98 protein-coding genes, 1 tRNA gene, 2 rRNA genes and 3 pseudogenes are annotated in these 107,497 nt (G+C 35.7%); 50 read left to right on the top strand and 54 right to left on the bottom strand.

Translation table 11 applies throughout. From position 1 onward, the window contains the following. The 3 genes from A9G47_RS04925 to nusG all read left to right on the top strand — a co-directional run. Positions 1-675: EF-Tu/IF-2/RF-3 family GTPase (locus A9G47_RS04925; protein ID WP_255309208.1), on the top strand; the 675-nt coding region annotated here is incomplete at its 5' end. A 138-nt stretch (positions 676-813) separates the two neighbouring features. Continuing rightward, positions 814-1,215 carry a preprotein translocase subunit SecE gene (gene secE, locus A9G47_RS04930; RefSeq protein ID WP_065566372.1) on the top strand — a complete coding sequence of 134 codons (402 nt, stop codon included), beginning with the start codon at positions 814-816 and terminating at the stop codon, positions 1,213-1,215. A gap of 1 nt (position 1,216) precedes the next feature. Next, on the top strand, positions 1,217-1,762 hold the full coding sequence (gene nusG, locus A9G47_RS04935) for a transcription termination/antitermination protein NusG (protein ID WP_065566371.1): 546 nt from the start codon (positions 1,217-1,219) through the stop codon (positions 1,760-1,762). Positions 1,763-1,888: 126 nt separating this feature from the next. Here nusG and A9G47_RS04940 read toward each other — a convergent pair whose 3' ends face one another. Together A9G47_RS04940 and A9G47_RS04945 are read right to left on the bottom strand one after the other, a co-directional pair. Then, positions 1,889-3,808 carry an ABC transporter ATP-binding protein gene (locus A9G47_RS04940; protein WP_065642335.1) on the bottom strand — a complete coding sequence of 640 codons (1,920 nt, stop codon included), beginning with the start codon at positions 3,806-3,808 and terminating at the stop codon, positions 1,889-1,891. A 138-nt stretch (positions 3,809-3,946) separates the two neighbouring features. Further along, the gene (locus A9G47_RS04945; protein WP_065566369.1) at positions 3,947-5,950 is read right to left on the bottom strand and encodes an OPT family oligopeptide transporter; all 2,004 of its coding nucleotides are present in this window, start codon (positions 5,948-5,950) and stop codon (positions 3,947-3,949) included. 215 nt (positions 5,951-6,165) lie between these two features. Between A9G47_RS04945 and mazG the strand changes: the two genes are divergently transcribed. Then, on the top strand, positions 6,166-6,981 hold the full coding sequence (gene mazG / locus A9G47_RS04950; protein WP_065642373.1) for a nucleoside triphosphate pyrophosphohydrolase: 816 nt from the start codon (positions 6,166-6,168) through the stop codon (positions 6,979-6,981). Then, entirely contained in the window at positions 6,974-7,414 is a 441-nt protein-coding gene (locus A9G47_RS04955; protein WP_065642336.1) for a hypothetical protein, read from the top strand. The genes mazG and A9G47_RS04955 overlap by 8 nt, the downstream gene beginning before the upstream one ends. 620 nt (positions 7,415-8,034) lie before the next feature. Here A9G47_RS04955 and efp read toward each other — a convergent pair. Beyond that, positions 8,035-8,601: an elongation factor P gene (gene efp, locus A9G47_RS04960; protein WP_065566367.1), complete on the bottom strand. Its 567-nt coding sequence runs from the start codon at positions 8,599-8,601 to the stop codon at positions 8,035-8,037. 33 nt (positions 8,602-8,634) lie between these two features. Here efp and epmB point away from each other — a divergent pair, with 33 nt between their 5' ends. The 6 genes from epmB (at position 8,635) to nudC (ending at position 13,178) form a co-directional block, all read left to right on the top strand. Next, on the top strand, positions 8,635-9,663 hold the full coding sequence (gene epmB, locus A9G47_RS04965; protein ID WP_065566366.1) for an EF-P beta-lysylation protein EpmB: 1,029 nt from the start codon (positions 8,635-8,637) through the stop codon (positions 9,661-9,663). A 221-nt stretch (positions 9,664-9,884) separates the two neighbouring features. Next, entirely contained in the window at positions 9,885-10,025 is a 141-nt protein-coding gene (rpmH, locus tag A9G47_RS04970; RefSeq protein WP_025314679.1) for a 50S ribosomal protein L34, read from the top strand. A gap of 11 nt (positions 10,026-10,036) precedes the next feature. Continuing rightward, positions 10,037-10,393: a ribonuclease P protein component gene (gene rnpA / locus A9G47_RS04975; RefSeq protein ID WP_081301496.1), complete on the top strand. Its 357-nt coding sequence runs from the start codon at positions 10,037-10,039 to the stop codon at positions 10,391-10,393. Between the two features lie 47 nt (positions 10,394-10,440). After that, positions 10,441-10,683: a membrane protein insertion efficiency factor YidD gene (yidD, locus tag A9G47_RS04980; RefSeq protein ID WP_065566364.1), complete on the top strand. Its 243-nt coding sequence runs from the start codon at positions 10,441-10,443 to the stop codon at positions 10,681-10,683. Then, entirely contained in the window at positions 10,683-12,311 is a 1,629-nt protein-coding gene (gene yidC, locus A9G47_RS04985) for a membrane protein insertase YidC (RefSeq protein WP_065642337.1), read from the top strand. Before yidD ends, yidC begins: the two co-directional genes overlap by 1 nt. Positions 12,312-12,374: 63 nt before the next feature. Further along, positions 12,375-13,178 carry an NAD(+) diphosphatase gene (gene nudC, locus A9G47_RS04990; RefSeq protein WP_065642338.1) on the top strand — a complete coding sequence of 268 codons (804 nt, stop codon included), beginning with the start codon at positions 12,375-12,377 and terminating at the stop codon, positions 13,176-13,178. On the opposite strand, the gene A9G47_RS04995 is transcribed toward nudC, so the two are convergent. Together A9G47_RS04995 and A9G47_RS05000 are read right to left on the bottom strand one after the other, a co-directional pair. After that, on the bottom strand, positions 13,175-13,984 hold the full coding sequence (locus tag A9G47_RS04995; protein WP_065642339.1) for a hypothetical protein: 810 nt from the start codon (positions 13,982-13,984) through the stop codon (positions 13,175-13,177). The genes nudC and A9G47_RS04995 overlap by 4 nt on opposite strands. Positions 13,985-14,046: 62 nt before the next feature. Then, positions 14,047-14,832, bottom strand: a complete 786-nt coding sequence (locus A9G47_RS05000; protein WP_065588543.1) for a transposase — start codon at positions 14,830-14,832, stop codon at positions 14,047-14,049. Between the two features lie 653 nt (positions 14,833-15,485). Between A9G47_RS05000 and A9G47_RS05005 the strand changes: the two are divergent. Then, positions 15,486-16,515, top strand: a pseudogene (locus A9G47_RS05005) (IS481 family transposase). Positions 16,516-17,029: 514 nt separating this feature from the next. Here A9G47_RS05005 and A9G47_RS05010 read toward each other — a convergent pair. Further along, positions 17,030-17,105 (bottom strand) — tRNA-Asn (locus A9G47_RS05010). Between the two features lie 144 nt (positions 17,106-17,249). Here A9G47_RS05010 and A9G47_RS05015 point away from each other — a divergent pair. Next, positions 17,250-17,828, top strand: coding sequence for a TIGR00730 family Rossman fold protein (locus tag A9G47_RS05015; RefSeq protein WP_065642340.1), 579 nt, complete (start codon positions 17,250-17,252; stop codon positions 17,826-17,828). 58 nt (positions 17,829-17,886) lie between these two features. Here the strand turns inward: A9G47_RS05015 and fruA are convergent, their stop codons facing one another. The 12 genes from fruA to A9G47_RS05075 form a co-directional block, all read right to left on the bottom strand. After that, positions 17,887-19,584, bottom strand: coding sequence for a PTS fructose transporter subunit IIBC (gene fruA / locus A9G47_RS05020; RefSeq protein WP_065566357.1), 1,698 nt, complete (start codon positions 19,582-19,584; stop codon positions 17,887-17,889). A gap of 8 nt (positions 19,585-19,592) precedes the next feature. Then, entirely contained in the window at positions 19,593-20,528 is a 936-nt protein-coding gene (gene fruK, locus A9G47_RS05025; RefSeq protein WP_065642341.1) for a 1-phosphofructokinase, read from the bottom strand. Beyond that, positions 20,528-21,724 carry a fused PTS fructose transporter subunit IIA/HPr protein gene (gene fruB, locus A9G47_RS05030; RefSeq protein WP_065642342.1) on the bottom strand — a complete coding sequence of 399 codons (1,197 nt, stop codon included), beginning with the start codon at positions 21,722-21,724 and terminating at the stop codon, positions 20,528-20,530. The genes fruK and fruB overlap by 1 nt, the downstream gene beginning before the upstream one ends. Positions 21,725-21,937: 213 nt before the next feature. Then, a complete protein-coding gene (cra, locus tag A9G47_RS05035) occupies positions 21,938-22,960 on the bottom strand; it encodes a catabolite repressor/activator (protein ID WP_065642343.1) in 1,023 nt (340 codons plus the stop codon). Between the two features lie 175 nt (positions 22,961-23,135). Then, complete coding sequence (locus tag A9G47_RS05040; RefSeq protein ID WP_065642344.1) at positions 23,136-23,891, bottom strand: iron ABC transporter ATP-binding protein; 756 nt, start codon at positions 23,889-23,891, stop codon at positions 23,136-23,138. Then, positions 23,888-24,859: an iron chelate uptake ABC transporter family permease subunit gene (locus A9G47_RS05045; protein WP_065580691.1), complete on the bottom strand. Its 972-nt coding sequence runs from the start codon at positions 24,857-24,859 to the stop codon at positions 23,888-23,890. Before A9G47_RS05045 ends, A9G47_RS05040 begins: the two co-directional genes overlap by 4 nt. Next, positions 24,849-25,805, bottom strand: a complete 957-nt coding sequence (locus A9G47_RS05050) for an ABC transporter permease (protein ID WP_065566376.1) — start codon at positions 25,803-25,805, stop codon at positions 24,849-24,851. Before A9G47_RS05050 ends, A9G47_RS05045 begins: the two co-directional genes overlap by 11 nt. Positions 25,806-25,816: 11 nt before the next feature. Beyond that, complete coding sequence (locus tag A9G47_RS05055; RefSeq protein ID WP_141674816.1) at positions 25,817-26,770, bottom strand: siderophore ABC transporter substrate-binding protein; 954 nt, start codon at positions 26,768-26,770, stop codon at positions 25,817-25,819. A 217-nt stretch (positions 26,771-26,987) separates the two neighbouring features. After that, a complete protein-coding gene (glnG, locus tag A9G47_RS05060; protein WP_065642345.1) occupies positions 26,988-28,442 on the bottom strand; it encodes a nitrogen regulation protein NR(I) in 1,455 nt (484 codons plus the stop codon). An 11-nt stretch (positions 28,443-28,453) separates the two neighbouring features. Then, the gene (gene glnL, locus A9G47_RS05065; RefSeq protein ID WP_065642346.1) at positions 28,454-29,503 is read right to left on the bottom strand and encodes a nitrogen regulation protein NR(II); all 1,050 of its coding nucleotides are present in this window, start codon (positions 29,501-29,503) and stop codon (positions 28,454-28,456) included. A 62-nt stretch (positions 29,504-29,565) separates the two neighbouring features. Continuing rightward, the gene (gene glnA / locus A9G47_RS05070; RefSeq protein WP_065566349.1) at positions 29,566-30,975 is read right to left on the bottom strand and encodes a glutamate--ammonia ligase; all 1,410 of its coding nucleotides are present in this window, start codon (positions 30,973-30,975) and stop codon (positions 29,566-29,568) included. A gap of 226 nt (positions 30,976-31,201) precedes the next feature. After that, the gene (locus tag A9G47_RS05075) at positions 31,202-32,155 is read right to left on the bottom strand and encodes a DUF4952 domain-containing protein (protein ID WP_065642347.1); all 954 of its coding nucleotides are present in this window, start codon (positions 32,153-32,155) and stop codon (positions 31,202-31,204) included. A 130-nt stretch (positions 32,156-32,285) separates the two neighbouring features. Between A9G47_RS05075 and A9G47_RS05080 the strand changes: the two genes are divergently transcribed. From A9G47_RS05080 to gpsA, 3 genes are read left to right on the top strand one after another with little or no spacing between them, the layout of a single operon-like run. Continuing rightward, positions 32,286-32,726 (top strand): rhodanese-like domain-containing protein, encoded by a 441-nt coding sequence (locus A9G47_RS05080; RefSeq protein WP_065580687.1) that lies wholly within the window; start codon positions 32,286-32,288, stop codon positions 32,724-32,726. 25 nt (positions 32,727-32,751) lie between these two features. Further along, on the top strand, positions 32,752-33,219 hold the full coding sequence (gene secB / locus A9G47_RS05085) for a protein-export chaperone SecB (RefSeq protein ID WP_065642348.1): 468 nt from the start codon (positions 32,752-32,754) through the stop codon (positions 33,217-33,219). A 40-nt stretch (positions 33,220-33,259) separates the two neighbouring features. Continuing rightward, positions 33,260-34,276 (top strand): NAD(P)H-dependent glycerol-3-phosphate dehydrogenase, encoded by a 1,017-nt coding sequence (gene gpsA, locus A9G47_RS05090; protein WP_176700658.1) that lies wholly within the window; start codon positions 33,260-33,262, stop codon positions 34,274-34,276. A gap of 74 nt (positions 34,277-34,350) precedes the next feature. Here gpsA and A9G47_RS05095 read toward each other — a convergent pair whose 3' ends face one another. Further along, on the bottom strand, positions 34,351-35,325 hold the full coding sequence (locus A9G47_RS05095; protein WP_065642349.1) for an ornithine cyclodeaminase family protein: 975 nt from the start codon (positions 35,323-35,325) through the stop codon (positions 34,351-34,353). 196 nt (positions 35,326-35,521) lie between these two features. Between A9G47_RS05095 and aas the strand changes: the two genes are divergently transcribed. From aas to A9G47_RS05155, 13 genes and pseudogenes are all read left to right on the top strand, one after another. Continuing rightward, positions 35,522-37,663, top strand: coding sequence for a bifunctional acyl-ACP--phospholipid O-acyltransferase/long-chain-fatty-acid--ACP ligase (aas, locus tag A9G47_RS05100; protein WP_065566343.1), 2,142 nt, complete (start codon positions 35,522-35,524; stop codon positions 37,661-37,663). Between the two features lie 15 nt (positions 37,664-37,678). Beyond that, the gene (lplT, locus tag A9G47_RS05105) at positions 37,679-38,866 is read left to right on the top strand and encodes a lysophospholipid transporter LplT (RefSeq protein WP_065566342.1); all 1,188 of its coding nucleotides are present in this window, start codon (positions 37,679-37,681) and stop codon (positions 38,864-38,866) included. Further along, complete coding sequence (murQ, locus tag A9G47_RS05110; RefSeq protein ID WP_065642350.1) at positions 38,853-39,758, top strand: N-acetylmuramic acid 6-phosphate etherase; 906 nt, start codon at positions 38,853-38,855, stop codon at positions 39,756-39,758. Before lplT ends, murQ begins: the two co-directional genes overlap by 14 nt. Positions 39,759-39,911: 153 nt before the next feature. Continuing rightward, a pseudogene (locus A9G47_RS14880) lies at positions 39,912-40,287 on the top strand (PTS sugar transporter subunit IIA); the annotation flags it as partial. Between the two features lie 56 nt (positions 40,288-40,343). Further along, positions 40,344-40,886, top strand: a pseudogene (locus A9G47_RS14885) (PTS system mannose/fructose/N-acetylgalactosamine-transporter subunit IIB); the annotation flags it as partial. 20 nt (positions 40,887-40,906) lie between these two features. After that, the gene (locus A9G47_RS05120; protein ID WP_065580682.1) at positions 40,907-41,707 is read left to right on the top strand and encodes a PTS mannose/fructose/sorbose transporter subunit IIC; all 801 of its coding nucleotides are present in this window, start codon (positions 40,907-40,909) and stop codon (positions 41,705-41,707) included. 14 nt (positions 41,708-41,721) lie between these two features. Next, positions 41,722-42,633, top strand: coding sequence for a PTS system mannose/fructose/sorbose family transporter subunit IID (locus A9G47_RS05125; RefSeq protein ID WP_065580681.1), 912 nt, complete (start codon positions 41,722-41,724; stop codon positions 42,631-42,633). A 138-nt stretch (positions 42,634-42,771) separates the two neighbouring features. After that, positions 42,772-43,137, top strand: coding sequence for a DUF956 family protein (locus tag A9G47_RS05130; protein WP_065579565.1), 366 nt, complete (start codon positions 42,772-42,774; stop codon positions 43,135-43,137). Positions 43,138-43,404: 267 nt separating this feature from the next. Beyond that, positions 43,405-43,653, top strand: coding sequence for a 30S ribosomal protein S16 (gene rpsP / locus A9G47_RS05135; RefSeq protein ID WP_034900786.1), 249 nt, complete (start codon positions 43,405-43,407; stop codon positions 43,651-43,653). 23 nt (positions 43,654-43,676) lie between these two features. Beyond that, positions 43,677-44,207, top strand: coding sequence for a ribosome maturation factor RimM (gene rimM, locus A9G47_RS05140; RefSeq protein ID WP_065566336.1), 531 nt, complete (start codon positions 43,677-43,679; stop codon positions 44,205-44,207). Positions 44,208-44,223: 16 nt separating this feature from the next. Further along, positions 44,224-44,976, top strand: a complete 753-nt coding sequence (gene trmD, locus A9G47_RS05145; RefSeq protein ID WP_065566335.1) for a tRNA (guanosine(37)-N1)-methyltransferase TrmD — start codon at positions 44,224-44,226, stop codon at positions 44,974-44,976. A gap of 31 nt (positions 44,977-45,007) precedes the next feature. Then, positions 45,008-45,358: a 50S ribosomal protein L19 gene (gene rplS, locus A9G47_RS05150; RefSeq protein ID WP_034913735.1), complete on the top strand. Its 351-nt coding sequence runs from the start codon at positions 45,008-45,010 to the stop codon at positions 45,356-45,358. 146 nt (positions 45,359-45,504) lie between these two features. Beyond that, positions 45,505-46,107, top strand: a complete 603-nt coding sequence (locus tag A9G47_RS05155) for a MarC family protein (RefSeq protein ID WP_065566334.1) — start codon at positions 45,505-45,507, stop codon at positions 46,105-46,107. Between the two features lie 194 nt (positions 46,108-46,301). On the opposite strand, the gene A9G47_RS05160 is transcribed toward A9G47_RS05155, so the two are convergent. From A9G47_RS05160 to lysA, 4 genes are read right to left on the bottom strand one after another with little or no spacing between them, the layout of a single operon-like run. Next, a complete protein-coding gene (locus tag A9G47_RS05160; protein ID WP_065642351.1) occupies positions 46,302-47,699 on the bottom strand; it encodes an amino acid permease in 1,398 nt (465 codons plus the stop codon). A 52-nt stretch (positions 47,700-47,751) separates the two neighbouring features. Then, positions 47,752-48,858, bottom strand: coding sequence for an alanine/ornithine racemase family PLP-dependent enzyme (locus A9G47_RS05165; protein ID WP_065642352.1), 1,107 nt, complete (start codon positions 48,856-48,858; stop codon positions 47,752-47,754). A 4-nt stretch (positions 48,859-48,862) separates the two neighbouring features. Further along, entirely contained in the window at positions 48,863-50,290 is a 1,428-nt protein-coding gene (locus A9G47_RS05170) for an APC family permease (RefSeq protein WP_065642353.1), read from the bottom strand. Positions 50,291-50,343: 53 nt separating this feature from the next. Next, the gene (lysA, locus tag A9G47_RS05175) at positions 50,344-51,741 is read right to left on the bottom strand and encodes a diaminopimelate decarboxylase (protein WP_065642354.1); all 1,398 of its coding nucleotides are present in this window, start codon (positions 51,739-51,741) and stop codon (positions 50,344-50,346) included. Positions 51,742-51,991: 250 nt separating this feature from the next. Between lysA and A9G47_RS05180 the strand changes: the two genes are divergently transcribed. Further along, a complete protein-coding gene (locus A9G47_RS05180) occupies positions 51,992-53,431 on the top strand; it encodes a sigma 54-interacting transcriptional regulator (RefSeq protein WP_141673642.1) in 1,440 nt (479 codons plus the stop codon). Positions 53,432-53,450: 19 nt separating this feature from the next. Here A9G47_RS05180 and A9G47_RS05185 read toward each other — a convergent pair whose 3' ends face one another. Continuing rightward, on the bottom strand, positions 53,451-54,632 hold the full coding sequence (locus A9G47_RS05185) for an NAD(P)/FAD-dependent oxidoreductase (RefSeq protein ID WP_065566374.1): 1,182 nt from the start codon (positions 54,630-54,632) through the stop codon (positions 53,451-53,453). Between the two features lie 375 nt (positions 54,633-55,007). On the opposite strand from A9G47_RS05185, the gene gltB reads away from it, so the two are divergent. The 7 genes from gltB (at position 55,008) to ybaK (ending at position 66,604) form a co-directional block, all read left to right on the top strand. Further along, positions 55,008-59,465 (top strand): glutamate synthase large subunit, encoded by a 4,458-nt coding sequence (gene gltB / locus A9G47_RS05190; protein WP_065642355.1) that lies wholly within the window; start codon positions 55,008-55,010, stop codon positions 59,463-59,465. 16 nt (positions 59,466-59,481) lie between these two features. After that, a complete protein-coding gene (locus A9G47_RS05195; protein ID WP_065642356.1) occupies positions 59,482-60,894 on the top strand; it encodes an FAD-dependent oxidoreductase in 1,413 nt (470 codons plus the stop codon). 91 nt (positions 60,895-60,985) lie between these two features. After that, positions 60,986-61,342, top strand: coding sequence for a hypothetical protein (locus tag A9G47_RS05200; RefSeq protein ID WP_065642357.1), 357 nt, complete (start codon positions 60,986-60,988; stop codon positions 61,340-61,342). 733 nt (positions 61,343-62,075) lie between these two features. After that, entirely contained in the window at positions 62,076-63,008 is a 933-nt protein-coding gene (gene glyQ, locus A9G47_RS05205; protein WP_065566201.1) for a glycine--tRNA ligase subunit alpha, read from the top strand. Between the two features lie 10 nt (positions 63,009-63,018). Beyond that, positions 63,019-65,091, top strand: a complete 2,073-nt coding sequence (glyS, locus tag A9G47_RS05210; protein ID WP_065642358.1) for a glycine--tRNA ligase subunit beta — start codon at positions 63,019-63,021, stop codon at positions 65,089-65,091. Positions 65,092-65,151: 60 nt separating this feature from the next. Further along, positions 65,152-66,006 carry a hypothetical protein gene (locus tag A9G47_RS05215; RefSeq protein WP_065642359.1) on the top strand — a complete coding sequence of 285 codons (855 nt, stop codon included), beginning with the start codon at positions 65,152-65,154 and terminating at the stop codon, positions 66,004-66,006. Between the two features lie 103 nt (positions 66,007-66,109). After that, positions 66,110-66,604: a Cys-tRNA(Pro) deacylase gene (gene ybaK / locus A9G47_RS05220; protein ID WP_065642360.1), complete on the top strand. Its 495-nt coding sequence runs from the start codon at positions 66,110-66,112 to the stop codon at positions 66,602-66,604. A 213-nt stretch (positions 66,605-66,817) separates the two neighbouring features. Here ybaK and A9G47_RS05225 read toward each other — a convergent pair whose 3' ends face one another. The 4 genes from A9G47_RS05225 to A9G47_RS05240 all read right to left on the bottom strand — a co-directional run bounded on the left by A9G47_RS05225 (position 66,818) and on the right by A9G47_RS05240 (position 69,927). Next, entirely contained in the window at positions 66,818-67,090 is a 273-nt protein-coding gene (locus tag A9G47_RS05225; protein ID WP_065566205.1) for an HU family DNA-binding protein, read from the bottom strand. A 174-nt stretch (positions 67,091-67,264) separates the two neighbouring features. Further along, positions 67,265-67,858 (bottom strand): YjaG family protein, encoded by a 594-nt coding sequence (locus A9G47_RS05230; protein WP_065642361.1) that lies wholly within the window; start codon positions 67,856-67,858, stop codon positions 67,265-67,267. Further along, positions 67,855-68,925 (bottom strand): uroporphyrinogen decarboxylase, encoded by a 1,071-nt coding sequence (gene hemE / locus A9G47_RS05235; RefSeq protein ID WP_065566207.1) that lies wholly within the window; start codon positions 68,923-68,925, stop codon positions 67,855-67,857. Before hemE ends, A9G47_RS05230 begins: the two co-directional genes overlap by 4 nt. Positions 68,926-69,033: 108 nt before the next feature. Further along, on the bottom strand, positions 69,034-69,927 hold the full coding sequence (locus A9G47_RS05240) for a LysR family transcriptional regulator ArgP (RefSeq protein ID WP_065566208.1): 894 nt from the start codon (positions 69,925-69,927) through the stop codon (positions 69,034-69,036). 209 nt (positions 69,928-70,136) lie between these two features. Here A9G47_RS05240 and rpiA point away from each other — a divergent pair, with 209 nt between their 5' ends. Together rpiA and serA are read left to right on the top strand one after the other, a co-directional pair. Continuing rightward, positions 70,137-70,793 carry a ribose-5-phosphate isomerase RpiA gene (gene rpiA / locus A9G47_RS05245; RefSeq protein ID WP_065580131.1) on the top strand — a complete coding sequence of 219 codons (657 nt, stop codon included), beginning with the start codon at positions 70,137-70,139 and terminating at the stop codon, positions 70,791-70,793. Between the two features lie 81 nt (positions 70,794-70,874). Further along, positions 70,875-72,116 (top strand): phosphoglycerate dehydrogenase, encoded by a 1,242-nt coding sequence (gene serA, locus A9G47_RS05250; protein ID WP_065566210.1) that lies wholly within the window; start codon positions 70,875-70,877, stop codon positions 72,114-72,116. 270 nt (positions 72,117-72,386) lie between these two features. Here the strand turns inward: serA and A9G47_RS05255 are convergent, their stop codons facing one another. The 8 genes from A9G47_RS05255 to srlA form a co-directional block, all read right to left on the bottom strand. After that, the gene (locus tag A9G47_RS05255; protein WP_065642362.1) at positions 72,387-74,078 is read right to left on the bottom strand and encodes a hypothetical protein; all 1,692 of its coding nucleotides are present in this window, start codon (positions 74,076-74,078) and stop codon (positions 72,387-72,389) included. Between the two features lie 168 nt (positions 74,079-74,246). Further along, complete coding sequence (locus A9G47_RS05260) at positions 74,247-75,935, bottom strand: hypothetical protein (RefSeq protein WP_065642363.1); 1,689 nt, start codon at positions 75,933-75,935, stop codon at positions 74,247-74,249. Between the two features lie 432 nt (positions 75,936-76,367). Further along, positions 76,368-77,147, bottom strand: a complete 780-nt coding sequence (srlR, locus tag A9G47_RS05265; protein WP_065568335.1) for a glucitol operon DNA-binding transcriptional repressor SrlR — start codon at positions 77,145-77,147, stop codon at positions 76,368-76,370. Between the two features lie 99 nt (positions 77,148-77,246). Then, positions 77,247-77,615 (bottom strand): transcriptional regulator GutM, encoded by a 369-nt coding sequence (locus tag A9G47_RS05270; RefSeq protein WP_065568334.1) that lies wholly within the window; start codon positions 77,613-77,615, stop codon positions 77,247-77,249. A gap of 73 nt (positions 77,616-77,688) precedes the next feature. Further along, complete coding sequence (srlD, locus tag A9G47_RS05275; RefSeq protein WP_065642364.1) at positions 77,689-78,468, bottom strand: sorbitol-6-phosphate dehydrogenase; 780 nt, start codon at positions 78,466-78,468, stop codon at positions 77,689-77,691. Between the two features lie 11 nt (positions 78,469-78,479). Beyond that, a complete protein-coding gene (gene srlB / locus A9G47_RS05280; protein ID WP_065580887.1) occupies positions 78,480-78,848 on the bottom strand; it encodes a PTS glucitol/sorbitol transporter subunit IIA in 369 nt (122 codons plus the stop codon). Between the two features lie 91 nt (positions 78,849-78,939). Then, entirely contained in the window at positions 78,940-79,947 is a 1,008-nt protein-coding gene (gene srlE, locus A9G47_RS05285; protein ID WP_065568331.1) for a PTS glucitol/sorbitol transporter subunit IIB, read from the bottom strand. Between the two features lie 28 nt (positions 79,948-79,975). Beyond that, complete coding sequence (gene srlA / locus A9G47_RS05290) at positions 79,976-80,524, bottom strand: PTS glucitol/sorbitol transporter subunit IIC (RefSeq protein ID WP_065568330.1); 549 nt, start codon at positions 80,522-80,524, stop codon at positions 79,976-79,978. Between the two features lie 257 nt (positions 80,525-80,781). On the opposite strand from srlA, the gene A9G47_RS05295 reads away from it, so the two are divergent. The 9 genes from A9G47_RS05295 (at position 80,782) to A9G47_RS05335 (ending at position 88,071) form a co-directional block, all read left to right on the top strand. Continuing rightward, a complete protein-coding gene (locus A9G47_RS05295; protein WP_065568329.1) occupies positions 80,782-81,318 on the top strand; it encodes a Dps family protein in 537 nt (178 codons plus the stop codon). Between the two features lie 71 nt (positions 81,319-81,389). Beyond that, complete coding sequence (locus tag A9G47_RS05300; RefSeq protein WP_065568328.1) at positions 81,390-81,938, top strand: NADPH-dependent FMN reductase; 549 nt, start codon at positions 81,390-81,392, stop codon at positions 81,936-81,938. Between the two features lie 80 nt (positions 81,939-82,018). Continuing rightward, positions 82,019-82,687 (top strand): DNA mismatch repair endonuclease MutH, encoded by a 669-nt coding sequence (gene mutH / locus A9G47_RS05305; protein WP_065568327.1) that lies wholly within the window; start codon positions 82,019-82,021, stop codon positions 82,685-82,687. 281 nt (positions 82,688-82,968) lie between these two features. Beyond that, a complete protein-coding gene (locus tag A9G47_RS05310) occupies positions 82,969-83,388 on the top strand; it encodes a PTS sugar transporter subunit IIA (RefSeq protein WP_065568326.1) in 420 nt (139 codons plus the stop codon). Between the two features lies 1 nt (position 83,389). After that, on the top strand, positions 83,390-83,863 hold the full coding sequence (locus A9G47_RS05315) for a PTS system mannose/fructose/N-acetylgalactosamine-transporter subunit IIB (RefSeq protein WP_065642365.1): 474 nt from the start codon (positions 83,390-83,392) through the stop codon (positions 83,861-83,863). Positions 83,864-83,908: 45 nt separating this feature from the next. Continuing rightward, positions 83,909-84,727 carry a PTS mannose/fructose/sorbose transporter subunit IIC gene (locus A9G47_RS05320; protein WP_065588857.1) on the top strand — a complete coding sequence of 273 codons (819 nt, stop codon included), beginning with the start codon at positions 83,909-83,911 and terminating at the stop codon, positions 84,725-84,727. Between the two features lie 16 nt (positions 84,728-84,743). Beyond that, entirely contained in the window at positions 84,744-85,574 is an 831-nt protein-coding gene (locus A9G47_RS05325; RefSeq protein WP_065642366.1) for a mannose/fructose/sorbose PTS transporter subunit IID, read from the top strand. A 162-nt stretch (positions 85,575-85,736) separates the two neighbouring features. Continuing rightward, a complete protein-coding gene (locus A9G47_RS05330; protein ID WP_065642367.1) occupies positions 85,737-86,975 on the top strand; it encodes a zinc-binding dehydrogenase in 1,239 nt (412 codons plus the stop codon). A 124-nt stretch (positions 86,976-87,099) separates the two neighbouring features. Continuing rightward, entirely contained in the window at positions 87,100-88,071 is a 972-nt protein-coding gene (locus A9G47_RS05335; protein ID WP_065568321.1) for a sugar-binding transcriptional regulator, read from the top strand. 90 nt (positions 88,072-88,161) lie between these two features. Here A9G47_RS05335 and argA read toward each other — a convergent pair whose 3' ends face one another. The 5 genes from argA to aroE form a co-directional block, all read right to left on the bottom strand. Continuing rightward, the gene (argA, locus tag A9G47_RS05340) at positions 88,162-89,490 is read right to left on the bottom strand and encodes an amino-acid N-acetyltransferase (RefSeq protein ID WP_065568320.1); all 1,329 of its coding nucleotides are present in this window, start codon (positions 89,488-89,490) and stop codon (positions 88,162-88,164) included. A gap of 303 nt (positions 89,491-89,793) precedes the next feature. Beyond that, positions 89,794-90,990: an MFS transporter gene (locus tag A9G47_RS05345; RefSeq protein WP_065580892.1), complete on the bottom strand. Its 1,197-nt coding sequence runs from the start codon at positions 90,988-90,990 to the stop codon at positions 89,794-89,796. Between the two features lie 273 nt (positions 90,991-91,263). Next, positions 91,264-91,776, bottom strand: coding sequence for a shikimate kinase AroL (gene aroL / locus A9G47_RS05350; RefSeq protein WP_065642368.1), 513 nt, complete (start codon positions 91,774-91,776; stop codon positions 91,264-91,266). Between the two features lie 218 nt (positions 91,777-91,994). Further along, the gene (locus A9G47_RS05355; RefSeq protein ID WP_065568317.1) at positions 91,995-92,348 is read right to left on the bottom strand and encodes an Aca2/YdiL-like domain-containing protein; all 354 of its coding nucleotides are present in this window, start codon (positions 92,346-92,348) and stop codon (positions 91,995-91,997) included. A 162-nt stretch (positions 92,349-92,510) separates the two neighbouring features. Then, positions 92,511-93,341, bottom strand: a complete 831-nt coding sequence (gene aroE / locus A9G47_RS05360; protein ID WP_065568316.1) for a shikimate dehydrogenase — start codon at positions 93,339-93,341, stop codon at positions 92,511-92,513. Positions 93,342-93,713: 372 nt separating this feature from the next. Between aroE and rpmB the strand changes: the two genes are divergently transcribed. Together rpmB and rpmG are read left to right on the top strand one after the other, a co-directional pair. Beyond that, positions 93,714-93,950, top strand: a complete 237-nt coding sequence (gene rpmB / locus A9G47_RS05365) for a 50S ribosomal protein L28 (protein ID WP_034884345.1) — start codon at positions 93,714-93,716, stop codon at positions 93,948-93,950. Positions 93,951-93,965: 15 nt separating this feature from the next. After that, the gene (rpmG, locus tag A9G47_RS05370) at positions 93,966-94,133 is read left to right on the top strand and encodes a 50S ribosomal protein L33 (RefSeq protein WP_025314526.1); all 168 of its coding nucleotides are present in this window, start codon (positions 93,966-93,968) and stop codon (positions 94,131-94,133) included. A 269-nt stretch (positions 94,134-94,402) separates the two neighbouring features. On the opposite strand, the gene gltP is transcribed toward rpmG, so the two are convergent. The 13 genes from gltP to A9G47_RS05430 form a co-directional block, all read right to left on the bottom strand. After that, positions 94,403-95,713: a glutamate/aspartate:proton symporter GltP gene (gene gltP / locus A9G47_RS05375; RefSeq protein WP_065568337.1), complete on the bottom strand. Its 1,311-nt coding sequence runs from the start codon at positions 95,711-95,713 to the stop codon at positions 94,403-94,405. A gap of 95 nt (positions 95,714-95,808) precedes the next feature. Then, positions 95,809-98,499 carry a DNA topoisomerase (ATP-hydrolyzing) subunit A gene (gene gyrA / locus A9G47_RS05380; RefSeq protein ID WP_065642369.1) on the bottom strand — a complete coding sequence of 897 codons (2,691 nt, stop codon included), beginning with the start codon at positions 98,497-98,499 and terminating at the stop codon, positions 95,809-95,811. Positions 98,500-98,595: 96 nt separating this feature from the next. Continuing rightward, positions 98,596-99,174, bottom strand: coding sequence for an SIS domain-containing protein (locus A9G47_RS05385; protein ID WP_065568336.1), 579 nt, complete (start codon positions 99,172-99,174; stop codon positions 98,596-98,598). A 15-nt stretch (positions 99,175-99,189) separates the two neighbouring features. Further along, complete coding sequence (locus A9G47_RS05390; RefSeq protein WP_218057133.1) at positions 99,190-99,561, bottom strand: YraN family protein; 372 nt, start codon at positions 99,559-99,561, stop codon at positions 99,190-99,192. Continuing rightward, positions 99,527-101,368, bottom strand: a complete 1,842-nt coding sequence (locus tag A9G47_RS05395; protein ID WP_065642370.1) for a penicillin-binding protein activator — start codon at positions 101,366-101,368, stop codon at positions 99,527-99,529. The genes A9G47_RS05390 and A9G47_RS05395 overlap by 35 nt, the downstream gene beginning before the upstream one ends. Positions 101,369-101,388: 20 nt before the next feature. Continuing rightward, positions 101,389-102,471: a 23S rRNA (cytidine(2498)-2'-O)-methyltransferase RlmM gene (gene rlmM / locus A9G47_RS05400; protein WP_065642371.1), complete on the bottom strand. Its 1,083-nt coding sequence runs from the start codon at positions 102,469-102,471 to the stop codon at positions 101,389-101,391. Positions 102,472-102,517: 46 nt separating this feature from the next. Then, a complete protein-coding gene (gene lpxL, locus A9G47_RS05405) occupies positions 102,518-103,468 on the bottom strand; it encodes an LpxL/LpxP family Kdo(2)-lipid IV(A) lauroyl/palmitoleoyl acyltransferase (protein WP_065642372.1) in 951 nt (316 codons plus the stop codon). 248 nt (positions 103,469-103,716) lie between these two features. Then, complete coding sequence (gene thyA / locus A9G47_RS05410; protein ID WP_065568310.1) at positions 103,717-104,511, bottom strand: thymidylate synthase; 795 nt, start codon at positions 104,509-104,511, stop codon at positions 103,717-103,719. Beyond that, entirely contained in the window at positions 104,508-105,377 is an 870-nt protein-coding gene (lgt, locus tag A9G47_RS05415) for a prolipoprotein diacylglyceryl transferase (protein ID WP_065568309.1), read from the bottom strand. Before lgt ends, thyA begins: the two co-directional genes overlap by 4 nt. Then, positions 105,374-105,946, bottom strand: coding sequence for an RNA pyrophosphohydrolase (rppH, locus tag A9G47_RS05420; protein ID WP_065568308.1), 573 nt, complete (start codon positions 105,944-105,946; stop codon positions 105,374-105,376). The genes lgt and rppH overlap by 4 nt, the downstream gene beginning before the upstream one ends. A 408-nt stretch (positions 105,947-106,354) precedes the next feature. Further along, the gene (locus tag A9G47_RS13925; RefSeq protein WP_141673688.1) at positions 106,355-106,537 is read right to left on the bottom strand and encodes a hypothetical protein; all 183 of its coding nucleotides are present in this window, start codon (positions 106,535-106,537) and stop codon (positions 106,355-106,357) included. Between the two features lie 131 nt (positions 106,538-106,668). Then, positions 106,669-106,784: ribosomal RNA gene (gene rrf, locus A9G47_RS05425) — 5S ribosomal RNA — on the bottom strand. A 170-nt stretch (positions 106,785-106,954) separates the two neighbouring features. After that, positions 106,955-107,497 (bottom strand): 23S ribosomal RNA (locus tag A9G47_RS05430); the annotation flags it as partial.

The raw sequence follows: 107,497 nt of genomic DNA on the forward strand, positions 1-107,497 counted from the left end.
ATCCGTGGTTCAGCGCTTAAAGCATTAGAAGGCGAAGCAGCGTGGGAAGACAAAATTGTTGAATTAGCTGAAGCATTAGACAGCTACATCCCAGAGCCAGAGCGTGATATTGACAAACCATTCCTATTACCAATTGAAGACGTATTCTCAATTTCAGGTCGTGGTACAGTAGTAACTGGTCGTGTTGAACGCGGTATCATCAAAGTGGGTGAAGAAGTTGAAATCGTTGGTATCAAACCAACAACTAAAACCACTTGTACTGGTGTTGAAATGTTCCGTAAATTACTTGACGAAGGTCGTGCAGGTGAAAACGTTGGTGTATTACTACGTGGTACAAAACGTGAAGAAATCGAACGTGGTCAAGTACTTGCAAAACCAGGTTCAATCACTCCACATACTGATTTTGAATCAGAAGTGTATATCTTAAGTAAAGATGAAGGTGGTCGTCATACTCCATTCTTCAAAGGTTACCGTCCACAGTTCTACTTCCGTACAACTGACGTAACGGGTACTATTGAATTACCAGAAGGCGTAGAAATGGTAATGCCTGGTGACAACATCAAAATGACAGTATCATTAATTCACCCTATCGCGATGGCTGAAGGTTTACGTTTTGCGATTCGTGAAGGTGGTCGTACTGTTGGTGCTGGTGTGGTTGCTAAAGTTATTAAATAATTTAAAGGCTTACAATTATGAGATGAGGGTGTCATTTGATGCCCTTTCTTATCTAGTCTGTTTAGCAAAATGTTTTTATTTAAAAGAGCATTTTGGAAAGTAGATATTATTATAATATAACATAATCATGGGTTTTATATGCTAGTAAGTAACGAGGGTCAAAATACAAATACTGCTCTAGACAAATTGAAATGGTGTTTAGTTTTAGTATTGATTGCGTTTGTTGTTTGGGGAAATTTTTATTTTGCTGAACCTAATGATATATATCAACCTAATACGATCGTTCGGATTATAGCGGTTGTTGTGCTTTCGCTATTAACTTTATTCATTGCGATCACAACAGCTAAAGGTAAATCATTTTTGTTGTTTTTACAAGAATCACGAAAAGAGTTAAGAAAAGTTGTATGGCCGACTCGTAAAGAAACGACACAAACAACCATGCTGATTGCTGCTATCACAGTTATTGTTGGTTTAGCGCTTTGGGGAATGGATTCTTTATTCGGTTCAGCCATCTTTTATTTAACATCAATAGGGCGTTAATATGAGCGAAACACAACAAAAACGTTGGTATGTTATACAAGCGTATTCTGGTTATGAAGCGCGTGTAGCACAATCATTACGTGAATATATTAAATTACATGATATGGAAGATTCTTTCGGGGAAGTATTAGTACCAACCGAAGAAGTTGTTGAAATGAAAAGCGGTCAGCGCCGTAAGAGTGAACGTAAATTCTTTCCTGGTTATGTATTAGTTGAAATGGCAATGAATGATGCGACTTGGCATTTAGTAAGAAGTGTGCCAAGAACAATGGGCTTTATTGGTGGTACTTCTGATAGACCTGCCCCAATTAGTCAGCGTGAAGTTGATGCTATCATGAATCGATTACAACAAATTGGTGATAAGCCACGTCCTAAAACTTTATTTGAACCAGGTGAGCTTGTTCGTGTTAACGAAGGTCCATTTGCTGACTTTAATGGCGTTGTTGAAGAAGTTGATTATGAAAAAAGCCGCTTAAAAGTATCGGTTTCTATCTTCGGTCGTTCAACGCCTGTTGAGCTTGATTTTAGTCAAGTTGAAAAAAGCTAATCAATTTTATTAGAATAAATTATTTGATAAAATAAAAAATCACAGAGTTAAATCTGTGATTTTTTTTTATTCTAGCCAATAAAATTAAACTTATTTATTACAATATTGTATTACAAGCGAGATAATCTATTCTATTTGAAATTCTTCGAGTTGCTGTTGCAAGTCCAACCACTTTAACTCGCTTTGCTCTAACTCGCTTTTCAGTTGGCTTTGTTGCAAAAGTAAACTTGTTAAATTCGATTTTTTATTGGCTTCATACATCATTGGATCAGACAGTTGTTGCTCTATCATTTGCAGTTGTTTTGCTAAATTTTCCTGTACTTGCTCTTCTTTTTGTAACTGTTTTTTTATTGGTTGCATTTGAGCGCGTAATTCAGCTTGTTTGCGCTTTTGCTCTTTACGATCCTGAGCTGAAACGTTATTATTTTCTTTTTTGACTAAATCACCTTCTTCATTAGTTTGGCGATCACTTTTTTGCTCTTCCGTCAGCCATTTTTGATAATCATCGAGATCTCCCTCAAATGGTTCAACTTTATGATCATGAACCAAATAAAATTCATCAGTCGTGGAACGTAACAAATGACGATCATGTGAAACGACAACCAAAGCTCCATCAAAATCAATCAGTGCTTCTGTCAATGCTTGTCGCATATCTAAATCTAAATGGTTGGTTGGCTCATCTAATAGTAGCAAGTTAGGTTTTTGCCATACAATTAAAGCCAAAACAAGGCGTGCTTTTTCGCCCCCCGAAAACGTTTTGACTGGTTCGCTGACTTTATCGCCTTGAAAATCATACCCACCTAGATAATTACGCAGTTCTTGTTCGGTATTTCTTGGCTCAGCAAGCTGTGTTAAATGCCAGAGTGGCGACTCATCGGAGCGTAAATATTCTAACTGATGCTGAGCGAAATAGCCAAGTTGAATACCTTTAGCAAGATTAATATGTCCTTCTTTAGGAGAAAGCTCACCTGCTAATAGTTTTATTAATGTTGATTTTCCAGCACCATTGCGCCCTAATAATCCAATCCGAGATCCAGGAACTAAATTAAGTTTAATCTTTTCTAGTATAATTTTATCATCATAACCCGCCACAACTTTTTCCATCATTAACAAAGGGCTAGGAAGAAATTCAGCTGGCTTAAAATGAAAATGAAATGGGTTATCAATATGCGCTGGCGCAATGAGCTCCATTCTTTCTAACATTTTTATACGACTTTGGGCCTGCTTCGCTTTAGTTGCCTTTGCTCTAAAGCGATCGATATAGTTCTGTAAATGTGCAACTTTTTGTTGTTGCCTTTCATAAAGCGATTGTTGTTGTGCCAACTTCGTTGAGCGTTGAGTTTCAAATGAAGAATAGTTGCCGGTATATTCAAATAAATTTCTTTGTTCAATATGAATAATTTTATTAACTAACGGATCTAAAAAATCACGATCATGAGAGATTAAAATCAACGTGCCTGAATAATTACTTAACCACTTTTCAAGCCAAATAACAGCGTCTAAATCAAGGTGATTAGTCGGTTCGTCAAGCAACAATAAATCAGAACGGCACATCAAGGCTTGTGCCAAATTTAACCGCATCCGCCAACCACCTGAATATGATTTAACTGGGGACATTAATTGCTCATTAGAGAACCCTAAGCCATGAAGCAGCGTTGCTGCTCGAGCACGAATAGTCCATGCATCGATAGTATCAAACTTTTCATGAATAACCGCAATTTGTTCACCATTATTTTGCTTATTAGCAATATCTAACTGTTTTTCTAATTGACGGTATTCCCGATCTCCATCAATGGCATATTCAATAGCAGGAATATCCAATGCAGGCGTGTCTTGATTGACCCAAGCAAGTTGCCATTGAGGTGGTATACTTAATTTACCTGCATCAGCTTGAATTTCGCCTTTTATCAGTGAAAAAAGAGTGGATTTACCGCAACCATTTTTACCCACTAATCCCACTTTTTGTTGAGGATTAATGGTTGCCGAAGCATTATCTAAAAGCAAATTAATGCCTCGACGCACTTGGATTGAATCAAATACAATCATGATATCTTGTCTATTATTAAAAATGTGTTAATAAAAATATTGTTTTAATTATTAAAAATAAGAAATAACATAAAACAATAAAAGTTGATAAAAAAGCCCTTTGTAAAAACAAAGGGCTTAAATTAGTTACTTAAATGACTATTTTTTTATAGCCGATAAAGCACGACGAATAAAGAGTGCACATATACTAACAAAAACAAAGAGACCTAAAAGTTCAGGTAATATGCCTAAATTAACTGGTATTGCCAGTGGTGCATCATTGCCACCATTGGTAATACTAATCACAATTACAACCGCTAATAAAACACCAACTAAACTTTCACCAACAATTAATCCTGAAGCAATTAATGCTGCTTTACGATCCACTTTTTTGAATTGTTGTTCTGGATCTAAATTTTGCGCTTTGGCCTTTTTATAAGCATTACGTTTAATTATCCAAGATAATAAAGTACCGATAATAATCGGTGTTGTGATATTTGGTGGTAAATAAATACCTAGACCAACAGCCAGTGCAGGTATGCGGAAATTAGACTTATTCTTGGCAAGGATTACATCAATTGCGATAATAATAGCCCCCACAGCAAGTCCAATTAAGATCATAGTCCAATCAAGTTTATGTGCAAAAATACCTTTAGCTATTGTTGTCATCAACGTTGCTTGTGGTGCGGCTAAAACTTGAGTTGTGTCCATATCTGTGCGAGGTAAGGCACCAGTAAAACCGTAAGCGTTGTATAAAATTTCTAAAATAGGCGCAATAACAATAGCACCAACAACACAGCCAAGTAATAATGCGACTTGTTGCTTCCATGGTGTAGCATTAACCAAATGACCTGTTTTTAGGTCTTGTAAATTATCGTTAGAAATGCAAGCCACAGCCAAAACAGTACTGGTAGTAAACAGTGCGAGAGCCGTGGCAAAATTGGAGCCTTCAATAGAATCCAGCATGCCATTGACTTCGCCAAGACCTAATAAGATTAATGAAATGACAATCACGGCAACAATGGCAATACCCGATATTGGGCTAGCCGATGAGCCAACAAGTCCTGCCATATAACCACAAGCCGCGGCAACTAAAAAGCCCATAATAAAAGCAAATAATACAGCGCTAAAAACTAATGTCCATGCAATACCAGCAGATAGTCCACTATCGGCAATAAATGAATAGAAAGTCACTAATAAAATGACCAACATACTACCCATAATTAATAAAATCGCTTTTGGTGATAAATCTCGTTCGGTTGGTGCGATGTCGTTTACTGACACATCAGAACGCATAGTTTTAAATGAAATTTTTAACCCTTCAATCATCGGTTTGATTAGTGTTAGTAGCGTCCAAACTGCTGCAATAGCGATTACGCCAGCACCAATAAAGCGAATATCACTAGCCCAAAACCCCATAGCGATTTTGGATAAAGGCTGAGTAGTATCATAATCACTTATTGCACTTAAAATTGGAATACCAAAAACCCAGCCAATCATGGTACCAATTAAAATAGCAATTCCAGACATAATACCGATTAAATAACCCGCACTAAGCAAAGCTAATGAGAATCCCATCGGGAGTTGAAAAATAGATTTGCCAGCTGAAAACCAATAGGCTGTATTTTCGGATAACACACGAAAACCATTAGTAAATAGGCTAACAATAGAGGCAATAACACCACCAAATAAAATATCTTTTAACCCCTCGTTCGCCTCATTATTATTAGTTTCAGAACCTGCTTTTAAAATTTCAGCGGCGGCTATCCCTTCAGGATAAGGCAAATTACTTTTTACTACCATGACATGTCGCAATGGAATGGAAAATAAAACACCAAGCATTCCACCTGCTGAGCATACCGCAAAGGTTAGCCAAAATGGAAAGCTATGCCAATATCCAATCATTAACAAGCCAGGAAGCACGAAAATAATTGAAGATAATGTACCTGCTGCCGATGCCTGAGTTTGTATCATATTATTTTCTAAAATGGTAGAGCCCGAAAACAGTTTTAATATTGCCATTGAAATCACCGCAGCAGGAATGGCTGACGAGAATGTCAATCCGACTTTTAAGCCAAGATAAACATTTGATGCAGTAAAAATGACAGTTATAAAAGCACCAAGAATGGTACCTCTTAAAGTAAGTTCACGTAAATTATGCATATTATTTAATAGAGTTAATTTAATAAGGGGGTATTATATACTTAATTCACATTTATCGGCTAGAAGTTCCGTAAATAGCCTTATTTTAGCTGTTTTTATGGTGATTTTTGATGAAATTATTATCAACAGCATCAAAATATATTGAAATTAATATTTAAAAGAACAACCGTTTTACTATCAAACCATTTACAATGGTACAACCAATGATTCATTTTATGAGAAATATTGTGAAGGAATTACAGCGCTTACAAGCAATCACCAAACAACTCCGCGACCCAATTAATGGTTGCCAATGGGATCGAGTTCAAACTTTTGCTTCATTAAAATCTTATACACTAGAAGAAACATACGAAGTACTTGATGCCATTGATAAACAAGATACAGATGAACTAAAAAAAGAACTGGGTGATCTACTGTTTCACATTGTCTTTTATGCCGATTTGGCCAATGAGCAAGAGCTGTTTAATTTTGATGATATTTGCCAATCTGTAGCAGATAAATTAGTTTATCGCCATCCTCATATTTTTACAGACAACCAAACACAAAAACCGAATTGGGAACAACTTAAACAAAAAGAGCGCGATCAAAAAGCGCAATATTCGTTACTAGATGATATTCCTAAGGCAATCCCAGCCCTAATGCAAGCAGAAAAAATTCAAAAACGGTGCGCCTCGGTTGGATTTGATTGGAATGATATCATTGCGGTACTTGATAAAGTAAAAGAAGAAATTAACGAAGTAGAGCAAGAGTTAGAACACCCAAGACAAGATCCACAAAAAATAGAAGAAGAGCTTGGCGATTTATTATTTGCTACCGTCAACTTAGCAAGGCATTTAAAAATTAAATCGGAACAGTGCTTAAAGCAAGCCAATAAAAAATTTACTCGACGATTTCAACAAGTCGAATCAATACTCAAACAAAAAAATATAACTTTAATTGATGCAACACTTGAACAAATGGAAGCCGCATGGCAAAGTGTTAAGCAATTAGAACAGATTAAACTCAATAGCGAAGTGAATAAAAATGACTGAACAAAAAAATGAATTATATCAAGAAATTGAAGCATGGGCGCAAAACGCCATATTGAATAGCCCAATATGGAGCATTAATCAGCTTGATTACTCAGAAAAAAGCATCACCGTTGTTGAAATGATTATTAGTGAACTGGCTGAAAAGAACTTCAGCATTTCAGAAGAGCAATTAAACATGATCTCACAAGAATATGGCTGTTATTTATTACTCACCGCCCATAAATTATATGGTGGTGAGTTTTATTGGAATGAAGAGTTTGAACAACCCATGTTAATTTGCTGTGAACCTGATTCGATGATAGCTCTGATGACATGGAACAAAGTCAAAGGACGTTTAGTGGGGGATAAAGCCGATCATATCGCCTACTTCTTAGATGAATTTGGTAAAGCTACCTTTCAACCAGAAAAAGGTACTCATATGGTTTATTTATAATTCGCTTAAATTGAAATATAGCCTAATAAATGCGATGATAGCCTCTAATATGAGGCTATATCACTGCCTAAATATTTTCACTGATAGCTTGCTAACTCGACTAACGGCAACAAACAAAACCACGCTACAATTCTGGTTATTGAAAACGACATCAATATGTTGCTTAATTTTTATTGGCAATATACGATAAAAATTAATAACAATATGGTTTAATGGGAAATATTTGATTATTTCGACTTCGTAACAAAACTTTAGAATTTATTCAAATTGTATTTAAAATTGAGTAGTATTTTGAAAATTAATACTTACCACATGCCATCATCCAAAGATAAAAGCTGCAAAATATAGATCCCTTATCACATACTAGATTCAGTAAAAAATAAAAAAACCCAATAAAATCAATTGGTTTTCTGAATGATTTTTAAGTGCTAGATGTATTGTTTTGGGGCTTATTTAATTTAGCACTTTTTAAGTTTTGTGGATAAAATTCACCATTGATGATAACTTTCGAGTAGAAAGTTGGACTTCTCCCAAAGGTAAGCAACAGGATTTGGGTAAGTAAGAGAGAGGTCAAGAAACCTCTCTTGTTTATGATAAATTAAAATTAATCATAAGTTACTTTATTTTACGCGTGAAACATATTCACCTGAGCGTGTATCAACTTTTAGAATTTCGCCAATTTGTACAAATAGTGGCACACGTACGACAGCACCAGTTGATAGCGTTGCTGGTTTTCCACCCGTTCCTGCTGTGTCACCTTTTAGACCTGGATCGGTTTCAATCACTTCAAGCTCAACAAAGTTCGGTGGCGTTACTGCAATTGGCTGACCATTCCATAAAGTTAAAATACATTCAGCTTGATCAACTAGCCATTTGGCATTATCGCCAACTGCTTTAGCATCAGCTGAAAGTTGTTCAAATGTTTCATTATTCATGAAATGCCAAAACTCGCCATCGGTATAAAGATAAGTTAAATTCATATCCACAACATCAGCGGCTTCAACTGATTCGCCAGATTTGAAAGTTTTATCGACAGTTTTTCCTGAAAGTAATTTTTTAATTTTTACGCGGTTAATTGATTGACCTTTACCGGGTTTGTAAAATTCATTTTCAACAATGACACATGGCTCGCCATCTTGCATTATTTTAAGACCCGCTTTAAACTCATTAGTACTATAAGATGCCATAAAAGCTCCAACTAAAATTCTGAATTACAAAAAATGAGCCACATTATACAGCAAAAAATTGAACTACCAAATAATAAAGATAAATGGATTATAGAGCTTGCCAATGTTGTGACAGATATCAATGTTTTATATGCTTATTTGGATCTAGACCCAAAAACCATTTCAAGCTCTATGCAATTGGCAAAAAAGCAGTTTCCACTTCGTGTACCTATGGCTTTCATCAACCGGATGAAAAGAGGCGACAATAACGACCCTCTTTTATTGCAGGTGCTTTGCGATGATAACGAATTATTAAAAGTAAAGGGTTATAGCAATGACCCATTACAAGAGCAAGATAATGTTATCCCTGGGCTATTACATAAGTATCATAACCGAGCATTGTTAATAACGAAAACAGCCTGTGCAATTAACTGCCGTTACTGTTTTAGGCGACATTTCCCTTATCACGATAACCAAGGCAATAAAAAAAACCTGGCTTTTGCACTTGAATATATTGCTAACCATCCAGAACTTGATGAAATTATTTTATCAGGTGGTGATCCTTTAATGGCTAAAGATCATGAAATAGCATTTTTGATTAATGCCTTAGAACAAATCCCACATATTAAACGTTTGCGTATCCATACCCGTTTAGCCGTTGTTATTCCTTCACGAGTAACATCTGAGCTTTGCAAATTATTTTTTGAAAGCAGGTTGCAAATTGTAGTAGTTACTCACATTAATCATCCCAATGAGATTGATAATGATGTTGCTAATGCAATTAGACTTTTAAAACAAAGTGATGTGACAACACTGAATCAGAGCGTGTTATTGAAAAATGTTAATGACAACGCCAAGGTTTTAGCACAGTTAAGTAATCGGCTTTTCGATATTGGTATTTTGCCTTATTACATCCATTTGTTAGATAAAGTGCAAGGCGCCGCCCATTTTTTAGTCGAAGATGATGTTGCAAAAATCATAATGAAACAGTTAGCCGAAAAGATATCGGGTTATTTGGTACCTAAATTAGCACGCGAAGTCGGTGGCGAAAAAAGTAAGCGTGTACTTGCTTTTATGGATTAGTTGATTTATTTTTGTTTTTTTAACCTATTATGTTATAAGAATTTGTTTAATTTTATTCAATTGTGCCATAATGAACTGTTAATGGTTCTTATTCAAATAAATCGGTGAAAATCTCATTGACGAAAAATAAAATAGTCTCTATAATTCCGACTTCTTTAATTAATGCTGTGGAGTTTAGACTCTGCAACCTGTTGATAAATTAGATTTGGATATAAATCGTCATGAAACGCACATTTCAACCATCAGTATTAAAACGCAATAGAACTCACGGTTTCCGTGCTCGTATGGCAACTAAAAACGGTCGTCAAGTTCTTGCTCGCCGTCGTGCTAAAGGCCGTGTTCGTTTAACTGTTGCTAGCTGATTTAAAGTTGGGTGATTAAGTTCACTTTTCCTCGGGAGTTACGATTGCTAACTCCCTTTGATTTTAATCATGTCTTCCAAGAGTCCGTGCGGGCTGGGTCGCCGTTTTTAACTTTAGTGGCCCGTAAAAATAACTGTAACCATATACGGTTAGGGTTTGCTATAGCGAAAAAACAGGTAAAAAGAGCGCATGAGCGTAATCGTATTAAACGATTGACTAAAGAGTATTTTCGACATCATCAACATCAACTTCCTAATATTGATTTTATTTTGATGGCTAAACAGCCTGTTATAGATTTAGATAATCAACAAATCGTTGAAACACTCAATAAATTATGTCAACGAATCATAGCCAAGATCGATATTTAAATAAATTCATATCAATTATTAAGCTGCACGTTTATGCATGTAACCACATGATAGTTAATACTTTTGTTTTTTTTGTGCGTATTTATCAACGTTTTATTAGTCCTTTATTTGGTCCAAAATGTCGCTTTACGCCGACATGTTCACAATATGCAATAATTGCACTAAGACGCTTTGGATTCATAAAAGGTGGTTGGCTAACAGCTAAACGTGTATTAAAATGTCATCCTTTACATGACGGAGGAGAAGATTTTGTTCCTCCAAAAACTAAAACCAATAGAGAAAAACACTAATGGGATCTCAACGTAATATTTTAGTCATTGCTTTACTTTTTGTATCTTTTTTTATTTGGAAAGCGTGGGAGGAAGATCACGCACCTAAGCCGCCGATCACAAACCAATTAACACAACAAATAGGTGATGATAATTCAACAGATGGCTTGGCACAGGGTAAAATAATTACTGTAAAATCAGATGTGTTGTCACTCACTATTAATACTTATGGTGGTGATGTACAAGCTGCACAATTATTAAAATATGAGCAAACACTGCATTCTGGTACGCCTTTTCAGTTATTAGCATCACGTCCTGATTTCATCTATATTGCTGAAAGTGGTTTAACTGGTAAAGATGGCCCAGATAATGCTAAACAAGGTTCAAAACGCCCAGTATATAAAACTGAGAAATCAGAATATGTTTTAGCTGATGGCCAAAATGAGTTGCGTGTTCCATTAACGTATCAAGTCAATGGGATAAGCTATACTAAATATTACATATTACATCGTAACAATTATGCTATTGATGTTCAATATGACATCAACAATCAAAGTAGCCAGCCGATTGATGTTTCTATGTATGGGCAACTAAAACAAACTATCAAATTACCTGATGATATTCCAACTGAAGGTGGTAGCGGGTTAGGGCAAAGTGCATTCCGTGGTGCAGCTTACTCTAGTTCTAGTAGCAACTACAGTAAATACAGTTTTGACGATATCAAAGATAAAGCTTTATCGGTCGAGACACAAACAGGTTGGATTGCGATGCTGCAACACTATTTCGCTTCAGCATGGGTGCCAGCACAGGATACAAATAATCTATTTTACTCTCGTGCAACTGCGAATAATTCACAAGCAACAATTGGTTTCAAAGGTGAGCCAACCATTATTCCTGCAGGTAGTACACAAACCATTAGTGCCAAATTATGGTTAGGACCTGAAATTCAAAACCAGCTTAAAGAAACTGCAAATCATCTTGATTTAATTGTTGATTACGGTTGGTTATGGTTCTTGTCACAACCTCTTTTTTATTTATTGAAGTTTATACAAAGTTTTGTTGGTAACTGGGGCTTCTCGATTATTGTTATTACTTTTATTGTTCGAGGTCTTTTATTCCCATTAACGCGAGCACAATATCGTTCAATGGCAAAAATGAAACTATTACAGCCTCGTATAGAAGCTTTGAAAGAGCGTTATGGTGATAATAAACAAAAAATGAGCGCTGAAACAATGGCTCTCTACAAACAAGAGAAAGTCAATCCATTAGGCGGTTGTTTACTAATAATTATTCAAATGCCGATTTTCTTGTCATTATTCTATATGTTAAGTAGCGCAGTTGAATTACGCCATACACCATTTGCGCTTTGGATTTATGACTTATCTGCGCAAGATCCTTATTATATTTTGCCTTTATTAATGGGTGGCTCTATGTTCTTAATTCAAAAAATGTCACCAACTCCAGCTACCGATCCATTTCAACAAAAATTAATGACTTATATGTCATTAATTTTTACTGTGTTCTTTTTATGGTTTCCATCAGGTCTAGTTTTATATTATATCGTCAGTAATTTATTCACAATTGTCCAGCAACGCATTATCTACTGGGAACTTGAGAAAAAAGGACTTCATGAGAAAATAAAAAAATAATATTGTTAAAAAAAGGAGGAGGAAAATCCTCCTTTTTTCGTTTTTACTTTTGGCATTTATAATATGAATATACAACAACAATTTAATTTAACTGGCAGTGAAATAGGTTATTGGTTTGTAAGTACTAATGGACGATTATGGTTGCCTGATGGTGAAGTTCCAGTAGGGCGTGCTGATGAACTTGGCTTTACGAATAAACGAGCTCAACCAATAGGTGAGTTGAATGGACAAACTGCTTGGCTCATTTGTAGTGAAATAAAAAATGCGATGAGTTCAATCCGTCCATTACTTGATAGCACAGATCAATCCTTATTTAATATGGCTGGACGAGCTGTGCAGCTTTCTGAGTTTTATCGCTCCCATAAATATTGTGGATATTGTGGATATGAGATGTATATCAGTAATACCGAATGGTGCTGTATGTGTGATCACTGCAAAGAACGTTACTACCCACAAATTTCACCATCTATTATCGTAGCAATTCGCCATAAAAATAAAATTTTATTAGCCAAGCACGTTAGGCATAATCGAGATAACTTGTACACCGTATTGGCGGGTTTTACTGAGATTGGCGAAACAATGGAAACCGCCGTTGAACGGGAAGTATTTGAAGAATCAAAAATAAAAATTAAGAATATTCGTTATGTTGGATCGCAACCTTGGCCATTTCCAAATTCATTAATGATGGCTTATTTGGCTGATTATGATAGTGGTGAAATAGTGGTAGACAAAAATGAACTTATTGAAGCAAATTGGTACCATTACACGCAATTACCTAAAATTCCTGAGTATGGCACCATTGCTAGGCGGTTAATTGAAGATACAATTATACTTTGTCGCCAATATGACGAATATGGCTGTGACTAATCATATTGAATTGTTCTGGTTAGATTAACAGTTTTTGATTCGCTACCTGCTGTAATACAAACAGCTTTAGTCCAGTCGTTGTTTTGATTATATTCCGAGTAAGTACAAGTTTCTGTTAGTTCAACCTCTTGCTCATTATTCTCATTAATGATGATATCACCATTTGATGATAACTTAAATGTTTTAGTAATGGTCTTTTCTATTTGCTCGTTATCATTATATATGACATCTTTTTCTTGTGATAATACTGGGAATTTCGTGTTTTCATCGACAGGAACATAAGCATTATATAATACAAGCTCTACATGATCATTATCATAAATAATTCTACTGCTAAATATCACATTATTTTCGGCAAAATGTGATAAGGTTGTCTCAACCAAGCGGCCTTGCTCATCAAATTCTGTGCTTGCAACGATGGCATTATCATTATTCTTCATACCAAGAATATTTTTTGATGAATCAAAAACAATGTCATAAACATTTTTGGTGTCGTTCATACCATAGCTATACTTAGCCATATCATAGTTTATTTCGCCATGTAATCCTTCTAAATCATAATTAGTGACAAAACCTTGTTCATTATAGTTAATCGTTTTATTTGATGAACCTTGGATTTGTTGTTGTTTAATTTTTTTACTAAATGGTAAAAGTTCTGGCTCAGTATGAAAAAGATAACTATTAATAACCGCAGTTGGTAATTGTGATAATCGGGTATCGTCAGGTGTTTTTTTACCATCACAACCATTGATTAAGAATGCACTGCTAATTAAGCACATATATAAAAATAAATTATTTTTTTTCATAGAACTGATATCCATTTATGTTATTGTTTGAGAAATTTATGATAAAACGTCAAATTATCAAATTAATTATTACATTCTTTTTTATATTTACACCAAATGGCAAGCGCATCACAGTGCCAATACTTCATCATTTTGCACCAATTAGATCGCCATTTACGCACGGTATCGTTGTGTAAGTTAAGTGTTTTTGCTATTTGCAAATTATTTGCTCCAGAAACAATCAAATCAATAAATTGTAGCCATAATTCAGGTTTCGGAATACGGTTTAAGCTGGTGTCTCTTAAAATATTAAAACTATGTCGACAACATCGGCAACGATAGCAAGCACGATTTCCAACTTTAGTTGTTTCGTTAGATCCACAATATATGCAGGTTTGATTTTGTTCACCCAATAAATTCGTTACTTTGTCTTTAATTATTTTATATTGTTGTTCTAAAGTTGGAATTAATGTTGTTTGTTTTTTATGAGTATACCAATTATGTAATGATGGATAATTGTTTTGAAGATAATTAATAATTGCACATTCCCGACGAATAACCTTTGCCAGTGAAATATCAAGCTGTTTAGCAATATTGTTATAACTGATATTTTTTATACGGCTAATAAAAATAACTTCTAATTCATTAAATGGCACTAAACGACGGAAAGGAGTGTTGGTTGAAACAGTAAAATATTTATGACAAGCTTTACAGCGGTATGTTTTAGTTGGTTTTGTCCGAACTTTATAAAACTTAGTATTTTTACAAAATGGGCAAACTTCTACATGTTGTGATGCTATTTTTCCTAGATTATGATGAAAAGCTTTAAATTCATCATGCAATTCGGCTGGTGCGAGTTCATAAATCATTTTTATTCCCTTATCGCTTATCCTTGTAAATATTATCAGATTTTTCCCTAAACATATAGCTTTATTGACATTTTTTGCATTTATTACTTTGAGAATGTATTTATTGTATTGATTTATATTTTCTGTGGTTTATTTATAGTAAATACTGTTAATAATTCATCGACGAAGATGGCTATTAAAAATATAACTATCAATTAAAATAGCACAGCAATAAGTATAAAATTCTCTATAATACAAGCTTCAGTCATTAAAATGACCGAGCACTAAATTATAATTATTTTAAAATAAGCTTATGTTGACACTTTTTACTGACTTTAATCGTATATCAGAAAGCAAGGATATCAATGGCATTATAAGCGGATATATCAAGCATATTACGAGTTAAAGTTTAATCTAAAGGTAAAAAACGTATTGCCCGACGAAAAGTAGAAAATATATCGGCAAGTAAAATTATCTGCTGTTTACAAATTGGAAAATAGAATTAGAGATTGTTTTTCAGGCTACTAACAACTAATCAAATAGTTTGCTGTAAATAACCAACTCATTGTGTATTAGTTCCGACTTAATCGGACAAAGGGATTGAAAAAGAGAACGTTACCAGTTTTGATATTTAGGTGTCAAATCTACAATCAAAACAACAAGAGGTAACGCTCATGCTTCATACTAACAGTCAAATCATAAAACATAAAGTAGGCTTATTAAATTTAGCTGAAGAACTTCAAAACGTGTCTAGAGCTTGTAAAGTGATGGGAGTATCATACGTTTTATCGTTATAAAGAACTCGTTGAAGAAGGTGGTTTAGGCTCTTTAATATCAAAGAGCAGACGGACACCAAATCTCAAAAATCGCGTTGATGCCCCAATGGAACAAGCCGTTATTCGTTATGCTATTGACTATCCTGCTCATGGTCAGCATAGAACAAGCAATGAGCTTCGTAAGCAAGGTGTTTTTATTTCAGGAAGTGGCACGCGTTCTGTTTGGTTAAGACATAATATTGAGAATTTCAAAAAACGCTTACATGCTTTAGAAGAAAAAGCGGCTCAGAAGGTATTGAACTCAATGATAGCCAAATAGCTGCATTAGAAAAGAAAAAACACGATGATGAAACTTGTGGCGAAATAGAAACCGCTCATCGAGGTTATCTTGGCTCTCAAAATATGGTTTATGTTGGTAATTTAAAGGGTGTCCGTCGGATTTATCAACAGACTTTTGTTGATACTTATTCTAAGGTTGCGCATTGTAAATTGTATGTGACCAAAACGCCAATTACAGCAGCCGATTTACTCAATGACAAGGTCTTACCATTTTATAATGCCCATCATTTGCCAATGCGTCGAATATTAACCGATAGAGGAACGGCGTTGGCACTATTGCAAAGCATGATTATCAACTTTATCTGGCGATTAATGATATTGACCATACTAAGACAAAAGCTATGTCGCCACAAACGAATGGGATCTGCGAACGTTTTCATAAAACTATTTTACATGAGTTTTATATGGTGACATTTCGTAAAAAGCGCTATTCAGATTTAGAAACACTCCAAACAGATCTGGACAATTGGCTGCATTATTACAATAATGAACGAACTCATCAGGAAAAATGTGCTGTGGTCGAACACCAATGAAAACATTGCTTGATGGAAAACGGATCTGGGAAGAAAAAAATCTGAACCAGATTTAACCTGACAGACACCCAATAAAAACTGGTAACTGTCAGATTAGGTTTGAGCTAGTACACGCCATAATCATAAAGATTGTAACCTAAATTTAAAGCACCTGCTAATTTAGTTTTATTCATTGAGTCGAAAATACCGTCTTTCACTATACCACATATATAATGTAAAGTATCTTCAATGTCGTTCACTTTTAAAGTAGTATCACCCAAATGCCCGCCTAAATAAAATCCATTTGCCTCAGTGTAAGCACAATTTGCATTTTTTCATATCCCGAGTTATAAGTTATGAAACATGCTTATAAAGTATAACATATTTAGAATCCCATTAATTATAGTATTATATATACTTTACTAAGTAACTTAGCTTCAATTATTTTTTGTGAAGAAAAATAGAAAAATATCTAATAACTATGAACTAAAACAAATGAATATATTTTTCTATTGATAAGAAATCTCTATGAATAAATATAATTGGCAAGAAGTAAAAGAGACTATCAGCAGGCTACAAAAATTAGGTAATTGGCTCCTCCAACAGGACTTGAACCTGTGACATACGGATTAACAGTCCGCCGTTCTACCGACTGAACTATGGAGGAACACTTAACGGGTGAAATATTAACGATCTATGGCGATTATGTCAATATCTAAAACACTAAACACAACCGACTGCTCAGCTTGTAAACAAATAAAGTGATTGCTGTGCTAAAATAGTAAGAAAATAACATATCGGGTAGAATAAAATTTATGAAAAAAATATTTGTGTTTTTTGTGGTGCTAATGATGGAAGCCACTTTGAATATCGTACACAAGCAGAACTGTTAGGTAAAACTTTAGCTGAACAAAATCGACGTCTAATTTATGGCGGTGGCAATAAAGGCTTAATGGGGGTGATTGCCAATGCAGTATTAGAGCATGGCGGCGAGGTCATCGGTATTATTCCGAAACGTTTAGTCGAAGCTGAAACTGCTCATCATGGTATTACACGTTTGGAAATAGTTGATAATATGCATCAACGCAAGGCAAGACTTGCAGAGCTTGCTGATAGCTTTATTGCCATGCCAGGCGGAACAGGCACACTAGAAGAAATTTTTGAGGTGTGGACAGCAATGCAAATCGGTTATCATGAAAAACCCGTTGCATTGTTTGATGTAATGGGATTCTGGCAACCCATGCTTAATTTTTTACAGCATGCTGTGGATGAAGGCTTTATTCGAGATAGTTTTTATCAAACATTAATTGTTTCGGAAAATTCGCAATCTTTACTACAAAAAATAGATAACTTTATTGCCAAAGATTTACAACGTTGGGTTAAAAAATAATTTATTCACAATAAAAAACGCCATCAGATGATGGCGCTTTTATTTATATAATTAGATATTAGGCCGTAGCTGTCGTTTCAGTTTGCTCTGGTTGTTTAATAAATGCATATGCCACGCCAGCAATCACAGCACCAACAACAATAGATAACAAATAACCACCAACTGGCTTAACCACACCTGGAATAGCTAAAGCAAATAATCCACCATGAGGTGTCATTAATGTTGAACCAAAGGCTAATGCCATACCACCTGTAATTGCTCCCCCAATGATACAACATGGGATAACACGTAATGGATCGCGCGCAGCAAATGGAATTGCGCCTTCTGATATAAAGCATAAACCTAATACCAAAGACGCCTTACCACTTTCTTGTTCAGCTTTAGCAAACTTCTTGCTAGCAATTAGAGTTGCTATCCCCATCGCTAAAGGAGGAACCATACCGCCTGCCATAACGGCTGCCATTGGCGCATAAACTTGAGAGGAAATTAGACCAGTACCAAATGCATAAGCAACTTTATTAATTGGTCCACCCATATCAGTACACATCATACCACCTAAAACTGCCCCTAAAATAACTGCATTTGCTGTACCCATTGAATTTAACCATTCCGTTACAATTTTCATTATCCATGAGATTGGTGTACCCACAATATACAGCATCACAAGACCAGTAATTAATGTTGCAAATAGAGGCACAATTAAGATTGGTTTTAATGCTTCTAAAGTGTTCGGTAATGGTAAATACTTTGTAATTGAGTGTGCAAGGTAACCAGCAAAGTAACCAATAATGATACCACCTAAAAATCCTGCACCGGTCGAGACTGCTAGTAATCCACCGACAAGCCCTGGAGCAAGCCCGGGTCTATCAGCAATGGAATAAGCAATATACCCCGAAAGCAGTGGCACCATAAGTGAGAAAGCAAGCCCTCCAATTTGTGCTAAGTGTGGTTCACCAATTAACTTTTGCACGCCATCGACCATTTCAAATGAACCAAAGGCAAATGAAAGTGCAATAATTAGACCACCTGCAACTACCATTGGTAACATATAAGATACGCCAGTTAATAGATGTTGATAAACGCCTTTTTTCTCATTGCTTGATTTAGCTGTTGAAGCGCTTGTTGTCGGTTGATAAACTGTTGCTTCTTCAAATGCTTTATCAAATTCTTGGGCGGTCTTTTTAAGTGCTGGACCAGTTTTAGTACGATATAGTTTTTTGCCAGTAAACTTACTTAAATCAACATCAATATCACAAGCAGCAATTACCACATCAGCAGAAGCAACCTCTTCTGGTGTTAATTCATTGCCGACACCAACCGAACCACGAGTTTCGACTTTACACCACCAACCGCGTTTTTTTGCTTCTTCTTCAATAGCTTCAGCTGCCATAAAAGTATGTGCAACCCCTGTTGGGCAAGCGGTAACAGCCACAATACGTTTTACGCCTGTATTATTATTTGCTGTAGGAGCAGCTTCTGTTGGTTGTTGATAAACCGTTGCTTTACTTGGTGCGTCGGTTAAAATTTGTTTTGGATCAGCAAAAATTTGATTTAAATCATTAACAACATAAACTTTTTTGCCAACAACAGATATATCACTGATAGCTCCAGATCCAACTCCAATCACCACATCAGCAGATGTTGCACTATCAACCACATTTAAATTTAATACATGCGCAGCTAAAGCCAATTCAGCTTTAGCTAAACGTCCATTAACTGGCCCTGTATTATTACCTTCTATAATATATATATTCATGAATACTCCTATTCAGAAATTATTTCAATTTTTTCTATCATATTGGTTACAGCTTGACGATCAGATATACCAACCCCTGCTTGTTCAACTGATAAAGCGGCAACGCTTGATGCAAATACTAAAGTATCTTTGATTGATAGGCTAGTCATCAAGCCATACATTATTCCAGCAACCATTGAATCCCCTGCACCAACAGTGCTAACAACTTGGCATTTAGGTGGCTTTGCTAACCATGCTTCATTTTGAGTTACCCATAAAGCGCCTTTGCTTCCTAGTGAGATAACCACATTTTCAATGCCGTCATTAACTAGCTCCATCGCTGCTTCTTTGACATCTTCTAATGTGGGTAATTTACGCCCTACCCACATTTCTAACTCTTTGTCGTTTGGTTTTATTAACCATGGTTTGGCTTTTAATCCCGCGACTAATGCATCTCGGCTACTATCGAATACAATTTTGGGGCAAATTGCCTTAACCTGCTCCATCCAATTTGTAAATTTATCAAGTGGGACACCTGTTGGTAAGCTACCACTGATAGCAACCAAATCAATATCTTTTAGCCATTCAAGAGAGTTGTTGACAAAACTTTGCCAATCTTGTTCAGTAATAGTAAAGCCTGAAAAGTTTAAATCTGTCACTTCACTATTTTCTTCAGTCAATTTAACATTGATACGTGTACGACCTTCAACAGTTTGAAATTGGTCTACCACACTTAATGATTGAAATAATAAATTAAAGCCAACGCGGTTATCTTTACCTAAAAAACCACCAACTGTTAATTTTACATCTAGATCGGATAACACTTTCGCAACATTAATGCCTTTACCCGCAGCAAGTAATGCATTTGTTTGCACTAAGTTCACATCGCCAAGTTCAACTTTTGGGCAAAACCCTAAAAGATCATAAGCGGGGTTTAATGTTATGGTTGCAACACGACAAATCATTAATTTATCTCCTCACCCAAACCGCTTTCAATTGCTTTTCCAATGGCATCAAGTGCTTGCTCTGCATCATCTCCCACAGCGGTAAATCGTAATCGGCTCCCTTTTTTGGCACCAAGTGCAACAATTTTCATTAAGCTGGTTGCACTCACTGGCTCACCTTTACCATCTAAATTAGCAACAGTCACTTTACTGCTAAATTCTTTGACTAATTTGACTAGCACAGAAGACGGACGAGTATGTAAACCATTTTCGTTTGGAACAACAAATTCACGGCTTAACCCTTCGCTTGACGGAGTAGAAACAGGTATCGGATCTTTTTCAGCATCTACAGCTTGAGATGCAGATGATGCTTTAGTTGGGTCAAGTAACTGCATTAACTGCTCTGCATTTGCCGTTAACAATTGCTCTAATTGTTGATTAAATGCTAAGGTCGCAATTTGGTTGATTGTCGCTGAAACAGAATCATCAATAGCTGACATTGTAATAAGCAATTTAACTGGCTGACCATCTTCGTTTAGATCACTGATCGTACGGCTTATTACAATGCCGTTTTTTAGATTACCTTCGGCACTGTCACTGAGCCAAACGCCATGACCTAAATAGTTTGGTTTATTATCTAAGGCATGAGTAATAAAACGCGTATTTACAGCTTGTTGTTGTTTTAATCGTGATGCGTTTAACGCTTGTAAAGTAGCTAAACTATCTACAGGTATATCTAATAATAGTGATGATGAATTAATGGCAAAATGGCTATCTTCTACGCTTGTTTTGCCTGTTAAAATAGCTATTGCTTCATCCGTTGTTTTAATATTTTTAATTCGCTCTTCAACACCATCTGCACCAAGTACATGAGTTAATTGACGAAGTAGTTCTAAGTGCTCATCAGAACTTGCAGCAATACCAATTGCAAGATAGGCTTTTTCACCATCATCACCCCATTCAACACCATTTGGAAAACAAAATACTTGCACGCCTGTTTTTTTTACCAAATGACGAGTTTTTGTTGTACCATGCGGGATCGCAAGGCCAATACCTAGGTACGTTGCGGCTTGTGTTTCGCGCTCAAGCATTCCATCAACATAACCTTCTTCAACAAATCCTGCATTAGTTAAGGCGGCAGCAACTTTTTTTATCGCTTCAGTTTTATTGGTTGCTTGTTCATTTAAATGGATGTTTTCTTTAACTAAATGAAACATATAATAAATCCCTCTGGGTTAAAATGTTGGGTCAACTAAAATGACTCAGCAAATATGAATCCTATAATTAATAATTTTATTGAATCGTTTCAGCAATAATGAATAGAAAAGAGCAAATTATCAAATAAATTATTTCTATTAATAAATAATATGTGATCTAGATCTTATTTTTGGCTAAAAATTCAAAGCTTATTATATAATAAATAGTTATTTTTATTTATCGTTAATGCAAATTCTACTTAAACTTCCTCGATAAATTAAACGCCGAGGAATAACAGTTGTTCCCGATTCGTAGCTTTTTTTATGTAAGCTATCTAGTAATAATTTTATCGTCACTTCCGACACTTCTTTATGGTCTTGTGAAAGAGAAATAACTTTACATGGTAAAAAATCAAGCAATTCATTATCACCAAAAGTTGCAATAGTTAGGTTATCAGGTAAGTGGCCGAATTTTTTTAAAATTGAATCTATAGCACCTTGTAATAATGAAAAAGAAGTTGTGAAAATACCATCTGGAATATCATGGGTTTCAAGCCAATAGCTAAAAGCCACTTCAGCGTCATGGCGACTATAATTATGCGCACACAAAAAATCAACCTGATTAAAACGATCTGAAGCAACCTCTTTAAAACCTTCCATACGAAGTTGACTCACCGATAAATTAGGTAAGGCGCCGATATAAGCAACAGCTCCTGTAACAAATCGACTAAATGTACAAGCTAACGTTTTAGCATCTTGTTTATCGGCACCTACAATATTTCTAAATGTAGCAGTTGATAATATTCTATCTAATGCAAATAGGGGGATTACAGAGTTTTGCCAATCATCATAAAAGGCATAATCTTGTTCAGAAACAAAAGAGGAAGAAACAACCAAAGCATCAACTCGGCGTTGTTGAAGGTGCTTAACGCATTCTTTTTCGATTTGTGGATTATCTTCAGAACATGACAATAATAATTGATATCCTTCCTTTCTTACCAATTGCTCTAAATAATTGGCGATGCGGGTATAACTGTTGTTTTCTAAGTCAGGAATAATAATACCAATAGTTCGTGTTTTACCTGCTCTAAGGCCTGCTGCAACAACATTAGGTTGGTAATTATACTCTTTTACCACCGACATAACTTTTTCAATTGTTTTGTCACTAACCCGATATGTTTTGGCTTTACCATTCACCACATAACTAGCTGTAGTTCGTGAAACACCAGCTAAAAACGCTATTTCTTCTAATTTCATAACTTTATCTCAGCATAAGTATAGTAGCCAATAAAATATGGGTCACAATAAACTGTTACCCCCTAATGAGTGCTATAGTTTGCTTGAAAATTATTAAATTAAACACTGTTTTCTTACCCAAAAAAGAAAAATTTAACCAATATCTATATTCTGCTTATAGCTATTAGCTTAATAATTAGTAATAAACAGCAATATTCTGGTTTTTGATATTTTCTATGTTAACGGGAGTATCAAATATATCTTCTAAAATTTTTGAACTCATGATCTGTTTGGGAGCTCCTTGATAAATTAATTTGCCGTTTTTCATCGCTAAAATATAGTCTGAATACACCGACGCAAAGTTAATATCGTGAATAACAATCACAATAGTTTTACCTAGCTCATCTGCTGCTCGGCGTAATTGCTTCATCATGGCTACCGCATGTTTCATATCAAGATTATTAAGAGGTTCATCAAGTAATACATATTCAGTATCTTGGCACAGCACCATGGCAACATAAGCTCGTTGCCGTTGCCCACCAGATAATTCATCTAAAAAGCGATCTTTATATTCAGTAAGATTTAAAAAATCAAGTGCCCGATGTATATGATTATAATCATCGGCATTTAATCGCCCTTTGTTATAGGGATAACGCCCAAATCCAACTAATTCAAAAACAGTTAATCTACTGGTGAAGCGGTTTTCTTGCCTTAATACTGATAAATAGGTAGCTAGTTTATCGCTGGGTGTGTTAACAACATCCATATTTTGAATTTTAACTTGCCCTTCATCGGCTAATAAAAGTCGACTTATAATTGATAGTAACGTTGACTTACCTGCCCCATTTGGACCAATGATAGCAGTAATGCCACCTTGTGTAATTGTCGCATTAACATTTTGCAATACAGGTATTGTTTGATAATTTTTACAAACATTCTCAATTTTTATCACTTTTGAACCTTTTTCAATAATAAGAAGATAAACAAAGAACCACCAATAAATTCAATGACAATAGATAATGCTCCAACCATATTTAACACTCGCTCTAAAAACATTTGTCCACCAACTAGAAAAACAACGCCTAATAAAAAAGCGGTAGGAAGTAAAAAACGATGCTGGCTAGAGCCACTAACGCTATAAGCTAAATTAGCAATTAAAAGACCTAAGAAAGTAAATGGACCCACTAAAGCCGTTGATATCGATACCAAAATCGAGACAAGCAATAAAACAACCGTGATACTTTTATGGTAATTAATCCCAAGATTTATTGCATTATCGCGTCCCAGCGCAAGCACATCAAATTTAAATCGCATTCGCCATAAAACGACACCAATAATTGTGGCAACCACTAATGAAAAGATGACCAACACTGGCTCTGCACGTGTAAATGTCGCAAAAATACGACTTTGTAACACAGCAAATTCAGTTGGTGTCATTAGTCGCTGTAATAGATTAGAAAAACTACGGAATAATGTGCCTAAAATGATACCAATTAATAATACTAAATGTAAATTTTGCTTGAGTTTAGTAAACAAACCTCGATACAAAAATAGAGAAAATAAGATTAATAAAAGTGATTCAAATACAAATTTTCCAATAATACCAATATAGGGAATAGCTTGTGAATCAATAAAAAAGATGACAATGGTTTGAATTAATACAAAAAGCGATTCAAATCCCATAATAGATGGGGTTAATATTCGATTGTTGGTGACGGTTTGAAAAAGTAATGTTGATGTTGCTGCCGAAAAAGCAACTACTATCATAGTGAGCACAATCCATGAACGATGCTTCAAAATATAGTTAATATTACCTTTAAGACCAAAGGTCATAAAACAAGTTACGCAAATTAGTGCAATAATAAACAACAGAAAAACTCTTTTTTGGCACAACTTATGACGTTTTTGGCTAACTAACATGGCGTTTTCGACTCAATAATATTAAAAAAATAATAGCGCCAATTACGCCAAGAATCACACTAACAGGGATCTCAAATGGATAGCGAATAACACGCCCAATAATATCACACACTAAAACTAAACCACTACCAAACAAGCAGATCCACGGAATAGTTTTACGAACATTGTCACCCAATAATAAACTAACAATATTTGGCACAATCAATCCTAAAAATGGTAAAACACCCACTACGACAACGACAATACCACCAATTAATGCAATAACAATAAGCCCAATTAACATAACACGACGATAATTAAGCCCTACATTGATCGAAAAATCACGCCCCAATCCTGCTACCGTAAATTGATCTGCGCTCCAACATGCGAGTAACGTCAATCCACCAACTAGCCACAATAGTTCATAACGACCTTGCAAAATTCCTGAAAAATCACCCGATTCCCAACCACCAAGTGATTGTAATAAATCAAAATACATGGCAAAAAACGTAGTAATTGCACTAATAACCGCCCCTAACATGATACCAATCAGGGGAACCATTAAAGCTGATTTAAAAATTATTTTTCGAGAAATTGCCATGAAAATCATTGTACCAATCATAGCAAACAAACTAGCAACGACCATTTTAGCCATAACACTTGCGCCAGGCGCTAAAACCATCATAACTAATAAACCAAGGCTAGCTGATTGCGTTGTACCAACCAACGACGGTTCAACAAATCGATTTTGTGTTAACAGTTGCATAATTAAACCTGCAACACTCATCGCGCTTCCCGCTAATAATAAAGCGACAGTTCTTGGCACACGGCTGACAAAAAAAATCTCGCGCATATGGCTATCAGACCACAGCTCAAACAGTGTCACATGCCCTGCGCCAATAAATAAGCTTATTGCAGTCATTATGAATAAAATGAAAATGCCTGCAATAAAATAAAACGATTTAATCATATCTCACATCAATTCGTTGATGTTTTTTGTAAAGCTTCGCTAATTTGATCCATTAAACGACTATAAGTCTGAATACCGCCTGCAATATACATTGAAGTTGAATCTAAATAGATAATTTGTTTATTTTGCCATGCAGCTGTTTTTTGAATTAAGTCGTTGTTTAGTACTTGCTGTGCTGATTGTGCTTCTTTATTACCGATTGCATTATCTCTATCTAACACAAACAACCATTGTGGGTTAACACTTAGGATAAATTCTGAGGTCACGGCATTACCATGATAACCAGCTTCTTGGAACGTAGTTGCTGGTTGAAAACCAAGTATATCGAACACAAAACCAAAACGAGATTTTGGACCATAAGCCGACATTTTACCACCATTAACCATAATCACCAATGCGCTGCCTGCCGCGCTTGTCTTTGGTTTTAGCTGTTCAATTTTTTGATTAAAATCATTAATAAGTTTTTTAGCTTCGTTTTGTTTATTAAAAATAGTGCCTAATTGCTCTGTTCTTTGGGTTAAACTACCTAAAAAGTCTTTCGGATCAATATCTAAAGAAAGTGTTGGAGCAATATCATTCAATTTTTTATAAGCATCAGTTGCACGACCACCAGCAATAATAACATCAGGTTGAATTGAGCTTAATACCTCATAATTTGGTTCAAATAAGGTTCCAACATTAGTATAGGCTTTATCGCTATATTTAGATAAGAAATCTGGTAAATGTACATCAGATTGAGGAACAGCCGAGACAGGAATATTCAAAGCATCAATAATATCAAGTGTTGCAATATTAAAAACAACAACTTTTTTCGGATTTTCAGGAATATCTGTTTTACCTTGCACATGTTCAACAGTAATCGTATTTGCTGGTGTTTGCGGTTCTTTTTTATTGTCACACCCAACTAAAACAAGTAATGCGGTAAGTAAAACTAAAAATTTCACTTTAATATATGAATACATTATAACTCCTAATTATCAGCCTAAATAAAAAACTATAAAACGATGATTATAATAATTATCATTTACATCATGATTGTAACCAAAAAATAGGCAGGGTTCAATGAACTTTATATATTTAACAAAGCAATATATTATTAGAGGCAGATGAAATAAATACGAAAGGGTAAATAGACTAAACAGCTATCGATTTATTCGATAGCATAATTCATGTTAATAGTTAGAAAACTTTATTGGGATCACGCGATAAATCTTTAAGTTTTCGAGTTAATGTATTTCGCCCCCAGCCTAAGAGATAAGCGGCATCTTGTTTATGACCACGGGTAAAATTGAGTGCACTTTTTAATAAGATGTATTCAACATCATTTATTGCCTCCGTCAAAATGCCATTTTTACCCTCTATCAAAGCTTGCTTTGCCCATTGTGCTAATAATACTTTCCAATCTGCTTCTTGCTGAGAAGAGTCATTTTCGGACAAAGCCATTGTTTCATTTGTAATGATAGTTTTGGTAGCAGATAACGGCAATAACTCTGGTGGTAAATCTTGAACTAAAACCTCTTGATTTGAAGACATTACCGTCACCCAACGACAAGCATTTTCAAGCTGACGCACATTGCCTGGCCAATTAAACCTACATAAAACACCTAATGCCTCAGGGCTAAATACTTTACTTTCTACACCTAATTCTTTAGCTGTTGTATGTAAAAAATGATCAGCAAGCTTTGGAATATCTTGCGCTCTATCACGCAATGGCGGGAGCAAAATGCGAATCACATTTAAACGGTGGAATAAGTCATCTCTAAATTTACCTTCTCTTACTCTTGCTTCTAAATTTTGATGGGTTGCAGCAATAATTCGAACGTCCACTTTTACAGGTGAATAACCACCAATACGATAAAACTGCCCATCTGCAAGCACCCTTAATAGTCTAGTTTGAACATCAAGTGGCATATCGCCAATTTCATCTAAAAATAAAGTACCGCCATTAGCTTGCTCAAAACGCCCATGTCTAATTTGAGTTGCCCCTGTAAATGCCCCTTTTTCATGGCCAAAAAGCTCAGCTTCAATCAAATCTTTAGGGATTGCTGCCATATTTAACGCAATAAAAGGTGATTGAGAACGGGGACTATGAGTATGTAATGCCTTAGCAACCAACTCTTTACCTGTTCCTGATTCACCATTAATTAACACACTAATAGATGATTTAGATAATCGCCCAATAATGCGAAACACTTCTTGCATGGAAGGGGCTTCACCAATAATACCTGCTGATGCTTTCGCAGGCGTATTATTACTGTTTTTGTTGCTCTGAGTTTGTAAAATAGCCCGCTCAACAAGTTGAATCGCTTCGTCCACATCAAAAGGTTTTGGGATATAATCATAAGCACCTTTTTGATAAGCATTAACTGCAGCATCAAGATCAGAATGTGCTGTCATAATAATAACAGGTAAATTTGGCATTTGCTCTTTTACATGATGGAGCAATGTTAAACCATCAAGCCCCGGCATTTTAATGTCGGAGATTAATACAGCAGGTTTTTGCTCATGTGTATCTAATGCCTCAATAACTTCTTGGCCACTGGCAAAGCTAACACAGTTAAAATGTGCATTCGTTAATGCTTTTTCTAATACCCAGCGAATAGAACTATCATCGTCGACAATCCAAACATTCATTTTAATTTACCTCACTGCCTAATTGGCAAATAGATAGAAAATTCTGTATGCCCCGGCCAACTATTAAATTCAATTTTACCATGATGTTGATCAACAATATTATGCGCAATAGAAAGACCAATGCCTGTCCCACCTTCATAGCCACTCACCATAGGATAAAATAAGGTATCTTGGATATGAATAGGAACTCCTGGTCCGTTATCTTCAATATCAATACGAGCACAAAGCCGATAGCGCTGACCATGTAAGGTAACCTGAAAAGCTGTTCGTGTCCTAATGATAATTTTGCCAACTTTAGAACCAATAGCTTGTAAAGCATTACGAACAATATTCAAAATCACCTGCTCGATCTGTTCCGAATCATGAATTAAATCGGGTAAGCTTGGATCATAATCACGCAGAATTTCAATATTGATCGGTTTTTCCAAACAGAGTAAAGCATAAATACGTTCTATTGCTTGATGGATATTTTGTTCTTTTTGTTGCAATCGTTGTTGTGGGCCTAATAATCTGTCTACAAGCTTTTTTAATCTATCAGCTTGTTCAATAATAACTTTTGTATAATCTTGCAATTCATTTTTGGGTAGCTCTCGTGATAATAATTGAGCTGCACCTCGAAGTCCACCTAGTGGGTTTTTGATTTCATGAGCAAGGCCTCGAACTAATTCACGAGCAGCACTCTGCTGGGCTTGTTGCAACTGTTCTTGGCTAAGGCGTTTGTGGTTATTTAAAGGAGCCATTTCAATTAAAATTCGAGCACCACCCAATAGTTGAGCTGTCAATGATAAAATATGTAATTCATTATTAATCACTAAATTGACTTCGTTGTCTGTAAAACCTTGATTTTGAGCTAATGCACTTAGCATTAAATCAATATCTAAAGAGAAATAACCAATTAAATCGGTCAGGTGGCTTCCTAATATTTTTTTAGAACTTTGAGCTAATAATTGCTGTGCAGCCGTATTGGCATAGAGAATATTAAGTTTTGTATCGAGTAATAAAATACTTGTAATCATCGAATCAAGAACAAGATTAGCGTCAGGTTCACTATCAAATATCATCGTTGGATTCCCGTCCTGATTAGAAGCCACCGCAAGTACGGTGGCTTAACGTTTAAAATACCTTATAAACTATAATACATTTCAAACTCAACTGGATGAGGAGTCATACGTACACGATCAACATCTTGACGTTTTAAATCAATGTATGCATCAATAGTATCATTAGTAAATACATTCCCTCGTGTTAAAAATTCACGATCCGCATCTAATGCATTAAGTGCTTCTTCAAGCGAACCTGCTACTTGAGGAATTAATTTAGATTCTTCTGGCGGTAAGTCGTATAAATTTTTGTCCATTGCATCACCAGGATGAATTTTATTGATAATGCCATCTAAACCAGCCATTAACTGCGCAGCAAAAGATAAGTATGGATTACCTGCTGGATCTGGGAAGCGAACTTCAATACGACGCGCTTTAGGACTGGTAACAACAGGAATACGAATTGATGCGGAACGGTTACGTGCAGAATAAGCAAGCATAACTGGCGCTTCATAACCAGGAACTAGGCGTTTATAAGAATTGGTTGCGGGATTTGTAAATGCATTAATCGCTTTAGCATGTTTGATAATACCGCCAATATAAAATAATGCCATTTCCGAAAGACCTGCATACTTATCCCCAGCAAATAAATTGACTCCATCTTTTGCTAACGATTGATGACAGTGCATACCAGATCCATTATCACCAAACATCGGTTTTGGCATAAATGTCGCGGTTTTACCATAAGCGTGTGCCACATTTTGTACTACATATTTATAGATTTGTACTTCATCAGCTTTTTTAGTTAACGTGTTAAAACGACAAGCAATTTCGTTTTGACCTGCTGTTGCAACTTCATGATGGTGAGCTTCAACCACTAAGCCAAGTTGCTCCATAATTAAGCACATCTCAGAGCGGATATCTTGTGATGAATCAACCGGTGGAAGTGGAAAATAACCGCCTTTAACACCTGGACGATGCCCTTTATTACCTTCATCATATTTAGTACCTGAGTTCCACGCCGCTTCAATATCATCAATATGCACAAAACTTCCTGACATTGGCGAGCCAAAACGAATATCATCAAATAAGAAAAATTCTGGTTCAGGCCCAAAAATAACAGTATCGGCAATACCTGATGATTTTAGATAATCTTCCGCACGTTTAGCGATTGAACGTGGATCGCGATCATAGCCTTGTAGCGTCGCTGGTTCTAAAACATCACAACGGAGATTTAATGTCACATCTTCGAAAAAAGGATCGATAACGGCTGTTGAAGCATCAGGCATTAATACCATGTCTGATTCATTAATCCCTTTCCAACCAGCAATTGATGAGCCATCAAACATTTTACCATCTTCAAAGAAATCAGCGTCAATTTGGCTAACAGGAATAGTAACGTGTTGTTCTTTACCTTTAGTATCGGTAAAACGTAAATCAACAAATTTAACATCATTTTGTTTAATTAGTGATAAAACTTTTTGTGTAGACATGTATCTTCTCCATTGAGGACAAATAATAATTATTCAGTTTTTAAGGTATTCTTACCAAGTTGCTATAGTGAATGCAAATTTAATGCCAATTTTTTAACTCTATTTTTAGTGGCTTTATAAGTAGCTATAGTAACATAAATATTACAGTTGCATCAAAACAATGCAATTAGCACCAAAATAATGCACAAAAATGGTCGTATAAAAAATTAAAATCAATTTTTATATCCTATATATCTTCTCGCAGTGCTTCAACGCTCAAATAAAAAGTTTTTTTATTCCAGTCATACTTAATCGTTTCTTCTGAACTAAATACCACTTTATACAGCATATGATCTTTAGGATTTACAAAAGATGTAGAAGGATAAACATCCGTGCCCAAATAACAGCAAATTAATTTAAGTTCACCTATTCCCATGGTGTTAGCTAAATACTGATGTGCTTGTTTTGCATATTTACCTTCAATTTTATAAATAACTTCAAGAGGTTTTCCTTGCCCTTCATCATTTTGTATGCAATCATTATGTTTGAAGAAATCAGGCGCATCTGCATCAAATTCACGCAAAAAATCACGACAAGTCAAATCAGGATCATAGTAATAGTGTGGGAAATATTCTGAATGTTTGATTTTTACGTTACGAAGTTTTGTTCTCTTTAACTCAGAAATTTGTTTATTAAATTGAGTTAATGCATGTGGATTATTAGGAAATAAAATGGCAAATAAGTCTGACTTTTGCTTTGCTGAAACATAATGACTATTTGAAACAATATCAACAAACATTAAATTCCACAATTTTTCTTGCTGATTCATATATTGTACTGCATTTACCTCACTAATCATCAAATCATGATTAAATCGATTAAAATCACGATAAGAATCATAATAAAGATCAATTGCCTTAAATACATCTTGCTTAGTGCCATATCCATTTATTATTAACCAAGCAAGAGTATTCTGTATGTAAAATCTTTTTGTAAAACTAAGATCTCTTTTCATCAATTTAGCATATTCAGCATAAGCTTGAAGATAATTACCATTTTCTAAATAATAATTAGCTAATAAAGATTCTGCTTCAATAGTTTGAGTATCAAATTTATTAGATTCATAATAATCATCAGCAAATACCTGAGGAATAATGGAAAATAAGACACACGCCAAAAAGATAAGCCATTTCAATTTCATTAGTCAATTCCTTAAAATTAAATAAATATAATTTATAAAATAGCAAGATTTTCTTATTGGTGCTGTATTTCAGTGCATAATATCGTTATAATCTCACCTTATATTGAAATGACTAGGTAATCATACAAATATGGACTTTATAACACTCGAAATACTACCTTTTGTAAAAAATCATCTTTTACTTTCTTTAGGTTGGATTGTTCTGTTTATTGCAATTATTGTGCTAACCATTAAAAGTAAACTATCTAAGGTTAAAATTATTAATAATGCTCAAGCAATCCATATGATCAATAAGCAAAATGCTGTTATCATTGATATTCGCTCTGCCGATAACTTTAAAAAAGGGCATATCACTGAATCTCACAATATTTTACCTATCGATATTAAAAATGCGAGTGCAAAAATAATTGAAAAATTTAAAGAAAGCATTGTTATTTTGGTTGATGAAAATGGTTTATCATCAACAGGTATAGGTGAAATACTTGTCAAACAAGGTTTCTTAAATGTCTTTACATTAAAAGACGGTATTGCCGGATGGAATGGCGAAAATTTACCACTCGTTAGAAAATAATATAATTTAAAAATAAGGTTTTATCATGACAGAACAAAACAATACGCAACAACCCGAAACACAGTTTGCAATTCAACGTATTTATACTAAAGATGTTTCATTTGAAACCAATAATGTTCCTGAAATTTTTACAAAACAGTGGCAACCAGACTTAAATATAGAATTAAATTCATCGTCACAAGTTTTAAGTGAAAATGTGTACGAAATTGCGTTACGCGTTACTGTGACGGTAAAGCAACAAGACGAAGTGGTGTATATTTGTGAAGTGACTCAAGCAGGTATTTTTTCACTTATTGGATTCGACGAAGGTCAAATTCAACATTGTGTTGGTGCTTATTGCCCAAATATTTTGTTCCCTTATGCTCGAGAAGTTGTGTCAAGCTTAGTTAATAAAGGCACGTTTCCTCAAGTAAATTTAGAGCCAGTAAATTTTGAGGCATTATTCATTAATTATCTTCAACAACAAGCTGAATCAACTGAAACATTGCAATAATTATTGTGTTTCAGACAATTAACAATAAGTTTATTGAGTTATTATGAAAAAAACTGCTGCAATAACAGTAATTGGCTCAGGCTCTTATGGAACCTCTTTAGCTATTTTACTGGCACGAAATGGGCATTCAACTTTATTATGGGGTCATAACCCAGATAAAATGACCATTTTGCAGCATGAAAGACAAAATAGACAATTTTTACCAGATATCCCATTTCCTGATCTGTTACAAATCGAAAGTGATTTAAAAATAGCGGTTTCAGCCGCTCCAATTTTACTTATTGTGGTACCTAGCCACGCTTTTGCAAGTATTCTGACTCAAATTAAACCATTTTTACGCCAAGATACTAAAATTGTCTGGGCAACAAAAGGGTTGGAAGTAGATACAGGCCGATTACTACAAGATGTAGCAAAAGAAATTTTGGGCGATAAAGTTCCATTAGCCGTGATTTCAGGGCCAACATTTGCTAAAGAGGTCGCATCTGGATTACCAACTGCGGTAACGGTTGCATCAACAGATGAACATTTTTTAAATCAATTGCAAACATTATTCCATTGCAGTAAAAGCTTCCGCGTTTATAGCAGCAAAGATTTTGTTGGTGTACAGCTTGGGGGGGCGATAAAAAATGTGATTGCCATTGGCGCTGGATTATCAGATGGACTTGGTTTCGGTGCTAATGCAAGAACTGCATTAATTACGCGTGGGCTTGCTGAAATGATGCGATTAGGTGCAGCATTAGGCGCAGATCCTGCAACCTTTATGGGAATGGCTGGACTTGGGGATCTGGTTTTAACCTGTACAGATAATCAATCTCGTAATCGTCGTTTTGGCATATTATTAGGACAAAATAAGTCTATTGAAGAAGCTCAAAATGCCATTGCCCAAGTTGTTGAAGGATGCAAAAACACAAAAGAAGTCTGGTTACTAGCCCAAAAATATCATATAGATATGCCAATTACTGAACAAATTTACCAAGTCCTTTATCAGCATAAAGATCCAAAACAAGCAGCCATGACATTACTTGGGCGCTCACAAAAAGAAGAGCTAAAAAGCTAGTTTTATACTTAAACACGCATCTATCTAAAAAACTTTTTGATAAAAAAATCGCATTCCAGCCCAAATATCAATTACTATAAATCCAGACCTATTCCTTTTTCTTTTGCTTTGAGGTAGATATCATAACCAATATACACATCTAGTACAGCCGTTCCGACCGTTTTAAATAGCGTAATTTGCTCCTCATTTTGTCGGCATTGTGTCGGATCGATGACTAAATCCCCCAACTCTAAAAAATCATCTTCTGATACCAGATTTTGTTTAATTGGGTCAATAATATCGCCAGCCTCTGCAAATACCCCCTCTTTAGTATCAAGCACACGAATATCGGCCTTTTCAACAATACTTTGAGGGATTTCATGCATTTGTGGAGTATAAGCACCAACACCATTTATATGCGTACCAGGCTTTACTTTATCACCATTAAATGTCACCACTTTTGATGTAGTAACAGAAGTAATAATATCAGCTAGGCTAATGTCTTCATCCAAATCCTGTGAAAAATAAAAATGAGTAGAATAATGATAAAAACGACATTTTACCTCATCAGTAAACCGCTTAGCTTTTTGTATATCAATATCAAAAATAGCCACATCTGTAAGCGGACGAACCGTTAACATTGCTTCTAATTGAGATATCGCTTGGCCACCTGTACCGATCAATACTGCACGACGAGCATCTTTACGAGCCAACAAATCCGTTGCCGCACCTTGAACAGCACCTGTTCGAAGCTGAGTAACAAAAGTACCGTCTAACAAGGCACAAACCTCACCAGTTTTTGGATCTAGCATTAACACTTGAGCAGGTACTGATGGTTTACCTAGCTTTGAATTATCAGGAAATACCGAGACAATCTTAATTCCTGCAATATCTTGATCCTTAATATGAGCAGGCATAAATAAACATTGACCTTTTTGCATATCAAAATTGATTCGCAGTGGTACATCACTATTTCCTTCAGTGTAGATTTTTAAAGCTTGTTTATCAGCAGCTACAGCATCTTTCATGGTATAAAATTTTTCAATATCTTTAGCCGTTAAAATCAGCATTTTTATTCCTTACTGGTTTTCCCAGATTTATTCTATGATTAGTATCTATTATCTAACTTTCAAGTCAATCATTCCAATTACTTTATAACAAAATGATTTATATAATAAAAACTAAGAATAATTACATCTCTTGTATATTTTATGCATTTTAACTATTATTACACAGTGCAATTTGGCACGCTAATAGAGAAATACGATGTTATTTAAAATATTAAAATTTTTCTTAAAGACTTTATTCCACGTCAAAATTCACGGTAATCTTGACAATTTAAAACAAAACAAGCTTCTTATTACACCTAACCATGTATCTTTTCTTGATGGTATTTTAATTGGTGTGTTTTTACCAATAAGACCCGTCTTTGCTATTTATGCAGGTTATATAAATCACTGGTTAGTCCGCTATGCAAAGCGTTACGTTGATTTTGTGCCAATGGATCCGCTTAGCCCAATGGCAATCAAGCGATTAGTACGCCAAGTTGAAAAAGGTCGCCCGATAGTTATCTTTCCCGAAGGAAGAATTACTGTCACTGGGTCATTAATGAAAATTTATGATGGTGCTGCTTTTGTTGCAGCCCGTTCTCAAGCAACGATAGTGCCCATCTGGATTGAAGGAGCTGAATTTACACTAACCAGCCGTTTAAAAGGGCTATTTAAGCGCCGTTTATTTCCTAAAATAACTATTCATGTACTTGAACCAACTTCTATTGCTATGCCTGATGCACCGAAGGCTAGCGAAAAACGTTATATTGCAGGAGAGAAACTTCATCAAATCATGATGAATGCCCGTATGGCAAGTCGCCCAAAATTAACGTTATTTGAAGCGCTACTTGAGGCTCAAGTTCGTTATGGTATTAAATCACGTATGGTGCAAGACCCCACAACTCACGAAGCATCTTATCGTAATTTGTTAAAACAAATCATAGGTATTAGCTGCATTATTACTAAAATTACCCAGAAAAAAGAACGTGTTGGCGTTTTATTACCTAACGCAACTATTACTGTTGCAACAATTTTTGGCTTATCGGTTAAAAATCGAATTCCAGCAATGCTCAATTATACCGCTGGCACCAAAGGGTTAATTTGTGCAATTACTGCGGCCGAAATCAAAACTATCATTACTTCACGCAAATTTATTCGCAAAGGAAAACTTGATTATCTCCTTGATGAAATAAAAGGTGTTAAATGGTGCTTCCTTGAAGATTTACGCCAAACTTTAACCCTTAAAGACAAACTTTATGTTTTAGTTCATCACTATATCCCACGCTTAGTTAAACATTCTCAAACTAGTGATGATGAAGCCCTAGTATTGTTTACATCTGGATCAGAAGGTAATCCTAAAGGTGTTGTTCATAGCCATGCTAGCTTGCTTGCTAATGTTGAACAAATCCGAACAGTTATTGATCCAACGCCTGCTGATCGTTTTATGTCTGCACTACCTCTATTCCATGCTTTTGGTATTACTGCTGGGTTATTTCTACCGTTGTTTTCTGGTAGCCGTACATTTTTATATCCAAATCCATTACATTATCGTATGGTGCCTGAAATTATTTATGACCAGAACTGTACCGTTTTATTTGGCACACCAACGTTCTTAGCAAACTATGCTCGTTACGCTCACCCATATGATTTTATGCGTTTACGTTATGTTGTTGCTGGAGCAGAAAAATTATCAGACGCAGTACGAGAACAGTGGAAAGATAAATATGGAATCCGTATTTTAGAGGGCTATGGCGTTACTGAATGCGCACCAGTTGTATCGCTGAATGTACCAATGGCATTTAAAACAGGTACCGTCGGGCGCTTATTGCCGGGTATGAGCTCAAGATTAATTCACGTTCCAGGCATTAGTGATGGCGGTAAATTGCAAGTTAAAGGCCCTAATGTGATGAAAGGCTATTTACGAGTTGAAAACCCTGGAGTACTTGAAGAGCCAATTGCAGTCGATGAACATGGGGAGTCTAAAAAAGGTTGGTATGATACTGGTGATATTGTTGCTATCGATAATGATGGGTTTATCAAAATTAAAGGACGCTTAAAACGGTTTGCCAAAATTGCGGGCGAAATGGTTTCACTAGAAAGTGTTGAGACTTTAGCAAAAAAAATTGACCCTGATGCAATGCACGGTGCGACAGTGAAAGCAGATGTTGCCAAAGGTGAAGCGATAGTTCTATTTACTACCTCGACAAAATTAGATCGAGAGCTACTTAATCAAGCAGCTCAAGAACTTGGTATACCAGCATTAGCTATTCCTCGTGATATTCGTGTGGTTAAAGAGTTACCCCTACTAGGTACAGGTAAAATTGATTTTATTGCCTTACGAAAGATGGCTGAAGAATAAGCTAAAGGGTGTTACATGAAACAACATTCACTATTAAATAAAGGCATGGTTGCTACCATGCTGGCACAATTTTTTTCAGCATTTGCTGATAATGCAATTTTTTTTGCTATTCTTGCTTTTATTAAAAAGTTGCACTACCCAGAATGGAGCCAATCGGTATTACAAATTAGTTTTGTGGTACCGTTTATCATCCTTTCGCCGTTTGTTGGGCAATTTGCTGACAGCATGCCAAAAGGCAAGGCCATGATGATTTCAAATAGCATAAAATTACTCGGTACCGCTTGTATTTGCTTAAACATCAGCCCCTTTGTCGGCTATTTTTTAGTTGGTATTGGTGCTGCCGCATACTCTCCAGCTAAATATGGAATTTTAGGCGAGCTTACCTCGGGCGATAATTTGATTAAAGCAAATGGGTTAATTGAAGCATCAACCATTGCCGCCATTTTACTAGGTTCACTAGCTGGTGGACATATTGCCGATCTTAATGTAAGCGCATCTTTACTTATTTGCGTACTACTATATGGGCTTGCGGTTATTGCTAACTTTTTTATTCCTAAATTACCTGTCGCACGACAAAATACTTCATGGAAACCCAATAGTATGGTAAAGGATTTTGCTAACACAGTTAAAATCATCTTTACGAATAAACTTCTTTCATTGACATTATTAGGCACTAGTCTGTTTTGGGGAGCGGGTGTTACTTTACGGTTTTTGTTGATTAGTTGGGTTCCTGCTGTTTTAAATATTCATGACAATGCAACACCAACAAATCTCAATGCGATTGTTGCTATCGGCATTGTTATTGGTGCAGGATTAGCAAGTACATTTATATCAATTAACAACACGTTACGTTGCATCCCTGCGGGTATCATGATGGGAATTGCTGTAATCGCTTTTACATTACAAAGTAATATAATTTCATCTTATATTTTGCTTATTGCCATTGGCGCGCTAGGCGGCCTGTTTTTAGTACCATTAAACGCTTTTATTCAGAAAATAGGTAAAGGATTAGTGGGAGCTGGCAGTGTAATTTCTGTGCAGAATTTAATTGAGTATACCTCGATGATGGTCATGTTAGGGGGTTATACATTAGCAGTTGCGCTGAATTTGTCCGTTATTGCTATAGGTGTTGGCTTTGGTAGCTTATTTGCTATCGTAATATTTTTGTTATGGTTAAGGTTAAGAAAGTATGCAACAAATTAATCTTTTAGGAATGGTAACCGAAAGTCGCAATCCAAACAGTGAAAATATTGATAGCTGTTCAACGCTTGAAATACTTAAAATTATCAATAATGAAGATAAGCAAGTAGCACTAGCAGTTGAAAAAGAACTCGCCAATATTAGCTTAGCTGTTGATGCAATTAGTCAAGCTTTTTTAAATCAAGGTCGATTAATTTATATCGGTGCTGGCACTTCAGGGCGATTAGGCATTTTAGATGCAAGTGAATGCCCACCGACATACGGCACATCGCCAGAACAAGTCATTGGATTAATAGCTGGTGGTCAGCCGGCTATTCTTAAGGCAGTTGAAAATGCTGAAGATAACCCTGAGTTGGCAACTAATGATCTTAAAAAAATTAATTTTAATTCAAATGACATTTTAGTCGGCATTGCCGCTAGTGGGCGCACACCTTATGTTATAGGCGGTATGCAATATGCTAAATCAATCGGCTCAACAGTGATTAGTTTATGTTGTAACCCAAAATCCCCAATGATTAAATTAGCTAATATCGCCATTACCCCAATTGTCGGTGCTGAAGTGATTACTGGCTCATCAAGAATGAAAGCTGGCACTGCACAAAAATTAGTACTCAACATGTTAACAACAGCAAGCATGATAAAACAAGGTAAAGTTTATGGAAACTTAATGGTTGATGTTGAGGCAACTAATGCCAAACTTATTGAACGACAAATATCTATTGTTACCCAAGCAACCACTTGCTGCCGTGAAGAAGCAATTACCGCATTGGCTAAAAGTAACGGGCATTGTAAAACCGCTATTTTGATGATTCTTTCGGGGTTAAATGCAGAGCAGGCGAAGAAAAAACTAACCCAAGCCCATGGTTTTATTCGCCAAGCCCTACAAACAACCTAACCTTGCATTGATGAGCAATAAAAAATTTAAGTTTTCTCTCAAAATGTGATGAGCACATATGTCTTAACTTATTTTGTGGTGTAAACTAACCCAATATTTTCATTATATAGACTTTTATATTATGTCATTAATATAAAATTTGGAGGAAAAGCTATGGTTGGAATTCTCCTAGCAACTCATGGTGAGTTTGCAGAAGGTATTTTACAATCAGGATCGATGATATTTGGCGAGCAAGATAATGTTAAAGCCGTTACCTTGCATCCAAGTGATAGTCCTGAAAGTTTAAAAGAAAGGATGCTTGAAGCAATAGCAACATTTGATAATCAAAGTGAAGTGCTGTTTTTAGTGGATTTATGGGGTGGAACACCATTTAATCAAGCTAACAATTTATGTGGAGAACATGATAATTGGGCTATTGTGGCGGGTTTAAACTTACCAATGTTAATTGAAGCCTATTCTTCCCGTTTTTCAATGGAAACAGCCAAAGAAATCGCTACCGCAATTATTGAACCAAGTAAAGAAGGCGTTCGAACAACTGTCAAAATACAAGAGCAAACCGCTACCAATGCGAAAACTGCAAATACGATTCCTGAAGGAACAGTAATTGGTGAGGGTAAAATGAAAATCGTTTTAGCTCGGGTTGATTCGCGCCTATTACATGGGCAAGTTGCAACAGCATGGACAAAATCAACCAATCCTAACCGTATTATTGTTGTCTCTGATTCCGTTGCAAAAGATGAATTAAGAAAAAAACTTATTCAAGAAGCTGCACCGCCTGGCGTTAAGGCAAATGTTGTGCCAATTAAAAAGATTATCGAAGTAGCACACGATCCGCGTTTTGGTAATACCAAAGCATTACTTTTATTTGAAAATCCACAAGATGTACTTCGAACCATAGACGGCGGTGTTGATATTGATACTCTTAATATCGGTTCAATGGCGCATTCGGTAGGTAAAGTCATGGTTAATAAAGTATTGTCAATGAATGCTGACGATGTTGATACATTTGAAAAATTAAAAGCTAAAAACGTGAAATTTGATGTTCGCAAAGTCCCCAATGATTCTAACAGTAATATGGACGAATTATTGCAAAAAGCGAAAGCAGAATTAGCTCAGCAAAAGAATTAGTTTATTTAAGAGGTTATATTATGACATTATCCATTATTGCTATCATTTTAGTGATAGTTATTGCCTTCTTAGCTGGTATGGAAGGTATTTTAGATCAGTTTCAATTTCATCAACCGTTAGTTGCTTGCTCTTTGATTGGTCTTGTCACAGGGAATTTAGAGGCTGGTATTGTGCTGGGAGGCTCATTACAGATGATTGCTTTGGGTTGGGCCAATATCGGGGCAGCGGTAGCACCTGATGCAGCATTGGCAGCCGTTGCTTCATCGATTATTTTAGTGTTAGGCGGGCAAGGTGTCGCTGGTGTATCTACTGCTATAGCCGTTGCTATCCCACTTGCAGTAGCCGGTTTATTCTTAACTATGATTGTACGAACAATTGCCGTTCCTTTAGTGCATATGATGGATGCTGCAGCAACTGAAGGCAATATTCGAAAAATTGAATGGTTACAAATTTTAGGTATTTGTTTACAAGGTTTACGTATCGCTATACCTGCTGCGGCTTTATTATTCATCCCAGCAGAAACTGTTAGGGCGACATTAAATGCAATGCCTGAATGGTTAACAACTGGTATGGCCATTGGTGGTGGTATGGTTGTTGCTGTCGGCTATGCAATGGTGATTAATATGATGGCTAATCGTGAAGTATGGCCTTTTTTCATTATCGGGTTTGTCGTTGCTGCGATATCGCAATTAACACTAATTGCACTTGGTGCTTTAGGCTTCGCATTAGCATTGATTTATCTTAATCTTTCAGAACGAGGCAATTCATCAAATGGTGGTAGCAAAGGTGATCCACTTGATGATATTTTAAATGATTACTAGGCCTGGAGAAAAATATGACAAATAGAATTCAATTAAGTAAGAAAGATCGTTTAGCCGTTGCTTGGCGTTCAACTTTTCTCCAAGGATCTTGGAATTACGAACGGATGCAAAATGGTGGTTGGGTGTATTCCATGATCCCCGCTATAAAAAAATTATATTCAACTAAAGAAGATCGTGCTGCAGCACTTAAACGGCACTTGGAGTTTTTTAATACACACCCTTATTTAGCTTCTCCAGTTCTTGGAGTAACGCTTGCTCTTGAAGAAGAAAGAGCCAATGGTGCAGCGGTTGATGATGTAGCCATTCAAGGGGTTAAAGTGGGTATGATGGGACCATTAGCCGGCGTAGGTGATCCTGTATTTTGGTTTACCGTAAGACCAATGCTAGGTGCGCTTGGTGCCTCGCTTGCGTTAAGCGGTAATATCATGGGACCTATTTTATTCTTCTTACTCTGGAATATTATTCGTTGGAGCTTTATGTGGTATACACAAGAATTTGGTTATAGAACGGGGTCGAAAATTACCGATAATTTATCAGGCGGGTTACTACAAAAAATTACTAAAGGCGCATCTATTTTAGGCATGTTTGTGCTTGCTGCATTAGTGCAACGATGGGTATCAATAAAATTCCAACCAATTGTATCTATCGTCAAACTAGACAAGGGTGCATTTATTGATTGGAATACATTACCAATCGGTGCAGAAGGTATTCAAAAAGCGTTACTTCAAATGCAAAGCGGATTATCGCTAACTCAAGAAAAGATTACTACTTTACAAAATAACTTAGATCAGTTGATACCGGGATTAGTTCCTTTACTGTTGACCTTCTTTTGTATGTGGTTATTACGTAAAAAAATATCGCCAATTATCATCATTATGGGCTTATTTATAGTGGGTATTATTGGTCATGTCATTGGCCTTTTATAAGTATATAAATTTGCTAAAATATTCAAGAAAAATATAAATCGTTAGAATAAAATTATATTTTTTATTAAATATCCTTTTTATCACCTTAAGTGGTAAAAAGGATGGCCTTATTAGTGTGCGAAAAATGGATATCAAAAAATGGTTCAGTCCTTAAATACTAAAATAGACTTAACGATTAAAGCCACTTCTTTTACTGGATTTACCGAATATGGCAATATAATAGTTGGTGACAAAGCTTTTGAATTCTATCATCAACATGACCCACGTAAATATATCCAAATCCCTTGGGATGAGGTTGATTATGTCGTCGCATCTGTGCTATTTGGTGGAAAATGGATACCACGCTATTCAGTTGAAACGAAGAAAAATGGTACTTTTACCTTTGCATCTAAAGAGCCTAAAAAAGTGCTAAGAGCGATCCGTGGTTATGTTGACGGGCAGAAGATGGTTCGTTCACTTGGTTTTTTTGATGTTTTAAAACGCGCTTTATTTCATAAAAAATAGTGGCGACAGATGATAAATGCGTGTAAATAGCCCCTAAAAAAAGTATACTTTTTTGTAATAATTACTAATTTTGGCTTAATGTAAATGAATGGTAATTAGTATTATTTTATCTACTCTTTTCTCATTTTGCTTTAGTCTTGCATATTCCCCCACCCACCGTCAATAAAGAGTCATTGCACTTTTTGCTAGAAAGGGTATAATTCTGGGGCTTTGATTTTGTCCATGTTGGACAGAAAAAAGATTATTTTTTTAATTTAAGAGGATGTTATGGTAACTATTCGTTTAGCTCGTGGTGGCTCTAAAAAGCGCCCTTTTTATCAAGTAGTTGTCACTGATAGCCGTAACCCACGTGATGGTCGTTTTATTGAGCGCGTTGGCTTTTTTAATCCAATTGCACAAGGTAAAGCAGAAGAATTACGTTTAGATCTTGATCGCGTAAATCATTGGGTTGGTTTAGGTGCAACTGTTTCTGATCGTGTGAATGCACTGATTAAACAAGCACAAAAAGCTGCTTAATTTAGTAATTAATAGTCACTGTAATGATGAATACTGAGAATCTTATTGTTGTTGGTAAACTTGGTTCAAGCTACGGCATTCGCGGATGGCTCAGAATTTTTTCGTTTACAGAATTGCCAGATAGCATTTTTGATTACACTCCTTGGTATATCCAGCGAGCTGGACAATGGCAAGAAGTCATTGTAGAAAGCTTCAAACCACATAATCATGATATGATTGTGAAACTCAAAGGTATTGATGATCGTGATCAAGCTAATGCATTAACTAATATTGAAGTGTTTGTTGATGCAGAAAAATTACCAGCGCTTAATAATGGTGATTTTTATTGGAAAGATCTCATTGGCTGTCGAGTGAAAACAGTCAACGGTTACGATTTAGGTCAGGTTACTGATTTAATGGAAACTGGCTCTAATGATGTGTTGGTGGTAAAAGCAAATCTAAAAGATGCATTTGGTACAACAGAACGTTTAATTCCTTTTGTTGATGATCAATTTATAAAACAAGTTGATTTAGTAACAAAAATGATTGTGGTCGATTGGGATCCTGCTTTTTAATTGGTAAGGTAAGACTATGTGGATTGGCGTAATTAGCCTTTTTCCCGAAATGTTTCAAGCTATTACCTGTTATGGTGTAACTGGTCGAGCCGTTAAAAACGGGCTGTTAACAGTAGAATATTGGAACCCGCGCGATTTTGCGTATGATAAGCATAAGACTGTTGATGACAGACCTTATGGCGGTGGTCCTGGCATGTTAATGATGGTGCAACCACTTAAGGATGCAATTCATGCGGCAAAGGCTGTTGCTGGTAACGATACAAAAGTAATTTATCTTTCCCCACAAGGGCGCAAATTAAACCAACAAGGTGTTTGCGAATTGTCCCAAAGCCAAAAATTAATTTTGATTTGTGGGCGATATGAAGGTATAGATGAACGTGTTATCCAAACTGAAATTGATGAAGAATGGTCAATTGGGGATTACGTGTTAAGTGGTGGTGAATTACCTGCGATGACTATGATTGATGCATTAGCAAGATTTATACCTGGCGTGCTAAATCACCAATCATCGGCAGAAGAAGACTCTTTTGCTAACGGTTTACTTGACTGCCCACACTATACTCGACCTGAGGTGTTAGATGGAATGGCGGTGCCTGACGTGTTAATGTCTGGTCACCATGAAGCGATTCGTCGCTGGCGGTTAAAACAATCACTAGGACGAACTTGGTTAAGAAGAAAAGATCTTCTTGCAAATCTAGCTCTGACTGATGAAGAGCAATGTTTACTCACTGAATTCCAACGAGAATACAGTGATAAACAAGGCAATTAATATTTCAGTATAACTAGTAAGAGATAATATTATGAAAAATGCAATTATTCAGCAATTAGAACAAGAACAAATGAAGAAAGACATCCCGTCGTTTCGCCCTGGTGACACGGTTGAAGTAAAAGTATGGGTTGTTGAAGGTAATAAAAAACGTCTTCAAGCTTACGAAGGTGTTGTCATTGGAATTCGTAATCGCGGTTTACACTCAGCATTTACGGTACGTAAAATTTCGAATGGCGAAGGTGTTGAACGAGTATTCCAAACTCACTCACCAATTGTTGATTCAATTACTGTGAAACGTCGTGGTCAAGTGCGTCAAGCTAAACTTTACTACTTACGCGAACTTCGTGGTAAAGCAGCTCGTATTAAAGAGCGCCTTAACTAATTTTTGTTGATTATCAATAAAAATATCGGATTAAGATGGTCACCTTTGTGGTGACCGTTTTTATATATGATAAAAATAATTTCAATCCAACAATAACTAGTTGGCAAAATTAAAGCAATTTTTTAAATAAAGTAAAAGGTAGTGCAATGGTTGATTATATTTTTGCGATTCTCTCAACAACAGTAAAATTGTTTGCATTAATGACACCACCTGCCGTTTTGAGCGCATTTCTAAGTGGTACAAAGCAATATGATGAACAGCTTAGGAGAAAAATAGCACTAAAAACTTCATGTGCAGTATTTATTATCGGTATTGTACTGTTCTTTTTTGGCAATACCATGTTTAGCGTTTTTGGATTTACCCTTGATGCATTTCGAATTGGCTCGGGGGCATTACTGTTTATCACTGCGGTATCACTAATGAACGATTCGCCAGAAAAAAACAAAATCAATAGCGATGATGATATCAGTGTTGTTCCACTAGCCATTCCACTATGTATGGGTCCGGCATCTATTGGTACTATCATTGTGATGGGCACTAGCTCAATTGGCGTTGTTCCGAATTTGATTGGTGCAATTTCGTTGCTTGTTGCCTCAATGGGTATTTATATTATGTTATTGTGCGCTAAAAGCATTGCAAAAGTATTAAAAAATACTGGAATTGCGATATTATCAAAGCTAACGGGATTACTCATATCAGCTATTGCTGCACAGGTCGTTTTTACAGGTATATCTGCTTTTTTAAAATGAACATTTATTTTAAATTTCTGAATAGCATGCATAATAACAATATTACGTTGCAAAATAGGATTTACGCAATCAATATTCATCTGCTAATAAGTCGCTTACATAAAATGGCTTAATTTTCACTAAACACCAATAGCCTGTAATCACTAACAATAATAAATTTTGTGCTAGTGATTACATAGCTTTGCAATAGATAATCAATTATGGCTTATTGTAATATTTCTTTTTTTATAGAAAAAATAAGAAATTAGAATGATTGCAATTAAAATTATTTCAGATAATAAAATAAAATGACCTGACTCACCAAACCAAACACCAACAATAATAACAATATTCATAATAATAGAGATAAAAGCAAGCCAAGGAAACAGTGGTGATTTAAACTTGATCATGTCTTTTGAGTATTTACCACAATTGACCCCTTTACGGAATCGATACTGACACCAAGCAATGATAATCCACGCAAAACAACCAACCTGCCCTGTTCCTGCGACTAAATAAAGATATAATTTTTCAGCAGCAATATATTTCGAAAATAGCGAAACTAACGCAATAATAGCAATAAATAATATACCTTTTGTGGGCACACCTCGTTGATTAACTACTGAAAAGTATTTTGGTGCTAAGTTATCTTGCGCCATAGACCATAACATTCTTGAACTAGCATAAATAGCTGAATTTGCGGCCGATATTGCTGCACAAAAAATAACAAAAAGCATCATATAAGAAGCAAATTTAATCCCTGCTTGGTTAAATACCCATACAAATGGACTAATTTCAGAATGAACCGTTCCATATGGATAAACAAGCGCTAAAACAGCAATAGCCAAGATATAAAACAGAATAATACGAAAAGCAACACCAGTAATTATTTTGGGCAACACAGATTGCGGAGATTGTGCTTCACCGGCGGCATTACCGATCAATTCGATCCCTTGGAATGAATAAGTAACAATAGTCATGCAAATAAATATGGCGAAAAAACCATTAGGAAACCACCCTCTTTCGGTTTTAAATGTTGGTAACACATGTGTTTGACTATATTGCTGATGAAGTAAATAAATTCCTACACAAATAAAAGCAATTATTGCTAACACTTTAATCGTTGAAAACCAATACTCACTTTCTCCAAATGCTTGAACTGAGGTTAAATGTACCGAGGTAATGACAATAAGAATTAACAAACTAAAAAGGTAAATAGGAAAAGCAGGAAAGGCTTGATGGGCAATCATAGCGGCAGCCGTTAAATCAGCAGCCATAGATAGCACCCAACTTAACCAGTATAACCAGCCAATGGTATAACTCCAAATAGGATGAGGAATAAACATTAATGCATAATGCTGAAAAGAACCTGCATGTGGGAATGCACAAGAAAGCTCACCTAGGCACAGCATAGTTGATAGCATAATGCTACCGGCAAGAAAATAAGCAATGATCGTCCCCAATGGTCCAACCGTGCTAAGTGGTGCTGCAATACCAATAAACAACCCAGTACCAATCGAACCACCTAATGAAATCATCAATAAATGACGATTTTTCAAGTTCTTCTTTAAGGTGCTAGGATAAGGGCTTTCTTGAGCTTCTGATGTTGCCATGTAAACCGCCTACTAATCAATAATAGCTGCTGATTGCCCAGCAGCTGATACATTAATAAACAAACCGTTTTTCTACACCATTAGTTTGGCAAGCCATAAGTAGCGCTGTATAATCAAGCTCAAACCCAATCATATCGCCAACACGTAATGTTTCAGAAACATCTTCAATATCAACAATAGTATGATCACTGGTTTGACCCAATACAGTAATATTATCATTGATAGGTACACAGCTTTCTGCCGGCACATCTTGACGGCCAAAAGCCAACAAGGCTCGTTTACGTGTACCATGGTCAACAAAAGTTTTGCTGTTTAAAAAAGCATCTACACCTAACTCACCAACAGGAACTGTCGGCTTACTATTGAGCTCAATAATTTGCGCGTAAAACTTATATAAATTACTGCACGCTTTATCGACAGGCTTGTTGGAATGATGAAATTCATCAAGGTATTTCATATCCACATATTCAATACCGAACTCATGCAAACCGCCAATTCTCAAATGATTCAGCCCTTCTGGCCAAATACCTTTATCCAACAGGTGGTAACTAGTACAATTACCAGCTGATAAATATTTTATCTTAATATGACAAGATTGCTCTACTTTACGTGCTATGTGTAAAAAATCCACTCCATTTTTAACCGTTGGTAGAACAGTACCATAACAGTTAAAATTAGTACCAAGCCCATAAAGCTCAACACCCGGTAACGATAGAATGAGTTTGACAGTATCGATAATATCATCCACATGTTCAAACCAAATACCTTCTCGCAAATCACCCATATCAACCATTAATAATACTTGATGGACTTTTTGCTGTTTTACCGCCTCATCAGAAAGTGCTTGAATCACTTGTTTTTCGCTGTTTAAGCTAATATCAGCATATTTCACAACATCACTAATCTCACTTAAACAAGGACTACGCAATAAACAAGTTTTACAATTTAAAGCATCTTTAAGCTTCTTCAAATTGTAAGTTCTTGACTCGGCAATCACATCAATACCGCCATCAAGCACGGCTTTAGCAGTTTCAACACAACCATCAAAAACTTTATTAACCGCCATTACTTCAATGCCGTGTTTAGCAAGTAGCTCTTTTTCAACACGAGCATTGTCTCTTAATTTACGTAAATCAATTTCTAATATAGGTTTGTACATAATATTACTCCTCTATATCTTTAACTTGTTGCAAACGATTACGTTTTTGAGCTCGATGATAGATCCATTCAGCTAACACAATGGCAAGCACTGCACCACCAACAATTTTAGCGATGTACTCAGCATATCCACCCATATCAATTTGTGCTGGTGGAATAAACACCAAGATCACCGCAAATAGTGTAGATAAGAATCCTAAAGCTGGTAAAACAACTGGTAAAACTTTACCCGGAATCTTAAAGCTACGTGGCACATCTGGTTGAGCAATACGCAAACGATAGTACGCAATAAACATCACTAAATAAGGAATAAAGTAACAAATTGTTGTTAACGCGGTTAACATCCAATATGCAGCTGCAATACTTGGTGAAACGAAAGTTGAAAAACAAAGTACTGTTACAATAATCGCTTGAACAATTAAAGCAAAAGCTGGTGTTTGATATACCGGGTGTAAACGACCGATACGTTCACCAAGCAAATTATCTTCTTTTGATGCTTCTTGTAACATATAGATAGGACCAACTAACCATGAGTTAATTTGACCTAACGCACCAAAGAATAAACAAATTGCCATTACAGGTAATAACCAAGGCATATGTAACGCTTTTGCCGATACTTCCATCGCTTGCATTACACCTGCAACAATATCAGTATCTTTTGCTGGCAATAAAGTATTAATTGCCCAAGTACCAATCATATAAATACCCACAATCACAATAGCTGAAACAACCATCGCTTTAGGGAAGTCACGTTGTGGGTTACGAGTACGGCCAGCAATCATTGGTGCCACTTCAAAACCAGCAAACGCAAACATCATACTTGATAAGAAAACAATAGTATCCCAACTGCTTAAATCCGGAACCCAATCACTAACATGACTATAATCCGTTGCCATAGAGTGACCAGCCATTAACCATACAATCGCTAATAACACAATAATACCGGCAGGAATAAACACACCTAACCATGCACTAACACTGTTAATGATTTTAGTCCACTTCATGCCTTTAATATTCATTAATGTTAAGATCCAAAATACCACCATGGATCCCACCCCAATAAACACCTGATTTTGGGCCAACTCAGCACTAAACATATAGCCAATTGCCGTAAAGCCAAATTGCAACATTAATGGGAAGAAAAGCACACAAGAAAACAAGAAACAAACAACTACTATCCAGCCAACTCGTTTACCAAATGCTTCTTTTACCCAAACAAATATCCCACCATCTTTTGGCCAACCAGTAGAAAGTTCACCACAAACCATCGCTAATGGAAAAAACAAACAAAATGCAGCAAGTAACCAAAGCACCATTGCTGACGCCCCATAGGGAGCAACATTTGGAATTTGACGTAAACTGAGTATCGCAATAACATTCATAAACACAATGTCTTTAATACCAAGTAAACTTGAATCTTTAGAATCACTCATAATAACCTCACATTGTAATATCTGGAGCAATAAATGCTCCAGATAGTTCATGATTAATACACGTCGTATCCAACCATATCTTCGTAAGTATCTTCACGGCGAATCAATCTGTTTTTACCTTCTTTATCTATCATAACAACAGATGTACGAGGGCGATTGTTATAGACTGTTTGGCTTTCAATGGTATAAGCACCTGCATCCAAGAAAGCAACAATATCGCCAATTTGCGTATCTTTTGGCATTAAAAATTCTTCACCTTTAACACCGACATGGAAGTAGTCGCCACCATCACATAAAGGACCAGCTAATTTAATATATTCGTCGTGTTCTTCATTGATTCTTGACGCATTATAAACATAGAAGAACCAATCAAAATGTTGACTATCAGATAAAACGCTATAACCAGCATCAACAAATTTCCACTCAACATGCTCTTCAATGTTACCATCTAAATCGTAGTTAGTTTTACGTTTTTCACAAGCGACCTCGGTGACAAGCACGCCGGCAGAACCAGTTACTTTACGACCTGGTTCAATACAGATTTCAACATCAGTACGCCATTTGTGTACTTCACTAATTACCGCGTCAGCAAAGTCTTGAGCAGTAATCCCTGCATACATATTATCTTGCAATGGATTGCCATTTTCTTCGTCATACTTATATGGAACAGGAATACCGCCTCCAACGTTGATTAAATCAAATTTAGTACCAAGTACTTCTTCTAAACGGCGAGATTCATCAACTAATACTTTCGTTGCTTTTGCAAAAGGTTCTGCTTCGGGTACTTGATCCCCAACATGCATATGCAAGCCACGTAAATGAACATATGGCATTTCGAGAATGCGTCGGCAAGTTTCTTCTGCTTGTTCTAAATCAATACCTGATTTGGCATGATAAGCTGTAACCAATTCTGCATGGGTTGCTGACGGCACATTTGGCTCAACACGCACGCAAACATTTGCAACTTTCTTCAAACGTCTTGAAATTTCATCAATAATATCAAGCTCATATAAACTATCAACATTGATAATATAAAGATCGTTTTGGATTGCAAATTCCAAATCAACTGGTTTTTTAACCACACCGTTGAACACAATTTGGCTACCACTAAAGCCTATTTCTAAGCATTTACGCACTTCAAACATCGAGTTTGCTTCGGCATAAATACCTGCATCTTTAATCGCCTTAAGCACCCCCATAACTGAGCAGGTTTTTGAGGCATAGAAGATTTTTGTATTTGGATGAGCCTTAAATGCATCTTTTATTTCTTGAACATTGCGATCAATTTCTTTCTCAGAAAACACATAAAAAGGAGTTGGATATTTTTTGGCTAATTCTTCTAAATTAACCCCATCAAAACATAATTTGCCATTTTGAGCACTAAAGCGACGATCTTTTGTTACAAGATTGGTACGTAATTTGTTATAATTTGACATAATTGAGTCAGACATATGACCTCCAGTTAATTTAGTATATAGAAATATGTAACAGACTTCTCACTGGTAATGCAATCAGCATGCCAAAATTAGAATCAAATATAATCAATTAGTTAATAAGTTTAGCCCCAAAATTAAAATTAGTCATTTAGTACAAAATATGTTTTTATGACAAAAATTTGTCATTTTTTGATGATGGCCGAAAAGCATTTAAATTAAACGAAGCAAAATTTAGTAAATAATCCAAACATAAAAAGGTACTAATATCATGACCATTGATCCTGAGTTATTACAAGCATTGGAAATATTTAAACATTTTTTTGATTTAATCCATCAACCGATAGCTATTATTGATAAAAATGGCAATTATATTTATTACAATCAGGAAAGTGCAGAACTCGATGGCTACCCTAAAGAGCAAGCTATTGGTAACCCCATGCTTGAGGTTTACCCCAACTTAAAAAAAGAAGATAGTACTATGTTGCAAGCTTTGCAACTTGGTAAAGAATACCAAGATAACTACCAAACTTATTATAACCATGTTGGTAAGTTGGTTGATTATTTGCATACAACTGTTCCGCTTTATAATAATAAAGAAGAAATCATTGGTGCCATTGAGATAGGCCGAAACTTATCAACGGTTAGACATTTGCAAGATCAAGTTTTTAAATTACATAGTAAGTTATACCACAATAAAGAACAGCCTTTGCCCGATATTGTTTTTGTTTCGGAAAAAATGCAGAAAGTGATTGACCAAACCAATATTTTAGGACGCAATGATGTTCCTGTACTAATTGTAGGTGAAACAGGAACAGGTAAAGAACTGTTTGCTCGCTTAATACACCAGACAAGTCAACGCCGTGACAAAGCTTTCATCTCACTTAATTGTGGTGCGTTACCAACTACCCTGATTGAAAGCACTTTATTTGGCACAGTCAAAGGTGCGTTTACGGGGGCCGAAAACCGTCAAGGTTATTTAGCGCTAGCTAACGGAGGCACACTGTTTCTTGATGAACTTAATGCAATGCCTTTTGATATGCAAAGTAAGCTATTGCGATTTCTACAAGAGAAAACCTATTGGCCATTAGGTGGTAGTAAAGAACAACATTCAGATGTTCGTATCGTTGCCGCCATGAATGAATCACCGACAGAGTTGCTAAAAACGGGAAAAATAAGAGGCGATTTATTTTATCGATTAAACGTTGGTTTAATTAAACTTCCTGCTTTGCGAGACAGAACAGAAGATATTCCCGTTTTAGCTCGTTATTTTATTGATAAACATAAAAACGATGTAAATATAGTCATTAGTGGTATCAGTAAACAAGCACTACAACAATTAATGTCAGCACATTGGCCTGGTAATGTGCGTATGCTTGAAAATGCCATTGTCAGAAGTATGGTACTTCAAAACGAACCTGGTGAATTACAGCATATTACCCTTGATGAAGAGTTATTTGAACTTAATAACCCGCAGTCTGAAGATGATAATACAAATAAGCACAATGAAACAGTTGTTCAAACATCTCCTAATGGAGGTAACTTAACCGAACAAGTTGAAAACTTTGAACGGCAACTGATTATTGACGCATTGAATCAAGCTAATGGCAAAATTATAACGGCGGCAAAAAACTTAAATATTTCACGCACAACATTACAATATAAAGTCAAAAAGTATCATATTCAGATGGGGGTAATTGATGCTTAATTTTAAGCATCAAAAACGATCAATTAAACGCCTGAGCACATGCAAATGCACTACTCCATGCCCATTGGAAATTATAACCTCCGAGCCACCCCGAAACATCAACCACCTCACCAATAAAATAGAGGTTAGGAAGTGTTTTAACCGCCATAGTTTTGGAGGATAACGCATCAGTGCTTATACCGCCCAGTGTGACTTCGGCAGTACGATAACCTTCTGTTCCATTTGGAGTAATTTTCCAGTGTGTTAGGTTGTAATAAAGTTGCTGCTGTTGTCTAGGGGTAAGCTGTTTCACCGTTAAATCGTCCATTAAATTTAATTGTATTAATGCTTCAATGAGCCTTTTGGGTAAAAGCGACGCCAAGCAGTTTTTTATAGTCTGATTGCGGTTTTGTTCTAATAATAGTTTAAACGATGATTCAAATACTAATTCAGGTAATAAATTGATAGTGATTGATTCACCAGCTTGCCAATAACTCGACAATTGTAAAATAGCTGGTCCAGAAAGCCCTCGATGCGTAAATAATAGATTCTCTTTAAAGCTCATTCTTTGATTAGAAACTTCAACTGGAATTGCAATACCAGACAAATTTGCAAGCACATCCAGTAAAGGCTTATGCAACGTAAAAGGCACTAATCCAGCTTTTACTGGTACAACAGGAATAGCAAATTTTTCAGCAATTTTATAGCCTATTGATGTCATACCGAGTGCGGGCATAGATAAACCGCCTGTAGCAATAATAAGATTTTCACTATCCATAATGCCACCAGAAGTATATAATTGAAACCCTTGCCCATTACTATCAATATCTTCAACTTGGGTTCGCATCACAAAATTAACATGCCCCTTTTGGCACTCTTTTACTAGCAGATCAACGATATCTTGCGCTGAATTATCACAAAATAATTGGCCATGAGCTTTTTCATGATAACTAATACCATATTGGTTGACTAATTGTATAAAATCCCACTGGGTAAAGCGCTTTAAAGCAGATTTGCAAAAATGTGGATTATGAGAAATATAATGGGATGGCTCAACAGATAAATTAGTAAAATTACATTTACCACCACCAGACATTAAAATTTTACGCCCGAGCTTTTTACCATTATCAATTACGGTAACATCATACCCTTTTTGCCCCAATAGGCCAGCACAAAAAAGCCCAGCAGCGCCCGCCCCAACAATTGTAATTTTAGTTTGCATTATTGATAGATTAAAAATAAAAGATAACAAATTATAGCAAGATACCGCCATCACTTATAGTCGTTAGCTTGAGTTAAATTTTATACTTAAACAGATACTTTTCTGAAAGTTTTTAACATAAAAGAAAAAAAACTTATAGCTAATTTATATACGCTATTTTAAAAAAAACAATTTAAATTTATAAACACTTAAAAAATCATAGTGGTATATGTCATTATTAGCTTAATTAATAACTCAAATATAAGTTATGAGAAGATTAACTTATAAGTAATATTTATTTGACCGAAAACGTTTTTTTAATTAACTTCATACCTAATATGGGATTAATGCCTATACCTTCTCAAATTATAAAAGCGATGAATTAGAGGCAATGATATGTTATATAACCAGCATCATGAAAAAGATAACTGCGGATTTGGTTTAATTGCTCACATTGAGGGCCGACCAAGTCATAAAGTGGTGCGTACTGCAATTCACGGGCTTGCTCGTATGCAACACCGTGGCGCGATATTATCGGATGGTAAAACCGGTGATGGATGTGGTCTTTTATTACAAAAACCTGACCGATTTTTTCGTCTAGTCGCCGAGGATGCCGGTTGGCGTTTAGCGACGAATTATGCAGTAGGCATGTTGTTTTTAAGCCAAGATGAAGCCGAGGCGCAAGCTAGCCGTGAGATAGTCGAAGAAGAATTAGCCGAAGAAACCTTATCTATTTTAGGTTGGCGTGAAGTGCCGATTGATAAAAGTGTTCTGGGTGAAATCGCACTTGCATCGCTACCAAGAATTGAACAAGTTTTTGTTAATGCACCAGCTGGTTGGACAAAGATTGATTTAGAGCGCCGTTTGTATATGGTTCGCCGCCGCATTGAAAAACGCGTACAAGACGATACATTTTATGTTTGTAGTTTCTCAAATCAGGTCAATATTTATAAAGGCTTATGTATGCCTAAAGATTTGCCTCGATTCTATTTAGATTTGGCCGATATTCGTATGGAAACCGCGATTTGTTTATTCCACCAACGTTTTTCAACCAATACCGTTCCACGTTGGCCATTAGCTCAACCTTTTAGACATCTGGCACATAATGGCGAAATTAATACTATTGAGGGCAATCGCCAATGGGCAAAAGCACGATCATATAAATTTAAAACGCCACTTATCCCTGATTTACAAGATGCAGCCCCATTTGTGAATGTCACTGGTTCTGACTCAAGTTCATTAGATAACATGCTAGAACTATTTTTAGTTGGAGGAATGGATATAGTGCGAGCTATGCGCCTACTTGTTCCCCCTGCATGGCAAAACAATCCAGACATGAATGAAGATCTACGTGCCTTTTTTGACTTCAACTCAATGCATATGGAACCTTGGGATGGGCCTGCTGGCATTGTTATGTCTGATGGACGTTATGCGGCATGTAACTTAGATCGAAATGGATTACGCCCTGCACGTTATGTTATTACCACAGACAAACTTATCACCTGTGCCTCTGAAATTGGTATTTGGGATTATCAGCCCGACGAAGTAGTTACTAAAGGACGTGTTGGTCCAGGTGAATTGTTAGTTATCGATACGGAAGAAGGCCGCATTTTACAATCTGCTGAAACCGATAATGATTTACAAAAACGTCATCCTTATAAAGAATGGATGACAAAAAATGTTAAGCAATTAATCCCATTTGAAAGCTTACCCGATGATAGCATCGGTTCGCGCGATTATGATGATACATTACTAGCAACCTACCAAAAACAGTTTGGTTATAGTGCTGAAGAACTCGATCAATGCATCCGAGTACTTGGCGAAAATGGGCAAGAAGCTACTGGCTCAATGGGCGATGATACACCTTTTGCGGTATTATCAAATAAGCCTCGATCAATTTATGATTATTTCCGCCAAAAATTTGCGCAGGTTACTAACCCACCTATCGATCCCCTGCGTGAAGCACACGTTATGTCACTTTCAACCAGTATTGGTCGTGAAATGAATGTATTTGCCGAAGCAGAAGGCCAAGCGCATCGAGTTGCTTTTAAATATCCTGTTTTAGTCTATTCGGATCTACAACAATTAACAGCGCTAGAATCACGTTACTACAAATCAGAAACATTAGATATCACTTATGAAATTGATGGTAGCTTGCGTGATGCTATTGAACAATTATGTGGTGATGCTGAAACAAAAGTTCGCAATGGCACCGTATTACTGATTTTATCAGATAAAAATATTGCTCCCGACCGTCTACCCATTCCAGCACCTATGGCAGTTGGGGCTGTTCAACAACGCTTAGTTGAAAAGAATTTACGCTGCGATGCCAATATTATTGTTGAAACGGCAAGTTGTCGTGATCCGCACCACTTTGCCGTACTTCTTGGTTTTGGTGCAACAGCAATTTACCCTTATTTAGCCTATGAAACCTTATCCCAAATGGTGGATAATGGCACGATAAACAAATCTCATCGTGAAGCGATAGTTAATTACCGCAATGGGATTAATAAAGGTTTATATAAAATTATGTCCAAAATGGGCATTTCAACAGTCGCATCTTATCGTTGCTCAAAACTTTTTGAAGCCGTTGGATTACATGAAGAAGTCGTTGAACTTTGTTTTCAAGGTGTCACATGCCGTATTAGTGGCGCTAATTTTGATGATTTTTCCCAAGACCAATTTAACTTATCAAAAAGCGCATGGTTAAGAAGAAAACCCTTAGAACAAGGTGGGTTACTTAAATTTGTCCACGGTGGTGAATATCATGCCTATAACCCTGATGTTGTGCAGTCACTACAAAAAGCAGTCAATAATGGTAATTATGAAGATTACAAACGTTATGCTGATATAGTTAATCATCGCCCTATTACCACATTGCGCGATTTATTAAAACTCAATCCACCTGAAAATGCAGCCATACCGCTTGAGCAAGTCGAACCCGAAGAATCATTATTTAAACGCTTTGATTCAGCAGCCATGTCCATTGGAGCACTCAGTCCAGAAGCGCACGAATCCCTTGCCACAGCGATGAATACACTAGGCGGATTTTCCAATTCAGGGGAAGGAGGTGAAGATCCTGCACGTTACAACACCATAAAAGTTTCACGTATAAAACAAGTTGCATCAGGTCGTTTTGGCGTAACACCAAGTTACTTAATGAATGCTGATGTTATCCAGATAAAGGTAGCACAAGGCGCAAAACCGGGGGAAGGCGGTCAATTACCAGGTGATAAAGTCACACCATATATTGCAAAATTACGCTTTTCTGTACCCGGTGTGACATTAATTTCACCGCCACCACATCACGATATTTACTCGATTGAAGATTTGGCACAACTAATCTTTGATTTAAAACAGATCAATCCACACGCTATGATTTCGGTTAAACTCGTATCCGAACCCGGTGTTGGTACCATCGCAACAGGCGTTGCTAAAGCCTATGCCGATTTAATTACTATTTCAGGTTATGACGGTGGCACAGGGGCTAGCCCATTGACCTCGGTAAAATACGCCGGTTCCCCTTGGGAACTTGGATTGGTTGAAACACAACAATCATTAGTTGCCAATGGGTTACGTCACAAAATACGCCTGCAAATTGACGGTGGCTTAAAAACAGGTGCTGATATTGTTAAAGCTGCTATTTTAGGTGCTGAAAGCTTTGGATTTGGTACAGGTCCTATGGTTGCTTTAGGGTGTAAATATCTACGTATTTGTCACCTAAATAACTGTGCAACTGGCGTTGCAACGCAAGACGAAAAATTACGTAGTGAGCACTATCACGGCCTGCCTGAAAAAGCGATGAATTACTTCCGCTTTATTGCTCGCAATACTCGAGAAGTCATGGCAGAACTTGGCGTAAGTCGTATTGTCGATCTAATTGGGCGCACAGATCTACTATTAGAACTTGAAGGGATCACCGCCAAACAACAAAAATTGGATCTATCAGGATTGCTAAAAACAGCAAAACCAATTGATGGTAAACCAGTTTATTGCGTTGAAGACAATAAACCATTTGATAAAGGTGTACTAAATAAAGAGATCATCACACAAGCGCAACAATGTGTTGATAATCGCCAAAGCAAAAGTTTCTATTTTGACATTCAAAATACTGACCGTTCTGTAGGCACTAGCTTATCTGGCTATATTGCTAAAAAATATGGCGATCAAGGTTTAGCCGCTGATCCTATTTCGCTCAATTTTAATGGGACTGCTGGTCAAAGCTTTGGTGTATGGAATGCTGGTGGCGTAGACTTAACGCTAACTGGGGATGCGAATGATTATGTTGGTAAAGGTATGACTGGTGGGCGTATTGTTATTCGCCCACCACAAGGTTCGGCATTTTTAAGCCATGAAGCAACCATTGCCGGAAATACCTGTTTATATGGCGCAACAGGCGGCAAACTATTTGCTGCCGGTCGCGCTGGTGAACGTTTTGCTGTGCGAAACTCAGGCGCAATTAGTGTGGTTGAAGGAATAGGTGATAATGGCTGCGAATATATGACTGGCGGTATTGTCTGCGTGTTAGGAAAAACAGGCATTAACTTTGGTGCAGGAATGACTGGTGGTTTTGCTTATATCTTAGATACAGACGGTGATTTCCATAAACGCATTAACAAAGAACTCATAGAATTACTCAATGTTGCTGATTACTCTATCCACGAAGAACATTTGCGTGGTTTAATCATGGAACATGCTCAACTTACGCATTCATCACGAGCTGAGGACATTTTAGCTAATTGGGATGACTTTGCTAAACAATTTGTCTTAGTCAAACCTAAATCCAGTGATGTCAAAGCCTTATTAGGGCACCGTAGTCGCTCATCAGCAGAACTACGCATTCAAGCACAATAAGTAAGGAGAGCACGAAATGAGTCAAAATGTTTACCAGTTTATCGATTTACAACGTGTTGAACCGCCCAAAAAATCGCTAAACATTCGCAAAATAGAATTTGTTGAAATTTATGAAGGCTTTTCCGCCTCACAATCCCAAGCGCAAGCAGATCGCTGCCTAGCTTGTGGTAATCCTTATTGTGAATGGCGTTGCCCTGTACATAACTATATCCCAAATTGGTTAAAATTGGTTAATGAAGGTAAAATATTAGAAGCGGTTGAACTATCTCATCAAACCAATAGTTTGCCTGAAGTATGTGGACGTGTTTGCCCACAAGATCGCCTTTGTGAAGGCTCATGTACTTTAAATGCAGAATTTGGTGCTGTCACCATTGGCAATATTGAACGTTATATAACAGATACTGCGTTTAAAATGGGATGGAAACCTGATTTATCCAATGTTGAACAAACAGGATTGAAAGTTGCCGTAATTGGCGCTGGTCCTGCTGGTCTGGCTTGTGCCGATGTATTGGTGCGCAATGGCGTAACGCCTATCGTCTTTGATCGTCATCCTGAAATTGGCGGATTACTTACATTTGGGATTCCTGCGTTCAAACTTGATAAAGACGTATTAATCAATCGCAGACGTATATTTACTGAAATGGGTATTGAATTCCGTCTCAATACTGAAGTAGGCAAAAATATTCAATTAAGTGATTTGATTAATGAATTTGATGCCGTTTTTGTCGGTGCGGGTACCTATCAATCCATGCGTGCAGGACTAAAAAATGAAGATGCCAACGGTGTTTATGATGCCTTACCATTTTTAATAGCCAATACCAAACATCTTATGAATCACTCACAAACCCAAGATACGCCATACATTGACATGAAAGGTAAGCGTGTTGTGGTATTAGGTGGTGGTGATACAGCAATGGACTGTGTACGAACATCTATTCGCCAAGGGGCAAGTGACGTCACCTGCGCCTATCGCCGCGATGAAGCCAATATGCCAGGTTCAAAACGAGAAGTCAAAAACGCCAAAGAAGAAGGCGCAAACTTCCAATTCAATGTCCAACCCTTAAGTATTGAAATTAATGGAACAGGACAAGTAACAGGGGTAAGAATGGTCAAAACTGAACTTGGTGAACCTGATGCAAAAGGACGACGCTCACCAATTATTGTTGAAGGTTCTGAATTTATTCTACCTGCCGAAGCAGTAATAATGGCATTTGGCTTCAAACCCCATGCCATGCCTTGGCTAACTGAGCATGGTGTTGATTTTGACCCACAAGGTCGAATCATCGCGCCAGAAGCTAACCGCTATCAAACCAGCAATCCCAAAATTTTTGCTGGTGGCGATGCTGTTCGAGGCTCTGATCTAGTAGTCACAGCGATTAGCGAAGGGCGAAAAGCAGCCGAAGGAATCTTGGATTATTTGGACGTTTAATAATCATTTACTATTAAATTAATAAACCCGCTGATTGCAAGCGGGTTTATTTTTGAATGATAAATGACAATAAAGCTAAAGAAATTAAGGAATGAAGATCATCGGTAAATTTATCTTCATCAACTGCTTTGTTATTACATTAATAGGATGTGATAATAAAACAAAGTTTAATCGAATACAGGCATTTAATGAATATTCTTCAATTATTGAATATGCCCCTTATTCAAAACATATAAAAAAACAAACTATTGGTACTTACTCTGATGATTTATTAAAAAGCATTACAACTATTTTGGGTGATAAAAAGATATCATCTTATCATAATAGGAATGAGTATGTAGATTGGGCAACCGCAACAAGAATTTTAACAGACGATAATGAAGAAAATGCGGAAGCAAAATTGGTGAATATAGAGAGAAAAATAGTACGTGGAATAGAATATTGGTAATGTAATTCTGCTTTGCTTAGATTTCTAATAAAACAAGAAAGCATTATCAAAACTTTCACGTACATTTTTGTTTAGGTATAAAATTAGTTATTTTGGCTACTTTGGTTTAGGGTATTTTTATACGCCCCCACCCAATTCCCAAAATAACCTTAATTTTACGCAAAAAAACATTCAGAAAAGCAATTGATTTTATTGAATTTTTTGTTTTACCTTTTATAAAAACTGAATCCTTTTGTATCACTAAAAAGCTATTAAAACTATTTTTATAGGCATCAGAATGTGCCCACCAAACAGGGATGTTTGGTGAGATACCATTTTATCGGGAACAAATTAGTGCTAGTGTATTAAAACCGCACAACAAAGTATGGTGGCTGTAGGCAACATTCGGCAATCATGCATGTGGTATGGATTTTTTATCATAAAAATCAATAAGCAGAGAATTTTCATCAACCGTTAATTTTATCCACAAAATTCTTAATTCCTCTATCTACCCTAAAAACATTCAGAAAACATATTGATTTTATTTGATTTTTTATTTTCATTTAAATCAATGAATTATAAAACACGACATTTGTTTATTGGGTAGCCTTTTATATCTTTTTAACAACTTCAACCCAATTAGGCAATATATCAAATAGAATAAAATTAGGCATTTCACAAGTATTGATAAAAAGTATAAACTATAGCACTATTTAAATAGTCGAAATATCAATTCAACCATAAAGATAACATCATGCAAAAGTTTAATGTCAAAACCTTTCAGGGGTTAATTCTTACGTTACAAGATTACTGGGCGAATCAAGGCTGTACAGTGATTCAGCCTTTAGATATGGAAGTGGGTGCGGGGACTTCTCACCCTATGACCTGTTTACGTGCATTGGGCCCAGAACCGATAAATGCAGCTTATGTTCAGCCATCACGTAGGCCAACTGATGGTCGCTATGGTGAAAACCCAAATAGGTTACAACATTATTACCAATTTCAAGTTATCTTAAAACCATCTCCAGATAATATTCAAGAGCTTTATTTAGGTTCATTAAAAGAGCTAGGGCTCGATCCAACTATTAATGATATCCGTTTTGTGGAAGATAACTGGGAAAACCCAACGCTTGGTGCATGGGGGCTAGGTTGGGAAGTTTGGTTAAACGGTATGGAAGTAACCCAATTTACTTACTTTCAACAAGTTGGTGGTCTTGAATGTAAACCAGTTACAGGTGAAATCACTTACGGGCTTGAGCGCTTAGCGATGTATATCCAAGGTGTGGATAGCGTTTATGATTTAGTTTGGAGTGATGGCGCTTTTGGAAAAACCACTTATGGTGATGTGTTCCATCAAAATGAAGTAGAGCAATCCACTTATAATTTTGAATATGCTAATGTTGAGTTTTTATTTTATTGTTTTGAACAACACGAAAAAGAAGCAAAGTATTTACTTGAGCTAGAAAAACCTCTGCCACTACCTGCTTATGAACGTATATTAAAAGCAGCTCACTGTTTTAATTTACTTGACGCACGTAAAGCGATTTCAGTTACTGAACGTCAACGTTATATTTTACGCATTAGAACATTAACTAAAATGGTGGCAGAGGCCTATTACGCATCACGTGAAGCACTCGGATTTCCTATGTGCCAAAATTCACACGCTAAGCAAAACGCATCAAAGTAGGATTTAAAAGATTATGCAAAAAACATTTTTAGTGGAAATTGGTACCGAAGAGTTACCACCAAAATCACTGCGCACATTAGCAGAAAGCTTTGCGGCTAATTTTATACAACAACTTGATAATGCGAATTTAGAGCATGGAGAAGTACTGTGGTATGCATCCCCTCGCCGTTTAGCATTAAAAGTTATTAATCTGAATGATACTCAGCCCGATAGCCAAATTGTTAAACGCGGTCCTGCAGTGAGTGCTGCATTTGATACTAATGGCAAACCAACTAAAGCGGCCGAAGGCTGGGCCCGAGGTTGTGGAATTACAGTTGACCAAGCCGAGCGAATACAAACCGATAAAGGCGAATGGCTTTCTTATACTCAACATCAACAAGGCCAACTTGTGGTTAATTTATTATGCGATATGGTTAAAACAGCACTAAGCAAGTTACCTATTCCTAAACCAATGCGCTGGGCAGCTCGCCAAGTTGAATTTATTCGCCCCTGCCATACTGTCACAATGCTTTATGGGGATGAGATTGTAGCAGGTACAATTTTAGATATTGAATCAAACCGAATTATTCGTGGTCATCGTTTTATGGGGGAACAAGAGTTCACTATCGATAATGCTGATCAATATCCCGACATTTTAGAACAACGAGGCAAAGTGATTGCTGATTATGACAAACGAAAAGCAATTATTAAACAACAAGCTGAAAGCGAAGCTGCTAAACTTAATGGTAAAGCCGACTTAACAGACAGCTTGCTTGAAGAAGTCTCATCTTTAGTTGAATGGCCTGTTGTATTAACGGCTAAATTTGAAGAACGTTTTTTAGAAGTACCTGCTGAATCTCTGGTTTACACCATGAAAGGCGATCAAAAATACTTCCCTGTTTATGATAAACAAGGCAAATTATTACCAAACTTTATTTTTGTCGCTAACATTGAATCCAAAGATCCACAAGTGGTCATTTCGGGGAACGAAAAAGTAGTTCGCCCACGCCTTGCTGATGCTGAATTCTTTTACCAAACCGATTTAAAACAGCGTTTAGAAGATCGCTTGCCTCGCCTTGAAACAGTCTTATTCCAACAACAGCTTGGAACAGTTAAAGAGAAATCAATTCGCATTGAGCTACTATCCGGCTTTATTGCTGAAAAAATTGGCGCAAATATTGAACAAGCGAAACGAGCAGGTAAGTTAACTAAATGCGATTTAGTAACCAATACTGTTTTCGAATTTCCTGAAACACAAGGTATTATGGGGCGCTATTTAGCGCTTAAAGACGGCGAAAATATTGAAGTAGCTACTGCAATTGAAGAACAATATAAACCACGTTTTGCTGGTGATGAGTTACCAAGTACTACGGTTGCTTGTGCGGTTTCTATTGCTGAAAAAATAGATACCTTAGCGGGTATTTTTGGCATTGGTCAGCATCCTAAAGGAGACAAAGATCCTTTTGCCTTGCGCAGAGCGGCTATTGGAATATTACGCATCATTGTTGAGAAGGCATTGCCGTTAGATCTTGTTGAATTAGCAAATTATGCCACATCGTTATATGGCGATAAGCTAAATAATAAAAATGTAGTTGAAGATATTGTTAATTTTATGCAAGGTCGTTTTCGAGCTTGGTATCAAGAACAAGGCTTTGCTATTGATACTATCCAATCAGTTCTAGCTCTTAATCCAACTAAGCCAGCTGATTTTGATGCGCGCGTTAAAGCAGTGACTCACTTTAGAACGTTGCCTGAAGCTTCGTCATTAGCGGAAGCGAATAAACGGGTGTCAAATATCTTATCAAAAACAGATATTGCGATTCCAGAGCAAATCAATGCAGCATTACTAGAAGCGGGAACCGAAGGAGAATTAGCTAAAAAATTGGCAATTTTAACCGATAAACTTGCGCCTTATTTTAACCAAGGTCGTTATCAAGAGGCTTTAGTTGAACTATCGTCGCTAAAAGACACTGTAAACGCATTTTTTGATTCAGTCATGGTTATGGTTGACGATGAAAAAATTAAACTTAATCGATTAGCACTGTTGAAAAAGCTACAAAACCTATTCTTAAAAGTCGCTGATATTTCATTATTACAGTCCTAATTTTAATCATTAAAAATCAATAGTGGTAACATCCTGTTGCCACCCCTATAAGGAATTTATATGGAGTTACAAACAAAACTATCTTTTTCTTTGATTTTTGAGCAATCGCGCAATTTTCTTTGCAATCGAATGAAACCAATTACTTTGGTTTGCCTAGCGTTAGCAGTAATTAATAATATCCTTACTGGAACTATATCTATTGATGAAGAGGCAATCAAAAATTTATATTTAGGGCACATAAATAGCACTATTTCACTCATAATAATGTTTACGTTAATGATAGGTATCATTCTTAAAGCAATTAGTATTGCTATGATTTCTAATCTATATACCAGCGATAGACTTAACTTAAATTTATTATTATCTAAAGCATTATCTAATTTATTAAATATTATTCTTTTTTATCTTTTTATTTTTGTAATTCTCTTGTTTGCAGTATTAATAGTAAGTATGGGCATTTTTATTTTAAAAATGTTGTTGCCTACAGCAATTTTATCAATCTTAATGATCTTAATAGTCTTTTTTTCAATTATATTTATAGCCATTTTTAGTAACTTCTTTTTTGGTTTGCTGGTTAATCCTAATAATAGAAGCTTTATGGAGCTAATCAATCTAAGCTTGACATTATCTAAACAGCATTGGAAACCCGCGTTACTTATGTTATTAACATTTTTGGCTTTTGAACTAATACTTGCTGGATTTGGGCTTTTATTTGGTGCAGTTGAAGTAGCAATTGAGAATTTAATAAATAGTCATATTGTTAGTATTCTAATTGACATTATGCTTTTCTTCTTTGCTATCATGTTAGACACTTTTATTGTCATCTTTTTTTATCGGCTTTATTCTTTAGCCACCGGTATAGCTAGCCCAAAAGTACCACCTAAAAATGATGAAAATAACAAACTCATAGTTTAATCATTTTATTTCCTTACCAGTTTAAGTTAGCAAAAGAAAGCTGGTAAGGATAACGTTTTCCCATATATTTTTTCATTTAGCTAAAATTAATTGGATAACAACAATGACCCCCGCCATAAATTTACTTAAAAAACTTAAAACGCAATTTAACATTCACCAATATCAGCATGATCCCAAGCAAACCCATTATGGGCAAGAAGCGGTTGATAAACTCGATCCCAGTTTAAATGTCACCGCATCACAAATATTTAAAACGCTGATTGTCAATTTAAATGGTAATAATAAAACATTAGCGGTGTGCGTATTACCTGTTAATGAGCATTTAGATTTAAAAAAAGTGGCACAGAGGCTAAACTGTAAAAAAATAGATTTAGCCGATGCTAATTTAGCCCAAAAAGTAACGGGGTATTTGGTGGGTGGAATTAGCCCATTAGGTCAAAAACAACAACTTTTTACACTCATTGACAGTAGCGCCAACCAACACAAAACCATGTTTATATCAGGTGGTAGAAGAGGATTAGAAATTGAAATTGCACCTCAAGATCTAGCTGATATATTGCAAGCCCAATTGACTGATATCACTATTAAACATGATTGATCACATTCATATTTAATAAGATTTATAGGTTAGATTCGTTAAGATGATGATGAAGCAGAAAATGAAAATAATCGACGTTCTTTGATATACGTATTTTATTTTTTAATTGATACAAAAATAATGAAATAACAAATTAAAGCGACAAGGTCATGAGAATATGCTCATGACCTTAAAATAACTCCCATCAATAAAATCGACAGAAAGGCAGCAAACTTATTTGATTGCTTCTTTTAAACTTTTACCTGATACAAATGCAGGCACTTTGCTTGCTTCAATTTTAATTTCTTTACCTGTTTTCGGGTTACGACCAGTACGTGCTTTACGCTCGTTGACTTTGAATGTACCGAAACCAACTAATTGAACTGGCTCACCTGCTTTTAATGATTCAGTAATAGCAGCTAATGTAGCTTCCAATGCTGTTTTAGCAGCTACTTTAGTAATATCAGCTTTGCTAGCAATAGCGTCGACAAGTTCTGTTTTATTCATGGATATATCCTTACATATTATTTTATTGTTAAAGTTAACATTATAAACAAAGCTAAAATTTAGCTTCGCTACTGTAAACAGTGTTTAGATTACATTGCGGTTAAATGTAGTCTATATTCATCTAATATTAAAGAAAAATTTAATAAAAAATAAAAAAATTACACTTTAAATCGCTTAACCGCACAAAAAAACACCAATATTGCTTACTCCAGATGCTCGAATTTCATCTTTTAAGCCTTTTATCAACTCAATCATCTCATTATTTTCATCACGTAATAATCGTAATATCTCCCACTGTAAATCAAATTCATCAATCACACTAGGTAAAGTTTGTTGCGCATCTGGTGAAAGATTAACATTAGTTTTAGTCATTTCAAATTCAGCAATGGTGGTTGCCGATATGCTACTTACTTTAGCGGTATGATCAGCCATTTCACCACTCAAATAAGAGTGTAAAACCTCACCAAGCGCCTGACAAGCATCGATAGCTGGGTAAATCATATAAGGACTGTCATCTGTTACCGTTGGAATGATAGCTTCTAATTTTTCAAGTTGTAAATCAAAATTGATTTTTGCCTCTTCAACTAATAGTGACTCCCAGACTAAATCCAGTATTTTTTTGTAACTTTTAGCGACTTCTTCGGTATGTTGTTGTTGACAATAAAAAACCAAATTCGGGTACATACGTTCACATAAACAAATCATAAACAAACGTTGCTGCCAAGGGGCTAACTTTGCTAATCTTAATTGGACTGGATTTTTAATCATGACAAAACCTTTTGGGACCGTTGATGCACAGCATCAATCAAATACTGCACATGTTCTACAGGAATATCTTGATGAATACCGTGACCTAAATTAAAAATATGCCCATTATAAGCACCAAATTCTTTTAGAACGGCATCAACATTAGACTCGATTATTAATTTGCTAGCATAGAGGACTGACGGATCCAAATTACCTTGTATAGCAATTTTTCCTTTTTGGTGAATATCGCGCAAATTAACGCTCCAATCAACACCAATCGCATCACAACCTGTGTTGGCAATACTATCTAACCACAGCCCTCCCCCTTTTGTAAAAAGCGTAACAGGAACATATGAGCTGATATCGTCAGTTTTAATGCCTCGTTTTAATTTTGATAAGATAAGTTGCATATAATGCAGCGAAAACGTTTGATAGCTCTGATGGCTCAATACACCACCCCATGTATCAAATATCATTATCGATTGTGCCCCAGCTTCGATTTGGGCGTTTAAATACAAAGCGACGCTTTCAGCGAGCTTTTCGAGCAGCAAATGTAATACTTTAGGTTTGCTATAAAGTAAGCGTTTAATTTTAGTAAAAGCTTTACTACTGCCGCCTTCTACCATGTAAGTTGCTAATGTCCATGGGCTACCCGAAAAGCCAATTAATGGAACCTTACCATTAAGCTCTTTTTTGGTTAAACGAATCGCATCCATTACATACTTAAGCGATTGCTCAGGATCAGGGATCGGCAATTGCTCAATATCAGATAAACAGGATATTGTTTTAGCAAATTTAGGACCTTCACCCGCTTCAAAGTGCAAACCCAGCCCCATAGCGTCAGGAATGGTCAAAATATCAGAAAAAATAATAGCCGCATCAAGATCAAAGCGTTTTAATGGCTGTAGCGTCACTTCACAAGCTAATTCAGGTGTTTGGCACATAGTCATAAAATCGCCCACTTTTGCTCTTAACTGACGATACTCCGGCAGATAGCGTCCAGCTTGACGCATCATCCAAATAGGGGTGTAATCAACAGGTAAACATTGCAATGCACGCAAATAACGATCGTTTTTTAATTGGCTCATATCTTCAGCTCTTTAAATCAAGTGTTTATTTTGTCAAAGAAGTTTTAGGTAAGCAGCGTTTTAATATAACATCATCTCACTTAACTATTATTTATTTGTGATTTGAAGCTAAGGTTGTGATAATGTATTTTTTGCATAACAAATCAACGTTTCAGAAATATTTTGCATGACACTGCTTTCAGGTGCAAAACGATGCCAATATAGCATACGCCTTTGATATAGCCCTTCTGTTAAATTAACCAATTCACCATTCTTCAGCTCTTGTTCAATCTGTAACTTTGGTAGCATACAGCACGCAGAGCCTTGTTTAGCTAATTGCACAAACGCCTCAGATGAACTGGTGATATGACACACCACACTGCCTGGGGTAAGGTTAAAATTTTCTTGTAAAAAAGCCTGATGCATATCATCTAAATGGTCGAATGCAACCGCTGGCGCTTTAAGTAAAGACGATCGCGTGACACCATTTGGAAAGTACTTTTTAGCAAAATCAGGAGAGGCAACAAAAATATAGTCTAATGCACCTAATAAATCAGACAAACATCCTGGTAAAGGGTTAGCTTGAATACTAATTGCACCAACGACTGTGCCTAAGCGTAGCAGTTCTAAAGTATGCTCTTCATCTTTTACCTGAATATCGAAACGTAAAATATTTTTATCTAAAACAGGCTTTAACGCTGGTAAAAGCCATGTTGCTAAAGAGTCAGCATTAATCGCAATCGACAATGACAATGGTGTAGTATTTTGTTCATTATCACCTAGCCATTGTTGTTCTAATAATTCAACTTGGTGTAGTAACCCCAAAAGATGCTCGCCTTGTTTGGTTGCTTTTGGCGGAATGGTTCTCACTAATAGTTGTTGACCAAAAAAGCTTTCTAACTGCTTAATGCGTTGCGATACTGCGGGTTGTGTAATACACAGCTTATCAGCTGCTCGCTCAAATCCTCGTTCTTTTATCACTGCATCTAATGCTTGTAATGCTCTATAATCTGGACGCTTCATAATCTCTTTACTAATGATTTGATCACTGCTTGAATATTCAAGCTACTTTAACATCGCAATAAGTTTTAAACATATCAAACATTGATATATTTTCTTAAAATCCTAATGATTTTTACTTTCCAATTGGGTACTATGCCATATCTTCAATAATTTTGCTTTTAAAATTTTATTTTTTTTAAGAAAAAGTATCCTCAAAAATAGGTGATACCATGACACAAGACGAATTAAAAAAAGCCGTAGGCTGGTCAGCATTGAAATTTATTAAACCTGATTCTTATGTTGGTGTGGGAACCGGTTCGACAGCATCCCACTTTATTGATGCATTAGCTACAATAAAAGATCAGATCAAAGGTGCTGTATCAAGCTCTGAAGCATCGACACAAAAATTAAAGAGCTATGGCATTACTGTGCTTGATTGTAATGAAGTGGATAGTTTGGATATCTATGTTGATGGTGCTGATGAAATCAATCACCAGTTACAAATGATTAAAGGCGGAGGCGCTGCTTTAACACGTGAAAAAGTGGTTTCAGCCATTGCCAAACAATTTATTTGTATTGCCGATGAATCAAAAGTTGTTGATGTATTAGGTAAATTCCCGTTACCCATTGAAGTGATCCCAATGGCTCGCTCTTATGTTGCTCGTGAATTATTCAAACTAGGTGGTAAACCAATTTATCGCCAAGGCGTCATAACGGATAATGGTAATGTTATTTTAGACGTTCATGACCTTATCATTGCCAACCCCATAGAATTAGAAAATCGAATAAATAGTATTGCTGGCGTGGTAACGGTTGGGTTATTTGCCAACAAAGGGGCAAATATTGCGCTTATAGGAACACCTTCGGGAGTAAAAGAGCTAAAATAAATTTGCTTATCATAATCAAATTTATTGCTTTTATATCACTATAAGGCTCAATTTATATTCTGAAAGCAATGAGAGGAAATAATGACTATTCAAACGTCAACCAAAGATGAAAACAAATTTTTATTACTTGAGGGTATTCATCCTAGTGCCATAGAAATATTAAAATCGGCAGGTTTTACCAATATTGAGTACCATAAAAGTGCATTATCGCCCGAAGAACTTAAGCAGGCATTAAAAGATGCTCGTTTTATTGGGATCCGCTCAAGAACTCAATTAACCAAAGATATTATTGATGCCGCCCCCAAACTTGCTGGCATTGGTTGCTTTTGTATTGGCACTAATCAGGTTGATCTTGATGCGGCAACGGTGAAAGGGATTCCTGTATTTAATGCACCATTTTCTAATACACGATCTGTTGCCGAGCTAGTCTTAGCTGAAGCGGTATTGCTACTGCGCCGAGTGCCCGAAGCCAATGCAAAAGCTCACCGAGGTAAATGGAATAAAATAGCTACTGGTTCACACGAGGCTCGTGGTAAGAATTTAGGTATTATTGGTTATGGACACATTGGTAGCCAATTAAGTATTCTAGCTGAATCGTTAGGAATGAATGTTTATTTTTACGATATTGAAACCAAATTACCGTTAGGCAACGCTAAACAAGTGTCATCAATGAAAGAGCTGTTAGCGATAAGCGATATCGTTTCAATGCATGTACCCGAAAATTCAACAACGATAAAAATGATAAGCGATAGCGAAATAGACGCCATGAAACAAGGTGCTATTTTAATTAATGCTTCACGCGGTAAAGTCATTGACCTTGATGCATTAACTCATGCACTACAAACCGATAAAATTAGTGGTGCAGCAATTGATGTCTTTCCAACAGAACCGGCTAGCAACAACGATCCATTTGAATCGCCATTGTGCCAATTTGACAATGTCATTATCACCCCTCATATTGGCGGTTCAACCAGTGAAGCGCAAGAAAATATTGGCATTGAAGTCGCCACTAAACTCGCAAAATACTCTAATACAGGTGCAACACTTTCTGCGGTTAACTTTCCCGAAGCATCGTTGCCTATTCCAGCTAAAGGAGCAAGTCGCTTTATTAATATTCACCGTAATCAACCAGGCGTATTAACCGCGATTAATACCTTATTTGCTGAACAAGGGCTTAATATCTCGGCACAATATTTACAAACCGATGCCAAAATTGGTTATGTTGTGATTGATATTGATAGAGTCAATCCCGATAAAGCCGAGGAATTGCTTGATAAACTAAAAAATGTCTCAGGCACTATTCGCGCAAGGTTGCTGTTTTAATTTAATTGCACTCAATGCCGCCTATCTTTCTTTAGGCGGCTAATAAATTAGATATCAATAAAAACAAAGAGCACTAATATCCTAATTAAGTTCTATTGATTAGTCATGTTACTTTATAAAAAGGGTTTAAAACATAATGCACTAAAAGGCGATAATTACTTAGCATGATCAAATTATCCGTTATGCCCGTTTTTTGCTGTTTGCCTATTTCACCCAATTAGTTTGCACAATTCACTACTCGCCGTTTAACAACGAGTAGTGGCAATAAGCTTAAGGGGATACGCATGCAGCTAACGCAAGGGGATCTAACCTATCATACATACCTAATGCTCCTGAAACTGTATCAACCGCCAAATAAGACCCAGGTTCCGTCTGACTACTCGTCCAAAGATCTCTTACACCACTAGCGCTTGCCCAAGTAATATCATATGTGCCACGACGATAATAATCTTCATCTTCATCTTCATCATTATAATCATTATAATCATTAGGGTTGTATTCACTAACAAAACGCCCCCATTCATTAAGTAATCCTCCTATCCAACGAGATCCACGCTTAAAACTTAAACGTCGTTGATAAAAGCCATATTCAAGCTCTGGTATACCATCGGTCCAACCCACGTATGGGTCATTAGAATTTGTCAAATCATTCGCACCAGGGACACGATAGCCACTACCTAACTCTTGACAAAACCTTGTAGCTTCTTCATATGTCACTCCTTCATAGACTAGTTGGCCGTTTGTATCTACAGATGAGGGAGGATTATTTATATACCAACGCGCTATTTTAAAGCTATAAAGTAAACGGGTATGACTACTATCAGCATAAATGTTAAACACCGATGGCGAAAAACGCTTATCTATTGAATCACGAGTTGGCCCATTTAACTTTATTTTTAAACCTTTTTTAAAATCTATCGGCCTGGGTCTTCCATTCCAAGGCTGCCAATTCACCTTAGAGAAAGAAAGAGATAAGGTTACACCATGACCACTTGCTGCTCTAATAGTTGTACCATTTGCGGCAATAACTTGTTCTGGCGTTATGCCGACTAACACTAAAAAGAAGTGTAACCCATTTGCCCCAGTCGTTGGAAAGTTCTCAATAGACCTATCGACTTGGTGAACTTTAAATCCCAAACCTTGTATCCAATTAGGACCGTCCATTTCAGGATAAAATCCACCATCCAATTCATTATTAGGCAATGCATAACAGCTTGTCGGTATATCTGCCTTATTGCCCAAATAATAAGTATGACTAATCTCATTAAAAGTACTGGTTTGCGGCAGACCATACTCTGTTGATAATGTGCCATTAGTTGCCGTCATAGTGAGTTGGTAAGGTACATCACAGCCGTTTAATAATCTATTAGGGTTAGCTTTAATTTCGGCAGTAATATCTTTATCATCAGCGTCTAACCATTTGACTTTTAGCTTACCTGTCGCACTGGCATTACCATCTCCATCAGCATCGCCCCAATAATTATGTGGCTCGCCGATTAAGTTACTTAGCTCAATACTTGGGTAATGCGTATTATCTGTTAATGGTACAAATGTTTGAATATCAGCAAATGTTTTTACTTCGCTAGGTAATGCTATAGGATTTGTGTAGCTTGAATTATCAACTTTGGCATTAGGATATAATTCGCTATTTTCACCTGGAGCAATATACAGGCTACCATCAGGTAATTTAATGCTGAGCAAGCCTTCTTCACTCATTATTTTCGTTACACCATTATCCAAGCTTAAATAAGGAGCACTGCCTTGTATCACATTAGAGGTTGTTGCTGATAATGCTGTAGCATTGGTTGATACCATTAAGCCCAATAAAGCACCTGATATTGATAACGTATAACGATTAATATTCCATTTGGACAACGCCGACAATGTACTTTGATAATCTGTTTTTACGTTTTTTATAAAATTAATTTTTTGTACAAAAGACAAATTAGTATGACTATTCATTCCACCATTACCTGTTATAACTTATTGGTTATTAATTCCATTTTTCTAAATATTATCAATTATAAACAAAAATAAGCCTTATTTAACCAACTTTTTTAGTTACAATTTTATGTTATTTATTTTCCATTTATCTGCACTTTAAGTAGGTTAATCGCTTTTTGTATAAGCTTAAGGAGATACGCATGCAGCTAGCACAGTATTTTCCCCCCATCTTCCATCAGTTAGGCTTCCGTCTATTGGGCTAACCAAAAGATAATTATTATTTAATAGAGAATTTGTCCAATAGAAATCATCTCCCCAAGTAATCGCATAGTCACTGTTCTGTAGAGCCGATTCCTCACTACCCCAATCCTCCTCATCATCATAATTACCCTGCCCTTTAAAAACACTAGCCATTCTCCCCCATTCACTAAATAAACCGCCTATCCAACGACCTCCACGCTTAAAACTCACACGTCGTTGATAACCGTAACTTTCCGTCTCCATTACACCACCATCCCATCCCTCAAAATTGGCATTTGTGAGATCATTAGCTCTAGTGATACGATAGCCACTAGCTAGCTCTTGGCAAAACATTGTAGCTTTTTCAAATGTCATATTTTCATAGACTGGCTGTCCATATTCATCGGAGGAGGGAGGATTATTTATATACCAACGCTCTATCTTAAAGCTATAAAGTAAATGGGTATGATTGCTATCAGCGTAAATTTTAAATACTGATGGCGAAAAACGCTTATCTCTTGAATCACGAGTTGGTCCATTTAACTTTATCTTAACGCCAGTTTTCGAATTTATCGGCCTCGCATCCCAACGCTCTTGATCTTCCCAAGTATATGAGTAATTCCAATTCACTTCGGCTGCAGAAAGCGATAAAGTTACGCCATGACCACTCTCTGCATGAACAGTAGTACCATTTGCGGCAACAACTTGCTCTGGTGTTATACCCGTTAATAATAAAAAGAAATGTATACCATTTGTCCCTGTCGTTGGAAAGTTCTCGGTTAATTTATCAGCAGAATGAATTTTAAACCCTGCATTTACTACCCAATCAGGGCCATCTGATGCCGCGCGTTGGCTATCATATCGAGTGTTAGGCAATGCATAACAGCTTGTCGGTATATCTGCCTTATTGCCCAAATAATAAGTATGACTAATCTCATTAAAAGTACTGGTTTGTGGCAAACCATACTCTGTTGATAATGTACCATTAGTTGCCGTCATAGTGAGTTGGTAAGGTACATCACAGCCGTTTAATAATCTATTAGGGTTAGCTTTAATTTCGGCAGTAATATCTTTATCATCAGCGTCTAACCATTTGACTTTTAGCTTGCCTGTCGCACTGGCATTACCATCTCCATCAGCATCGCCCCAATAATTATGTGGCTCGCCGATTAAGTTACTTAGCTCAATACTTGGGTAATGCGTATTATCTGTTAATGGTACAAATGTTTGAATATCAGCAAATGTTTTTACTTCGCTAGGTAATGCTATAGGATTTGTGTAGCTTGAATTATCAACTTTGGCATTAGGATATAATTCGCTATTTTCACCTGGAGCAATATACAGGCTACCATCAGGTAATTTAATGCTGAGCAAGCCTTCTTCACTCATTATTTTCGTTACACCATTATCCAAGCTTAAATAAGGAGCACTGCCTTGTATCACATTAGAGGTTGTTGCTGATAATGCTGTAGCATTGGTTGATACCATTAAGCCTAATAAAGCACCTGATATTGATAACGTATAACGATTAATATTCCATTTGGACAACGCCGACAATGTACTTTGATAATCTGCTTTTACGTTTTTTATAAAATTAATTTTTTGTACAAAAGACAAATTAGTATGACTATTCATTCCACCATTACCTGTTATAACCTATTGGTTATTAATTCCATTTTTCTAAATATTATCAATTATAAACAAAAATAAGCCTTATTTAACCAACTTTTTTGTTAAGTTTTGTAAAGATAAAACATGGACTGATCACTTGTTAGGCACACTTAAGAAATCAATGCGATAGTACTACACTAAATCAACAATAAACGGGATAAAAATAACGATAAACACAATAAATATCACTTTTTTGTGCATAGAACTTTTTTGTGCATAGAACAAAGTACCTAATAATGCGCTTATTAGGCAATACGATAGTTTGTTAAAAATAGCTTAGATAAAAAAGAGATTGACAAAATTTTAACTATTATACAATTAAATAATTAATGAAAAATTAGTCTAATTTTGATGGCAAAAATAATCTATTGTGTAAAAATTATAATTTAATGTGATTTATTTTCCGTTTATTTTCACTTTAATTAGGTTAATTCCTTTTTGTGTTAGCGCTTCAAAGTACCTATTATCTAAATTATCGTCGGTGATAATTGTATGAACAGCACTTAAATCACACACAACATTGGGGCTACGACGACCAAATTTTGATGAATCAACTAATAAAATTAACTTTGCAGCAGCCTTACTCATTGCCACACTACCATGGTAACTTTCATTAAACGTTGTGACGCCACCAACTAAATCAACACCATCAGCCCCCATAAATAACATATCAAAGGTATAAGATTCAAATGCGGCAATAGCTAATGCATTGTTGCTATGAAAAGAGGCTGATTTTCGACGAAACGTGCCTCCCGTTAAAATAATAGTTTGATCATTATCGTTCGCAACCAATTCATTAACCATATGCAAACTATTGGTCATAATCGTGAGGTTATTAAATTTAGCTAGCGTTGGGATCATTTGAGCAACGGTGCTTCCAGCGTCAAAAATGATTGAATCCCCCTCATGAATCAGCTTAGCGGCCTCTTCTGCTATGGCTTTTTTTTGTGCGGTATTAATATAAGTTTTGTGATCAATAGCTCTATCTCCAAGCTCTCGATTTAACATTGCACCACCATAAGTACGCAAAACTAAGCCACTTGCATAAAGTTGTGTGAGATCTTTACGAATTGTTGTTCCTGTTGTTTTAAAATGCTCGACCAATTCATCTACACTAGCTTGCCCGTTACTTTGCAGGTATTCTAAAATCGCTGTTTGTCGTTGCTTCACTTTCATAATAAAATCCCATCATCATTAGCATGCATATATAAATAGTAATACTTTAAAATATATTATTTCATAATGAAAGGGAATATTTTTCAGAATAAAAGTTAGTTATTTTTTATCTGTGGCTAATGCCACAGTCAATGCACTTTGACACGCAATATCATTGGGGAAAACGTTTTCAGGCATAATATCAGCAATAGGTAATCCATGTAGCTGAATGATGGGCTTTGGTGAGGCAAAAACAGTAATACCTTTCATCAATACAGAGTCAATAACCACTTGATTTTCATCTAATGAAATAGCTATTAATACTCTTGGTCTAAATCGTTTTGTTTTGCTACGACCAATACCTAAATAAGCCCCTTTGTTCATCGCTAAAAAGGCTTGATTAAAGCGCCGAATTTGTAGCCAGCTAAATACAATTTGAAGACACCAAGCAATAAGTGCAATTACAATTAAAGTATTACTCATATTCATGGTTATTCTCCATTATATGTTAGGTATAAAATATGCGAAAATTGTTTGGTTTAATTTTCGCATATCATCTTAACTAAAACATTACTTGCCCACCAGTAATATTAATAGATTGCCCAGTACAATAAGATGCCTTATCACTTGCATAAAATAGCAGCACATCTAGCACATCTTGATAATCACAACCGCGTTTAAGTGGCACTTTATCAATATAAACTTGCTCTACTTGATCATCTGGAATACCTAATTTTTTAGCGTATTGTGGTATTAATGATTGAAACATTGGTGATTTTAATAAATTACCCAGCATCAACGAATTAACAGTGATACCATGATCAGCAAGATCTAAAGCTAAAGACTGTGTTAACCCAACTCCACCAAATTTAGCCGCACTGTATCCTGAATTATGTTTGCTACCAACTTTGCCTGATTTTGAATTAATTTGAATAATTCGACCTTGAGTATTATATTTGATCATCAATTTAGCAAATTCACGCGCGCATAAAAAATAGCCTGTAAGATTAACATTCACCGATAATTGAAAATCGGTCAATGTAAAATGGCTAATAGGTGAAGCTTTTGCAACACCTGCACTATATACCATTAAATCAACATGTTTAAATGTACTATCAACATCTTGTGCTAATTGGATTACACTTTCTTCGTTGGTAGCATTAACCCCAAACCCTTGAGCTGAGCCAGCACCATGTTTTTGATTAATGGCTTCCGCTACCTTATTCGCATTGTCAATATTCAAATCAGCAACAACAACTTGGTATCCTGCATCAGCGATACCTTTGCACAAAAACTCACCTAAAGTTTGACCACCACCGATAACAACTGCTACTTTTTTCATTTTTATATTCCTTAATCATTTAAAATTCTAATTTCATCACCCACAAAAAGTTGCGCAGGAATTTCCCCTTTTACGTGAACAGTTCCGGGTAATTCGGCTTGGCTATTACCATCAAATCTTAATGTGATATGACCTAATTCACGTAAGTTAACATTAGCAACTTCGCCAACCGATGTGATGTTATAAATATGATTGCCTAATTGAAGTATCTGCCCCACTTGTAATTCCAGTTTTAAATCATCATGACTATGAACAAAACAGTAGTCCGCTAAATCAGCAGGCGCACCGTTTTTAAACAGGATTAACATACCGTCAGCTAATGCTTCTTGGGCAAACGCACCAATTTGATCAATTTTTGCATGATAGATAACATTTGACATGATTAACCTTCTTATCTTTACACTTAATACAGGATTTTTATTTCTACCATTGTTTTAAATTAGGGGCAGATGCCCTGACCTTTAAAACAATTTATTGGTATATAAATAACGAAACCGCCCATGCGATTAATACTGTTGGTGCACCTGTTAAAAAACGACTAACCAATACAGATGGCACACCCACTCTCACCGTATCTTGCTTGGCTTCAGCAAGCGATAAACCAACAGGAATAAAATCACATGCCGCTTGTGCATTAATTGCAAACAACGCTGGCAATGCTAAATGAGGCGGAATATTGCCAAGCCCAATTTGTACACCAACTAAAGTACCAATAACTTGGGCAATAACCGCGCCAGGGCCGAGGAACGGAGAAAGCAATGGGAAAGAACAGATCAAGGCTAATATAATAAGTCCTATAGGGTTGTTGGCTAACGGAACCAATCCATGTGCAATAAGGTTGCCTAACCCAGATGCAATAATGATCCCGATTAATGCCGATACAAACGCCATAAAAGGAAGTATTGTTTTAAGTACTGTATCAATAGTATCACGACCAGCTTGGAAAAAAATTGCAACGCCAGATCCCATGCCTATACCGATTTTTGCTAATAATCCATCACTTTGTTCTGTAATTTTTTTACTGCTGTCATATTCCTTAAATTCAGACAAATTATTATTTATTTGTGATTCTTTAACTATTGATGAGGTTTCATCTGCAACATCACTATCTTTTTCTATCAATGAAATATTTTGAGGTTTTACTGCTGAAACATAGATATCTTCAACGATATATTGAGCTAATGGACCAGATTTACCTGTTGCATGAATATTAATCGTTGGCACTCGGTTTTTGGGATAAATACCACAACGTAATGTTCCACCACAGTCAATAACAGCTACGCCAATTTCCTCTTTAGGTGGTTCTCCCTCTTTGAAACCATCAATGGCTTTCCATCCAGTTAACTCCACGAGGGTGTCAACAATCGCTGGGCGAGTACCAGCAGCAATATAGACAATCTTTTTTCCTGCAATAATAGGAAGATCCAAAGGCCCCCCCCAACCCGCTTCGCCTTTTTCGATATGAATAAATTTAGTCATTTTTGTATTCCTTATCATTATCATTTTTTTATAGATGAACTGTTCTTGCTAATTTAATACCCATTTTTCGCTCAAAAATGACAGTGCAAAAGTCTGTGATCCAACCTCTAAAGAAGTTAGTAGCCAAACCGACAAGGAAATAACTCACAGCAAGAGGACCTAAAGGTAAATGTAATGTAGTTAAACCCGCTGCCACACCCAAATATACAAAAAGTTCACCTGGATTGACGTGTGGAAATAACCCATTCATTGAATGGCAACTATAAGAAGAAGCAGCATAATAACTTGGTTTGTAAAACTCTGGCATAAAGCGCCCCAAACTTAATGTCATTGGGTTACAAAAAACAAAAGTTCCAATGAGCGGTAGTAATAAATATCTAGAAATTGGGTTACCTGCACATGCTTGCGCTAAACGTTCGATACGTTCCTGCCCTATAAATTTAATCACTGCATTCATCACTACAAGTAATGAAATTAATAATGGCAAAATGTTAGTTACCATTCCCATAAATACTTTGCCTCCTTCTTGGAATAAGCCAATAAACCACTCGGCACCAAATGAAATAGCATCAATCATGTTGTCTCCTATTAAGTTAAATTTCGGGAAAATACTATCAACTCTAGAAACAAAAAACTTTTAAGATGATCACAATTTAAAATATTTTATTTCATTTTGAAAAATAATATTTCAAATAAAAAGAAATGAGAAAAGTAATAGGTTAATAAAATAGCAATGATAGTAAAAAATTAATGTTTTTTTATTGGACATTAACCTTAAGTTGGCGTAATTTTAGCAATACGGGTATTTATTATTCACTTTAAGGAGAATATATCATGGCTAAAAGTACGACTTCTGCTAAAAAGCTACAACAAGCAGCGATTTTGTTTCCAACTGATTTAGGTCAAAAGGCATCAAAAGATATTTCTGGAGCAATGAATTCTGTTTTAGCAGATGTATTTGCTCTATATTTAAAAACCAAAAACTTTCATTGGCACGTTAGTGGTCCACACTTTCGTGACTATCATTTAATGCTAGATGATCAAGGTGAAGAGCTATTTGCAATGACAGATCCAATTGCCGAACGTGTACGTAAGTTAGGTGGCACAACACTTCGTTCAATCGGTCATATTGGTAAATTGCAAAGCATTGCTGATAACGATGCTGATTTTGTTGAGCCATCAGATATGCTTGCTGAACTTTGCCAAGATAACGTAAGATTGACAGAACGCATGCGTGTAGCGCATGATATCTGTGATAAATATAACGACACTGCTACTGCAAGTTTAATTGAAGAATGGATTGATCAAACTGAAAAGCGTGCATGGTTCTTATTTGAAGCCGGCCGAAAAGTCGACTCATCAGGACATTAATAAATAATTATTAATGATAATAATAAGAGGCATTGATTATGCCTCTTATTAAAAATATGTGGAGATTTAAGATGAGTAAAAAAATTGCTGTATTAGTAGGAAGTTTGCGTAAAGACTCTTATAACTTAAAAGTAGCAAAAGTTTTCCAAAAAATCGCACCACCATCACTTTCATTACAAATTATCCAAATTGGGGATTTACCTTTATATAATGAAGATATTGATACTGATGCCCCTCCTGCCTCTTATACTCGTTTTCGTCAAGAAATAGCTAATTGTCAAGGCGCCATTTTTGTAACGCCTGAGTATAATCGTGGCTTACCCGCCGTTATCAAAAATGCAATTGATGTGGGTTCTCGACCTTATGGTAAAAGTATCTGGTCTAAAAAGCCTGCTGCAATTATTTCTGTTTCACAAGGTGCAATTGGTGGGTTTGGGGCTAACCATCAGCTACGTCAATCATTAGTATTTCTTGACATGCCAACATTACAACAACCTGAAGCTTATTTTGGCAGTGTAAGTGCGGCTTTTGATGATCAAGGCAATGTTACCGAAAAAAGCAAAGAATTTTTGTCATTATTTATTAACTCTTATGCTGCTTGGGTTGAAAAACTAAGCTAATTGATATACATTTTCATTATCACAGCCAAAATGATTTGGCTGTGTATTTTATTCGGTAAATCAATTTATATTCCGCTGTAATGACATTATCTATTCCCAAGAGCGAACAAGAACTATTAGATCGTGCACAATTAGTTGCAGGATATTCTTTTGGAGATATAGCACAATATTTAAACATTCCAATACCCGATAATTTAAATAAACAAAAAGGTTGGGTTGGTAATCTTATCGAAACTATTTTAGGTGCAAATGCGGGCAGTAAAGCTGAGCGCGATTTTGCTAATCTAGGTATTGAGCTAAAAACAATTCCCGTTGATAAACAAGGTAAACCTTTAGAAACCACCTTTGTCAGTGTTACGCCATTAATGGCTAATCATGGTGTTATTTGGGAGACAAGCCATGTAAAATATAAACTCGCCAAAGTGTTATGGGTTCCAATTGAAGGGGAAAGAACAATTCCGCTTATTGATCGAAAAGTGGGTAACCCGATTTTATGGACACCCACTCAAGCACAAGAACAACAGCTTAAACAGGATTGGCAAGAATTAATGGATATGATAGCACTAGGGCAAGTTGAAAAAATTACTGCAAGATACGGTACTTATCTACAAATTAGACCAAAGGCAGCCAATGGGCAAGCGCTCACCGAAGCAATTGGTGAAAATGGTGAAATTATTTTAACTCGCCCACGTGGGTTTTATTTAAAAAAAACATTTACTATGCAAATATTGCAAGCGTTAATACGATAGTCATTTTAAGTGCAATAGAATGATTTATAGTTGAAAATATTGATCGTATAACAGAATATACTGGTTATATGTGCTTTTAATACCAACTCTTACCTAACTATTGAAATTTTTGACAATAGTTCAATCTCTCACTAAAAAATAAATAACTTCTTTACTCTCATTTTCACAAAAATACTACCTTCATCACATTTTTTCACATTTATGATTTACTTTGAGCATATGTGAATATAAAGTTACTTCAACATTTGTGATTGAAAAAGAGAATTTGTGAGGGATTTTAAATGAACATTATTTTAGCTGGACACGGGAAAATTGCCCATGAAATGAAAAATAGTATTGAAATGATTGCAGGCCAATATCCTAATTTACATTCAATAACTTTTGAACCAGGAAATAGCATTGATGATTTAAAAGATAAATATCTAAAAATTATTAATCAATCTGAAAGCAAACAGTTTGTCATTATTACCGATATATTTTCTGGTAGCCCTTATAACGCAGCGGCCATGCTAGCTATGCAATCAGATAGTATAGAAGTCATCAGTGGTTTGTCTTTGCCCCTTTGTTTAGAACTATTAAATCTTGATTTTTCACTTATCAATATTGAAACCGTATATGAACAATTAGGTGAAGTTAAATTAGATTTTATTAGATCTTTCAAATCATTATCTAAAAGCATATCTCCAGAAGAGGAATTATAAAATGATTATAAATTTAGTTCGTATTGATGATCGATTAATTCATGGTCAAGTTACCACCGTTTGGACAAAAGAAGCTAAAGCAGAAAGAATTATCATTGTCTGTGATGAGGTCGCTAATGATGAAATACGTTCAACTCTAGTTAAACAAGCTGCACCTCCTGGAATTAAAGTTTCGGTGATTAGTATTGATAAAGCCGCTGCGGTCTATAAAAACCCTAAATATGAAAATGATACTGTTTTTTACCTTTTCACCAACCCAACCGATGTTTTGAGATTAATCAATGCGGGGGTTCCTATTAAAGAGGTTAATATTGGAGGAATGTCGTTTAAAGAGGGGAAGAAACAAATTACCAAAGCCGTTTCTGTTGACAAAAACGACATATCTGCATTCAAAAAAATGCATGAGATGGGTATCAACCTGTGCTTAAAAGTCGTCATTACTGATCCGAATGTTGATTTTATCGAACTTATCTAGACGGTTAGTCATACTAACTAACACAATAAATGGTAGGAGAAACACATGGACATTTCAGTACTTCAAATCATATTGATTTTTATTTTCTCGTGTATCGCAGGGATGGGAAGTGTGCTTGATGAGTTTCAAACTCACCGTCCATTGATTGCATGCACTATGATCGGCTTAATATTGGGAGATATAAAAACAGGGGTTATTTTAGGAGGAACTCTTGAACTTATAGCATTGGGGTGGATGAATATAGGAGCAGCACAATCACCAGATTCAGCATTAGCTAGTGTAATTTCAACAACCTTAGTTATTGTAGGAAAGCAAGATATTCAAACAGGAATAGCTATAGCCCTTCCCGTCGCAGCAGCAGGACAAATATTAACTGTTTTTGCAAGAACCATTACAGTGATATTTCAGCATGAGGCAGATAAAGCAGCTGAAAAGGTTCAATTTCGAAAAATTGAATTACTCCATTTTAGTGCGCTTTTTGTACAAGCATTAAGAGTCTCTATCCCTGCCTCTATTGTTGCAATTTATGTTGATGCAAGCACTGTTCAATCCTTATTAAACATGTTGCCAGATATTGTCACTGGTGGGCTTTCCGTAGCTGGTGGATTTATCGTTGTTGTCGGTTATGCAATGGTGTTAAACATGATGATTGTTAAATATTTAGCCCCATTTTTCTATTTAGGTTTTGTTCTAGGTGGGTATTTAAATTTTAGTTTACTTTCATTTGGTATTTTAGCAGTTATTTTTGCCATTATTTATGTTCAATTAAATCCAAAATTTAATGTAATACCAAATAATAACAAATTTGCAAATCAAGCAACAAATACCAATCAAACAATTACCGATGATGAATTAGACGATTAACTTATAAGGATTTATTATGGAAAAGACATTAAAAACCGTTCAAAAAAAAGACGTGATTAGTACATTCATTCGTTCTAATTTTCAACAAGCCTCTTTTAATTATGAACGTATACACGCACTTGCTTTTTGTGTAGATATGATTCCAACAATCAAACGAATTTATCACACTAAAGATGAGCAACGTCAAGCATTAAAAAGGCATTTATCTTTTTTCAACACGACCCCAGCAATGTGTGGACCTGTGCTTGGCGTAACAATAGCGATGGAAGAAGCAAAAGCAAATGGTGCACCAATTAATGATGGAACAATCAATAGCCTAAAAATTGGGTTAATGGGACCTTTAGCTGGCGTTGGCGATCCTCTAGTATGGGGCACATTGCGTCCTATCACTGCGGCACTTGGTGCATCTTTAGCACTCACAGGTAATATTGCTGGTCCATTATTATTTTTTGTTTTATTTAATTTGTTCAGACTTGCTATGAAATGGTATGGCTTAACCTATGGATTATCGAAAGGAATAGGTATTGTTAAAGATCTTTCGGGTAATATTTTACCTAAAATGACTGAAGGTGCATCTATTCTTGGTTTATTTATTATGGGTGTACTCGTGACAAAATGGACTTCAATAAATATTCCATTAGTGGTATCTAAAACAACCGATGCGAATGGTAATGAAATCGTTATGACAGTACAAGGTATACTTAACGATCTTGTGCCCGGCTTACTCCCCTTGGGGCTAACATTGTTAACAATGAAGTTACTCAGAAAAAAAGTCAGCCCAATTATCTTAATTTTTGCCTTATTTGCTGTGGGTATCATTGGCTATGGATTAGGTATTTTAGCTTAAAATGCCAATAAAAATCTTAAAAAATTAAGTCTCATTTTGAATCAAAAAATTACAACAATTTGTTATAAATACAGTTTTTTCTTACAACTACTAGTATCACTAGGTATTTAAACAATATTGAAGTTAAATTTGTATAAAGTTTAATTTATTAAAGAGGAATGTATGAAAACTCAAGCAGTTAGATTATACGGAAAAAATGATCTTCGGTTAGAATCTTTTGAGCTTCCACCTATATCCGATGATGAAGTATTAGTGTCTGTCATTGTGGATAGCATCTGCATGTCTTCCTTAAAGCTAGTAAATCAAGGTGAAAATCATAAGAAAACACCACCAGATCTAAAAAACAACCCAATCATTATTGGACATGAATGCTGCGGCGATATTGTGCAAGTAGGTAAAAATTGGCAACATAAGTTTAAAAAAGGACAAAAATACGTTATACAAGCTAACTTACAACTTATAGATAGCCCTTATTGTGTTGGTTATTCATATCCAAATACAGGCGGATGTGCAACTTATATGATTGTTAATCATGACGTATTAAAACAAAATTGTTTAATTCCTTATGATGGAAAAACGTATTTTGAAGGTGCATTAGTTGAACCTTTATCTTGTGTTATTGGTGCATTTAATGCTAACTATCATTTAAAGCCAAATAGTTATGATCATCTTATGGGGATAAAGCCTAATGGAGAACTGCTCATATTAGGGGGGACCGGTCCAATGGGTATGCTGGCAATAGACTACGCTTTGGGAGGGGACATAAAACCTCAAAAAGTAGTTGTCACAGGGAGAAGTAAAGAAAAAATAGCACTATTGAAAAAATTATACCCATCACGCAATGGCGTTGAGCTTGAATTTATTGATATATCTGATAGTGAAGATCAATTGTCTTTATTACAAAATACATCTTCCAAAAACTGTTTTGATGATATCTTTATCTTTTTACCATCAAAAGATTTGATTCATTTAGCATCGCAATTATTAGCTTTTGATGGTTGCTTGAATTTTTTTGCTGGTCCCCAAAATAAAAATTTTGAGGCTGAAATTAATTTTTATGATGTTCATTATAATTTTACGCATATTGTTGGAACTTCTGGAGGAAATCCTGATGATATGCATTCAGCCGTTAAACTAATCGAATCGGGTAAGGTTGATGTTGCTAAAATTGTGTCTCATATAATGGGAATTGATCAAGCTTGTCAAATCACCCAAAGACAAAATGAAATTAAAGGCGGAAAAAAATTGGTTTATACTCATAAAAAATTTGAAATAAAAGGCTTAGATTCTTTAACCGATAACGCTGATGATATTACATTGAAAAAAATATTAGATAAAAATCATGGTATTTGGTCAAAAGAAGCGGAAGATTTTGTATTAAGTCATTTTCCTGATATTTAGTTTTAATTTTTTGGTATACTTTAACTACATCAAAATGCCATTTTATGAAGTATCATAAATGGCATTGGTATTTTTGAAATAGATAGTGATTTTTAAAAACCATGACTAATAAGATAATATCACCATGATTAATAACAACCTTGGTAACTACGATTTTGAGCAACACAAGTTATTAGTAAAAATTGCTCAACTCTATTATGAAGAAAATAAAACTCAATCCGAAATAGCCAAAATCGTAAACATACATAGATCAAGCATTAGTCGAATGTTAAAAGTAATACGAGAATTAGGCATTGTTTCTATATCAATTAACTACGATTTACTACCCAACATTGCATTAGAAGAAGAAATTCTTAATAAATTTAATTTAAAACAAGTTATTGTTGTACCAGTCAATCAAAATATTAATAATGACAGCAAAAATCAGATTGTCTGTAATGTTGCTGCAAATGTATTATTCAAGAATATTCATGATGGCGATATCATTGGCATTTCATGGGGTCGCACTATTAATTATATTGTTAATTGTTTAAAAAATGACAACATCAAATTTAAAAATACAACCATTGTACCAATGATTGGCGGACCTTCGGGAAAAATTGAAACAAAATACCATGTCAACAATATTGCTTACAAACTATCCAACAAATTAAATAGTAAGGCTATACTTATTGATTACCCTGCCATTGTTGATACTGAAAAATTAAAATTAGAAATTGAAAAAACTCAACATATGAGAGAGTTAAAAGATTGGTGGAGTAAAATTACAATAGGGCTTTTTAGTGTGGGTTGTCCTGCTATCTCCAAAAGTTCTATTTGGTATGGCTTTTATGGCGAGTTGTTTCAAACGATTGCTAATAAAAAAATTGTAGGAGATATTCTATCTCATTTTTTCGATCAAAAGGGAAATGAATTAGCAACACCATTTTGTAAACAAATTATCGGGGTAACATTGGATAATCTGAAAAAAATTCCTTTAAAAATATGTGCGAGTGGTGATCCGGAAAAAATCAATAGTTTAATTGCGGCACTAAATGGAAATTATATTGATATATTGGTAGTTAGTGATGAAATGGCAACACAATTAATAGACTAATTTTCAACTAAAATGATTTGCCAATAGTTTGATTTACTTCAGTCTTTATTACTTAGTAATATTGCCTATGAAGCAGTACGTTATAAAAAACTATGAAATATCAAACATTAAAATTTTTGAGTTTCTTTGGTAATTATAGAGTTGTTTCTTTTTAATTGGCAAATCATCCACTTCAGCTGGATAGAATCCTTTTTCTCTAAACCAGTGAATGCTACGTGTCGTTAAGACAAATATTTTTTCTAATCCTAAATTATTAGCTGTTTCGACTATTTTTTCTATTAATAAATCACCACGAGACGAATTGCGATACTGTGGGTGAATAGCAACGCAAGCCATTTCACCCATTTTTTCTTCTGGGTAAGGATAAAGCGCTGCACATCCAATTGTCATGTTATCACGTTCAATAATAGTAAATTTGTCAATCTCAATCTCTAATTGTTCACGTGAGCGTTTGACTAAAATACCTTGTTCTTCAAGTGGGCGAATAAGCTCTAAAATCCCCCCAATATCATTAATCGTTGCTAAGCGAATCTGCTCAGAATGCTCCATAGAAACTTGTGTTCCAATCCCATCACGCGAAAATAATTCTTGTAAAATAGATCCATCTAGCAAATAACTGACTAAATGACTTCGTCTTACTCCGTTACGGCATGCTTTCGCCGCGGCTCGTAAAAAGCGTGATTCGCTCGATAAATGTTTTCCTTGTTGCTCTTTTTGATTGACATAATTGTCAGCGTCAATAGGATAAAGATCAGTGATAACCAGACCATGCTCATCTAAAACACCTTGCTCAGCACAAAAACTGATTAATTTATCCGCTTTTAAGCGAATAGCAACTTCAGCAGCAACATCTTCTGACGCTAAATTAAAACTTTCACCAGTAACCGATACCCCAACAGGCCCCAATAGTACAATAGATCCTCGCGCTAACTGCTGTTCAATAGCCTCTTTGTTAATACGACGAATTTTTCCTGTATGACAATAATCAACACCATCATCAATCCCCAAAGGTTGCGCAATAACAAAGTTACCACTGACAACACTAATGTGAGCTCCTTGTAACGGCGTGTTATTTAAGCTCATAGATAAACTGGCTGTAATATTAAGCTGCAATAGCCCAGTAACTTGCTTAATAATATCTAGCGTGATTGCATCAGTGATGCGAGTATTTTTATAGTATTTAGGTTTAATATTATAATTTTTAAGGGATTCGTCAATTTGGTTGCGTGCGCCATTGACAATAACAAGTTTAATACCAAGACTATAGAGTAAGCCAATATCACTGATAATGCTTGAATAATTATTACTTTTTAATACTGCACCTGTAAGCAAAATTACAAACGTTTTGCCATGATGTGCATTAATATACGGTACCGAATGTCTTAATCCATCAACTAATTCAGTGGTACGTTCTTTCATTTTTACACCGCCTCAAATGAATATTTATTCATATTTTATGTATTTTTATTTATTTTTAATTTAATAGCAAGGTATTTTTATAAATATTTGTAAGAGTAATTTTTATGAAGATATAAGCCAAGTGCCCATATTGTGATATTTAATAAAGATATGAAAGGTCAGAAGATAGAGGCTTAATCGCTAGCTAAATAAGGAGCATGCTATTGCTTCCATGCTCCTGATATAAAATACTGGCTATTTTTTAACTACAAATAAGATTAATTATAATCAATTATTTTGTTTTCTATTCATGAAGCTTGTGATTTATATTTTTGTAAAATCAATCACCTTTTTAAAACGATAAAAAATAATTGAGCCAAATATGACACTTGATAATGCGATAAAAAAGTCAATTAAAATAGCATAACTTACATTGATCATGGTTAATTTGGGTACGATAAGTGGTATAACAACAAACGCTAATCCGCTAAAAGTATACATACAACCGACAGCAAGACCTTTACGAGTTGGAAACATTTGTTGCATCACAACCAAAGTTAATTGTAGCACCCCCCCAGCAGCAGTAAATCCCATACCAATTGCAGCTATAACACACATTACTGGCGAGATATGAAAATAAAAAATAATTAATACCAACGCAGACAAAGCAGGCAAAATAATGATGCAAAAGATCGGTTTTAATAAATGTTTTACAACAAAAGCAGTAACAAATACAGAAATAATCGATGCTACGCTATAATAACTTATAAGCTGTTTAGCATCAATATCACTCATATTAACACCTTTAATAGCTATAGTCGGCAGCCATTGCAAAATAATGACAAATGTGGCTGTTGTTGTAAATCCCATCAAAATCAATAAAATACCTTCACAGCCAAATGCAGGATTAGATTTAAAATAATTTACTTCCCCTTGGTATCCTTTAATTACTGTATCTTTATGAGGAAATTGTTTTGGCAATAATAAGCCATTAATGACTAAATAAGCAGTAAAACCAAGAAATGCCCAACCATACCATATTTGATTCGCATAAAAGAAAGTAGCAATTAATGGAAGAATTAGGGTGCCAATAGAAATAAATGCTTTTATTAGCACACTTGCCGAACCCGCTGAGCGAGGAAAACATTCAGTCAGTGCAGGCATTGAACCTGTATCTAAAAAAGAGTTGCCTACCCCAATAGCAATTGCTAAACAATATGCAATATTAATATTAGTGCAAAAAATCATTCCAATAAAGAAGATAGCATAACAAGTCATACCAAGATAAATAAATAACTTTCTGCCAAACTTATCGGATAGCACACCACCAACAAACATTAAACATATCTTGCCAATGCCTATACCTGATGCAACATAACCAAGCCCAACTATATCAGTATTTAATTGCTGTGAAAGCGATTGAGAAAATTGCATAATCACAATTAATGCAATGCTTTGAATAATATAGTTAGCATAAATAGATCCAACAATTCCATAAGAATTGACTTTTTGATTATCCATGTGTCGTGCTCCATATGTACAACATAACATTTTAATTTTATTTAAATATATAATTATTAATCAAAAAGATAGCCAGTATAAATTTGTTGCTTAACTTGTACCTTCTTTATTCCTAATTGGCATTATCCTTGTCCTGAAGAACAAGGCTTTGCTGTTTTTTAGATAGAATAGCAAAAGTTTAATTAAGATATAAATTTATATAGAATTCTTTATTAAATTGATTATTTGCTTTTATTAAACAACACCACTTTTTAGGTAATATTTTGGCTAAATTTAACGCTTAAGCATTTCAAGGATTTTCGTGAGAACCAAGTTTTCATCTTGATCAACATTGACCTCATAATGTGCAGCCTCATGATATAAAGGTAGTCTTTCAGTTAATACCTTTTCCATTTCATCAAAAATAGACAAACCCGTTAGTGATGGGCGCTGAGCAACATTAGGATCTTTCATTAAACGCGCTGCTAGTGTTGCTGCAGGTGCTGATAAAAAGATAACCGTACCATTTTGTTTCATAAAATCTCGGTTATGCTCAGCTAATACCATTCCTCCACCAGTTGCAATAACATGATTTGGTTTAGCTATATCAACAAGTACTTGGCTTTCTCTTGCTCTGAATCCTTCCCAACCTTCTTTTTCAACAATTTCAGCTACTGTTTTTTGAGTGGTTTCAAATAAATGCTTGTCAGTATCAACAAAAGAAAACGATAACTTGTCAGCTAACATTTTTCCCATTGTTGTTTTACCCGCAGCTCTAGCACCAACTAAAAAAATTGTTTTATTCATATTGGGTTCTGCCCTTTTAGATTTACAGAATATAGTCACCATGCTAGTGATTCACATTTGTTTTTGCAACATATTTTTACACATTATCTATACAATTGAAAAAATATTTATTTTTTAATCAATTAACTAAAATTTTTTAACTTAAATTTGTAAATTAAAATTTACATTAGTTGTAAATATACTCTATTAGGCTCCTAAAATAATCTTGATTAAGTTAATTAGCATAGTTTTTCTAAACCTCGGAAATAAAGCTCTGTGGCAATCGATTGATGTAGTCGCCATTGAATGATGTCAAGCTCTGGATTTACCTTTTTAAACTCTTCATATGTCATAAAATAGCGAATAGTATTACTACCAACACGATCATTGATGCTATTAATGATAAGATTAATTTTTTCGGTTCGAAGCTTTTTTAGCTCTTGCATAGCCGTTACAATAAATTTGGGCACAGGTGCTATACCTTTTTCCCAATCAAGCCATGTATTTGTATCTGTTTTTCCAATATATTCGCTTGCTTCTGACACTTTTATCATAAGAAAACGACGATACGCTTGCAATTCTACGCTAGTCATAAATACTCCTTATTATAATGTTTTTGCTCTATCCACTTAATGTGCTAATTTTTATTAAACTAATTCATTAATGCAGCGAGTTAGTGATCACTAATATAATGATAAAATTATAAAAAACACAGCTAATTCCAATGTCGTTAGATGTGTTTGTCTGTTGAGTAATTATTTTCCGGCTAAAGCATCAATTACAGATTGTTTTGCTCGTTCAGAAAGATCTTTTCCTGTCCAAATTTTAAATTGAGCATTTGCTTGACCAATAAACATTTCACGCCCTGATATCGATTCCCAGCCCGCTTTTTCTGCTTCTTGTCTAAATCGAGTATTGTATGGTGTATAGACAATATCATACGCCAAGCCTTTCCCTTTAAACCAAGCCTGTTCATAAGGCGTCTGATCTTCAAATTTACCTTGCATACCTAATGGGGTAGAATTAATAATAATTTGTGCTTCAACTTGGCTGCGTTCTTCCCAAGCTATTGCTTTTAGATTGAACTCTTTTGCTAATGCTTTGGCTGAGTCGAGCATAATGTCTGTCACAGTAATTTCGGTATAACCAAGGTCTTGCAATCCAACAACAGCAGCACGTGCTGCGCCTCCCGCTCCTAGTAATAAAACTTTTTTATATTCAACAGGTAATTTCTTTTGTTCCAGTGGCTGCATAAAGCCAACAATATCCGTATTATCGCCACAAAGCTTATCGCCATTCCAATAAACTAAATTAGCTGCCCCTGCTTTTTTGACATGCTCAGTTACTTCGTCTAAATAAGGAATAATAGCCTGCTTATGTGGAATAGTGACACATAACCCTCTAATATTTAATAGTCTTACTGATTTAAATAGTGTTGATATTTCTTCAGGTGGCGTAGCAAAAGGCACTAAAACGGCAGGAATACCATAATCTTGAAATGATGTAGTATGAATAAGAGGGCTCATACTATGCCCTAACGGATAACCGATAATGCCGTATATACTATATGGCGTGAACTGGCTCATACAATCTCCTTGAAAATTAGATCTAATAGATAAAAGCGATAATTAATAGTATTAAACCATATTTATCATAAAATTAAACGGTTTTTATATTTATCTAAATTAACCTTAGCCATAATAGTGTTATCACAACAATTATTATTTATTTGTTAATAATTATTTGGATAATGATCTTATTTTTACACTTAAATAAGATAATGCTTGAGAATTTGTGTATAACAGCGTATACTTCGCTACCTCATTATTATGGGTGTAGTGTGAGAGGTTAGACTGCTTCTCAGATAGAACTGCAGCAAACTAAAAGCCTGACGAGGTTAATTCCATTAACATATTACGCCCAGGGCTTAAGCATTGAAATTTCGGAGAATTATTGACATGTCACGAGTATGCCAAGTAACAGGAAAAGGTCCTTTAGTAGGAAATAATCGTTCCCATGCGATGAATGCTACTAAACGTCGTTTTCTACCAAACCTTCAAACTCACCGTTTCTGGATTGAGAGTGAAAAACGTTTTGTAAAATTGCGTGTATCTGCTAAAGGTATGCGTACTATCGATAAAAAGGGTATTGATGCGGTTTTAGCTGAACTTCGTGCCCGTGGTGAAAAGTACTAATAAGGAAACCATATCATGGCAAAAGGTGTACGCGAAAAAATTAGATTAGTTTCTTCTGCTGGTACAGGTCATTTTTATACCACTAGCAAAAATAAAAGAACTATGCCTGAAAAGATGGAGATCAAAAAGTATGATCCCGTTGTTCGTCAGCATGTAATTTATAAAGAAGCTAAAATTAAATAGTTTTAGATAAATAAAAAACCCAGCAAATGCTGGGTTTTTTATTTTATTTTTTTCTATACATAACCATCATAACTATCAATATCTGCCTACCAACTTATTACCCACACTTGCATGTTCGCCTGCCTTTTTTACTGTTTTAAATTAATATAACTTAAGCCCACAATCATACAACTGATAGCAATTAAGATAGTTAGCTATTTAAAAGCACTCCTTGAAAAAATAAAAAAGCGCCAGTTGTTAACGGCGCTTTTGTCAGTAAAAAAATAACTCTATTTCAAATATTGTTGTTCATAGGCTCTTGCTTTTTTGTCATCAAAAACATGTTCCCAGCGAGCTATAACAATTGCAGCTAATGCATTGCCAACCACATTAACAACCGTTCTACCCATATCTAAAATACGCTCTACCCCCATAATATAACCAATCCCTTCAAGGGGAATGCCAACACTGCCAAGTGTTGCGGATAACACAAGGATTGAAGCACCTGGTACTCCTGCTATACCTTTAGAAGCTATCATTAGGGTAATGACAATTATAATTTGATCTAAAATAGTTAAATCAATATGGAATAATTGGGCTAAAAAGATAACTGTAATACTTTGATAAAGCGTTGAGCCATCAAGATTAAATGAATAACCTGTTGGAATAACGAAACTTGTAATCGATTTTGGTGCGCCATATGACTCCATTTTTTCAATAATTTTCGGTAATGCTGTTTCAGAGCTTGCAGTTGAAAATGCGATAACCAGTTCTTCTTTCAATATTTTTAGCAGTGTGAAAATATTAAAACGACAAATTTTACAAACAAGACCAAGCACCACTAATGTAAATATAATCATCGCTGAATAAACAGTTAAAATCAGTTTAAGTAGTGGTAATAAAGATTCAAATCCATATTTGGCAACAGTCACAGTAATGAGAGCGAATACACCAATTGGGGCATAACGCATAATCATGTTAGTAACTTTAAACATAGTGTCAGAGATAACCTTTAAGAAAAATACAAAAGGCTCGCGCTGTTTATCTGGTAACGACATTAGACCTAAGCCGAAAAAGACACAGAAAAAGATAACAGGCAATATAGCTCCATCAGCCATTGCTTTAAAGATATTTGCAGGAATCATATCAAGAATCATGACAATTAAGCCATGAGGTTTTCCACTTAATTCTTCAGCTGCCTTTGCATATTTGCTCACATCTGCTGTTGCAAGTGTTGAAGAGTCAATTCCCGCTCCCGGCGCAAAAATATTTCCCCAACAAAGACCTAATAAGATAGCAATCGTGGTAATAATCTCAAAATAAAGTATTGTTTTTAGGCCTAATGTCCCTAATCGTTTCGAACCACCAATACCAGCAATACCTAAAGTTAATGTACTAAGTATAATAGGCAGGACAATCATTTTAATTAAACGAATAAAAATATCGCCCGCTGGTTGGAAAATGTTGACTATCGAAAATTGATAATAAGAGTGTAAAGGGTGGCTAGGAGTAGAGAGTTCAAATAAATAAGCCCCCACCGCTATCCCTAAAATTAATGCAATCAAAATCTGCCATGCAAGATTAGTTAAGACTTTTTTTATTGAGAAAGACATGCAATTCTATTCCTTTTCACGATATTGGAAAACAAAAAAGGACTAGCAATACCAACTAATCCTTTTTTTGTAATTAAAAATTATTATTCAGATTCTTGAGTAGAATCATCACTACCGTAAGCATCTTGAGATAATTCTGATTCAACTTCATCTTCCGTTTCAGCAATTCGCTGCAGTCCAACAACTTTTTCGTTTTCAGCTGTTCGAATCAGGGTTACACCTTGAGTATTTCGGCCTACAATGCTTACTTCAGATACTCGAGTACGCACTAAAGTACCTGCATCAGTAATCAGCATAATTTGATCTGTTTCCTCAACTTGTACTGCACCAACAACTGCACCATTTCGTTCGCTCACCTTAATAGATATCACTCCTTTAGTTGCGCGTGATTTAGTTGGATATAACTCTTGTTCAGTACGTTTGCCATAACCGTTTTGGGTTGCCGTTAAGATTGCTCCATTTCCTCGAGGAACTATCAGTGATACGACTTTGTCATCGCCCTCTAATTTAATGCCTCGAACGCCCGTCGCCGTTCGCCCCATGCAACGAACTTTATTGGCTGGGAATCGAACAACTTTACCATTTGCAGAGAACAACATAATATCTTCTGTATTAGAGATTTGAGAAACTTCATCATCATTCTCAATCTCATCAACAATGACATCATCATTAAGTTCTTCATCATCAACAGTGTCAGACGTTTCATTGCTCGTTAAATCAACGCCAATTAGCTCGTCATCATCACGTAAGTTAATCGCAATAATCCCCCCACTTCGAGGGCGACTAAATTCAATTAATGACGTCTTCTTAACGGTACCTTGCGCTGTTGCCATAAATACGCAATGTTCATCATCAAATTCTCTAACTGGTAGAATTGCGGTAATGCGTTCATTTTCTTCAAGCGGTAATAAATTAATGATTGGGCGCCCTCTCGAACCACGACTAGCTTCAGGTAGTTGGTAAACTTTCATCCAATATAATCGCCCACGGCTAGAGAAGCAAAGGATAGTATCGTGAGTATTAGCAACTAATAATTTTTCAACAAAGTCTTCTTCTTTAATTTTAGTTGCCGATTTACCTTTACCACCACGACGTTGAGCTTCATAATCTGACAGTGGCTGATATTTGACATAACCTTGGTGCGAAAGCGTAACAACGACATCTTCTTGAGCTATTAAGTCTTCAATATTGATATCTGCACTGCTTGCTGTAATTTCAGTTCGCCTTGCATCTTGGAATTGGTCACGAACACTTTCTAGTTCTTCGCGAATCACTTCCATTAGGCGTTCTGAACTAGCTAAGATGCGCAATAATTCACCAATCTGAACTAATAGATCTTTATATTCATCAAGAATTTTTTCGTGTTCTAGGCCTGTTAAACGATGTAAACGAAGATCTAATATAGCTTGTGCTTGTGCCTCTGATAGGTAATAGTGCCCTTGGCGGATACCAAATTCTGGTGCTAAATCTTCAGGACGAGCAGCATCATTACCCGCCTTTTCAAGCATTGCAGCAACATTACCTAATTGCCAAGCTTGCGCTAATAATTTCGTTTTTGCTTCGCTAGGCGTTGATGCTGCTCGGATAAGCTCAATCACAGGATCAATATTAGCAAGCGCTATCGCTAAACCCTCTAATACATGAGCACGCTCACGAGCTTTACGTAATTCGTATATTGTCCGACGTGTTACTACTTCTCGACGATGAAAGACAAAAGCTTCAATCATGTCACGTAAGTTTAAAAGCTTTGGTTGACCTTTATGTAAAGCAACCATATTGATACCAAACGAAACTTGTAATTGAGTCAACGAGAAAAGATTATTTAATACAACTTCACCAACCGCATCTCGCTTGATTTCAATAACAATACGCATACCATCTTTGTCAGATTCGTCACGTAATGCTGAAATGCCTTCTACTTTTTTATCTTTAACTAATTCTGCAATTTTTTCGATCAGTTTTTTCTTATTAACTTGATATGGGATCTCGTGGACTATAATGGTTTCCCGCCCACTATGATCATCGACTTCAATTGTCGCCTTAGACCGAATATAAATAATACCACGACCAGTACGATAAGCATTTTCAATGCCTTTACGTCCATTAATTAATGCTGCGGTTGGAAAGTCTGGCCCATGAATATACTCCATTAAACCATCAACCGAAATATTTTCATCTTCAATAAAAGCTAGGCAACCATTAATAACTTCAGAGAGATTGTGTGGAGGAATATTTGTTGCCATACCAACAGCAATCCCAGACGCACCATTAACTAATAAATTAGGAATTCGCGTAGGTAACACATCTGGGATCATTTCTGATCCATCGTAGTTAGGTGAAAAATCAACTGTTTCTTTATCTAGATCTGTTAATAACGAGCCTGCAAATTTTTGCATACGAATTTCGGTATAACGCATTGCCGCTGCTGAATCACCATCAACAGAACCGAAGTTCCCTTGGCCATCAACCAACATATAACGCAATGAAAATGGCTGAGCCATCCGCACAATTGTATCATAAACAGCTGAATCACCATGTGGGTGGTATTTACCGATAACGTCCCCAACAACACGAGCTGATTTTCGATATGGTTTATTCCACTCATATCCCGCTTCATGCATAGCAAATAAAACACGCCTATGAACAGGCTTTAAGCCATCTCGGACATCAGGTAAAGCACGTCCAACAATAACAGACATTGCGTAGTCAAGATAAGAGGATTTTAGTTCATCTTCAATATTAACGGGGGTTATTTCTTTGGCTAATTCGGTCATAACACCATGTTCTCTTATTAATTTAAGTCATCATAACAGGCTATAATATAGCATAAAAACGCTAGTAATGCAGAACTAAACTGTTTTTATTTCAACTTATTCGCTATGAATAAACAATGTATTTTCAATTAATTGGCATAAGCAATTTAAAATCATTGCGTGCATTTCATATGCCATCACTTTGTTGTAAGATGGGACTCTTATTTCAATATCATTTTGCCCAAGCAAACCAATAACTTCGCCTCCATCAAAAGCAGTTAAAGCGACAATTTTCATGTCTTTAATTACTGCCTCTTGAACGGCTCGAATAATGGCTCTGCTATTTCCTTGGCACGTTGCTATAATTAAAACATCACTTTGCTGCCCTAATGCTTGAATTTGGCGGGCATAAATTTCTTCATGGTTGGCAATTGCACTTAATAAAACATTGTCCGATACAAGAGCTATTGCAGGAATGCTTGGTCTTTCGATATTAATACTGGTGATCAAACGCGAAGTAAAGCTTTGTACATTAGCAGCAGATGGGCCATTACCACAGCTCATTATTTTATTGCCATTAAGTAAACTCTCAACAATAATATTTGCTGCTTTTTCAATAGAATAACCAAGTGATTCTGCCATCACAATTTGAGTTTGAATACTTTCAGTAAAATAATTTTTAATTAAATCTTGCACGCTTTCACCCAAAAATTAAAATGCGTTAATAATCCATTTTTGACTTTTACCTGTAATAGCAAAAACATCAAACCTAAACTCTGTATCTTCAATATTTAAATTTTGCGTTATCATCCATTGCTGAGCAGTTTGCTTTATTTTATTTTGCTTATTTAACGTCACAGTCGTTTCAGCATGGCCAAAATTGGCATTTTTTCTATAACGTACTTCAATAAAAACAAGGCATTTACCATCTAGCATAATTAAATCAAGTTCACCAAAGCGAAATTGGGCATTATAGTCTAGAAGTTTAAGCCCTTGCTTAAGTAGGTATTGACAAGCAATATTTTCATAATACTCACCAATTTGTTTTTTATTCGCTTTTCGAATCAGAGTTAGCTCCGCTATAAATGTATTGCTGCCAAGAGAGTGAGCGAGTCACTTCACATTGATCACTTGTTGATAATTTACCAGTCATACCATCTAGAAAATTGAGTTGATATGAATTGAGTTGATTAAATCGATTGGTAAGCCTCCACGCGTCAATCCCCATGGCATATAAACGCATTAACGAATAATCTTTCTGAACATTGCTAGGTATCTTTGTATTCACATTATCCTTTTGAATCATAGGAATTTCAGCATATTCAGTTTTATTCATATCATAATAAAAATCATCAGAAGCATTAACAACATGGCTTTTTGAGCTTGAATAAATCATGACAGCAGATGAGTTACCAATATTCTTATTAGCGCCCATATCAAGCATTGGTTTTATCAACGTCAATTCATCATATGATGCGTAAATGTAAATAGCATCAAACCCAGCCGATATCATTTCACCTGATGATACTTCATCATTCGAAATAGGGCTTCCCGCAAGGCTAATACCGACATTGTGATTCATATTAGCACTTAGTGTTTTAGCGTTACCAAAATATTGTACGTAAGCTTGTGAACTATTTGTCGACAGTTGTGCCCATTGTGCTGCAAAGCTTTGCGCAACACGCCTTCCCAAATCATTTTGAGGCACTAATACCAGTGGTTTTATTTTATTTTGGGAATAAATATGGTCAGCTGCATCTTTTGCTTCATCTTCTGGAGATAAAGCAAAAAAACACATTTTATTAGCAGAAGTAGTTGTTTTATCAACTTTGTTCAAGGCTAAAACAGGGATAGCAGGCGCTAGCTCTTTTATTTTAGTTACTTCATTTTTTAATAAAGGACCGACAATTAATTCAACATGTTGTTCCTGTGCTTGCTGGATTAAAGCATCCATAGGAGCACTAGTTGTATCGACTACAATTACATTTTGTTGCGGTTCTTGTGGAAAAAACTTTATAGCATCAATGTAACCTTGACGAATAGTTTCACCAAATATACGAGAAGAACCACTTAATGGTAACAATAAAGCAACCTTTTTTCCATTAGCATCAACTGCAAGCGTTTGTTCACCAGTCAATATTGATATAATTTCTTTAGCTGGATGATCAGGGTATTGTATAGTCCAATTATTAATGGCTTGTTTTAATAATTGCTTTTGATTTTGAGATTTTGTAGCAATTGTGTCTGGCGTATCATCATCTTGTGGAGCAGGTACATCATTATTTTGTTGATAAGCATATGCCAAATCAATCCAACCTTGTAATGTAATGTCATCTTCACCCACTAAAACTTTACCGATTTTATCAGCCTTTAACTTACTAAAAAAATTCCATGTACTGTTTAATAGTTGCCTTTTTTCAGTTTCAGATACATATTTTTCTAATTGAAGATAATCATGAGCTTGGGCATTAATATCTTTACTATTTATATCTAAGCCTAATTTTATCATATAATAGCGATATAGCTGTGAGTTATTCAAATCAACAATCGTTAATTGATTAAGGTCAAATGGACGCCTTTTTTTTACAGCAATTTCACCTTGTGATAATAATTTTTCTTCTTTCTGTTCAGCATTAAGATCGGAAGGTAAATTTGATAATAATGTGTTTGCTTGTGTCAATTTATTTTCTTTTATTAGGGCTCGAATAGCTAATAATTGCCAATTAACTTTCACAGAGCCAGAACTATTATCTGCTTGTGATAAATAATAACTAGAATTTTTGTTATTATCAAAGCTAAGTGATTGCTTTGATGTTTCAAAAGTACATCCTGCCAAAAATGTAAATAGTGACATAATTAACATAATATAAAAGGAGCGTTTTAAATTCATACCCATTCTCTTGTAAGTTGTTATCCCCAAATTCGTTGTACATGAACGGTCACTTCTTCTCGATCATGATAAAGCTGCTTAGCCTGAATTTGTACATTGATTTTTTTATTATTTAATTCATCGTTTAACAATTGTAAACTTTGTTTTACTTCTTCATAACGCTTTTTCATTGGTAGTTTGAGGTTAAAAATAGCCTCTCTGCACCAGCCATTAATTAGCCATTTGGCTATTAATTCAGTTACCTTGGCTGGTTTTTCAACCATATCACAAACCAACCAGTAAATATTATGCTTTTTAGGCACAAATTTGAAGCCATCTTCACGATAATGTTTAACTTGCCCTGTTTCCATTAGTTTTTCATTCATAGCCCCATTATCAATGGCATAAACCATCATACATCTTTTAACCAACTGATAAGTCCAACCGCCAGGACAAGCACCTAAGTCAACCGCATTCATCCCCCCCTTTAAACGCTCATCCCATTCTTCATAAGGAATAAAAATATGAAAAGCTTCTTCTAATTTTAGTGTAGAACGGCTTGGCGCATCAGTTGGAAATTTTAGTCTAGGAATGCCCATATAAAAAGGTGAATTATTTTGGCTTAGCGAATAACCAACATAACAGCTATTATTATTGATAAAAAATAAGTGAATTACAGGTCTTAATGGATTTTGGACTTTTAATAAAATACGTTTACTGCGCAACGCTTGGCGAAGGGGAACAGTAAATTTTCGGCAAAATCCAGAAAGCACTTTGCCTTCATTTGAATCGGCAACTTCAACACGCAAATCGCCAGCTTTATCGATAGGACCAGCTAATGCATCAATAATAGGAGAAATTCGGTCATTTGTCGGCAAATCTGTTAATAAATCGCCCGATACAAACATTTGTCTTGCAAAAATTAATGTTCGAAAAGCTAAATCTTTTATTATCAATTGTGCATCACCATCTTGATAACATTCAAAGACAACATAGCCACTGCTTTCTCTCACTTTTGCATAGCCGTATATTTCTTTTTTTGCTGCTCTATCGGTAATTTCTGCTGCACACTCTTTTTCAAATCCACAGCGACAATATAAAATAATTTTATTTAGTTTTTGCATATTGTAATTTTTACTCTTTCAACAAAAGCTATAAATAACAGCAATTTTAATCGGATTGAACATTATCGGTATATAAAGGAGCATCTCCCTTTGGGCGAGTTTTAAATCGCCGATGTAACCACATATATTGTTCTGGTGCTTTTAAAATTTCTTGCTCAATGACTTTATTCATAAAAGTAGCAGCACGTACATCATCATCTATTGGATAACCTTCCAGTTCTGAGGTAACGTAAACTGTGTAGTGACCATCTTCTTCACGTTTTGGCGTAAAGGGAATAATTGCAGGCTGACCTAATTTAACTAATATGCGAGTTCCCACCGTTGTTGCCACTTTTTCAACTGAAAATAGTGGTGCAAATACGCTATTTTTAGGACCATAATCGTGGTCAGGCGCATACCACAACAGCTCGCCATTTTTTAGTGCACGAATCATCCCTTTTGTGTTATGACGGTCTAGCATATATTTATTTGACTTGAGCCGACCTTTAAGTTGAACATAATCCATGACCGGATTATCATTGGGTCGATAAACACCTACACCAGGATGGCTCATTCCTAAAATACGAGCACCTAATTCCAAAGTTAAAAAATGAATGCCAATAAGCAAAACACCTTGGCCTGATTGTTGCACTTTTGTAATGTTAAAGTCGCCAACAATAGAAACATATTTCGCAAGCCGTTTATCTGACCAAAACCAAGCCATACCTGTCTCAAAAATAGCCAAGCCAGTCGAAATAAAATTTTCACGCAACATCTGCTCTCGTTCTTGTTGCGATTTTTTTGGAAAACAGAGCTTAAGATTTTGCCTTGCTGTTTCTTTACGTTTTCCGATCAGTCGCATTGAAAGTAAACCTAGTCCTTTACCAATTTGGTAAATAACTGGGTAAGGTAATAAAACAGTTACATATAAAACGCCGATACCAAACCACGTTAACCAATAACGAGGGTGCAGTAACCGTTTAGTAAAAATAGGGCGAATTTCCTGATTTGGGCTCATAGTAAGATCAAATAGCTATTTAAACAGTAGTAGATTATTATATACCATATCTTGAATTGCGAAGCAGAAAATAAAATACTTACATTTAAATAAATATTTCCTTTAATTTTTGTTTTGAGTAAAAATGATAATTTAAAATAAACATTAGGAAATAATTTGATTAATCCCTAATATTTATTTTCTCATTTTTATTTAGCAATAAAACATACACAAAATGTATCTATTTCCTAAAAATTCTTTACCAAGCTTTAAACTGCAACAGGGGCTTTAATCGCTGGGTAAGGATCATAATCCATAATTTCAAAGTCCTCAAAATTATAATCAAAAATTGTTGGAGGTTTACGTTTAATTATTAATTTTGGTAATACTTTTGGCTCACGACTTAATTGTAAATAGGCTTGTTCCATATGATTTGAATAAAGATGTGTATCACCACCGGTCCACACAAAGTCCCCCACTTGTAAGTCACATTGCTGTGCGATCATGTGAACTAACAAAGAATAGCTTGCAATATTAAACGGCAACCCTAAAAATACGTCACAAGAACGCTGGTACAGCTGACAAGAAAGCTTACCATTTGCAACATAAAATTGGAAAAAAGCATGGCACGGTGCTAATGCCATTTTGTCTAATTCACCGACATTCCAAGCAGAAACAATCATACGTCTAGAGTCAGGATCATTTTTAATTTGCTCAATTAACTGCGAAATTTGATCTATTTGACGACCATCATCAGCACCCCATGCTCGCCACTGTTTACCATATACAGGACCTAAATCACCATTTTGATCAGCCCATTCATCCCAAATAGTTACTTTATTGTCTTTTAAATAGTTAATATTTGTGTCACCCTTCAAAAACCAAAGTAATTCATGAATAATTGAACGTAAATGGCATTTTTTAGTTGTCACAAGGGGAAAGCCTTCTTGTAAATTAAATCTCATTTGATGACCAAAAATAGATAGCGTTCCTGTGCCTGTTCGATCTGACTTAGAGGTACCCTCATCTAAAATTTTTTGCATTAACGCTAAATATTGTTTCATCGTATTTTTGCCTTCTTGTTAAATCTATACGCAAGTAAGATCATTAAAATGCCACCAATAATCATTGGTAAACATAGAATTTGCCCCATACTAAAAATATTTAAAAATAAACCTAATTGCTCATCTGGCTGTCTAAAAAATTCTATAACAAATCTAAATAAACCATAGCAAAGCAAAAACAACCCAGATACAGCCCCCGTTGGTCTTGGTTTTCGAATAAAAATATTTAAGATAATAAACAGCACAACACCTTCAAATAGCATTTCGTAAAGCTGCGATGGATGTCTTGGTAAAATACCATCTAACTGAGAATATAGAGAAAACCATTCTGGATGAGTCTGAACATACATAAAATCGGCATGCGAGGAAGCTGGAAATAGCATACCTATAGGCGAATCAGTTACTCGTCCCCAAAGCTCCCCATTAATAAAATTACCAAACCGCCCAAACATCAGACCAATAGGAACTAGAGGAGCAACAAAATCGCCTACTTGCATAAAACTTTTATTTGTCTTTTTAGCAAAAATAGCAATAACACAAACAGCGCCAATTAAGCCACCATGAAAAGACATACCTCCTTCCCAGACTTTAAATAAAATCACAGGATCTTTAATAAAAGCATCAAGGTTATAGAAGAACACATAACCTAACCGCCCACCAATAAAAAGGCCTAAAAATCCCCAAAATAATAAATTTTCAACTTGCTGTGATGTCCATTGGCTATTCGGTTTATTTGCTCTGCGTTTAGCCAAGTAAAGAGCACCGAGTACCCCAAATAAATACATAGCACCATACCAATGAAGTGATATAGGTCCAATAGAAAAAGCTATCGGATCAAAATTAGGAAATTGTAAATATTGATTCATTTTTTAATACGCTTTTTGTTTTTTCGTTTATGAGCAAAGAAGTTAAAACGTTTCTTTTTTGAAACATTAGTCATCGGGGGTGCAATTTCAGATTGTATAGTAAACACAGGTAAAGAAAATTCCTTCATTGCCTTTCTATAAACATCTCTTTTAAAAGCAATAACCTGACGAATAGGGTACCAATAACTTACCCATCTCCAATCATCAAATTCAGGTGTTGAAGACATATTGAGATTAATTGCTGACACATCAGATATCAATTCTAATAAGAACCACTTCTGCTTTTGACCAATACAAACTGGCTGATTTTCCCAACGGATCATCCTTTTGGGTAGTTTGTATCGCAACCAACCATTAGTAACAGATAAAATCTTCACATCTTTTGACGATAAACCAACTTCTTCATTTAATTCACGAAACATTGCCTGTTCAGGCGTTTCGTTTATTTTTATTCCGCCCTGAGGAAACTGCCAAGAATTTTGCCCATATCGGCGAGCCCAAAGCACTTGACCATACCTGTTGCAAATAACTATTCCTACATTTGGACGGTAGCCATCATTATCGATCACTGACTACCTCAAAAAAATTATTTTTAATACCTAAATTGTTTCATACATGTGGCAATAAATAAATAAAAAAATGAATTAATCATGTAAATATATCTTTATATAAACTATATAATAGTTCATAAAAAGTTTGCTCAACAAAATAAGCAACCACATATTCCAACATTAATTAATGATAATTACACTAACAGTAGCCTACAATCAGCCGTGATAAGAAAATACTCATATTAGAATATATCATCATGGTATTAATAATTATTTGGCACTTTCATCTTGTATTGAAAAAGTGGATAACTCAACAAAGTTACCTAATTTACCAACCCGCAAACTACTAGCTAGGATGTCGGTCAGCATAAAACTGTAGTTTTATTCACGTCGACATTAAGCCAAACTTAGTAACCACTGCCATCATTAAAATTTTTTCATCTCAATTAGGGAAAAACCTTTTATAACCAGTTGATGAACTAACAATAAACGTACTCTAAGTAAAGAGCTATTAGTATAATAACTGTCTTTTAATATTTGATATTTTTCATGCACCGAAAATTGTGTCACAACATTAAACGGTTTATTAAAGGCAATTAGTGAACTCATTTTATCATCTTCAATACGTTATTCTTCGGACTATCCGCGCTAGATATTATTATACAAATAAGCGCTCCATTAAATAAAATACCAAACGTAAAAAAGCCCAGCATCACTGCTGGGCTTCACTAAATTTAAAAGTCTGGCGGCACCCTACTCTCACATGGGTAATACCCACACTACCATCGGCACTACGGCGTTTCACTTCTGAGTTCGGCATGGGGTCAGGTGGGACCACCGCGCTATTACCGCCAGACATATCCTGTCTTCTCTTCTCTCAATTACTGTGTATTATCTCATATCCACAACAATCTCTCAATCCGGAACAAACTGCTCTCTCATTTATTAAACAATTTAAAGTCAATCTCTATACAATCATCAACTTCAATCATCCTATCGCGTAACTCCAAAACAACTCCGAGTTGTAAGGTTAAGACTCTCGGTTCATTAGTATCAGTTAGCTCAATGTATCACTACACTTACACACCTGACCTATCTACGTCTTAGTCTCAAACGGACCTTACTGAATCTCTTCAGGGAAAACTCATCTCAAGGCTAGTTTCGTACTTAGATGCTTTCAGCACTTATCTATTCCGCACGTAGCTACCGGGCAATGCAATTGGCATCACAACCCGAACACCAGCGGTGCGTTCACTTCGGTCCTCTCGTACTAGAAGCAAACCCTCTCAATTTTCCTACGCCCATGGCAGATAGGGACCGAACTGTCTCACGACGTTCTAAACCCAGCTCGCGTACCACTTTAAACGGCGAACAGCCGTACCCTTGGGACCTACTTCAGCCCCAGGATGTGATGAGCCGACATCGAGGTGCCAAACACCGCCGTCGATATGAACTCTTGGGCGGTATCAGCCTGTTATCCCCGGAGTACCTTTTATCCGTTGAGCGATGGCCCTTCCATTCAGAACCACCGGATCACTATGACCTACTTTCGTACCTGCTCGAGCCGTC

The sequence above is a fragment of the Gilliamella sp. WF3-4 genome (assembly GCF_001690275.1).
GTDB classification, from domain to species: domain Bacteria; phylum Pseudomonadota; class Gammaproteobacteria; order Enterobacterales; family Orbaceae; genus Gilliamella; species Gilliamella apicola_C.

Bases quoted from the DNA above. Each gene is read 5' to 3' on its own strand.
- secE (WP_065566372.1), top strand. From the start codon at position 814: ATGCTAGTAAGTAACGAGGGTCAAAATACAAATACTGCTCTAGACAAA.
- nusG (WP_065566371.1), top strand. From the start codon at position 1,217: ATGAGCGAAACACAACAAAAACGTTGGTATGTTATACAAGCGTATTCT.
- A9G47_RS04940 (WP_065642335.1), bottom strand. From the start codon at position 3,808: ATGATTGTATTTGATTCAATCCAAGTGCGTCGAGGCATTAATTTGCTT.
- A9G47_RS04945 (WP_065566369.1), bottom strand. From the start codon at position 5,950: ATGCATAATTTACGTGAACTTACTTTAAGAGGTACCATTCTTGGTGCT.
- mazG (WP_065642373.1), top strand. From the start codon at position 6,166: ATGAGAAATATTGTGAAGGAATTACAGCGCTTACAAGCAATCACCAAA.
- A9G47_RS04955 (WP_065642336.1), top strand. From the start codon at position 6,974: ATGACTGAACAAAAAAATGAATTATATCAAGAAATTGAAGCATGGGCG.
- efp (WP_065566367.1), bottom strand. From the start codon at position 8,601: ATGGCATCTTATAGTACTAATGAGTTTAAAGCGGGTCTTAAAATAATG.
- epmB (WP_065566366.1), top strand. From the start codon at position 8,635: ATGAGCCACATTATACAGCAAAAAATTGAACTACCAAATAATAAAGAT.
- rpmH (WP_025314679.1), top strand. From the start codon at position 9,885: ATGAAACGCACATTTCAACCATCAGTATTAAAACGCAATAGAACTCAC.
- yidD (WP_065566364.1), top strand. From the start codon at position 10,441: ATGATAGTTAATACTTTTGTTTTTTTTGTGCGTATTTATCAACGTTTT.
- yidC (WP_065642337.1), top strand. From the start codon at position 10,683: ATGGGATCTCAACGTAATATTTTAGTCATTGCTTTACTTTTTGTATCT.
- nudC (WP_065642338.1), top strand. From the start codon at position 12,375: ATGAATATACAACAACAATTTAATTTAACTGGCAGTGAAATAGGTTAT.
- A9G47_RS04995 (WP_065642339.1), bottom strand. From the start codon at position 13,984: ATGAAAAAAAATAATTTATTTTTATATATGTGCTTAATTAGCAGTGCA.
- A9G47_RS05000 (WP_065588543.1), bottom strand. From the start codon at position 14,832: ATGATTTATGAACTCGCACCAGCCGAATTGCATGATGAATTTAAAGCT.
- fruA (WP_065566357.1), bottom strand. From the start codon at position 19,584: ATGAATATATATATTATAGAAGGTAATAATACAGGGCCAGTTAATGGA.
- fruK (WP_065642341.1), bottom strand. From the start codon at position 20,528: ATGATTTGTCGTGTTGCAACCATAACATTAAACCCCGCTTATGATCTT.
- fruB (WP_065642342.1), bottom strand. From the start codon at position 21,724: ATGTTTCATTTAGTTAAAGAAAACATCCATTTAAATGAACAAGCAACC.
- cra (WP_065642343.1), bottom strand. From the start codon at position 22,960: ATGAAATTAGAAGAAATAGCGTTTTTAGCTGGTGTTTCACGAACTACA.
- A9G47_RS05045 (WP_065580691.1), bottom strand. From the start codon at position 24,859: ATGTTAGTTAGCCAAAAACGTCATAAGTTGTGCCAAAAAAGAGTTTTT.
- A9G47_RS05055 (WP_141674816.1), bottom strand. From the start codon at position 26,770: ATGTATTCATATATTAAAGTGAAATTTTTAGTTTTACTTACCGCATTA.
- glnG (WP_065642345.1), bottom strand. From the start codon at position 28,442: ATGAATGTTTGGATTGTCGACGATGATAGTTCTATTCGCTGGGTATTA.
- glnL (WP_065642346.1), bottom strand. From the start codon at position 29,503: ATGATATTTGATAGTGAACCTGACGCTAATCTTGTTCTTGATTCGATG.
- glnA (WP_065566349.1), bottom strand. From the start codon at position 30,975: ATGTCTACACAAAAAGTTTTATCACTAATTAAACAAAATGATGTTAAA.
- A9G47_RS05075 (WP_065642347.1), bottom strand. From the start codon at position 32,155: ATGAAATTGAAATGGCTTATCTTTTTGGCGTGTGTCTTATTTTCCATT.
- A9G47_RS05080 (WP_065580687.1), top strand. From the start codon at position 32,286: ATGGACTTTATAACACTCGAAATACTACCTTTTGTAAAAAATCATCTT.
- secB (WP_065642348.1), top strand. From the start codon at position 32,752: ATGACAGAACAAAACAATACGCAACAACCCGAAACACAGTTTGCAATT.
- A9G47_RS05095 (WP_065642349.1), bottom strand. From the start codon at position 35,325: ATGCTGATTTTAACGGCTAAAGATATTGAAAAATTTTATACCATGAAA.
- aas (WP_065566343.1), top strand. From the start codon at position 35,522: ATGTTATTTAAAATATTAAAATTTTTCTTAAAGACTTTATTCCACGTC.
- lplT (WP_065566342.1), top strand. From the start codon at position 37,679: ATGAAACAACATTCACTATTAAATAAAGGCATGGTTGCTACCATGCTG.
- murQ (WP_065642350.1), top strand. From the start codon at position 38,853: ATGCAACAAATTAATCTTTTAGGAATGGTAACCGAAAGTCGCAATCCA.
- A9G47_RS05120 (WP_065580682.1), top strand. From the start codon at position 40,907: ATGACATTATCCATTATTGCTATCATTTTAGTGATAGTTATTGCCTTC.
- A9G47_RS05125 (WP_065580681.1), top strand. From the start codon at position 41,722: ATGACAAATAGAATTCAATTAAGTAAGAAAGATCGTTTAGCCGTTGCT.
- A9G47_RS05130 (WP_065579565.1), top strand. From the start codon at position 42,772: ATGGTTCAGTCCTTAAATACTAAAATAGACTTAACGATTAAAGCCACT.
- rpsP (WP_034900786.1), top strand. From the start codon at position 43,405: ATGGTAACTATTCGTTTAGCTCGTGGTGGCTCTAAAAAGCGCCCTTTT.
- rimM (WP_065566336.1), top strand. From the start codon at position 43,677: ATGATGAATACTGAGAATCTTATTGTTGTTGGTAAACTTGGTTCAAGC.
- trmD (WP_065566335.1), top strand. From the start codon at position 44,224: ATGTGGATTGGCGTAATTAGCCTTTTTCCCGAAATGTTTCAAGCTATT.
- rplS (WP_034913735.1), top strand. From the start codon at position 45,008: ATGAAAAATGCAATTATTCAGCAATTAGAACAAGAACAAATGAAGAAA.
- A9G47_RS05155 (WP_065566334.1), top strand. From the start codon at position 45,505: ATGGTTGATTATATTTTTGCGATTCTCTCAACAACAGTAAAATTGTTT.
- A9G47_RS05160 (WP_065642351.1), bottom strand. From the start codon at position 47,699: ATGGCAACATCAGAAGCTCAAGAAAGCCCTTATCCTAGCACCTTAAAG.
- A9G47_RS05165 (WP_065642352.1), bottom strand. From the start codon at position 48,858: ATGTACAAACCTATATTAGAAATTGATTTACGTAAATTAAGAGACAAT.
- A9G47_RS05170 (WP_065642353.1), bottom strand. From the start codon at position 50,290: ATGAGTGATTCTAAAGATTCAAGTTTACTTGGTATTAAAGACATTGTG.
- lysA (WP_065642354.1), bottom strand. From the start codon at position 51,741: ATGTCTGACTCAATTATGTCAAATTATAACAAATTACGTACCAATCTT.
- A9G47_RS05185 (WP_065566374.1), bottom strand. From the start codon at position 54,632: ATGCAAACTAAAATTACAATTGTTGGGGCGGGCGCTGCTGGGCTTTTT.
- gltB (WP_065642355.1), top strand. From the start codon at position 55,008: ATGTTATATAACCAGCATCATGAAAAAGATAACTGCGGATTTGGTTTA.
- A9G47_RS05195 (WP_065642356.1), top strand. From the start codon at position 59,482: ATGAGTCAAAATGTTTACCAGTTTATCGATTTACAACGTGTTGAACCG.
- A9G47_RS05200 (WP_065642357.1), top strand. From the start codon at position 60,986: ATGAAGATCATCGGTAAATTTATCTTCATCAACTGCTTTGTTATTACA.
- glyQ (WP_065566201.1), top strand. From the start codon at position 62,076: ATGCAAAAGTTTAATGTCAAAACCTTTCAGGGGTTAATTCTTACGTTA.
- A9G47_RS05215 (WP_065642359.1), top strand. From the start codon at position 65,152: ATGGAGTTACAAACAAAACTATCTTTTTCTTTGATTTTTGAGCAATCG.
- ybaK (WP_065642360.1), top strand. From the start codon at position 66,110: ATGACCCCCGCCATAAATTTACTTAAAAAACTTAAAACGCAATTTAAC.
- A9G47_RS05225 (WP_065566205.1), bottom strand. From the start codon at position 67,090: ATGAATAAAACAGAACTTGTCGACGCTATTGCTAGCAAAGCTGATATT.
- A9G47_RS05230 (WP_065642361.1), bottom strand. From the start codon at position 67,858: ATGATTAAAAATCCAGTCCAATTAAGATTAGCAAAGTTAGCCCCTTGG.
- hemE (WP_065566207.1), bottom strand. From the start codon at position 68,925: ATGAGCCAATTAAAAAACGATCGTTATTTGCGTGCATTGCAATGTTTA.
- A9G47_RS05240 (WP_065566208.1), bottom strand. From the start codon at position 69,927: ATGAAGCGTCCAGATTATAGAGCATTACAAGCATTAGATGCAGTGATA.
- rpiA (WP_065580131.1), top strand. From the start codon at position 70,137: ATGACACAAGACGAATTAAAAAAAGCCGTAGGCTGGTCAGCATTGAAA.
- serA (WP_065566210.1), top strand. From the start codon at position 70,875: ATGACTATTCAAACGTCAACCAAAGATGAAAACAAATTTTTATTACTT.
- A9G47_RS05255 (WP_065642362.1), bottom strand. From the start codon at position 74,078: ATGAATAGTCATACTAATTTGTCTTTTGTACAAAAAATTAATTTTATA.
- A9G47_RS05260 (WP_065642363.1), bottom strand. From the start codon at position 75,935: ATGAATAGTCATACTAATTTGTCTTTTGTACAAAAAATTAATTTTATA.
- srlR (WP_065568335.1), bottom strand. From the start codon at position 77,147: ATGAAAGTGAAGCAACGACAAACAGCGATTTTAGAATACCTGCAAAGT.
- A9G47_RS05270 (WP_065568334.1), bottom strand. From the start codon at position 77,615: ATGAATATGAGTAATACTTTAATTGTAATTGCACTTATTGCTTGGTGT.
- srlD (WP_065642364.1), bottom strand. From the start codon at position 78,468: ATGAAAAAAGTAGCAGTTGTTATCGGTGGTGGTCAAACTTTAGGTGAG.
- srlB (WP_065580887.1), bottom strand. From the start codon at position 78,848: ATGTCAAATGTTATCTATCATGCAAAAATTGATCAAATTGGTGCGTTT.
- srlE (WP_065568331.1), bottom strand. From the start codon at position 79,947: ATGACTAAATTTATTCATATCGAAAAAGGCGAAGCGGGTTGGGGGGGG.
- srlA (WP_065568330.1), bottom strand. From the start codon at position 80,524: ATGATTGATGCTATTTCATTTGGTGCCGAGTGGTTTATTGGCTTATTC.
- A9G47_RS05295 (WP_065568329.1), top strand. From the start codon at position 80,782: ATGGCTAAAAGTACGACTTCTGCTAAAAAGCTACAACAAGCAGCGATT.
- A9G47_RS05300 (WP_065568328.1), top strand. From the start codon at position 81,390: ATGAGTAAAAAAATTGCTGTATTAGTAGGAAGTTTGCGTAAAGACTCT.
- mutH (WP_065568327.1), top strand. From the start codon at position 82,019: ATGACATTATCTATTCCCAAGAGCGAACAAGAACTATTAGATCGTGCA.
- A9G47_RS05310 (WP_065568326.1), top strand. From the start codon at position 82,969: ATGAACATTATTTTAGCTGGACACGGGAAAATTGCCCATGAAATGAAA.
- A9G47_RS05315 (WP_065642365.1), top strand. From the start codon at position 83,390: ATGATTATAAATTTAGTTCGTATTGATGATCGATTAATTCATGGTCAA.
- A9G47_RS05320 (WP_065588857.1), top strand. From the start codon at position 83,909: ATGGACATTTCAGTACTTCAAATCATATTGATTTTTATTTTCTCGTGT.
- A9G47_RS05325 (WP_065642366.1), top strand. From the start codon at position 84,744: ATGGAAAAGACATTAAAAACCGTTCAAAAAAAAGACGTGATTAGTACA.
- A9G47_RS05330 (WP_065642367.1), top strand. From the start codon at position 85,737: ATGAAAACTCAAGCAGTTAGATTATACGGAAAAAATGATCTTCGGTTA.
- A9G47_RS05335 (WP_065568321.1), top strand. From the start codon at position 87,100: ATGATTAATAACAACCTTGGTAACTACGATTTTGAGCAACACAAGTTA.
- argA (WP_065568320.1), bottom strand. From the start codon at position 89,490: ATGAAAGAACGTACCACTGAATTAGTTGATGGATTAAGACATTCGGTA.
- A9G47_RS05345 (WP_065580892.1), bottom strand. From the start codon at position 90,990: ATGGATAATCAAAAAGTCAATTCTTATGGAATTGTTGGATCTATTTAT.
- aroL (WP_065642368.1), bottom strand. From the start codon at position 91,776: ATGAATAAAACAATTTTTTTAGTTGGTGCTAGAGCTGCGGGTAAAACA.
- A9G47_RS05355 (WP_065568317.1), bottom strand. From the start codon at position 92,348: ATGACTAGCGTAGAATTGCAAGCGTATCGTCGTTTTCTTATGATAAAA.
- aroE (WP_065568316.1), bottom strand. From the start codon at position 93,341: ATGAGCCAGTTCACGCCATATAGTATATACGGCATTATCGGTTATCCG.
- rpmB (WP_034884345.1), top strand. From the start codon at position 93,714: ATGTCACGAGTATGCCAAGTAACAGGAAAAGGTCCTTTAGTAGGAAAT.
- rpmG (WP_025314526.1), top strand. From the start codon at position 93,966: ATGGCAAAAGGTGTACGCGAAAAAATTAGATTAGTTTCTTCTGCTGGT.
- gyrA (WP_065642369.1), bottom strand. From the start codon at position 98,499: ATGACCGAATTAGCCAAAGAAATAACCCCCGTTAATATTGAAGATGAA.
- A9G47_RS05395 (WP_065642370.1), bottom strand. From the start codon at position 101,368: ATGAATTTAAAACGCTCCTTTTATATTATGTTAATTATGTCACTATTT.
- rlmM (WP_065642371.1), bottom strand. From the start codon at position 102,471: ATGCAAAAACTAAATAAAATTATTTTATATTGTCGCTGTGGATTTGAA.
- lpxL (WP_065642372.1), bottom strand. From the start codon at position 103,468: ATGAGCCCAAATCAGGAAATTCGCCCTATTTTTACTAAACGGTTACTG.
- thyA (WP_065568310.1), bottom strand. From the start codon at position 104,511: ATGAAACAATATTTAGCGTTAATGCAAAAAATTTTAGATGAGGGTACC.
- lgt (WP_065568309.1), bottom strand. From the start codon at position 105,377: ATGAATCAATATTTACAATTTCCTAATTTTGATCCGATAGCTTTTTCT.
- A9G47_RS13925 (WP_141673688.1), bottom strand. From the start codon at position 106,537: ATGAGTTCACTAATTGCCTTTAATAAACCGTTTAATGTTGTGACACAA.